We start from the raw sequence: 115,343 nt of genomic DNA on the forward strand, positions 1-115,343 counted from the left end.
GAACGTGTGCGATCCTGGGGGTTGCCGCGAATGGGCTTGAGAATCCGATTCACCGGGATGAAATCACAGGTGGGTCGGCCGAAGTCCAGTTCATTCACAACGCGGTGATTCCGGTTCCGGTGGATGTATCTCTGGATGGTGCGCCGCTTGTTTCTGGATTGACCTTCCAGAATGCGACCGGGTACACGATGGTTAGTGCAGGATCGCATGAGGTCCGGTTCCAGCCGTTGGGTGTTCCTGCCGAGCAGGGAATTACTGTTGAACTGCCGACGTTACAGGCCGATAAGAGTTATGCGGTCATCGCTCATGGCACGCTTGTCAGTAATGCTGTGAAGACGATTGAAACCAGAAAGACATCCACTGCCAGCAATATGGTGGAGGCGATTCTGGTCCATGGCTCCGGGGATGCACCGGCGGTGAATGTCAATTTGCTGGATCCCTACAGCAATAACGACTTGGAGCGGATCGTCGCTAGGCAGCTTGCGTTTGACGGGACCACGAAGTATCTCCAGTTTGATCCAGACTTTGTCAATCTCCAAGTGACCGGAGCGGACAACATGGAGATTGCGGTGTTCCAGTTGGATCTGTCAGGACGCCAGGGCGAGGCTGTGATCTTGAACCTGTCGAATTTGGCGGCTGCACTGGAGGTCTACGGTGTAGATGTGAATGGCGATCGGGTTTCGAGCTTTGTCGTGACCGATGTCATCGACACGGAAGAACTTCCGACGGAGTTCACGCTGCACGGAAACTATCCGAACCCGTTCAATCCGTCGACCCGGATCCAGTTTGACCTGCCGGAGACGGCACAGGTGAGTCTGCAGATTGTGGACATGCTGGGTCGGGAAGTGATGACACTGCCGGCGAAGGAATTTGAAGCAGGAGCAAACCGGAGCATTGAGCTCAACGCGGTGAATCTTGCCTCAGGGACCTACCTGTACCGGATGATTGCAACTGGTGCAGAGAGCAGGTATGTGAAGACAGGTCGCATGACACTGGTGAAGTAAGGCAGACTGAGTAGCTTAGCTACTCGAGCTTCAACAAGGCGCCCCGGTACTGAAAAGTATCGGGGCGCTTTTGGTTTAGGGGAGTTTTCCGAGGGTATCACTGGGATTAATCTCTGTCAGTACAGCCCTTCGCGAGCTTTGGAAAAGGGCAGATTGTTCCGTATCATTTGGTCAGCCGGAAAGATCGGGTGGGAACAGAACAAATCACATTGTGTGTGCCTAATCTTCAGGGGCTTCCATTAATTAGATCTACGCCAGAAGCTCACGAGTCAGGAGATTTTAACCCCACCTTACATTTTTCTCAAACTGTAACAGAGAGTGCGCTTCTAAATGCCGCAGTTGCGTGTACCACAGGAAAACATCCATCTACACGCAAATGCTACTTCATCGAATACGATTCCTGTCCTCTGCAGTTGTGATCGGGTCTGTCATGGTCCTGCTTCCCGTCCTTGCCGATGCCAGCGGTGTCGGAGGTGTCAGGGTTGCAACCTCCACTGTATCCAAGATCGTTGGGTTGCTCACTGGTGACTTGGCCACGGCTGCGTTCCTCTTGATCATTGTTCTGGGCGGTCTCGCCTGGTGGGTAACCCGCTCCAGCCGTGCCGGCGAAATCCTCGGCCGGACCGTGATGGGGGCCGTAATCATCTTTGGAGCCGTCCAGATCAGTGAGTTCTTTTCCTTCCAGGGCGCTGTCATCTAATGGAGAACATCCGTGACGCATTAGAGACGGCCCCCGTGCATACATCCCTCCAGCGTCGCCCCACCATGGGTGGATTACCACAGGATGCATTCCTGTTATTGGCGCTGATCATGATCACGATGGGGATTGCTTCACGCCTGGACCCAAAAGTCCTGGCGGGATGCGGCTTGGCATATTTTGCCCTGCTGCCGCTGCTTCGGAGGGTATTCGAAAAAGACCCATTCTTCATGGTTGTGCTGCCGCGGGCTCTGAGATATACCCCACGCTATCTGAGGCAGGAAAAAGAGGTCACGCGTCACTGGCGTGATCGTTTAGCACGAACGCGTTGATGGATCCACTGACATTTGGAATCGGCACAGCCACGGGTGCCGGGACAATTTGGGCGATCAATCGGCTACAGCACCTGAAAAGACCAGCCGAGGGACTTGGGGACCTTTTGGGCTGGGCATTCCTGATCGACGAAGGGGTCATCCTAATGAAAGACGGATCGTTTGTGAGCGGATTTGAACTTGATCCTCCCGATCTGGAAACGACCAGTGCAGCAGAAGCAAACAGCGTAACTGATACCGTTCATGATATGCTGATGCTGCCGGGAGAAGGATATGGGATTGAAGTCAATGTGCATCGTAGACATAGTACCGAGTATCCGATCCGGGGGAATCATGACTTCCCCACCGCCTCCCTGCAAGCCATGGAGAATGAAAGGCAAAGGCAATATCAGGAGACCGGAAGTCACTATAGCCTCAGGCGTACCGTCCTTTTTACCTACACCCCACCCCGCGAGCTTTGGTCACGATGGGAAATCCCTATGATTCAAGGAGCTCAAAAGGAATTTGACTATGCACAGACCCTGTCTGGATTCAACCGCACCTTAAGTGAAGTTCGGGCACTGCTGGCCGGGCGGTTTCAAGTGACTCAACTAAGCAGCAGTACCCTCTTAACCGAATGTCACTGTGCACTCACCGGTCAGAATGAGCAAGTGGCCTCTCTTCCGAACAGTTATCTCAGTCACACGCTTGCCTCTGATGATTTTCAGACGGGATTTTACCCGGTAATCGGAGGGCAGCATCTTTTTGTGGTTACGATTGCCTCACTCGGAATTCAGACTCAGGTCGGGGACGGGGCATTCTTTCATCATACTGAGGGCGAGGGTCGCTGGCACATGCGATTCATCGGCATAGATCGGCATACAGCCGGGCGTCGCATCAAGCGACTGCAAACCAGCTGGTTCCATCAACGACGGGGATTGCGAAAACTGATCGCGCCCGAGGAAGATGGGTTTGAAGATCAGGATGCCGTGGCCATGCAACACGAAACTGCCTCCGCATATGCAGAATCTGCCAGTGGCCGTGTCCGGTTTGGATACTTCACGAACACCTTCATCCTGCGTGACCCGCAGATGCAACGTGGCCTGACACGCAGTCAGACGCTTTTACAGGCTTTACGGGACCAGGGATATACGTGCGCTTTGGAATCAATCAACGCAACTGATGCCTTCATTGGATCGCTTCCCGGCCATGGTTATGCCAATCTCCGTCGTCCCCTTTTATCCAGTCGCAATATTGCACATTTATTCCCGGTCTCCGCACCGTGGAAAGGAAGTTCAACCTGCCCCAATCCCATGTTCCCGGATGGTAGCCCAGCACTGGCCTGTGCGCGAACGCCGGGCAGCATACCATTTATGGTGAATCTGTACCAAGGAGATGTAGGGCACACGCTCGTCATTGGAGCAACTGGTGCTGGCAAGAGTGTGCTCGTTGGATGGCTGGCACTCAATTTTTTACGTTATCCAAAGAGCAGTGTCCATGTCTTTGATATAGGACGATCTCATCAGATCCCCTGCATGGCTGCAGATGGGACTCACTTTTCATTTGGAACTACAAATCCATTGCAGCCCCTTCGCCATATTCACGAAGAAGGCGAGAGGTTATGGGCATTAACCTGGCTGGAGACAATCTATGACCTTGCAAACGAGTTGCCAAATGCAGATGGGCGCTTAGCACTTGCAGATACACTCAATCTCCTTTGTCAATCGCCACCAGAACATCGAACCCTGTCCGCATTTCATCTTCTGTCGCCGCAGCCGTTGCAAAGCACGATAGTGCGGTATACTGCAGACAGACCCTATGGTCGACTCTTTGATGGGGATAAAGGAGCGGAAGCGTCCGCACGTATGCAGGTCTATGAACTGGGTCCAGTACTGGACCAGGGGGATGCCGTTGTGGTTCCCCTGCTTCTGGCACTGTTTCGATCCATTGAGCGCACATTGGACGGGTCCCCAACACTGATTGTGATTGAGGAGGCCTGGGCAGCTCTTTTACGGTCCCGTTTTGCAGAGCGAATCAAGGCCTGGCTTCTGACACTCAGAAAACATAACGCAGCCGTCCTTCTGGTCGCCCATTCACCGTCTCAGATTGCTGCCCTCCCGAATGCAGCCCTGATTACGGAGTCATGCCCAACTAAAATTATTCTCCCCAACCCAGAGGCACGGACCGGAGAAGGGGCAGCTATGTACCGGGCATTGGATCTAAGCCCACGTGCAATCCACATGGTTTCCTCCGCAAAACCAAAGCGAGAGTATTTCTATAAGAGTCCAGCGGGAAGCCGGCTCTTTGAACTGAATCTTGGGGCGATCGCACGCACATTGCTGATGCCGCTACCCGGCATGAGCGCGGAAGACTCCCGTGCCCACATTCAGGAAGCCATTCACGATCACGGACACGATTTCTTTCACCATATCAAGTACTCATGAAACGCTTACTGTTATTGATCCTGCTGATTGGGAATGCGACCGGAAGCCGGGCGCAACTCCCTGTCGTTGATGTAGCCGTCCTAGCAGAAACCATCGCAACCGTTGCCGAGCTTCGCCAACAGGTAGACTTGCTCTTAAAAGAGGTCGCACTGTCCACAGAAATCAAACAGAACACCAAAGTACACTTGCACAGGTACGAGCGCGCTCTGTCGAAACGCGGCCTCATTCCGATGGAGGGACTCGGGACGTATGTTCGGAAGATCCGACAGGCACATGAGACGGCTCATGGCATGACCTGGGAGAACCCGGAAAAATTTCGGAGGACCTTTCTGATGTATCAGAATCCGCCGGATCCGTTGGCAGCCCAAAAGGCTGCGCATGAGCAAACGATGTCGACACTCCATGGGACGCTAGCATCTCTACAGGTTCATAATCACTCTGTCGATCAAGCACACGAAGAGCTGGAGCGCCTGAAACAGGAAATCATTCATGCCAAGGAGCCCCAAGAGATGCGTGATGTACAGGCAAACCTTCAGGTTGTACATGCCCGCGAACTATTGCTCACCCGACAGGCATTTATGACACTGGTGAATCTGGAGGCGGTCCGCGCTGCTGAAGCGGTCAGTCAAAAAGCACAGGAACGCATGCGCTATGATGCGTTCGTGGGAAGTGCTGAATGGTTGGGAGATCCTACCCGTTATGATGTGAAGCGCTTCTTGAAAATGCCCGAAACTCCATAACAGGCACCGAAATACCCCAGTACGGGCCCCCTACCCCAGTGATCCAACTGCATGCAAGCACAACAAGCCATACAGAACTGTGCACCCACGATGTTTTTCGATTGTGCACAGGAAGTTTTTCGACTGACCACAGAGGCTTGGCTGACCCGTGCGCTGGATGCAGCACAGACACTCTTTCTCAGTTTGGCACTCCTGGAGATTGTGGTAACCGGCTATATGGTTTGGGCCGGGCGTGGAAAACAGGGGGGAGATCTCATCAGCCAGTTTGCGCTCAAGATTGGCCTATTGGCCTTCGTACTCGGGCTCTTATCCACCTACCACAGATGGTTGCCCATGATCGCACAGGGGTTCGGGGAAACCGCAGTCTATATCGGTGGCAGCGATGTCTCGCACCTATCCCCTACCCATCTCTTAAATGTTGGACTAAGCATGTTGCTCAGTGTTATGCAATCCGTAGGGTTGACCTCTGATCTTGTGACCTCTCTGGCCGTGATTCCGGCACTTATCATGCTGCTGTGCTTTGTTGCACTTGCAGCACATCTACTTGTGACGATGATTGAGAGCTATGTGGTTGTCACGGGTGGACTCTTCTTTGTCGGTTTTATGGCATTTCGCGGAACGGCTCCTCTCGGCGAAGGATACCTGAAGTATGTGGTCTATATCGGAGTCAAGCTGTTTTTCATTATCCTAATCGCGGGGATTGCCGCCTCAATCGGGGATGATATGGTGGCACTCCTGCAGTCATATGATAATCTGTGGCTGACGGCTTTCGAGCAGCTGTTCTCCCAAAATCCTGGCGGTGTTGTGGGCGCGGTGTCTTCCCGGCTGGGGTTTCTATGGTCTATGACGGCAGTGGCTATCTTGTTGGCTGGCTTGGGGCTTCATATGCCTGGACGGATTGCAACACAGTTGAGTAATGGCCTGACGATCAATTTCAAGCGTGCACTGGGGAACCTGTAATCATGGTGAAGGAAGGCCACCCGTATCTGGAGGGGAGATATGCATTCGAGCGGCTCTTTGGCGATCTCGCCCGAGGCAGACGCTCCTGGCAGTCCGTAGCCTTTCTTGCACTGCTGCTGAATCTCGTACTCACTGCGGGATATATCCATTTGGCTTCACAGCAGAAGGTGGTCCCGTATGTGGTGGAACTGGATGCTCTGGGTGAGATGCGCGCAGTGGGCGAACTATCGGTGCGCGATGTGCCAGAGCGAGCAATCACCTCCACGCTGCGCAGATTTGTACATAACCTGCGAACGGTTCCTACCGATGCCCGTCTGTTGAATGTACGCCTACAGGATGCACGTACGCATGTGCATGGCCGCGCTGCAAAGACACTGGTAACGGACCTAGATCGTGATCGGGAAAACCTGGAACGTATGCTTGAGCGTGGGGACACCCGTTATGTGACCGAAATCACCAGCGTCCTAAAGGTACCCGGCGAAGGGATCTTGTACCGGGTATCCTGGCGAGAACTCCTCCGGGTTGGGCATGAGGAGCGCGTATCGGCATACGAAGGGCATTTTCAGGTTCGAGTTAAATCTCCAGAAGATGAAGAAACGCTGGACAATAATCCACTTGGCATCTACATCATGGACTACGCACTGACAGAAGTGAGCACGCTCTAGTTGAGACAAGCTGAGGGCGGTAGGCTTTTGCAAGATAGCGAAAGTGACCTACAAGATGTGTCTTCCATCAACTCCCCCCTCTCCGTCTGCTTTGTTCAAAGAGTAACATTTTAATGGCTTGGTTTGCCATCCTTGTGCGTACGTACAAGAAACTATCCAACCCCCGGTCGTGGACAAAAAAGAGCCAGCAATTAAGGTTACTGTTAGTACTCGTCTAACACTACAACAGAGGCAGGTGCTAGAGCGCCGGGCACAAAGTATGGGTATGAATTTATCGGCTTTCTTACGGGGTTTCATTACGAACTCCAAACGAACTGTCGAAGAGATCCTGGCCCGCGAATGGGTATCGGTTGCACTCCAGCTTCGAAAATTGCAATCCGGTGATAGTGACGACACAGAATTCCAAAGGATTCTGGAACAGCTGAAACAACTCATTCAGCGTACAACTTCGGGGCGGGACACAGATTAGGATATTTCGATGATTTGTGCGAGTCGACTATCACAAAACTTTCATGCGGTTGCCCGCTATCTGGAGTCACCTAAATCCCATCGCGAGGATCGTGTCCGGGTTGCATGGATTGAAGGGCGTAATGTGATCTCTGATGAAAATCTTCAGGCCGCCGCCCGAGAAATGAATCTGATTGCAACAGCAGACCCCCGTGTCAGACGCCCGGTTCTGCACATGTCCATCTCCTGGGCACCGGATGATGATCCGACCAGAAGTCAAATGGCGGAAGTGTCCGACCGGGTACTTGCAAAGCTCAACCTTCAGGAGCATCAGGCTATGCTTGTTGCGCATGGGGATGAACACTATGCGCATGTGCATGCGATAGCGAATCGTGTTCACCCAATCACTCGGCGGACTCGCACGTTGGGTTTCTTTTACAGGGACATAGAGGAAACACTGCGAAAAGTGGAGCGAGAAATGAACTTCCGCGAAACTCCAGGGCATCGTTATCAACTTCCAGGACAAGTTCCCCCGGATCGGCGTGAATCGCTTTCCAAACATGCTCACAAAGCGACCCAGTCAAGAGGAGAGGTGCCGTTTCAGGTGCTCGTGCGTGATGCTGCAGAGACAGACTTTGATGCAGCGAGCAGTTGGGAGAATTTACACGCACGGCTTGATCAACACGGACTCCGGCTATTACCCAGAGGAAGCGGCCTGGTGGTAACCGATGGTCATGAATACGCAAAATGCAGCAGCGTTGCCAAGAACGCCTCTCTACGTAAACTGGAAGCACGCTTTGGTGAATCCTGGCGCAGCGCCGAGGATATCTCGCTAGGTCAACAGGTCCAGAAACTCAAGCGAGTGAAGATTACGGACCTAACCGCAATCGGTAGACAATCTATCGCCCGTGAATTCATACAGTTGGACAAGAAAGCACCTGGACTCAAGGCCAAACTAGGCCAAGCAATCTACCAGTCATTGAAAGTGCTGGCAAATGACGAAAGACAACGAGGGGATCTTGGACTCTAAACCCCGTAGTCTCCGAGACCGAGCACAGAAAGTCTCAACGGATCATATCCGCAAGGAGTTGGCACCGGTTCTTGAGGCACTCAAAGGAAATCAAATGGACCTGCAAACCTGTGTCCGTCAAATGAAGATGCTTCTGCATGTCCAACAGGAGCCTTGGAAAAAAGCGGGGACGATGTTGTGGGGGATTGTTCTGGGCGTGCTCCTGTTTGCACTGCTACAGCCCAGAGTTCAGTACACCCATGATGCATGTGCACTGGGAAATAAGATCATGGCAGCCTCGTCGACATTGTCCGACTCCGAACTTGCCCTGATCGAAAGAATCGCCAGCGAGTGATCTTGCCTACCTCGTAGCAATCGATCCGGGGCATCTGGTGTACAGCTACGTATGACCTCATCATCTTACAAAGGCGAATAACGTGCAGCAGAGTACATTCCTTGCAGTTTTCCTGTTCATCAGCAGCTCGGCTCAGGCGCAGCAGCCAGCTCCAGAGCGTATCGTAAATATATCTGGGCCCGTTCAGCCAGCCATCGATCAACAGATCTCCAGTTTCAATACTGGAGGACGGGCAGATGTGCTCCGGCAGTCCGATGTGTTGATTTATCCGTATGGGATCTATCAGCCCGTCCTAACCTGTACAGTGCTCCGCGCATGCATTGTCGAACTTCAAGCGGGAGAGACCCTGATCAGTCTGATTGCCGGAGATGACCAGCGGTGGTTGATTGATCATACTGCTACGGGGGCGGGAGCAGAAACGGCAATCGTCTCGGTCAAGCCAATTGACCACAATATCACGACGAACCTCATTATTTCCACGGATCGCCGGGTGTACCATATCACCCTTGACAGCCCACCATATACCACGAATAGGAACGAGTATAATCCCCAACATCAATACACGCGGCACATCCGATTTTACTATCCTGCTGAACCCAAATTCGCATCTATGCCTGTACGCGAGCGGGCAAATCCGCCCAATGGCCTTTCACTGAAGAAATTGAATCACCACTACACTTGGCGGGCAGAAAAAGGATTCCCATGGGTTCCCTCGGCAGTATTTGATGATGGCGAGCGCGTTTATATACGGATTCCATCCCATGCCTACTCAGAAGATCAGCCGCTCCTAAGCATTGGAACACGTGGCAATGAGCGCGTCGCTGATTATGTCGTACGTGATGGGTATTTCATTGTGGATGGACTTTTTGAGCAGGCACGGCTGATTACTGGCGGGATTGCACGCAAGGGCCTCTTCCGAAGGAAACGGCATACGCAGCGCGCCCTGCACCTCTACAGAGAAAAATGATCGGTAACCTGAACGAATCTGAAAATGAAGGAGCCGAATTTGTTGATCCGGTTTCTGTTACACGATTATCTAAACGAAATATCCTAGCCCTAGCGCTGAGTCTGGCAGGAGTATTACTTGTATTGTTTTTCAGTAGCCGCCGTCAACCAGCAGAATCCAACACCGAGTACGAGTTGGCCCCAGCACCCGCCGTAGATGTACTCACATTGGCACCAGTCGAACCGCGTACTCCGATACCCAGCCCCTGGGAGCCCTCCACATCAACACGCCCGGAGCGCTCAGACGAGCGAAAATCCACCTATGATCAGGCGCGCCAGTCCCGTGGAGTTCTACATGTTTCGAGTATAGTGAATCCAGACAGTACCCAAGAGCCTTCCATCGTCACAGAAGAAGAGGAAAACCTGATCCTTCTGGAAGGTAGCGTGATAACCGCCGCTCTTGAAACAGGCATACATACGGGCCGACCCGGCCCGGTTCGTGCACGAGTTGTGCGGCCAGTCCGGGACTCCAAACGGCTGGAGCAGGTGCTGATTCCAGCCGGCACACAACTCATCGGTGCAATGGAAGGAACGCTTGCAGGAGAAGAGCCACGGGCGCTCATTGTATGGAATCGAATGGTCTTCCCGAATGGAGAGGCCAGAGACTTGCCGGGGCTTCCTGCACTTGACCAAAGTGGTGAGGGAGGGTTACAGGACAAGGTAAAACGTCATCGAGCCCAACGGTTTGGTAGTGCAGCGATGTTAGCACTGATCGGGAGTGCCACCTCTATCGCCACCGCCACAACGGCTGGCAGTCTGGTGGGCGGCTCGCTGGCATTGGAATTGTCTCGCACCGCATCCGGTCAACTGGATCGTGGCAGCCGTCGGCAGCCGACACTCATCCTCCGTCCAGGGTATCAGTTTCTGGTGTACGTGTCCAGAGATATGGCATTTTCGGGACCGTACGTTGAATAGGACCGCACAGGAACGACTCTACGGCTGGACTGCTCCTCGCTCTCTGGGGATTCGAAGTGTGTTCACGCTCCTGGTTCTCTTTCCTCTTGTGAGTTGCCAGGTTGCACTTACTGTCATGACACTCATTTGGGGACCACCTGCTGCCGCCCCTCTCCTTCCCTATGAGCTTACACGGGTGATCCTTTTGAGTGCGGCAGCAGTGACAGCGCCATGGCTGCTCAAACCCTCAATGCGCGCGCCCCTCTTTCCGCTCATTGCCGCACTCTGTCTGATGAGTATCGTGCCATTATTTAGCCCCCATCATGTATTCCTGGCAATTGTGAATGCTCTAGGTAGACCAGAATTGATGGGAGTTGTCATCGGAGCACTTGGGGTCGGCGGGTTGATGGGAATGCTCGTAGTCCGGGGAATCATGACACGGACGGCTGAGCAGCTTTCATTAGCCAAAGGCTCCACGCAGTGGGGAAATGCACATGCATTGAAAAAACCTACCAAAGGGCTGCTTCTCGGAAAGAAGGGAGTAGACTATCTGCGATATGATGGAGATGGACATCTGCTTACGGTGGCAGCAACACGCAGCGGAAAAGGAGTCGGAACTGTCATACCCAACCTTCTGAATTACGAAGGCAGCATGCTGGTCACGGATCCAAAGGGAGAAAACTATGCAGTAACCGCCGCTTGGCGGCGGGATTGTCTGGGACAGAAAATCGTGGCATTGGATCCCTTCGGGCTTGTCGAAACGTGTAATACCAAAGTGGCATCACTGAACCCGATGGATTTTATTGACCTTGATGGAGAAGATTATGTGGAAACGGCAATGATGCTTGCTGATATGATGATCGGCCGGGGCCGTCAGACCGAAGAATCTCACTGGAGAATGGAAGCAAAAGGGTTACTGCTGAGCTTCATTCTTTATGTGGCAGAAAGGGACGAATTCAAAGATGAACGGCATCTGATCAAAGTACGCAGTCTTTTGACACAGGACAGTGAGGAGATGGATCAGACATTGAGGACAATGAAGGAAAGTGACCTGCCCCAGGTGAAGGAAGGGGCCTGCCGGATCGAGCAGAAGGCCGATCGTGAGCGTAGCGGTGTCTTTTCCACCGCGCAAAGCCATACCCATTTCTTGAGCAGCCCCCGAATGCAGCATGTACTTACGAGTACGAGCTGCGACCTGGAAGATTTGCGGCGTGGAAAAATGACGGGATATATCATTCTCCCCCGGGAATATCTGAGTACATTTGCTCCGTGGCTCCGCCTTATGATTAGCAGTTGTTACTATGCGTGCACCCACGGTGCTACAAAAAAATCTCGTCCAGAGCAGCGGGTGGTCTTTCTCCTGGACGAATTTGCCAACCTCGGATATATGCGGAATATCAAGGAGGCCGTGTCCTTGGGAGGTGGTTACGGCCTGACGATGTGGCTGATCCTACAGGATCTGGCACAACTCAGGCGGGAGTATCACAGTGAATGGGAAAGCTTTTTGGCCAACTGTGACGTAATTCAAGCATTTGCGATTCAGGATCCATTCACAAGCCAGAAGATTGCGCAGCTTCTTGGAGAAATGTCGATCTGGCAGCGTAGGCTGAATAAGGGAGACAAGCATCAATTCGGGCGGATGCGAGCGGGCTATGAGGAGGGGAGTCGCCCGTTGTTGAAACCTGATGAACTGCGAAGACTCCACCCTGCCCGCCAACTGCTATTTGTACGTCCGTACCAGCCCGTAGCGGCAGATAAGTTCGTCTACTACAAAGATCCATTGACCGCATCCCGTGCACAGCCAAATCCGTTTATTGGTCAATAACTCACATTCCATGTGCTTGCCAAAGAGATAATTCCTGTCAACGGCCGCGGAACTTCTTGGCCTCCCCTTGCGCGAATTGAGTTGAGTATGGGTGGGGTCGTTATGGTGGAGTAGCCTGAAATTCAGGACCCCTTCTGTAGCGTTGACCCAAGTGAGCAATTGCTCAATAAACAGACAATTGAAATTATCCTTATTTCATGGAACAATTACATGATTATTGGGTACTTGGCTTTGGGTACATAAACTTATTATTTATAACGAGGGACAGCCCGCTACCGAGGCTCAAGTGAGCCATGTTTTAGCAATATAGAAGTTAAAAAGTAGAGATTCTTATGGGACATTTAGAGCGTACAAAAATCTATCATAGCATTGAAAAAGACCGGAAAACCAAGGTATTGTCATTTATAACAAGCGACCGCCAAGGTATGGAGACTCAGATTGCTCCAGATTGTATAGATCCATTCGTTGATCTCCTCGAAAAGATAGGACCTACTGATCGTATATCCTTGATTCTTCATACCAATGGAGGACATACACTTGTGGCATGGCGTCTGGTGAACCTTGTACGTATGTTTTGCGAAGAGCTTGAAGTCCTAATCCCATTAAAAGCCCTTAGTGCTGGCACACTTATTTCTATCGGTGCGGACCGGGTGGTCATGACAAAGCAGGCAGCCTTGGGCCCTATTGATCCAAGCGTAAACAATGCTCTTAACCCACAGGCAGTTATCAATGGCCAACCCAAACAAGTACCAGTCAGCGTGGAAAGCGTTCGAGGCTATCTTGATGCCGCCCGCGACGAATTAAAAATCAAAGGAGAGCAGTCACTTACTTCGGTTCTCCTAGATTTGACGAGTCATATTCACCCTTTGGTTCTCGGCGAAATATTTAGATCACAAGCACAAATTCGATTCTTAGCCGAGAAATTGCTGTCACGGCAAATCGGTGATCAGAATAAAATAAAATCGATCATTGATTTTCTTTGTGCCGATTCGGGGAGTCACGACTATACGATTAATCGACGAGAAGCTGCCGAGCTGGGACTAAACATTGAGAAGCCGTCTGATACACTTTACAGGCAATTGAGAGAAATTCACTTGGACTACAATAAGGAACTTAAACTGCTTGAACCTTACAACGCACAAGCTCTTATAGCTGGTGTCAAACCGAATCACCCTACCCCGTATACTATTCCCCGCGCATTAGTGGAAGGAACAGTTGGTGATTGCTATGGTTTTGTATCGGAGGGGACCCTTATGCGTGTCCAAGTGCAAACGAACAGCGGATTACACGAGGGGGTTAAAGACGAACGAACGTTTGAAGGCTGGAGGAAATTGTAATGACTTTCAATAGCAATAATGCTGATGCCAGCTTCTATTACCATGAAGATGCAGCAGCAGACATCGCCCGGATGGATTCATCGGCAATGTATGGCAACCTTGCTGATGCAATGAAGAACGCTACGGTGTTATTTCCATCTCCTCAGATTATTCGGACAATTATGGTAAGCCCGCCCTCCCCCATGGATGGACAAGTAGATCCTGATCCTGCAAAGGGTCGTAGCGACGGGGAAACAAAAACTCCTGGCAATAAAAAATTGATCGCAGAGGGATGATGTGTTCAACCCATCTGCTGAACAGTAAATCCGCTTGAGGTCCGGCCTGTGACCTTTACGATCTGACGAACACGACGCGCCTTTCCAAAGCCAGAAATCACGACGACAATATTCACTGCACGAAGTACGAGATGCCTCTGATCAATGCCGCGTGCCCCCTCACGAGCAAGATCACTTAAGCGCTCCAAAGCCTTATCGGCATCTTCGCCGTGAATTGTAGCACATCCGCCAGGATGACCAGTGATCCATGCATCCAATAGGTCTTTCGCTGATCTATCGCGTACTTCACCAACAATAATCCGATTGGGGGTGACACGCAGACTGAATTTTACCAGCTCCGTCATCCCAATCTGGGGCGTGGTCTGGAGTTGGAGTGAGTCAGTTGCCTGAACAGCGAGCTCAGATGTATCCTCAAGAATGACCAGTCGCTCCTCCGGGAAAGCATCAACAATGGCCTTCAAGATCGCATTGCAGAGTGTAGTTTTTCCGCTGCCGGTGGGACCGGCAATTAAAATGTTCTGGCGGGATTCGATGGCAGATATTAATACTGAATACTCATTTGGCGTTAGCATTGCACTCTTTACATAGTCGTGCAGTGTAGGAATTTGTCGGCATGGTTTCCGGATATTGAAGGCGGGGCCCGAGGTCAGCGGGGGGATAAATCCCTGGATCCTGCATTTCCCAAGATCGGTTTGCGAGACCGCGGCTGCTAAAGAAGGGTAATCACGATCAAAACGATTTAAAGTGATTGTGGAAATAGCGCGAAGGAAAGCCTCCGCGCTCTGGGGCAGTAGTGTTACAGAGGTAGCAATTCTTTGCCCGGAAGACATGATTGCGCGCACCAGCAGATCTGGATTGATGTAGACCTCTTCAATATTTGGGTCTTGGAGAAGTTTAAGGACCTGAGCACCGAGGTACTGACGGATCAAAGCACTAAGGCGTTCTGAATCCATGACCGGTCAAAACATAGTGCGGTGGAGACCCGCAGGGAACAGGGCCATAATATCTGCTGTCATAACTGAGCACACTGTGTGTGCTGAGCAGAAAGCATGTACCGGGGGACAGCACATGGATTCCTATGGCATTTGGCAGTCGCCTTCCTCTTCGGTCGTGTTGGTAAATGGGGATTTCAAAACCCCGATACCCCTTTACTTGGATATACCGGTCAGAAACCACCACGGTATCTCCCTGCAAGGCAATGACTGGCTTTCCGATTCGAGTCGAGCCACCAGGACAAGTGCCCTGGCGCAGGTATCCGCGCTGAACGGCAAATTGACTCAGCGTGTCGGGAAGACATGTACGGAGTACATCGCCACGTTCAAGACTTGCTACTTTCGTTATACGGTACAAGCCAAAGGGCAATGAAGCCGATGTATTAACAAAAAGAGGCAAGCTCATCCTGCCGATAGGTAAGGATTGAATCGCAACCACAATCAGGAAAAAACCACAGATTGCGAGAACACCTATAAACTGGAGCGTGGGCAGAATGCGGCACCGCATTCAATCCACAATCTTAAAATCTCCAAGTCGATATCCAACCCCCTGTACCTTGAGGATATGCCTGGGCTCAAGAGGATTTTCGTCCAGTTTGCATCGGAGCGCATACGCATGACGATCAATGGTCCGCGTCTGCAGGTCATGTGGGACCTTCAGGACCCAAACGTTGAATTCGGCTCTTGAAACCGCACGCCCGTTCCGAAATGCCAAGTGACGCAGAACTTTCCACTCCATCGGTGTCAAATGCACGGGCTGGCCATCTTTTTGCGCGGTACGGGTCTCAAAATTGCAGAGGGTACCGCCCACCTGGACCCGCCCGGGTTGATTTCCGCCGTAGCGCACACGCCGACAAATCGCTTTCGCCCGGGTCATTAACTCATGCGCATTAAAGGGTTTCCCCATGTAGTCATCTGCACCTGCTTCCAGGCCGCGTACGCGGTCCCCCACGGAATCGCTCCCTGAAACCATAATGACAGGGGTGTGACAGCCAAACTTCCGTACTCGCCGTACGAGTGTGATGCCATCCATACCCGGCATGGTTACATCCAGAATGGCCACATCAAGGGAGTCTTCGGATTGTATGAAGGTTGCGGCATCGTAACCATTGGCTGTGATGGTGACTTGTGCTCCTTCCTTCTCAAAGACCCGCTTGATTGCTCTGGCAGTCGCGTCATCGTCTTCAGCGATCAACACTTTGGAAAACGGCTCTGGGGCTGCTGTATAGATCATTTTGAGTCAAAAAAGATGTTTTGTGGAAGAATGATGCGGATGACCGTTCCAACCCCCACCGTACTGGCCACTTCAATCCGTCCACCATGTGCATGAACAATTTCCTGGGCAATCGAGAGCCCCATACCATTGCCGGGGACGGTGGAATCTCCTCGAAAATGAGGCTTGAAAATATGGGGCAGATATTTTGACGGGATCCCATATCCACGGTCTCGCACTCTGAGTTGCATTCCACTGGATTGCAGCTCTGCAGCGATCACAATTTGGGTAGGTTCGCTATAGTTGACTGCGTTATCAAGCAGATTAGTGAGTACGCGTCCCAGGGCAGGCCCATCTCCCCAAATGGAAGGCAACTCTGTTTTTGCGTGCAACCGAAATGTATAACCTGGATGCAGCTCCTGGTATATGGATGCTGTGTCTCTGAGTAAGGCTACGATATCTACTTCACTGCACCTTTCGGAAGCTGCATGATTTTCGAGCACACTACGTGCAATTTGAACGAGACGATCAATTTGATCTGCGATGACCGCGTGACAGGCGTGACGTTCAGGGTCATCTGGTTTCATCATGCGCAATCGGTCATTATAGAGTGCGATCGCGTTCAGAGGGGTTTTCATATCGTGAGACAAGCTTGCAAGGCGTAGTTGGGTCATGGATTTCAGTTAGCTTTGTATTCAGAGTGAAGGCCAGAGCTGTGAAGACGGACTCTTGCCATAAAGGATATAAATGGGGGTTGTGGTCTGGTTATAGGCAAAATGGAGTTCGAGATCCCACTTGCCGATCTGGATCGTCCAGATCTTGAGGATGTAGTAATGAAAAATCCTTGCATCTTTATGCATCGGGCAGCAAATGATGATTGATGAGATTGCAATCATTTTTTGTGCTTTACTCATAGGCTGATGCCGGAATGATTAGAGATATTTAGGTTATTTCTTTCTACACATATAATATATATAATTTATATCTAAATACCAACTAATTTGTAACACTACAGAAACGATTGGGGAATGGAATGTGGGGACAGGCTGAGGAAACATTGCCATATTCTGAGAACCGCATTCCGCAAAGCCTGGAATCCGCTGGTTCCCGTCCGTTGTGAGCGCCTTGCACACCAGAAGCGAACGCCCCCACAGCTGGAACAGATCCAGCTATGAAACCGCATACCCCTCGTGATCCAACCACTGCGTTCAATGAAGACGCATCCCTGTATTCAGACAGTGTAAGGAAGGCCTGTACAATAAACGAATGGCGTTGTTACCTGAATCCTCCCCCATCTCATCGGGGGTGCTCAAGGTCCCCCGATAGACTCCTTACTCCTCTACACGGAATGCAAACACGGTCTGTGTTTGATATACCTCCCCTGGTCGCAGAATCGAAGACGGAAAGTTTGGCTGATTCGGTGAATCCGGGTAATACTGAGTCTCCAGACAAAAACCCGACCTTCGCCCATACTGTACTCCATTCTTGCCCGTAATGCTTCCGTCCAGGAAATTCCCCGTATAAAATTGCATCCCCGGTTTGGTAGTATGAACTTCGAGAATACGGCCACTCTCGGATTCCAGCACAGTTGCAGCTAGTATCAGATCTCCCGATACGCGATCAAGTACAAAATTATGGTCATACCCTCCCCCATATAGCAACTGCTGATCATCGTCATCTATCTGCTCCCCAATCCTTTTTCCTCCTCGAAAATCAAACGCTGTTCCTTCCACAGAAAAAATTTCTCCGGTTGGAATCAGCGTTGAATCAACTGGTGTGTAGTGACTCGCAGCCAGTGTCAAATGGTGATCCGCTACCGACCCCTCTCCTGCTAAATTGAAATAAGCATGCTGCGTCAGATTGACGGGCGTGGCTTTATCGGTCGTTGCCTCGTAATCAACAATGAGCCTGTTGTCCTCTGTGAGTAGATACGTAACACGTACCTCAAGCGTACCTGGGTACCCCTCCTCTCCGTCAGTGCTGACATAGTTCAGGGATACACCCACCTGGTTCGTGTCTTCGATTATCTGTTCTACTTCCCAGTTCGCTTTGTCGAATCCTTTTACACCTCCGTGCAAATGGTTCGGACCATTGTTGCGAGCCAGAGTGTAGGTTTCCCCGTCCAGGGTAAAGGCACCCTCGGCAATACGATTGGCGTATCGGCCTACAATCGAGCCGAAATACGGGTTTGCTTCAAGATAGCCAGCCAGCGAGTCGTATCCCAGTACAATATCTTCTATTAAACCATCCCGATCGGGCGTTGCCAAGGAAACTAGGGTCGCCCCATACGTGATGATTGAAGCCTCAGCGCCCGCAGTATTCTGCAACCGGAAACGCTCGACCTCTTCCCCATCCGGCAGCGTGCCAAAGTGCGTTCGCTCTACCATTGGTACTGGTGATTCGGGAGTTTGACAGGAAACTACAACTGCCAAAATAGTGATGATGGGATAAGTACGCATATGCTATCAATTTTTTAACCAGCCGGGCAGAACCTCATTTTCCTCTATGGTCTCCATATCCTGAATGACATACCACCCTTCGTTTTGGGAATTATACGACAAACCGTGGCTTATAAGCTGTACAGTTCTCGGAACAGGATACTGGTAGCGTCGCGTGATACGAATTTCACCCCCAATTCCCACAGTTTCCCCCTCCTGAACGACCTTTTTCGGGTATAGCGCCAAAACACAACGTATATATCCACTCACGGTGATCGAATGGCACAGATGGTTTTTGTCAAAATCGTCAAACAATCATAATTCCCCGCAGAAATCAAACAGTATACATGCTACATACTAAGTACATGTATATAGATGAAGTATTTCTATTGTGGAGCGGGCACTTTGGTGGTGGCACTGGTGCTGGTGTTTTGGAGGCCAACAGACAGGCCCACACCCGGGGAGCTCTACCTTCGTGCGGCGCATGATTCGTCCGTCGTCGCACGGGCCATTGTGAGCGATAGTGCGGCGAGCCCCCTCGCAAAACAGCTCGTGACCGACCTGCTGACCCGTGAAATCCTCGTACGCATCGAAAAGACGGGGCGCTGCGGAGCGGTCATGGATCACTACGACGCTCTGAACCTCCGCCTACAGGCAACTAAGGATCTCCTCGAACAGGCATTCCTCGCCGCACGGCCCGTACAGCTCTACGAGGATGATCAGCTACGCTGCTTTGCTTATTCGATCACCTACCACATCCCACTCCCCCAGCCGATGAACTGGCGGAATCATCTGCTGACAAAAGTCCCTCTGCAACTGACCCTCATTCATCCGATGGACGATTTCAAACACTTCAAACCAGAGTCAAATGATTAAAGTACTCGCAACCACTCTCCTTGTATGCGGCACTGTGCAAGCTTCGAACGCGCAGCAGTTTGATCAACTTACACGCCCGGTCGCCACGCTGACCGATAGTACTCAGATCTGGGCGATGCTAGATGCGCTCCTGATTCCGGCAATCGGACACGTCCATCAGGCGGATGTCGTGGATGTGACCGCCAATGGGTTCGGCCCCAATGACCTGGTGATCCTCTACCCCTCCATGGAGACCTATGAGATCGGTAGTGATGTGCCTCACCTGTTGCAAACGTCCATGAAATCATGGGAGATCGCCGCCGATTACCGGCTTGATGCCACACGTCAGGAAGCACTGCGCATCCCCTTAGATGCCCATCTGCGTCAGGATGCACGCGCAGCACTCACTGGAGATGTACTCAGTATGGTAGCCCACTATTATGAAGGAGATGCGTTTGATTTGCGCATGTCGCAGGATCCCCACGGCGTACGCTTGGAAATCTGGAATTATGACCCAGAAGCCCTGCGCTATCGACAGCCGTCCATCCCAGTGAGTCAGGACACGCTCTGGCAGACATTCCGATTCGCGGCACCGGCGGTCGTGATGGCCTTCAAGGATGCGACAGGCTGCATTGAGACCTACGCCGAAGAGGGCCAGGTCCGTACGCGTCCATGCGAATGAATACCATCCTTTTTGTGATCCTGATAGCATCCCCTACCTATGCACAGGCCGTGGATACCGAGGTGCGACTCGAACTCCGCGTTCCGCAGGCCACCTGTGCACTGGTGATTCAGGAGCATGTGGACTTTGGCCCAGTCACGGGGCAGCAAGAGGTGCTTCGCCTGTCCCCATCGTCTAACAGATACCAGACGCCGGGTCGATTCACTCTCTCGGGGCAATATGCCTGGGAGTACATGGTCAGTATTGATTTTCCAAGCCAGATCACCGGCCCGGGAACTCCTCTGGCCTATGAAGGGCAATGGGAGCAGGCAATCGCGGCTACCGGGTCATTCAAGATGATTCCAGGATTGGCATTCCATCAATCTGCAGAAGAGCCCTTCGAACGACATTTTCGTGTCGGAGGCCGGATCCGGGGACTCTCCACGAACACACCACCCGGCTTGTATAGCGGACAAATTTCAATCACCGTGACCTGTAACTAATAATGAGATCCATCATCACATTCCTTGTTCTGAACCTCTGGTGGGCCGTTCCCATGTTCGGGCAATCCACTACGGTAACGGCATCCATCTCCCTTTCCACTCCCTCGCCGTCATGCACGATCTCTGGGGTCTCCAATCTTAATTATGGCACCGTAGAGAAGCCGGGCAGCGGTACCGGCTTGATCGTCATAAATGCCCAGACGGGTGCAAGAACCAGCAGCACTTTATCCGTCAGCGGCTCCAGCAGTGTGGGGCAGGCACGCTTGAGCGGATCCAATGTAGCCAGCTACAGCGTAGCGCGGACATTCCCGTCCACGCTGACCAATTCCAGCAGCAGCTTAACCTACGCGGGTACATGGGCGCAATCCTCAAACTCAAGCAGCAATTATAGCGCCGTCAGTGGCACCTCGTACAGCGGAACCTCCGGCGGCCCGGGGGCGACATTTACCCATTTTTTCAGGTTTGGCGGCACCGTCGGTGACATCACACTCAGTAAGGCGAACGGGACCTATACCGGCACAATCTCACTGGCCGCAACCTGCAATTGAACATGAAGCGATACCTCCTTTTGGGACTAACCGTCTTTTCCGGAGCCGCTCAGGCGCAGACGAGCGGCACGATGCAGGTGCAACTGGAGGTACTTCCAAGAGTGCTGACCGTGAGTGTCAGTAGCAGCCACCTGGACTTCGCACAGCAGCGCGCAGATGCAGGGGCAGTTACCCTGGACCCGGCAACCGGGCTTGCCAGCCATAAGGCGGGCGGCCCCCATGCGATGGGGGAAGTGATCGTGCAGGGCCCGGCCGGGGCTGGGTTCCTAGTGAGTATTGATTCCCCGGTCACACTCCAACAGACCGGAACCCGCAACGAGGTCCGCTTTACCTCATCCTGGGCCCAAAGCAGAGGCTGCAACCAAGGAGCATTCATGCTCATCCCCACGAGACAGACCGCTACAGGAGTGCTTGGCAAGGACGGATGCGCAGCCCTCCGCTTTGGCGGGACAGTCCACCTCCTGGGAACTGCTCAGGGCCGCTATGCGGGGCACCTCGCAGTCCGAATTACCCCTCTATAGAAAATGATGCGGCTACTCCCCTCTTTGCTGATCGTATGCACATGGCCATTGTGTCAGGTGCATGCCCAGGCCGCACTCAGCGTGACGCCTGCCTATGCCGTAGTGACCAATGAGCAGCCCTACGGAGCGTTCGTATTGTACAACCAGGGAACGGAAGGAGTAGAAATCACCATCAGCGCCCATTACGGGGTGATTGCTTCCACGGACTCCACCACTGCAGTGATGCTGGAAGAGGCCGGAGAGCTGGGAGATCTATCCCGACATCTGACCTTTTTCCCGGACCGGTGCATCCTGCCAGCGGGCGGGGAGCAGACAGTACGCTATCGCATTCAGGAAGCCCCTGAGGGGGCGCATATTGCACTCATGCACTTCGCGATGCAAGAGCGGGGTGCCATTGTGGACGGACAGATCCCCTCTGTGGCCAGTGGACTCAGTATTGTGTACAACCTGGTTGCGCCCTTGATCTATCTCCAGGGCAGAGGCGTGCCGGTTCTGTCTGCCCGCTTCCTGAAGAGTACATCAGACGAATTGTACCTGTACCTGGAGAATCACAGCCGGTGGCCCTTTATGGGAGGAGTGCGTGTGATCCAGAAGGGTCGGCAACTTGGCAGAGCCGAGTCCGCCGTCTATACAGCGCGTCTGATACGCATCCCGGTGGCTGAGCTCCCTGAGCAAGGTCCGCTGCATTTGCAATTCGACGGGGACTATACCGGGTTGTCCCGGGCAACCAAGCGTCACCTGATTGTCCCGGGTCCCATCGATCTGGACTGGTATTGATGCGGCAATGGATGCTCTGGGCCATGCTGGCGTTCGCCATTTTGCGCACGGCAACCGCACAGGTGCTGATGGAAGTGCCTCTTCTGTTGGAACTGCCCGGCAACGAGCGGTTGATCCGGGCATGGTATGACGGAGAGGAGTTTCTCGTGGAGGGCAGCGAGCTCTTTCCGGCTCTGGGGTTCACCGTGCAGCGTACAGAAGCAGGACTGGAAGCATTGGATGCGCTACATCGCTACGCGTTTTCGTGCTCCCCTTCACCCGGCCCATCGTGCAAGATTCTCATGGATGATGTGCTGGACCGTCTTGGCAGTGCGTTGCACTTTGATCAAAACCGCCTGCATTTGACTGCATCCTCAGTCGCGACTGCGTTTGATGTACGTTCGCTGCGAACGCGTCAACGCAGCTGGGCCGAGGCCCCAGGACCTCACTTGTTTGGTCGAACACGCAGCGTGTGGGGCGGGATGATGGTCAATTGGCAGCTACGCCGGGATGCATTTGGAATTCATCCCTCCCTCCGACTCACCGGCAGTGTTTTGCATGGGAGCATCGAAGCAGATCTGAATCGGGGTCATTCATGGGTCTACCGGTATGACTGGCCAGAGCGAACGTGGTTGACCCAGATCGAAATGGGACGTGATGCAAATGGATTCGTCGGAGTCTCCATCACGAATATGCCATTGGCAAGGCAGCGCTTACACCGCGTACAGAATCTTCGCGGGCAGTCTGCCCCGCATGCACTCGTCCAGGCGGTCGTCAGCGGCGAGGTGGTGGATCAGGTACAAGCGGATGCCGAAGGACACTATGAACTGAGCACCCCCGCATGGTACGGAACCACAAAACTGGAAGTACGCACCCAGCCGCTCGGAGGACGGCGTATGCAATCGGATCATCACTATCTCTTCACACCAACCTCTCTTGTGCCACCCGGCAAAGTATTCTATCAACTGCGTGCCAGTGAGGAACACTCTGCCCTGGATCTACAGTATGGCGTACACCCGAGACTGACACTCCAGAGTGCACTGGCGCTGCATGGCAGACACCCAGAGGCATCTATCGGCTTCACGATGAATCCGATCACGTTCCTGGTGGCTGATACCAAAGTGCAGATCCCATCTGCACACTGGCTGACCACGCTCCAACTGTGGCGCTCAGGGGGCCAGGTCATGGTTCATCTTGATGGCTGGCGGCGTCAACTCCAGAACCTGCATGTGAACGCATCAGCCAGTAAAGGCCCGGTCAGTGTACTGCTCCGAGGCACACGATCATCCTTTTTGGCATCCTTCTCCGAATGGGGGCAGCGTCTATCGTTGCACCCCGAAGTCTGGCTTCATGCCTATAGCGGACTGCTCATGCAAGCCAGCTGGGATGTTGACCGGCTGCACCATGTGGAAAAAGAAACGCATCACCGCTGGCGCTTTGCCACAGGCTGGGCATTCCCACAGCTTCGAATCATGGGATTTGCGACACAGGACTATATCCAAAAAGCCTATGGCGTGGAGGGAATTCTGACCCTTGGGGGGCCATCCCTGGAATTTCGTGTGGGATGGGATGCCGATCATCAAACGGTAGTCGGTAGTCTCAGTCTCCAGATCTCATCACCGTTTGGGAGCCTGTTTGCCCGGGGGCGTCGGGATACGCACGGAATCTCTAATTCGCAGCAGATTCAGGGGAGCGTGCATCTCTGGGAAACGGTGAGGCTTGCCCCATACGGTCATCAGCAAAGTGCCACAGAACTTCGAATCTTTGAAGACATCAACGGGAACGGCTTACAGGACCCCGCCGAGCCGATCCTGTCCCATATTGATGCAGAGCTCTATCAGGGCGGATGGTCACGCCTTCGAACAGGCGCGCTGTATGTGGCTTATCTGGAGCCCTATCAGCGCTACCAAGTCCGCATCCTGGAGGCATCCATTCGGGATCCGGCCCTTCACCCTGCCACGGGATTGGAGTTCAGCTTTACGGCGGATCCGGGGCGGAGCAAGATCATCCACGTCCCGATGCAGCGACTGATCCCGGTAGTGGGAAAGATCACCGGACTAGATCGAACACCGCTCAGACTCAAAATCTTTCTGAACCAGTCAGAAGTGACGGATGTGTATCGAGATGGCGGGTTTGCTTTGCATTTACGCCCTGGACACTACACCCTCACCGTCGTGGATATCCTAGACCAAGACCCGCTCGCCGAAAAAATGATCGAAGTTGGCATCGACCCACTTCATGTTGTAATTGATCTGGAAAAAATCCCATAGCGATGCGACCAGCATTTGGCAGCCATTACGCGACATTTTCATGTAACATAATTCATCAACCAAAACTCATGACAGAAACTTTGCAGGATTCAACGCTTCTTTCACAGGAGATACAGACCTTTTCGATTCTTGAGCTATTCAGCCAGGCGGGGGGCTTCCAGTGGCCAATTTTGGCCGTATTGACCGCCGGACTAATCGTGCTAATGCTTCGGGTTGTACGTCTTGTTCGGGATCATTTGGCTGCGCGTCCACTCATGCAGTTACGTCTGGATTCCATCTCTTACACTGCACTGGCAAATGCGCAGCGTAGCGCCGCGGACAGCCTCTATACCCGACTTCTTTCAGGAATGCTGCAACTGCATCGCAATCCCGAAGCCATGGGGCGGGAAGTCAGCGATGTAGCGACTGCAGCACATACTGCATATCAACGGACACAACGGATCATCAACTACTGCTCCAGCACCGCCGGTGGACTCGGCCTACTGGGTACGCTGGTTGGGATTTATGCGCTCTTCTCTGCGGGCACACGCGATCCCCAAACCATCTTTGCAGGAATCGCCATCGCGGTTGTCTCTACGCTTCTGGGCATTGTGACCAGCATCCTGCTGGAATTCTTTGAGACACTGATGCACGGCCATGTGAGCCGCTATATCGAATCTGCTCAGGTATGGGCACAAAAAGTGCGCAGTCGTGTGCTTTTTCTTTCCGAGGAAGATGTATGAACGGGTCCCTGATTGTGCGACTGGTAGATATCACGCTTCTATTACTACTGAGTCTGATGGCTGCTGCCAGCTTTACGACAACAGGGCTTGATCCCCCGTTCACCAATGAACTTGAAGAGGACGGGGTGCTCCTGGCGCCAATGCAGATCGGTATTGCACCAGACGGCAGCATCCATACCCAGGACGGAGCATCCATCACCCTGAAAGAGCTCGAGAGTCTTCTGGACCAGTGGCCTGCTGAGGTGGAATTCATCGCAGATGCACGGGCACCCGCGGTCAGATTGCTCGCGGTACACGCCGCCGCAAGACATTTTAATCGTCAGGCCGCATTCAGAGTGCGGCAAAGGCAGGGAGGTGCACCATGAAACGGAGCAGTGGACATTTTCTTCGATTCATAGACCTAGGTCTATTGCTGTTGCTTGCGTTTTTATCCGTCGCAGAGCTGAACCCCACGCTACAGGTCCCCCTTCCCGGAAAACCCGGAAGCCCTCAGGAGGTGGTAACTGCCCGTGTGGTATTTAATCAGGATTGGGAGGGAATGCTAACGCGCCTGGATCGATCAGCAATACTTTGCAAGACAGCAAGTATCGTGGAGCTTGCCACGTGCATGGAACAGCACGCAGCCATGCGATACTTGCTTGCCCCCGTGGAAACAGCGACCGTGCAGCAGGTGGTAACCCTGCTGGATCATTGCAGAAGAGCTGCACATCCGTGCGAGATTGAACCATTACAACCATGAAAATCAAAACACAGGAACGACTGCTTGCGTGCGGCATGACAGCCGCCCTCCTCTTTATACTGGGATTGATTGCCACTTGGGTGGAGCTGCGAAGTCAGCCGCCAAAACTGCAACAGCTGTCACTGACAGAGAGCTTTGCATCTGTAACCCGCCTCCCTTCATCTGCCCCACCAAGCGTGACCAAACCGGCGACACCCGCTCTCCGAAGGCGGACTCCCCGAATACTAGAGTCCATCCAGTCGGAGCGATCGGTTTCTGCTCCAACCCAGCGCGTACTCCCGACTACTTTGCAACTGCAACAGAAAGAAATCCTATTAGAATCTGCACACAGAAACATCGATGGGACATCGGTGGCTGTGACTGCAAGGGTTTCACACATCTCTTCGGCACTAATTCCATCGCAACGTGCCGGAATACAACAGAGCCTGCGCCAGGCACCTCGTGCAGCAACCGAGGTGACCGGAAGATCAGATCCTCCAAGTATATCTCTGGGAATCGAACGTCCCTTACATGCAAACCGCGTCCTGAAAACTGAAGAAGCAAAAAAGATCATCCGGTGGATCCGGGTTACGGAATCGGATCTCCCTCCTGGAATCAAGCGCCATGTGGGGTATCACCCAGGGAATCTGAGTGCAACCGCTCTCCTGGAATATGAGGGCGAACCCTGGGAAATTTATCTGATGGCTCGTATGCCATCGGAAGAGTTGCATGTTGTGATCGTTCGAGGCCATGCAACCTACTATGTTGTGGATCCGAGTTTTAAGCGTGATGGGCGGCGGTTTCGGGTGGGTGTAGCCCGCCGGAGTGGTGGCCAGATCACCGGAATCACCTCGGAGGAGCGCGCGGCCTCCAGTAGCGAAGCGACAGCTCATTACGATGTATTTCTCGCGTGGTGGGACAAGTTGCGACTGACATTGCAATGAGAATTTTCTCCTTTACGCTAGTGCTCCTTGTCGCTGGCTGCAGTGTGCCACCAAGGATTGTGGAGCCTCCTAAACCTGCCAGTCCCATGCTACCCGGGGTAGACAGTACGCAGATTCAGATGGCTTGGCAGCTCGCCGAAGCGTCTTTTGCACGCGATGCCGAAGCAGCCGCACGTGCGGCGGAGGAAGGTAGGAAGCTGGCCGCTCTTGCGGACAGCCTCCTACCACCAGCACTTGCGTCACAGGTTCGGGATACGGCCAGAGCACTGGTTTTATTTCACGCGGGGGTGGATCTACTCGAGCAATACTCCGAGACCGACAGCTTACAGGCACTGGAACTACTCAAAAATGCTGCAGCGAAGTTTGAAGAAGCACTTGAAGCAGACGCATTCGATGACGAGGCAAGGCAGTGGCTGGCTCGTGTGTACCAAACTTTGGCGGAGCGATTCCAGCAGACTGGCGCAATCCAGGAGCAACTTCGCGTATTGCAACGTCTGGTTATGTTGAATCAGGACCGGCATGATTACATCGCACTTTTAGCAGCGGCACAGGAAGAGATACCGACTGAAGCATCGGGGATGACTGCTGGAGCCTTATGGGAGCGTGCTGCACAGGTTGCCCTGGACGATGCGGAGATGGGGCTAAGGGCGGCCCCGGATTCGGCGGCTCTGTTTGCGTACCATGTGCGTGCTAGCCGGGCGTTTGTAGTAGCCAACCGTAGTTTTCTTGCACGTGCATCATTAAGCAGTGCACAGGTTTGGCAGCGCACTGAACAAGAGCGTGCACTCATTCATGCGGACAGCATCTGGTTGGCCTGGGATGATGGAAATCTGACTGCTCGCAAACGCTTTGATGTTCTCCTCAGCGAAGTTTCTGTGAATCCAGAAAAAGCAGCCGACGGTTTGCTGGATTTGCTTGAGGGTGTTCAGAATCCAGATGCTCGGATACAAGTACGCCACCAGTTGGCACTGGCTAGATATGCCTCCGGTTCAGAGGAGCAGTCAGTCCGTTTGATGCAAGCGTTGGTGAGAGAAGATCCACACCAGAAAAAACTCGCAGAGGATTATGCGGTCATGACATACAATCTTGCTCAGCAACTACGCCGTGGGGGAGACCTGCGGGGCGCCCTCGCCTATTTATTGCAGTGCGCATCTCTGGATGCACAGATCGCGGCCAGAGCTGCATTTGATGCAGCGCTTCTTCTGAGAAACAACCTGGATGCGGCCATCCGGTATGCGCACATGGCGGAAGCGCGCATAGATACACTTGACCAGGATGAACGAAATGCGTTATTCCGGTATCTGGCGGAGTTGTACCGAAGGAATGGGGATCGCCACCGAGCTAGGGAATACATCGGATATTTGGCTGGCGGCTAGAATTATTGACAGAGCCAATACCCGGTTACCGCTCGTTTGGTGAGATTGGTAAAGAGGTGCACGTTGTGGCCGAACTGCGCGCGCCAGGGGGCATAAACATCAGCATCATCGGTGATCACAAGGGAATGCTGATCATAGCGCATGGGAGAGGGATCACCAAATATGGCTTCCCCCAAGATGACCTTACCGATATTACTCTTACTGGAAGATCGGAAATGGTCCGCCAGAAGTCACTTTCCTAACGGTAAGCTCACGCCAGCTGTGATCGCAAACCCCCGGTTTTTCGATTCAATACCCGTCGTAGTATCAATCATTCCTAGATCATAAACCGCATCGAGAGACACTGAGAATTCACTGGATACGGGTATATTCACGCCTACTCCAGTCATGATGGATATATCTACAGTCTCTATCTCTGTGCCACCATCTGTACAATCAGAAGAGTAACGCTCAGCCACAAATCCATGAAGCTCAGTCTCAAGTTCTAAACTACAACCCAAAGCAAAAGAGAGTACGGGGCCAGCCAAGACGTGTATAACGTTACTGGATGTAGGGTAAAACTGCAATAGAGCGGGGATCGAAAGGTAGTCTACTCTAGACCTGATATATATACCGTCAGGGGAATTTTCAGGAAGTAGCGTTTCCGCACTTCGTACTATATCCACCGAGTATCCCCTTTGCATCCAGCCGAGTCCCAACTGTGCCCCCATTCTGTCTGAGATCGGCAAAGAAATGGATACTCGTGTGTTAAATCCACCTCTGTAACTTGGATTATATGAAGGATCTACGCGATCCGTGGTGATCTTTGATAAACTAAGTCCCACCTGGATTGACACAGATTTGGTGAGGTAACCTGTTTGAGCATGTGTGGCAACCGAAACCACTGAGAACAGCACGAGAACAATGAAAAATTTGGTTTTCGCGAGCATGTTTTTCATCCTAGAAAGGTTTGTTGGGAGTGCTCCAGGGAGTGTTTGAAGAAGCTGGGTCTTCCGCAAGAACCATTTGTTCGGCGGGCATCCCGGAGCTTAGACATCAACACCATCGCTGATTGCATGCGAGTACCGATCATATGAAGAGCGAAGAGGGATCACCAAATATGGCTTCCCCAAAGATGGTCATGTGGATTTTACTATTACTGGAAAACGAAGTATGATCCACCAGAGATTACCTTCCTAATGGAAAACTCACGCCAGCTGTAATCGCAAACCCTCGGTTTTTTGAATCATCACCCTCCTTGTCGTAATTCCTCATTCCTAAGTCATAAACCGCATCAAGAGATACGGAGAATGCACTGGATACGGGTATATCCACGCCTGCTCCAGCCCTGATGGATACATCTACTGTCTCCAGCTCTATATCATCACCACAATCAACAGACTCACGCTCCTCCTCACCATCAGCCTCAAGAATACTCTCAAGATTACAACCTAGAGCAAAGGAGAGTACGGGGCCGGCCAGGAGACGTACCTTGGATATTGGGTTAAACTGCAAAAGAGCAGGGACTGAAAGGTAGTTAATTCTGAAATCAGTGGTACTGGAAATATCAGGAAACTCATAATCAGAGTAATATCCAGCAAAATCACCAAATAAGTCAGATAATTCAATCTCCAAAGAGAACCCCTTCTGCATCCAACCAAATCCCAACTGCGTGCCCAACCTGCCTCGAATAGGCAAATAAACTGACGCTCGTACGTTAACCCCACTTACGTAACCTATATCAACCAAATCTTCCAAATCTTCGAACTCGTCCGGTGTGGTGACCGTTGATAAACTAAGTCCTGCTTGGATTGATACAGATTTGGTCAGATAACCTGTTTGAGCATATGTAGTGGCTAACGAAACCATGGAGAAAAGCACGAGAATCGCGAAAAATCTGATTTTCATGAGTGCGTTTTTCATGCTAAATTCACAGTGTGCTTGCGGATGCCTTATTAAACATATGAAAAAGTTAAGTCTCCCGTGGGACCCATTTGCTGCAATTCCCCTTTCAGAACTTACGAATCCGTCACTGTTGCATCTGCAATTCGACTCAGCAACTCTTTCCGTCCCCTTCGGTCAACGGCAGACGTTACAATGATCGGTAGTTCTGTCCCATGCGCGCTCAGAGTCTCTTGTGCCGTTCGAATACTCCGTTGAATTGTATTTCCAGACAACTTGTCCGCCTTCGTAAGAACCAAAAAACGTTCTGCACGCGTCTCACGCAAAAGCAGCATGACTTCCTTATCCAAGTCCGTGGGTGGGTGGCGACTATCCACCAGATGGAGCACAGCCCGTAGTGAAACGCGCTGTGTGAGGTATGACACAATATTTCTCCTCCATTGCGCCCTTGCTTTTTTGCTCACCCTTGCATAACCATAGCCTGGGATATCCACGAAATACATCTCGTGGTTTACCTCATAGAAATTAAAGGTCTGCGTCTTGCCTGGAGTTGCACTGATTCGTGCCAGAGATTTTCTCCGACACAACATATTCAAAAGAGCACTCTTCCCAACGTTGGAACGCCCAATGAAGGCAACCTCAGGCAGCCCCTCACCTGGCATCTGTGTCAGGTTTTCCGCACTCTTGACAAAAGTGATGTGCCGAACCTCCATGGATCATGCACTCAAATCCCCGTACTTCGAACCGCTTCTCCGATATGCGCCGGGTTACGGACAATATGGGCCCCTGCGTCTTCAAGTGCTGCAAATTTATCTTCGGCCGTGCCTTTACCACCTGCAATGATGGCCCCTGCATGCCCCATTCGACGCCCTGGAGGAGCGGTTGCACCGGCAATGAATGCGACCACGGGCTTACTTATATGAGCCTTGATGTACGCCGCTGCATCCTCCTCATCCGTTCCTCCAATCTCTCCAATGAGAACCACGGCGGCAGTTTCGGGATCCTCTTCAAACAGTTGTAATGCGTCTATGAAACGAGTCCCAATAACTGGATCTCCGCCAATTCCAATCGCTGTGCTTTGACCATATCCCTCACGGGTGAGCTGATCAACGGCCTCATACGTCAAGGTTCCAGACCTCGAAATCACACCTACGGGTCCTTCAGCAAAAATCATTGCCGGCATAATCCCCACCTTGGCCTGCCCAGGAGTTAATAGACCCGGACAATTCGGTCCAACAAGACGGGTGCCCTTGGACTCTGCGTAATGGAACGCGTGAACCATGTCCTTCACAGGAATTCCTTCGGTAATACATACAATCAATCCTATCCCTGCCTCCGCCGCCTCCATGATTGCATCCTTGGCGAATGGGGGAGGAACAAATATGACCGAGGTATTGGCACCTTCGGCAGCAACGGCTTCACGGACCGTGTTGAAGACTGGACGACCCAAGTGTTGCATCCCTCCCTTGCCTGGAGTTACCCCTCCAACCACCGTCGTACCATATTCGATCATCTGCTCTGCATGAAATGATCCTTCCTTGCCCGTAAATCCCTGCACGACTAATCTTGTGTTGTTGTCAATTAAAATGCTCATTAATTAATCTTCTGATTCAATGTATTCGAAGAATGCACGTTATCGTAAATCCATAATCGCCTTACCGGTAGAGAGCAGGGTTGATTCGCTAAATGGTGCCCCTAACAACTGCACCCCTACGGGCAGCCCCTTCGTTGTACTCCCCACAGGAATGGATATCCCAGGGATCCCCGCCAAATTTGCTGTCACCGTATAGGCATCGCTAAGATACAGCTGGAGAGGATCCTTGTCCCGTTGTCCAACCCGCATTCCTGCCGCCGGATTTACGGGAGTTAAGAGCACATCAACCTTCTGCCATGCCTCATCAAAATCCTTGCGAATCAAATTACGAACACGCTGCGCCTTCCCATAATATGCATCGTAGTAACCGGCTGAAAGTACGTACGTACCCAACATGACCCGCCGTTTCACTTCAAATCCGAATCCACTGCTTCGGGTGCCTGTATACATGTCTTCAAGGGAGTGACCTTCATCTGAGTATCGAAGCCCATACTTGACTCCATCGTAGCGGGATAGATTACTGGATGCTTCTGCCGCTGTGAGAATATAATACGCTGCCACCCCATACTCTGTATGAGGCAGCGACACTGGTACTAGATTTGCTCCTTCTGATTCCAGGGTGCTCGCAGTCTGATCAACAAGTTTCCTGACCTCTGGATCAAGTCCTTCACCATAATACTCTTTTGGCAAACCGATCCGTAATCCTCGAATGGATTGCTCCTCCGAGAAATTCACATCGGAATAGGACTGGCCCATACAAGTAGCATCACTCGGATCACTGCCCGCCATATGTGAGAGAATCTTTGAGGCAACCTCGGCAGTGTCGGCAAAAGTACCAACACAGTCAAACGAAGATGCAAATGCAACCAGACCGTAACGGCTCACCAGTCCATACGTTGGCTTCAGTCCCAGAACTCCACAAAAAGCTGCTGGCTGGCGTACGGATCCTCCTGTATCTGTACCCAATGCAGCATGACACATCCCGGCGGCAACGGCAGCGGCAGATCCTCCCGACGATCCTCCTGAGACGTACTCCAGGTTATGGGGGTTCAGCGTGGGGCCGTACGCAGAATATTCGGTAGTCGCGCCCATTGCAAACTCATCGCAATTCGTACGCCCGATAAGGAGTGCGCCAGCGCTACGAAGTCTGGCAACCGAAGTAGCCTCAAATGGGGGGTGGTATCCCTCGAGAATTTTTGAGGAGCAGGTTACCGGCCATTCAGTCGTACTCAATACATCTTTCACACCAAGCACCAGCCCCATCAATGGTAAACTCTCTCTCTGGGCGAATGCCCGATCGATCGTTTCCGCTGATTGATGTACAGTCTCAGCGTCTACATGCGTGAACGCATTCAGTAAAGGATTCTTCGCCTGAATTGTGTCCAAGGCGAGCTGTGCAATCTCCGCACAACTGGTCCTTTTTTCGAGTAAGGCACTCCTACAATCGGCAAACGACGGCAAAGCCATGTGCGGTTCCTAGGACGTGCCAAGGCCGAAAAATTACTTAGAAGGTTCAGGCGTAGGATTTGCCGTAGCAGGCTCCTGCTCCTGGGATGGGGGGACGTAGCCTGGAGGATTCTGCTGTGCCGGAGGACGGTACGCGGGGGGACGGTCTTCAACGGTCAGCTCACGGCTAATCTCGCTCGTGGCCGACTTGAATTCCCGGATTCCTTTCCCGAGTCCGCGTGCTACTTCAGGGATACGCTTGGCCCCGAATAACACCAAAACAATCAGAAGTATGATGGCTATTTCCATAGGTCCAAGTCCAAACATGGCGCACTCTCGGTTGTTGTGTAATTGGGCAGAACTATTTGGGAATACAAAGACTTGTACTCCATGTTCCCCACGATCCTCAATTACGTCTCCGCACCAATAAATGGCAATGATCCCGATTTGATCATTCTTGCACGTCTCGATCTGCCTACAATATTTAATCGAGGGAAATGATAAACGACAATGACTGGAATTGCGGTAAAAGTCAACTACGGCCATCCAACCAGGATCATCTTCGAATCCTATGCATCAAGACGGTATTCATGGCGAGCGTGATACGGCGCGTGATCCACACATCTCGCAGCAAACAGCCCAAAGATTAGGTCAAAGACTTTCCATCTGATTAGATTGCGGCCTTGCGTCTTGGCGATGGCTAAAGTGGCAAGTGTCGGCAACACAATAAGTAAGTGGAATACAACTGGGTCTATTGTTAAATCCATTACAGGTCTCAATTTGGTGTGAAGTAGATTGTGCCCGAACAGGTGACGGGCTGGACATTATCACCCCACAAACCCTGTGCCCAGGATGGATACGGCCAAGAGAAACCTCGCCTATTCACCAGCACCGGTAGCGGAATCCACGCTTGTTTGCGGCCAATTTATTCGGCAACCAACCCGACGTGTCGGAATCTTTAAGATGAAAATGTATCGTCGAATTACACAACACTGCGCAACTTTTTGCAACTTTCTGTATAGAATCGAGAGAAATTGTGGTACAATCTAAGTTGTTTCTTATCATTGTACCTCATAAGCGCACACCAACCGGGCGGAGGCCCTAATGAAAATGAGGAGGGTTTTCATTCTACATTCAGCAATCAATTCCTCTCTCGGCTGAATGATCTAGGCTAATCAAGACTTGGAAATTGCTCAATCTCATTCACAGTGCAAAAACTGTAATGGGGAGTCTAGCTAGTTTTCACATAGCCTCGATCCTAGAGCATATTGACAAGTCACAAGAAACTAAACGCAAAAAGAGTCAGGAGCGCGGTGGAACGTTGACGCGCACCCGCATATTATGCAGCCATAGGAACAATTCGGGAATCACAAATGAAAAAGCAGGATATACAGGAAATAACTGTTACTGTCCGAATCGAGGAAGACGGTGACGGTTTTTACGCGTATGCACCCGCGCTTAAAGGGTTGCACGTTGGTGGCGACACAATAGAGGAAACGTTAAAAAATGTCGAAGACGGAATTCATGTATATTTGGATTCTTTAGTTGCGCATGGAGAACCATTTCCTGAAGGGCCACATTTTAAGGTTCACAACTACAAGAAACCTATAACCAAAGAAATATCCGTTTCATGGCCATCTCCCATGATGCTTGGCGACAAGTCAAAAACATCACAGCGGAAAAGATCATACGCGCACTGAAGCGCGATGGATGGGAACAAGAGCATTCCAGAGGTGCCACTATTGGGTTTACAAAAAACAGAGGAGCCCCTCTTGCACCGAGTAGAGTTGTTGTACATTACCACCCAAAGAAAACCTACAAGCCTAAGCTGTTGAAGCAAATACTTTCAGACATAGGTTGGGATGACTCTGATTTAATGCGCCTGAAATTGATCAGAAAAGGGAAAAAGTCAAAAAAATCTGACTGACCCACCCCGTGGAATCTTTATGCGTGCGCAAGTATGTAATCCCTTTGAAATTCGTTTGGGCTTGATCAAAAAGGAATAAAACCCTGAGAATAGCAATACTATTACCAATAAAAGCCATTGAACTTCAACCGCTTCCCGTCCATCCCTCGTACGGTCATAGACATTTGATCAATCGTATCGTGGTCCCGGAGATCGTTCTTCCCTGCAAATTGCTTTACGCAGCGGTTCTGGTACTTCTTGTTAAGGTGGTAAAATGTGCAATGATAGGCACGTTTCAAGACTGCCCAGAACGATTCGATTCCGTAAGGCTATTGAAGACCTTGTGTCTAACCAGTCCAGCCGTTCGGATATTCATCCTCATCTGATTCTAGAAGAGCACGAGGTGATGGAAAGTCAGCTATCAGATTTCGTGACCAAACTGACTGAATATGAGCGTTTTCAGTTGAAAAGTTCTTCAGTACTCAGCGTCAACTCATTTAGCGAATGAGGTGACAGCCTCATCAGAGTACGAACTGCATCGGGATGACGAAAACTTCTCTTTTCACCCGCCAAATCTCGCTCAGTATCAGATGCTCACGGATGAAGAACAATCCGCTGAATATCCCTCAGCGCATTTAGTATGTGAGGGACCTTAGGCGTTTGCATATTGAGATGAATTCGCTCGTTAGGCGAGATCCAAAATAGCCTGTATATTTGGTTTTCGAGGGACTAGTTGCAATGTAGAAGGCTGGTTTCCGAACAACCGGATACTCCGACAAATGAGGCGCAACTGGCCCGTCACCCCGATGGTGCGGTACATATCAGCGAACGCCGAGACCTCGTATCATTTCGATTTCTGCTAACCCCAAAGGGATTGGATGCAATTGAATACGCAAAACGTTGTCATCCTTCTTCTTGGCCTGTGTTTTCTGGGTAGTGCGGGAGAAAAATCAGTTCTGGAGAACCGGAGCGAGCCAGCGAAACCCAAAATCGTCCTCATTTACATTGATGACTTAGGGTGGGCGGATGTTGGATTCAACGGTAGTAGCTACTACGAAACACCAAACATAGACCAGCTTGCAAACCAAGGGATCATTTTTCCGCAGGCCTACGCAAATGCCCCCAACTGTGCCCCAAGTAGGGCCTCCGTGATGACCGGACAGTACACACCACGACATAAGGTTTACACGGTGGGGACCTCCGAACGGGGCCAAGAAGAGGACCGCCGTATGATTCCCGTTCCGAACACGGAAAGCACCACTCGCCCCTGTGCCACTGATGGATCCCTCCGATACGCCGGGCATCCTGTGTAAACTCCGGGGATGCCCCCTTTGGAAGACGGAGGACCACATCCTCGGCCTCACGCTCAATCCGATACGCAGGACTGGACGGAGCATCCCGTTTCTGTGTCCCCTCTTGCGAACTGCCGTGTTCCCTTTCTCCGGAAACGTCCCGAGCCTTCTGCGGCGCATCGCGCCCGGTCTCGATGAGGGTATTCAGTCTGGTCTCCACAGGATCAAACACAACAAAGTTATATATCCGGTGGCTGGCAGCTCCAAGCCCACCGAATCCACTACGCAAGCCCCCCGCTTCATCCATACAATTTCTTGTGAGCCTTGAGAAATGCCTTCTCCTGTTTGATGTACTGTTCTGGGTTGTTGGCGTACCTCTCCAGCATATGCGTAGCACCACGCATATCATACGTTACCACACCACACCTCCGGCACTCCCACGCGGTTGTTCCAGAAGGACTCAAGAAACTTGACTCGAGCCCCAGGTTCCCCCCTTCCTTTATAGGAACCGCATGCGGACATTTTGCCTGTAGCTTCTCTTTGAGCCGTTTCCGCTTTGACTCCTGCCACTGATTTATGTTGAAGGTAAAACCGACCTTCACTGCAACCACCGCCCCTATCAGAACGAACACTGCAACCACTAACTCCCAAAACGTGTCAGGTAAGAAATCCATAGTAAAAAGCGTTTATTCCTTCACCTTACTTATGGCGACATCCTTCTGGGGTTCCTGTCTTTTGTACCCGGATGCAGGGTCCCGGAGCATCATCCGATCTTTAATCCGCCATCCTTTGTACGTGATACCTTTTTACCGCCCGCAGCTTGGCTATACTTTTCTAACCTTTGCCTTTCTTCCTTGGACGAATTGGCCTCACGCTTAGCCCTTTCTGTTTCCTCCCGTTCGATCTTAACCTTGCGAAGATCATTAACCTTGCCATCAAGCACCGCCACTGCATCATCATCACCAGGGATTACTGAAAAGTGCTTAATCTCCATAGTTATGTCAGGAAGCACGGCATGAGTACGGTAAGGAGGTACAAAAACTTTGAACAGATACTTATGGTGCTTGGACATTTCCTCTGGATTGCTCGATGAACGTCCAACGGGCTTAATCTCGCACTTGATACATCCGTTATCCTTGCCCCTCAGATTCCACAATAGAAAAGCCGCAGCGTCCTCATTAGTGCCATACTGGGCTTTTGGGATTCGCTCAAACGACCCATCAATACACATATAGAGTTCTTTCATGTTGCTTGCCGACCTCTCGGCTTTTAGTTAGTGTGTTGGTGTTATGCTGCCGCACCTCTTTTCCCTTTCTCACACGGCGCACTTTTCCGCGCATATTGCTTGCCGCGCAGCTCGTCAGTCAGCGGGTATGGAACTTGCTTGGGTTCCAGGTCAAAAAAAGCTCTGTACGTCTCTTGTGTAGCCTTGCGGAACACAACTGCATCCGCCTTCGAAGTTACCGTGCTACCCCCACGCACTGGCACAACACGCAGGATTTTATACGGGTCCCCCAACGCCAGCAGAAACCGCTGCGGCGCGTGTTTATGCCCGTTCGCTTCAAGCGTCCCCTCGCAGTCGTACACCGTATAGGCGCCACCCCCACGCCGTATGCAGATCACATAATCGTTGTTTTTCATGGTTTCATTCAGTCATCCTATCAGCCCCAGTGTCAATCTGCGGCCATTCATGCGATTCATGTTCTCGTTCAGGTACGTGTAAGACTGATTCGGGGCCGTCAGGACGACTTTTATTGCGCGTGCATCAAATATGTGCTTCTCTTCCAGCCAGTCCACACACGTTTCGACCGTTCCGTCGCTCCCGAACTTGTAATCGTGCTTGTTTGCAATGTCGATCACATGTTTCATGTCGCGCAGCCCAACGTCTTGGAGCATTACGGACGTCATCCTATTAGCCGTTTTTTGTTTTTTTGATTCTGCACCGGCTATATTTTTGGGAAAAATTGATCCGTTTGATAAGGGGGCCATCGAACCCGATTTGCCATTTTTCGGGTTTGCATACTCGTAAAGCGATCCGCAACATAACCAATAGTCGCGAACGCGTGTGCGTTTGGACGTGCGGCCCTCTACCTCCTCGTAATGGGTTTCCGGCATGTAGCCGATTATGCCGGCTTTCTTCAGTCGCTGGATAGCCTTCTTGACCGCGTTCTCGCTCTTTCCCAGGTCTTTCGCGATCCGCGCTTGTGTTGGCGCATACTTACCCGTATGCCCGAACGGGGAACGGCAGGGCTTGTGATCTACCTTGCTGATCATGTAATCCAACTGTGTCCCACGTTTAAGGTTAGATAACCAATGAAGTGGGCGAAGATTGGATAAATGGTTTGTTCCTCCCTGAGATTGCGAAATCACATTATCGATTTCCCATCCCCATTGTGATCTCCTGCTTCCATAATCTGCATACCGAATCACACGCCCGAAGTCATCCAGTCGCAAAATCAAGGGACTATATCCGGGTATTTCGCGTGCTTTCGGCCAAACAGCGTCCTTTATATTAGCATCCATTACACTTGCCTTTGTCGTCGTACCCGTGTTAGGGGGTAGAACATAGCTCCTTCAATCTTTCCTTCGCAGTTCTGTGTCATGCAGAACACACGAACTACTTCTTGCCCTTCCTGCCTTTTTTGGGGGCACGTTGCGACAATGCGCTTCCCGCTATCTTCTTACCAGTTTTTGAAGTCTTCTTGCTTCTGAGAGCCTTTGAGGCGGCCTTGCCTACTTCCTTACTTGTCCTTCTTTGTTTAGCCATAGTTAGTACCATTTGATTAAAACATTCCCAAGGTGGGCTGCGTCAAAAACTGTGCCAGAGCCTGAGTTGTGCTAGAGTGGCAGGACTCCGTGCAATAATGGCACAATTGTCATTATCCTGCATTCGGTATTGCGTCAGCGCGCGGTAGGACTCCCTGCAATAATGGCATCCTGTGGTGGCTGCTGTACGAATTCCGTTTCATAGGGACTGTTCCGTTAGACGATCTCACGGGAAAAACAGAGGTCAGCCCTAAGCAGTAGTATTCCTCGGGAACTAGTTAATTCGACGGAACGTGCGAGAGGATATGATCCATTGCAAGATTATGGAGGCACTAGGACCGGGGGCAATGAAGCCCGGCAATGGATCAGGCGGACGATGGCAGCGGATTGTATGCAGGATACCGACATTCCGCCACGAACTTTGTGCCCAAGTCTCAGTTCAGCGGATCTAATTGCTCAAAATGATGCCTGCAAAGGCGCGAACTACAGTTCTAACCTTATGGCTATTCACTCGGTTCAAGAATTTCTCGATTGCCTCCCCCTTGCAGCAAATGGTACTCCCTCTGGCGAGTTTCTGTACCGTGGTCAGGCTGACAGTAGTTGGAGAGTAGACTGCTCTGCAGTACGCAGGCTCGTAGCTAGTCAGAACAAGAATCTGGAAAATGGCCCTATTCAGCAAGCACTGGTCGGATACTTGCATAGCTTGCTTAGTGAAGTGTCGCGATACGTAGGTACTTGTGCCGAACTACCTCCAGGATGCACTCAACTTCACGTCCTCGCCCAGTTGCAGCATTTCGGAGCCGCTACGGGCCTAATTGATTTCACACTGGATCCCTTAAAGGCACTCTGGTTTGCCAGCCAAGGATCCCCTGATAAGGATGGAGCAGTCTATGTCTTGCCACGGGCGGATCTGCGAAAGATTGACGAATTGGACGTGCGGGCTAACGATGCCCTGAGTTATTTCTATGGTCCTGCAAACATGTGGGAAAATCCGCCCTACGTGTGGGAGCCGAAGAACATCCCGGGAAGAGCATTCTCCCAGCAATCGGTGTTCGTTATAGATGTTCCATTCGTTGCGCCTTTCCGCCTCAGGAAATGTGTCATAGCCAAACGGGCCAAGGAAGAGCTATTGAGGGAATTACAGAACGAACATGACATCCACGAAGAAAATCTTTTCGCCGACCTCCCTGGGTTTTCCCAAGCCAACTCGGCTTCAAAGTACTTTAATGCCAACCGGACTACGGATTTCTGGTTAAAGAGGTTGGACGACATTACAGATAACTACAAAAAAGTAGGAGCACATGTGGATTGTGGGGTGGCGTATTCAGCCATCCGAGATTTGGACTCAGCTATCCATCACTATACAGAGGCCATCAAACTGGATCCTGAATGCATTGGGATATACGTCAATCGGGCGCACGAACTATACTCATGTGGTGATCTAGTCAAGGCATTAGCTGACTGCAATACAGCCATCTGCCTTCATGGAGACGGCAGCCAAGAAAACGGCTTCAAGCAAATAGCCCAGGTCTACTACCTTAGAGGCCTCATACACCGAGAGCTAGGAAACGAGGATCAGCATTATGCAGATATAAACAAGGCATTCGAGAGCGGTTTCAAATTGTATTGGGATGACAATAATTTCTCTTTTCACCCGCCACCTCTCGCTCAGTATCAGATGCTTACGGACGAAGAATAAACTACTAGATATCTCTCAGCACATATAGCATGTGCGAGATCTTAGGCGTTTGTATATTGAGGCGAAGTTGCTCATTGGGTGGGATCCAAAGTAGCCTGTATATTTGGTTCCAGAGGGACTAGTCGCAGTAGAAAAGGGCCGGTTTTCAACAATTAGTTACTCCGGCAAGTGAGACACAACTGGCTCGTCAACGCGATGGCACGGTACGTATCAACGATTGCTAAGACCTCGTCTCAGATTTATTTCTGCCAACCCCGAACGGATTGAATGCATTCGAATACGCAAGGCGTTGTCGTCCTTCTTCTTGGTCTGTGCTTTCTGGGCAGTGCGGGATTAGTTAAGGAGAAGCTGAGCGAGTCAGCGAAACCCAATATCATCTTCATTTACATCGATGACCTAGGATGGGCGGATGTTGGATTCAACGGCAGTACCTACTACGAAACACCAAACATAGACCAGCTTGCAAGTCGGGGGATCATTTTTTCGCAAGCCTACGCAAATGCCCCCAACTGTGCCCCGAGTAGGGCCTCTGTGATGACCGGGCAGTACACACCACGACATAAGATTTACACGGTGGGGACCTCCGAACGGGGCCAAGAAGAAGACCGCCGTATGATTCCCGTTCCGAACACAGAAAATCTACCGCTCCATTATACGACTCTAGCTGAGGCGTTAGGCGATGCAGGATATACTACCGGCCACTTCGGAAAATGGCATCTCGGAGACACGGGGTTTCATCCCGAAGACCAGGGTTTTGATGTAAATGTTGGCGGATACAAAAGTGGATCGCCACGCGGAGGATACTTTCCGCCCTATAATAATCCAAAACTTGCCGATGGCCCTGACGGTGAATACCTGACGGATCGCCTCACAAACGAGGCCATCACATTTATTGAGCAGAACAAAGAAGGACCGTTTTTCCTGTATCTGTCTCACTACGCGGTGCATACTCCAATACAGGCGCAGGCAGATGTTATAGCAAAGTATGAGCGCAAAGCACCCGATGGAGATCAAAAAAATCCTACATATGCTGCCATGATTGAGAGTACTGATCGGAGTGTGGGTAGCGTGTTAGAGCAGATTGCAGCGCTGGGGCTGACCGAAAATACACTGGTTGTTTTCTATTCTGACAATGGTGGAGCTGTCCAAGCCACGTCCAATCAGCCGCTCAGAGGCTACAAGGGAATGTTGTACGAGGGCGGAATTCGCGTCCCTTTGGCTGTAAAATGGCCAGCAATAATCACACCCGGGCGGTTGGATAGCACCCCTGTAATTGGAATTGATTTTTACCCTACCCTCTTGGAGATAGCTGGTGCTGAGCCCCCGGCACACAATATGGATGGAGTAAGTCTCGTCCCGATTTTCTCTGGAATTGGCAATCTGGCAGCGAGGAACCTCTACTGGCATTTTCCGGCATACCTTGAGGCGCCAAGGGGAATACCCGGACCGTGGCGTACGACACCGGCTGGAGCGATACGTAGTGGAGATTACAAGCTGATCGAATTCTTCGAGAATGGTGCACTGGAGCTCTACAACCTGCGCGAAGATCCACGAGAGTCCACCGATATGGCTAACCAACTACCCGAAAAGGTCAAACTGCTACATGAGAACCTCAGGGACTGGCGCGAAAATGTCGGAGCCGATATGCCAACACCAAAGTAGTTACCGGTACGTTGAGCCAGTTATGATACTCAGTCCAGAAATCCCTTCTCCCCTCCTGATCCATCATGGCTCGTCTGATTCACCGTATTGCCACTGCCTCCAACCCTTGAGTAAAGGAAAATACAGGCCTAAGAAAATCGGCCGCCTATCTGTGGCCTGCATCGCGCGTGCATAAATCTCCATTTTGGAGCGATACCTCTCCCGCTCATTGTCTAAAAACCAGTCCACATCGCTTCCAGCATGCGTGCTCGTCTTGTAATCGACGATCCAGCGCTTGCCGTCCTCCACGAAAGTTCGATCCAGAATATAACGGCGAGCCCCTACTCCCGCGGCAACAGTTAGTGCATATTCCCGCTCATCATGCTTGTGTCGTGACAGAATCCAACGCCCCCGGCTGTCCTCCACCGTATTGGTTAGCGCCTCCTTCACTTGCACCAAGGCCGTTTCTAGATTTTCTCCCTCCAAACCTTCATGATAAAGAGCATAGCGTAAAATATTCTCGCTGAAATCCACCCTGTCTGGAAACCACATCTCCTGTAACATCCGGTGAACCACATTCCCGATCCGTCGCCGAAAATCCCCCGCCCACTTGAAGACCGGCGTACGCTCTTCCTTTTCATCCTCAAACCGCTCCCGTTTCGCTTTCCATATCAACTCCTCGGGCGGATCCACTGGCTCCCATTCCGCGGACAAACGAAGTAAAGGGACACCAACATCTTCCGGCCTGGTGACATCCGTGGCACCCACCTCCTCCCGACAATCCTTCCATGCTCTTGAGAATTCCGGCTCTGCTACTTTCCATATTTTGGACAGAAGCACACGCGAATCCGGCGACTTCACGTCATCGCCTTCCGCTCCGTGAGCAATATGCCCGATGAGGTGCAGATCCTTTCGAGCTCGTGTGGCTGCCACATACAATAGACGTGTACTTTCATGGTCTCGCCTCTTTCGCTCGATAGTTCGCAGGTATCCATAGGCGGCATCCCCTTGGCCCCCCGTCTCCTGAATCGGTGCCAACAATAAATGGGGTTGATCGCCATCACTGTATTCCCGCCACATCAAGAGGCGTGAACCATCTGCCCGGGTCTGATATCCCAGACCCGGTAATATGACCGTATCAAACTCCAGCCCCTTGGCCTTATGAGTGGTTAACAGCTGCAAGTCCCCTTTTGCCTCTACATCCGAGGGGGCAAATAGGCGTTCGACATCTCCCATAAATTTATTCTCGTCCCGCAAGTCGATACCGTCGACCGACTCCTCCAGAAGATTCAAAAAGGCCGTCGCATCCTCCAGGTCTGTTGATTTCCCAAGGCACGCAGGCCCGCCCAGAGCCAACCATGTACCTTCAATCCACCGCCGCACAGGAAGCCGACCTCGAAGTGCACATGCATCGGTAAGGATCGGAAAAACACGTTTCAAGCGTCGTCTGCCATCCGGCGACAGCTGCTCTTGACGAACGGAAATAAGGTCCAGAATCGCAGTTTCAAAATCATTACCCACCAGGTTCTGCAGATCCGCCAGGGTCAATCCACACCATGGTGCTCGAAGAATAGAAAACCAGGCGATGCGATTTCCCGGATGAAGCAGTGCCTGGGTCAAAGCCACCAAGTCACGAACTACCGGCCGCTCACCAAGCGGATCAATCTCGACCGATCGAAACGCAATCCTGCGCCTGTGAAGCAGTGTAATGATGTTTAGCAAATGTCTACGTGCCTGAACAAGTACGGCAATTGTCGCTTCCGGCTGCTGTGATCGGGTTTCTTCAATGATCTGGACGACCTTCTCAGCCTGAGCTTCCAAATCATCGCGAAAAAATGGATGGATCCTGATTGTACTGCCATCCATGTCGGTCCTGTAGGCGGTAGAAGGGCTGTACGTTACACCACCGGTCACCGTATCCTCAACTTGTGGGAAGGCCTCACTCAGGGCCTCATTAACCCAACTCACAATCTCCGTGCTGGAGCGAAAATTCGTCTCCAATACAAGAAATCTGAGGCGGACCGGCCCCAATCCATGCGTTCGAGCGCGAGAGAACAGGCTCACCTCTGCTTCCCGAAAACCATAAATGGACTGCATGGGATCACCAACCAGAAACAGTGTCCTGTCATCGCCTGTCCAGTCATGGATGAGACTCTCAAACAGTTCGTACTGACTCTGGGACGTATCCTGAAATTCGTCAATCAATAGATGCCGAACCGCAACGTCTGGAATGCCTCCCCGTGAGCCCGACGACACATGCGCCTTCACTGCTTCTTGGGCTGCCAGTGCAACCTCTGTAAAATCAACACACCCGTCCTCCTGAAAGACACCGCGAAGCTGGGTCACTGCTGCCGGCAAAAGATGCATCAGTGCCTCCAGAACCTGCCACTGCTTGTCATCATAGGTTGCCGGTGGTAATTGTCGCAGTTCATGAAGCTGCATAATAACATCCTCCCCGAGATGGATTGCCTGGATGCGCTCTTTTGCATCTTGCTCTTGGGGTGGAAAACCCGTACCCACGTTGTATGCCCTGCGACGCTTACCGCTACTGGTCAAAAGTAGCTCTGCAATCCCAAGCCAACACGGAAGAGCCTCAGCGGAAGTATCCGGGAGGCCTTGAAGCTCAAGACAGGCAACAATCTTACTTTCCCTGCCCGCATCGTGTAGATTTTTGGCTGCCAAACGGGCCAACTCAACCACTTCCTCCGCCTGGCCCTCTGAAAATTCCTCCACCACACGTTCCAGCGCATGCTTGATGACATGAGATAATGCAGACTCCAGGGCCCGCCGCGTCTCCGCAAGTTCTTCCTTTCTTCCATCCACATGGCGCATCCACTGATCCCGTCGGCCTAGCATTGCACCCAATAGCTTCTCCACCTTGCCCATATGATTGTCAAGGTGCCTCAATAGAACAGCAATCGCAGCTAGTTCATTCGCCGGTGCCCGATCATCGAATAACAACTCCAGCGTGCGACGCGCAGCCTTTTGGTGCAGATGGCGTGCATCCTCTTCCGGCTGTAGTAGTGCTCCCATACGGGAGACCCAAGGCATCCTGCGGACCAGTAAAGAACAAAGTGAATCAATGGTCTGGATACGCAGACGTAATGGGTTCTCAATAAGATGCCACTCCCGCTTGTCGTTGCGTTCAAGCGCTTGACGGGCCAGATCCCATGTATGCCTCTCGTGCTGGGCTATTGGTGGTTCACCTGCCACTCCCTGGAGCGCGCGGATAATGCGGTGTCGCATTTCGGCAGCCGCCTTGCGGGTAAAGGTGATGGCAACGATCTCCTCGGGATAATCTACCCGGGCCAACAGAACGAGATACCGCTGAATCAAGAGTTCTGTCTTACCGGAGCCAGCAGGTGCCTGCACAATGAACGAGGCATGCGGATCCAGTGCCTCCTGGCGCTGCGCGTGATCTGGAACCAGATTACTCATCCTTCTGCGATGATTTTACGGGGGGACTCCCGACCCGGCAAAACGTGGTCAGGTTGCAATACCTGCAGGTCTGTCCTGGAATTTTGGGGTCAACGATCGCATGCCCGGCCTTGTAATCCCGTCCGAGGGCGTTGAGGGTTTCTCTCCAGTGCCCGATAAGCTCCGGCAAAGGCTCTTTGCTGACTTTAACCCCCTTATTGCCGATGTCCTGATTTGCGATTCCCTTGAATTTCACATCGCCCATCATCAGACTGCCAAAGGAAATCCCGGCGATGGGTGAATCTGCCACGACGGCATAGATCGGCAACTGCGGATCATCGGGACGCTCCCCATCCCACAAGGAGACTCTGCATCCGCCCGTCTTGTAGTCAAGGATAAATCTCTCCCCACCTTCGAGTAGATCAACGCGGTCTTCCTGGATACGTATGTCTATTCCAGCCACGGTTACATCCTGCCCCGCTTCGCGTTCATTTTCATCCACGTCTGCGTTTGTACCAGATATATCTATTCCACCTACCGTTACATCCTGCCGCTTTTCCTGCTCAAGAACCGTAAAGGGTGTCCGCTCACGCTCAAGAGCCAGCCACTCCCCAATAATTTTCTCTAATCGCGCCTGTTCTACACATAGGAATCGTTCATTTCGAAGCCCGCCCCGAAAGGATGTCAGCCGATCAAGCTCTTCGCGTACGATCCCCCGCACAAGATCTGCCTCTTCCTGCTCGGACAGGGCCCGCAGCGCCGCCTGCGTCCTCAGTTGTCGCCAAAGTATATCCAGGACACGATGCATGAGTCTACCACGGTCCTGGGCAGCCAGCCCCGGCTGAGCTATACCGGGTGCGGTTGCCCCAAGGCGTAGCTCCGCAAATGCTCGAAACGGACAGGCCGCCTGCAACTTGAATAGGCTCGTCCCTCCCCTGACCTTTCCTTCGCCGAAGGGGAGTCCTTGATGATCCTCAATGAATTCCATCTTCGAAGAGCGTTGAATGCGCTCCCCGAGGCTTTCAATGGTACTGACGCCCAGATCTTCCTCCGACACTTCCGGCAATTCCGTAAACAGTGGACTGACTCTACGATCCGCATCGCCCTCACGTCTGGGGTGACTGACCACAATCGTCGGAGCACTCTTCAGTAACCGATCCGCAAGAGTTTGGGCGTGCTGCAGCATCCCTTCCGGGGTCGAGCGCCATAATTCTTTTCGACGCTGCAGCCCTATAGGTACAAAAGGGGCCGGTTCACAGGGGGGCGGCCAGGCATCATCATGCATCCCAATCATCCAGAGATAATCAAATGATAACCCCATCGCCTCCAAAACCCCCAGAATCTGTACTGGGGCGGGGTCCCTCTCGGGCTGAAAAAGCTTACTGGAAGCCATGCGACGAAGAATGGTGACGGCCCTTTGACGCGTGATGCTTCCACACACGCCATCCAGTTCCACCAGTGCGGACACCAACTCTTCCCATACCGAGTACGTTTGATACTCCGCGCTGACTGACTGCCAGGTTCCGGGCCAACTGATACGTTGCGATTTTGTGGACGCATCCCCATCGTTGTCCTGGATTTTTGACTGCAATAATTGCGAGAGGGCCTCCGCCCATCCACTGGGCTTCTTCCTCCCTCCAAGGTCTGAATACTGCGCCTGCCATGCAACAAAAAGTGAGGCAAGCAATGGGCATTGATGCAACGAACTCTCCTTTTTCGCCAGATAAATAAGATCCCTCAAGGTCACATACTGCTCTCCGCGATTCCGCAGTGCCACATCAAGAAGGGCACGTGAGGTGCGTTCCTCAGAAAATCCTGGCAAAAACGGGGACAAGAGAAGGCGGCTGGCCTCCTCTATGGGGATCTCCCGCGGATCTATCGAAAGAATCTGCAGTGCCGATTGGATGATTGGATAGTCACCAGCTGGAAGGCCCAGCGAAATGTTGAAGAGCCGTTTTGAATCTTGTTCTGGATGAAGCCATGCCTGAGGATGAAATACCTCGGAAAACACACGCTCAACATGACTGCGGAGATTCCCAATGCCTGGCAGAATAATCCCGATCCGAAACGATCTACGTTCCGCTTCTGGATCGTTCTGCAGAATACGGCGTGCCCATTCAGCCGCAACGCGGATCTCTCGGAAGGTATCGGAAGCACTCAAGCGAAAACTCTTTTCTGCGTGATTAGGCAAGGGTGTTTCCTGTATCCGTGTCCCCCGCTTTCGAAGAGCCTCAAAGAACTGCTCCTGTGCCGGTGTCGGCTCCAAAAACCCACAGAGTTCCAACTCTTGAGGGATTTCAACTTGCCCTTCGTTTACGAGACGGGCTACATGTTTGGAGAGCTCTGCGGCCGCGAACCATCCATTTCGATCACATCGGGCACGAAATTCTAGAGCCCACTTCTGGAATGTACGCGAATCTTCCGAGCTATTCCAATCCGTCCCCTCCAACGGCAGACGCCAATCACAGAGCAACTTCCAGGAATTACGGGCCAGTTCCGCAGTTGCAGAAACATCAAGAGGCAGATGTCTGGCCTGTGAACGAAGAATATTCTCCCAAATTATTTGCTCCTCTGCGGAGCGAAGAGGGCGAAGAAAGGGTGGATCCGATCGCAAATACATCCCCTCTTCCCACAGCTCGGACATCCATGCATTCAGCGTCTTCACGGGCGCGGTAGGCCAGGTCTGACGGCCTAGCTCTTGCTGATGCCAATCATATTCCTGTTGACGTGCGCGAGCCAGTCGTTCCGTTGCCGCGATGATCATCATGACAGGGTTAGAAAATTATAGGGCACCGATCAGTCTACCACGGCTTTCGCAAATCTCTTCGCAGACCCTGCTGATTGAAAACGCCGCCCGGTCAATCATTCAAGGCAATCTCTAGTGCCCGCTCGAATGAACTCAGCGTATGTTCAACCGCCTCCGTATCGTGGGCCGTTGACATAAACCAAGCCTCATACTGGGACGGAGCAAGGTGTACACCGCGGGGGAGCAGCGATCGAAATACCTTCGCGAACAATTCTGCATTGGATGCAGAGGCCGTTTCCCAATTCGTCACGGGCATCTCTGTAAAGAAACAACTAAACATGGTCCCGACCCCATCGACCTGCATTGGAACGGATTTACGGGCAGCAATTGCAGCCAATCCCTCCATCAGAGATGAAGCTTGAGAAGACGCCTGTTCCCAAGCATCTCCGCGTAATCCTGATTCCAGTGTCGCCAGGCCAGCCTGCACGGCAACGGGGTTGCCAGAGAGCGTACCCGCCTGATAGACCGGCCCCTCGGGAGCAACCTGTGCCATGATATCTGCTCTACCTCCGTAAGCCCCAATCGGAAGCCCGCCACCGATCACCTTGCCAAGTGTTGTTAAATCCGGCGTGATCCCGTACAACGATTGCGCACCACCGGGATGGACCCGAAACCCTGTCATCACCTCATCAAAGATCAAGAGTGCCCCGTGAGCACGTGTGATCGCACGCAAGCCTTCCAGGTAGCCGTCCGCGGGGGGAATCACTCCCATGTTCCCGGCGACCGGCTCAACGATCATAGCTGCAACCTCCCCGGCGTACTGATCCAGTGCCTGCTCAACCGCGGAGAGATCATTAAACGAAACCATGATGGTATGCTCCACCGTGCTCTTTGGAATTCCCGGACAATTAGGTAGCCCCAGCGTTGCCACCCCGCTGCCTGCCTCTACCAACAGGTAATCCGCATGTCCATGATAGTTGCCCACGCACTTGATAATCTTATCCCGTCCCGTGAATGCACGTGCCAAACGAAGTGCACTCATTACCGCTTCCGTCCCGGAGTTAACGAGACGCAACCGCTCAATCATCGGCATGAATGTCTGAATTTTGTTTACGAGCCGTGATTCATCCTCGGTGCATGCCCCAAAACTGGTTCCTTTCGCGGCGGCGGCACTGATCGCCGCGACCACCTCTTCATGTGCATGCCCAACAAGTAGCGGTCCATAGGACAACACATAATCGACGTACCGATTGCCATCTACATCCTGAACCCATGCACCTGAGCCCTGCTCCATAAAAACTGGCGAGCCACCGACTGCCTTATAAGCACGGACTGGTGAACTGACACCGCCCGGCATACAGGCCTTGGCAGCTGTGAAGAGTGCATCGGAGCGTGTGCGGGTATACATGTTTATGCCTGAAGGATCGGTATGGGATCATTGTACTCGCTCAAAGAGCTTTCCACCGCCAATATAGCAATCCAATCCCGGGAAGAAGCTCTCTTGGAATCATTTGTAGAGTACCCCCCTGCCAGCTCAGTGGCTGAAAGAACCCCTTCTGTCATGCATGCAGAGTTCGTCAGTGAGTTTCCCAAGTAATTGAGCGTTATTTTGACAGCCTAGTATCACTGTTTACCGCTCATGCAAAAGCGGTCTAGGTATTTCGAACTTTCCGTTCATTGAATCATCTTTTTATCGTTCCATGCGAATTTTTTATGTATGTCTTCTCGCCTGCCTTGTTGGTGGTAGTGGCGGGACTTCACCCCAACCGTTAACCGTTAACAAACTCTTCCGCAGTGGGGCAGTGCTCCAGCGTGACGCATCCGTACCCGTCTGGGGAACCGCGACTGCCGATGCTATCGTCATGGTCTCTCTGGACCAGGATGAACAATCTGTACGTGCAGACAGCGATGGCAACTGGCTTGCCACTCTCGAACCCCGCCCTGCTGGTGGACCGCACCGACTGATGGTTGCAACAGACACGGATACTCTGGTTGCCGAAAATATCATGTACGGGGATGTCTGGGTCGCGTCCGGGCAATCCAATATGGAATGGTCCGTAGCCAATTCTGCAGATGCTGAACGGGAAATCGCATCCGCTGATGACCCTCTGCTGCGCCATTACAAAGTCCCTCGCAGCTGGTCCTATACCCCCGAAGATACGCTGGCTGGTGGTCAGTGGCATTTTGCCAACCCAGAGCATGTAGGAGCTTTCACGGCCGTCGGATACTCGTTTGCCCGGGAGCTTCGCGCATCTGCCGACATCCCGATTGGAATTTTGAACACGTCCTGGGGTGGCAGCCGCATCGAAGCCTGGATGGATCCCCCCGCACTTGGAATGGATGATGCGCAAATCACACGGCTTTGGGATGCCCCAAAAGCCCGTGCAGACAGCCTCATACGGATCTTTACCGAAGAGCATGGCGCTTCTGCGAATTCGGATCCCGGCTTTGAAGCAGATGTGCCCCTCTGGGCAGACCCAAATCTTGACGACACAGAGTGGATGGAGATCCCGGCTCCCGGGCCCTGGGAAGCAGGGGGGCTTGAAGGATTAAACGGCATTGCCTGGTACCGTACCAGCTTTGAACTCGATACCGTTCCCACCGATGCAGTATTGCACCTCGGCACCGTTGATGATCGAGATATGACCTGGATCAACGGTCACCTAGTCGGAGAAACAGATCGGTACCTAATTGAACGGGAATATGCGATTGGTGAAGGCATTCTGCAACCTGGCGTCAACCAACTGACCGTCCGCGTACACGACACTGGAGGCAATGGAGGATTGGTGGCTGACGATGCCAGACTCGCTCTCCAGTGGCCGGACGGGGAAGTGGATTTGGAGGGCACATGGAAAATTCGCGTGGGGCAGTTTCAGATCAACCCCGGAGGAAATCCCAACCAGCTGCCGACATTGCTCTACAATTCAATGATTCATCCGATCCTGGATTTTCCGATCACAGGGTTTATCTGGTATCAGGGAGAATCCAATGCTGGTGATCCCGTAACTGCCACCGCCTATGCAGCGCAGTTCCAGTCGATGATCAACCGGTGGCGTACGTTGTGGGAACACGAAGACGCGCCGTTCCTGTTCGTGTCTCTTGCCAGCTTTCTAGCAGCACAGGACGAACCCCAGGAAAGCAACTGGGCAATCCTGCGCGAATCTCAGGCCGCGGCTATGGAATTGCCGAATGTCGGCCAGGCCATCACACTTGACATTGGTGAAGCAGAGGATATTCATCCGAGAAATAAACAGGATGTGGGATACCGCCTTGCGCTCTGGGCCAGAAGCCTCGTCTACGGGGACCAAGTGGTGCACGCCGGACCCATCTACCGTGAACATTCCATCGAACATGGAAAGGTCACCCTTTGGTTTGATCATGTTGGGGGTGGGCTTGCCACGCGGGACGACGGACCTCTTGGAGGATTTGCCATCGCCGGAGAGGAGGGAGAATTCATATGGGCGGATGCCCAAATCCAGGGAGACTCCATAGTGGTGTCGCACCCGGATATCCCGAATCCAACCTCGGTTCGGTATGCCTGGGCATACAATCCGACTACAGCGAACCTGATCAATGCTGAAGGATTGCCCGCCGCTCCATTCCGAACCGGGCGTTAGTTCCAACAAAGTAACCCTTACCCGTGGATCACCCTCTTCCATCTGAACCCCGGCCTAGTTCTCGCTCACGCGGGCTCACCCTCAAGCGCGCTGCTGCGATTCTGGTCTTCGTTCTTGGGAGTGGCTTCCTCGTATATATCGGGCTGACACGTACTGAGGTAAGCCGGGACTATCTGCGCCAGGAGATCGAATCCAGATTTGCCGAAACCTACACGGGAAGAATTGCCATTGAAGCAATCACCGGGAACCTCCAGCGCACGATTCGACTGCATAACGTCGCACTCTATGATGAACAGGAGCGCCTGTGGCTGCACATAGACGAAGTCTTTGCACGTCCCAACTGGAAAGGAGTACTGGGATGGCGGTTTGAGCCCAGTACCCTCCGCATCACACGTCCCACACTGCACCTGCGGTATAATGCGGACAGCACCTGGAATCTTGCTTCCGTACTCACACGCAGAAAAACGACCAGCGCAGCCGCCGAGTGGGAGTCCCAGTCTGCACATATCTCAATCTCAGGTGCCGCGGTTACCGTGTCCTATCAGGAGCATGCACCCCCAGTGATTCAGTCAGGGTGGTTGTTCGATTTGGAGGAAGCGACCATTTCCGATATCGCCCTGGAAGGCGAAATCAATCTTGAATCCGATCGATACTTGCTTGCGATTGATTCACTTGAAGCTTCCATTGACACGCTGGCCATAGAGGCCAATGGAGAACTACTGCTACTTGAGCGTGAGCAACTGCATATTAACGCTCTGACACTATCCAGCACAATCAACCAGACAAGCGTGTTCGGCATACTTTCACTCGACGCAGAGCTCGCTGATCTCTATTTGCCCCAAAGCTATTTCACCCCCGGCTTTGTCCAAGCCATTGTTCCCAATGTGCTTCTCCCTGATTCCCTGTCTCTGAGCGTACTGGCTCACCGCGATGGCGCACAGTGGTCACTGCAAAATTTTGTTGCATTTTCTGATCGCTCACGCATTGTAATCCCTTCCTCCAGGGTCCATGCTGACAATAATCAGGTATCCTTCGAGGCTTCCATCGACCCAAGCATCCTTGATCCAGCAGATCTGTATTCCGTGATGGACTCAACCGTGTGGCACGGCGGAGTCATCCAGGTTGAAGGTTCTGTAGACGGAAGAAGTGCCCTAAATGAACTTGAGGTTGCAGGGGCCATCGATATTACAATGGAAACCGGCAGCCGCGGACAACTCCAAGGCACAGTCCGCCGTGATACCTTGTGGACCTATGATGTGGGGTTAACTGCAACCGATCTCAATCCCTACGATCTTACGGGAAAGCAAACCCTGGATGGTCTAATCAATGGGCATCTCTCCATGGAAGGAACAGGGATCCAGTCGCCATTTGCGTCTGCCTCACTGGCCCTTTCCCCTTCCATGGTTGGTGGACGGGCGCTTGATAGTCTTTGGATGGAGGGAACCCTCGCCGGCAATCAGTTGAATTTCAGCGGATTTGCATTTGAACAAAGTTCCCAAATTTCGGCCGAGATTGCGGCGGATTGGGGCAGCGAAAATCTCGTATATGATGCCCAGGGTGAGCTGACTACATTTGATCTGGGGGCTTTATTGGCCATTCCCGAGCTTGAAACCGGACTGAATGCAAACTGGGAGCTTCGTGGCGCAGGAACCAATCTGGATGACCTCTCTGCTTCCATCACGATTGATACCGATTCATCTACCGTGATCTGGGAAACCGATTCGCTTTCTGTGCCACCAACCAGGTGGGCCATCACACTGCACGATACAACTACTACAGATCCCCGCCTCACAGTGCAGGGGGATGTTCTGGATCTCGAGCTATCCGGCAAAATTGCCCAGAATTCACTTAATCGAATTGCCCCCGCTTGGACGGATGCTTTTTCAGGGACGTTTGACCGGTTTGCCTCTCACCTGAGGTCTGAGCTTCCCGGTACATCTGTAGATAGCGGGATATCCGATCTGCTGCCTGAAATCCCTGAGAGCGAACAGGAACCGCAACTACCCCCTATTGAGATCGCCCTTCGCTGGGAGCTACACGCACATCCCGCCGTAAAGGCATTGTTACCTATGTTGCCATCATTTTCCAGCAACAGCCGCGGGAATGTGGATATTGTGGCTGACGGCGAAACGTTCCGTTTACGATCTGAGCTGCAGGACAACCGGTTCACTCTGAACAACATCTCAGCTCACCAGGTCGAAGCTGCACTGACACTTACGGCCGATTTGCGGCAGGAAATAGAGTCGGGCTGGGAAATAGATCTAGATCTGGTCGCCGATTCCCTGGCCGATCAACGTGCAACCCTCAGAGCACCCCGAATCTCGGTGAAACAAGATGGGAGAACTGGAACTGTGGATATCTACACAGGCAGTGAAAATACGTCTACCCAAGGGTATGTGTCCTCCGACATCCAACTGCTCCCGGATCGGGTACAGGTACAAATTCGAGATGTGCAGATTTCTGTTGGAGATGCTGCATGGAGTATCTCACAGCCCGCAGACATTGATCTTTTTGCGGATGCCGCAGTGCTGACCCCACTGAGACTAGAGACCCTCAACCCATTCCTTGAAGACGTGCAGACAGTCACCGTTCAGGGCAACCTCTCAGGCCTTCCGGCCGATACCCTGAGGTTGAACCTGGATGGGGTTGATCTGAATCACCTGTCAAACATCTTCGAACTGAGACGCCCCTTAGGGGGACAGATTGATGCAGATCTTTCCTGGACTGGACTCTGGATGCCGGAAATTACCGGCACTTTGGAGGTGGACACCCTCACGTTTGACAATCGCCTAGTGGGGCATCTTCAGGCTTCTAGCATCCTCTTGCCGGGTGGGTCGGATCTAAGAATTGCCATGATCATCGACTCGGTCGGGACCGCGCCCACAGACCTTCTCTTTGCGAGCAATCAGATGGCGGTGACCGGAAGTTTTGTTGTTCCGGGTCCCGAGAGCCCTGGAGCTCTTGACATTCTTGTGGACGTACAGCGCTTGGATGCGTCATTTCTACAATTGATTTTGCGGGAATTTGCGGACTTTAGAGGTGGATTTAATGGGACAATCACACTGAATGGACCTCTGGATAATCTCAGTCTCGGTGGATCACTTGACTGGGAAAATGGCCACTTTGGGATTCCCCGATTCAACTCATCTTATGGGGCAACGGCATCGCTCAATCTGGTCGAAGATGTCATCCTGGTGAACCAGTTGCTCGTGCAGGACCCGGGCGGCGGGACCGCAAGGCTTGAGGGGACACTGGACCTGAATGATTTTCAATTTCTGTCCTTTGATGCACTGGCGAACCTTGATTCGCTGCAGATCATGAACGTGCGAACCCATACAAGTGACCTCGCCTTTTATGGTGATATCCGTGTGTCTGGAGACGCGACATTAACCGGCCCTGTCCACACGTCTTTCCTACGTTCAAATAACCTGATCGTCACCCCGGAAAGTGAAATCTTCATCCCAATTCGGGAAGCGAACACTGCCCATGATCCTGGCTTCATTGTGTATGTGGATCCCACACGCCCTCTAGAGGGGCAGTTGACTTCCTTCCGGCAGCGCGAAAATATCTTAGGTGAGCGCCCTGAAGGAGAGCGTTTATTCCGGGATGGATTAGATATGGACCTCAATCTTGTTGGGCCACCTGGATCCAGTATTCACCTTGTCATTGATCCGCTCCTGGGAGATGTGATTAATGGGATCGGAACGGCTCGCGTACAGATCCAGCGGACCGGAGGAGATGTAGCAACCTACGGCTCCTTTGAGATCTCCTCTGGAGATTATCTCTTCACCGCAGGGGAGGTATTTATCAGACGCTTCCTGATTGACTCCGGTACAATCATCTGGAATGGAGAACCTCTCAACCCGGTACTTGATATCCAGGGAGCCTACCGTACCCGTGCTTCGCGCAGTGGCCTGCCCGAAGATGTAGGTGGAGCCATCAAAACGAGTCTGCCCGTCATTGTCAACCTGGATGTATCCGGGACCTTGAATGCAGTTCAGATCGACTTGGCGTTGGAGGTTGATCAAAGGCAGGAAGCCATTAGCGATACACCGCTTCTGGATTCCTACCTAAACCGACCAGATCTCGCGGCAGAGCATGCGACGAGTGTTTTGCTCACGAATTCTTTTTTATTATCGGCCAGTGGTACGCGCAGCGGAATCCTGGCAAGTTCTGCCGTGAACAGTGTCTCCAGTCTTGTAGTGAGTCAACTGAACCGATATTTGAGTCAGGTGATTCCACAGGCGGACTTTAGATTGGGAGTGCAGAGTGATGAGACGATTCAGGACCTGGATGTATCCGCAGATATTGCATTCAGGCTCTTGGATGAACGCCTGCTGATTCGTGGGCAGGGAGTCTACCGGGGGCTGAGCACGGAAGAAATTGCTCCACAGGGGCTTGAAGGGGAATTTATTGTGCAAATTCAACTGAGCCCCTCCGTAGCAGTGGAATTCTTTTATCGGCGTGAGGGAGATATACTGAGCGAATCTCTTATCAACCGAGAAACCGGGCTCGGGCTCAATTATCGAACTGAATTCACCTCCTGGCGGCGGCTGCTGCAGCGACAGGTTCCTGAATCACAGGAAGGTACTGGAGAAGGCAGTGGTTCGTGAAGGGAATCCGCCAGTGGACCATGATTCATAAAAAAGGGCACACGATGAATCCACCGTGTGCCCTTTGAATTTATGCGATCCAAACCGACGACAGGGTTTGAATCAGGCTTGGAGCTATCCGATGACGGATGTAGTCTGACGACTGTCGTAGTATTCGTTCAAGACAGATGCCAGAACCAGGCGAACTTCATCCGAATCGACCTGTGTTTCATTGTGGGCCAAGAAGTCCTGTACTCTGGTGCCGCCGATGGTGTGAAGCAGTGCTAATGCAAGCATGTGATTTTGATCAGACTCCGACTCCTTGTAAATTTTACGTAACAACGATCCTTGGTCACTCAAGTCGAACTTGTCGCGATAGAGGGTCGCTAATACGATTGCGTTCTTCAGTGTCTGTTCACGCACTGACTGGTACTCTGAGTCCAGGGAGGACTCAATTTGTGCGGCTGCAAGATTCCAGCGAATGTCGTCATTTTCAAGGATGCTTGCAACATCCTGTGCAAAAACGGGTAGGGCGAGAATTGCTGAAAAGCAAAATGCAAATAAGGTTTTCATGGCTTATAGGTTTTGGTGTTGGAGTTGGTGACTCAATCTAGCCGGCCTTTACGGAAGCGCTTCCATAAATGTTACACCAAATAGTTGTGTTTTTTGAAAAATTTTAACAAGATTTTTTAGGATGCCTCCTTACGATATCGATGAAGCGCTGCATGCTCTCAGGGCCTCGGACCCTTGCATGGCCAGCCTGATTGCCCGTGTGGGTGCCTTCGAGCTGTTATTGACCGATGAGTGGAGCCCTTTCCAGGAACTGGTACGCTCTGTGATCTTCCAACAGATTTCGAGGCACGCTGGAAAAGCGATCCAGGGCCGACTGTTCGACCTATTTGGCGGCCCTCCTGAACCTGATGCCCTCCTCGAGACCCCGCTCGGCACGCTCAGGTCGGTGGGACTCTCTCAGGCAAAGGAGAATACAATTCGCAGCCTTGCCACAAGCGCAAAAGATGGTACACTACCGGATCGAACGCGCATCCAGACCTTAAGCGACGAAGAGATCATTGAAGCACTGACAATGCACCGAGGGATCGGAATCTGGACGGTTCAGATGCTTCTCATTTTCAACTTGGGACGTCCAGATGTATGGCCGGTTACCGACCTGGGGATTCGCCGTGGATACAAGATCGCCTATGACCTGGAGGATCTCCCCAAACCCTCAGAGCTTCGTTCGTTAGGAGATGATTGGAGACCATTCCGAAGTGTTGCCAGCTGGTATCTCTGGCGTGCGAACGACCTGTAAGTCAGGTGGGACGTACATGTGAAAGTCGACTCCGGTCCTGCCATGTTTCTGGATCCGCCTCTGAGAAAACTCCCTAAACGGTATCTGAAAGGCAACCTGTTGCACAGGTGTACCTCCGCAATGATACATTCGGGAGGAATCGCAATAACTGGCATTCTATTTGAGAATCAACAGTGTTTATATTTGACTGCGCAGAAAATAAACCAATGTCACAACTCAAAACTCAACCTACCAATGCGAGCGTCCAGGAATTCCTCAATGCACTGGAGCGCCCTGACCAACAAGCAGACAGTGCTGTTCTGCTGCGTATGATGGGAGTAGCCACAGGGGATTCACCAAAGATGTGGGGTCCCAGCATCATTGGCTTTGGCCAGTTTTGTTATCGCTATGCATCGGGTCGGACTGGCGAATGGTTCCAAGTCGGGTTTTCTCCTCGAAAAAGAGCCTTCAGTATATACCTGTCCGGTGGACTGAATCGCCATGAGGCCGCCTTGACGAAGTTGGGCAAATATACCCGGGGCAAGAGTTGCCTCTATATCAAGCGGTTAAGTGATGTGGATTTGAACGTTCTAGATGCCATGATCCAGGACGCCTGTTCATTTACCGAAGGCGATATGCTCACGTGACCAAAACCTGAGGCTTAGCGAGAAAATGCTTGGTAACTTTCGTCGCAAGGATTTTTTTCCGGCGATAAGGCGTACCCTCGATCAATCCGGCAGCACCTCTGGATTCTCTGGCAACGCAATCTGTCTATCCAGACCAAGCTGTACCTAAATCATCCTGATCGAACAGATTGAGTTGATTGCTTGGATTCCGGATAAATAAATCTGTCCGTAATGGCTCTTTTGATTCATTGAACCCGTATCGCCTGCATGTCACCTCAAAGAGATTTTTTAGAAAACTTGCCCACTCCCCTTCCCCGCGCATCCGGTGCCTAAACCGTGGATCGTTGAGCCGCCCCGAACGAAGTTCCTTGATTCGACCGATAATTTTATCCTTGCGCTCCGGCATCACCCGATCCAACCAGTCTTCAAAAAGCGGGGCGACCGGTCCCGGTAATCGAAGTACAGTGTATCCGGCCAGCGTCGCTCCCCGCTTGGCTGCAGCCTCAAGAATCGCCGGAAGTTCCTCATCTGTCAAACCTGGAATCACAGGAGCGACCATTACACCAGTAGGAATCCCCGCTTCAGAGAGTGCCTCAATTGCATCCAATCGACGTGCTGGAATGCTTGTGCGAGGCTCCATAACTCTGGTAATTTTGCTACGCAGCGTTGTAATCGAAATCATTACCCGCACTAAACTCAACCGTGCCATCGGAGCCAGGATATCTATATCACGTGTGACGAGATGGTTTTTTGTAATAATGCCAACCGGATTATGATGATCTGAAAGAGTCTGCAGACAGCTGCGGGTTAACTTAAATCGCCGCTCTGCAGGCTGGTACACATCTGTATTCCCAGAAAGTGCAACAGCGGTTGGTTTCCAGGAACGCTTCCTCAATTCCTTGCTCAAAAGCTCAGGAGCGTTTCGCTTAATTAAAATTTTTGTCTCAAAATCAATCCCTGCACTCCATCCCAGATATTCATGACTCGGGCGCGCATAACAATAGATGCAACCATGTTCGCAACCACGGTATGGATTAAGCCCCCAATTATGCCCAACATCGGGGGAGTCATTGCTCACAAGAATAGATCTCGAAGTATCTTCAAAGAACTGGGTGGAGGATTTCCTCAATTCACTCGGCTCAAGAGCATCCAAGTCCAGCTCTATGCTGACCGGATCAAATCTGGTGGGAGGGTTCGTGGCTGTGGCACGTCCTCTCGGGGCTGGTATGGATGGCTGTTCATTCATCATAGTATCTAAGGTGCTATTTATGGCGTACAATCTTGTTCTGAGTATGATTTTCCCATTAACCACTACTGATAGGCCATGAAGCAATTTCTGTATACGGTGTCTGTGATTCTTGCAGCGGCCTTACTCGCACTCGTAATCACGGGTCTATTCGTTGATGAAGTCCGCTATACGGCAACTGCGCGCGTGAAGGCCCCGGTTGCTGATTCATGGACCACCTTCCTGGATCCGGGCCGACAAAAGCTCTGGCAACGGAATCTGGAACGTGTAGAAGCTATCAGTGGCCAACCATTTGATCTCAGTGCATCTTTCCGTATGGAATTTGTCAACGGCAGCTCTCGCCTCGAAACGGTTACATCTATCATCCCAATGGAAGAATACCGCGCAGAGATTGAAACCGAGCGCTATTCAGGTTACCGTTCTGTTACGTTTCAGACGTTAGGGGAAGGATCCCGCATACAGCAGACCATCGTTATGCATGGATCATCATTTATCAGCAGGGCAATCCTGCCTGTGATTCGTCCACTGATGCAGCGCGATCAAATGGCTGCTTTTGATAATCTGGCGGATCTTATTGAGGCATCGCCCTCAATAGACCCACAGCAGGGATATGAGTAGCGGGGTAAATACCGTGCAGTTGGACTACGGCTCTGAGGGGTTGCCTTTGAACCTTGAAGGGCTCAATACCACCGTACTGCGTCCGCGCTATATCGAAGGCCTGCCAGACGAACATGCAGCATTCATTGAATCGGTTCGGAATCCTTACGGTACGCGGCCCCTTCGCGAACTTATCACCGCCGGTGAATCCCTTGCAGTTGTGATTCCGGACATTACCCGTGCATTACCCAGTGATCGTCTACTTCCATGGCTTTTTGAAGAAATCAGAGGAATCAAACAAGAGGATGTTACCCTTATCGTTGGGACAGGCACACACCGCGGCAATACGGATGAGGAATTACTTCAAATGGTTGGCCCAGAGATCATTGCCAAGTACCGTATTATCAATCATGATTCCCGAAATGCAAGTACCCTGCTCCACGTAGGCCGCAGTCCCTACGGTTACGATGTTTCCTATACGGCAGACTATGTAAAGGCGGACCGTCGAATTCTGATGGGATTCATTGAACCGCATTTTATGGCAGGATTTAGCGGAGGCTACAAGGCAACCTTCCCAGGGATTGCTGATTTGGACGCCATCCAAACCTATCATGGCTTCACAAATATTGCCCATCCAAAAAGTACCTGGGGCATCCTGGAGGGGAATCCAACCCAGAACCATGTTCGTGCAGCCGGAGCATTGCTGCCCGTAGATTTTTTGGTGAATGTGACGCTCAACACGGACCGGAAGATCACAGGATATTTCTGTGGAGAGGTTAACTCTGCGCATGAAGCGGGATGCGTTTTTTCCAGAGAGACCGCAATGGTCCGCGTTAAGGAAGCCTTCCCGATTGTAGTTACAACCAACAGTGGTTTCCCCCTTGACCTAAACCTGTACCAGAGTGTCAAGGGAATGTCAGCCGCCCATCCCATTACAACAAAGGATGGACTGATCATCACCGCATCCCAGTGCAATGACGGGTTCCCTGAGCATGGCGCATTCAAAAGCCAAGTGCTTCGCTGGGCAAGTGTTGAGGAAGGCTGGGCGGCGATCCGAAGCCCTGATTTCAGCGAACCCGACCAGTGGCAGACCCAGAAACTTCTGCAGATCCTGCGAACTTGCCGCGTCAGTCTATTCAGTGAACTGGACCCCGAGCTGGTTCGAAGGGCTCACCTGGCACCTATTGAGGATGTACGCGGAGCGATTGATGCTGAATTGGCACGTCTGAACAGGCCCGATGCACCTATTGCCGTGGTACCGGAAGGACCGCTGACCATTCCGTACGTCGGCTAGAGTCCAAGTACGCTCTGAAGCTCCTGGATCATGAAATTTGCGACAAAGCGATTTCCCGCCGCATTCAGGTGGACACCGTCGGTGGTCAATATCCCGTCATAGACCTTATCCTGATTCTGCTCAACCAGATAGGCTTCGAGAGAAGCACGTAGATCACAGAGATGTACGTTCTTTTCTTGCGCGACACCGCGCGAAAGTTGCGCGTATTCTGCCAGACGTAGATTCACTTCTGCATCGCTTTCCGTATCCTCTCCAATCACACTGGGGGTACACAAAAGCACAGCCGCCCCGCTCTCTTCAACGCGATCAATCAACTCTCCGAGACCTTCCTCAAAAGTCTCGGGATCCGTCCCGGTGACATGATCAAATTCGAAATGATGCCAGACATCATTGATTCCGATGTAGACCACTACGTGCGTTGGTTCATGTGCCAGAACATCCTCATCCAGCCGTGCCAGCAGGTCGGGTACCTTATTGCCGCTGATCCCGGCACCCAATACTTCGATCTCCGCATCAAGCGTCTGCAATGAATCTGCAACCAGCGTAACATAACCGCCTGGGTTTACACCTGCCTCCGTAATGGAATCGCCCAGAAAAACGATACGTGACTGCGCTAAGCCAGACTGAATAGTCATCAGAGAAAGAAACAGTGCCAAAGATATACTACGCATGGTGAGAGGGTTCAATTGCTATTCGTGTGACGGAATCTACAAACCAGATCTATATTTTTCCCGATTACTACCGGTGTGTTTGCCGTTGGAGTGGCAATTTCGAAGAGCCCAGTGCCGGGAATCATATACTTAACCACACGAAAATATGCCCATTATCAATCTGTTGGTGGGATAAACCGGTAGCGGATGATCGGAGGATTCACGGCTTCTCCAGTAAGTTCATCTTCCGGATCACCCGCCATATACAATCTCCCGTTCCCGACGGCCTTTGGTCCTTCCGAAAGTCGTGTGCTTACAGCTGGAAAACGATCCCTGTGACTGGCAATGACCACTCCTACACCTGGATCAAATTCGTTGACACCGTAGACAATCATGCGTGTCTCGTTATCAAGCACAAACATTCCCTCCACGCTTGTTGCCTCGGCCTCAGCTTTATCAATCTTTTCAGTAATCTCCAGAAAATTGGATTGATTTATCATTCCAAAATCTGGAAAATCCTGAGTTCGCTCCACGAAAAAGTCCGGCATGAATCGGATCAGTCCTGCACGGGATAGTCGGGGAGTGGCATCAAAGTTTTCTGAATATACCCACCAAACGTCGTCGTCAAAACATCCCATGACGGATGTCACGCCCGTTGTTAGCATAATGGCTGCTCGTCTTCGGAACTTGGGTGCGGGGAGTGGAAACCAATCAATAAGTACAAAATCCGAACTATAGGCTCGGATGAAGGTGCTGTCCCGGATATCACGCGGCATGGCAAATATGGTATCCGAGTGTAAGCATAGTCCCCACGTATTTAGTGCCAGATCCATATCGGTGATGGTCTGGACGCACTCCCCATTTTGACCTAAAACGATCACCCCCTTGTTAATCAAAACGGCAACATAAGAATCGTTCAAGAATGAAGCTTGTACGCCGAAATTGAAGTTTGCTTCGGGATTGCAGTCGGTGATTACTGTCGTCCAAACCAATTTTCCGTCTGGTGAAAACACGTAGACTCCCTCGCTTTGGGGATCTAGCACCAAGAGCTCCCCGGCAGAATTTACATCCAGCATCCACCTGTTACCAAACAGCACCGAATGGTTGAATCGGATCGTATCCTCCAACACAAAAAGGTCTCCAAAGTCCGCGTGAGTAGGGACTAAAACCTGGTCAACCGTAGACCTTGAATTGCAACCGGCGATCAAGCAAATCAACAGCCCAGATAGACAGAGATGCGTCAATGCGGAGATGGAGAAATTCATTGAAAGAAAGCCGCTTATAGTTGTTGTCCCACACTCCTGAATGCTATACCGAGATTGAGTATGTCATAACCGATACAATGGTCGCGTCCAAATACACGAAAATAGGCCGATTATCAATCTGTCGGTGGGACAAACCGGTAGCGGATAATCGGGGGATTCGTGGCTTCTCCGGTAAGGTCATCGTCTGGATCACCCGCCATAAACAATCTCCCGTTCCCGACGGCCTTTGGTCCTTCCGAAAGCCATGTACTGACGGCTGGGAAACGATCCCTGTGACTAGCAATGACCGCTCCCGTACCTAAATCAGATTCGGTACCGCCATAGACAATCATACGTGTCTCATTATCGAGCGCGTATATGCCCTGAACGGACGATGCTTGAGCTTCTGCTTCACTAATCATCTCGGTAATTCTCCGAAAATTAGACTGATCCACTAGCTCAAATTCTGGAAAATCCTGGGTCCGCTCTACGAAAAAATCTGGCATATATCGGGGAAGCTTTGCTGGGGACAGCCGAGGACTTGCATCAAAACTTTCTGAATAGACCCACCAAACATCGTCGTCAAAGCATGCCATAGCGGCTCCTTGAAGTGTTCGCATAGTGGATGCCCGCCGTGGGAACTCTGGAAGGGGAAGCGAAAAATGATCCTCCATAAGGGCTAAATCTGGATTGTAGGATCGAATAGCCGTGCTGTCCCAGACGTCACCAGGCATAGCAAATATCGTGTCCCGATGTGAGCAGATCCCCTGTGTATTTGTCGCAAAATCCCTGTCGGTAATGGCTCGAACACACTCTCCATCACGGCTAAAAACGATCACTCCCTTGTTATTGAAAACAGCAATATGCGAATCATCCAGGAATGAAGCGTGTGCAAAGAAATTGAACCCTGCCTCCGGATTACAGTCGGTGATTGCCATCCTCTGTATGAATACGCCGGACGGGGAAAACAGATAGACACCCTCACTCTGAGGATCCAGCACCAGAAGCTCCCCCGCAGAATTCACATCCATTGTCCACCGGTTACCAAACAGCACCGAATAATTGAATCGGATCGTATCCTCCAACACAAAAAGGTCTCCAAAGTCCGTGTGAGTAGGGACCAATATCTGGTCAACCGAAGACCTTGAATTGCAACTGGCGATCAAGCAAATCAACAGCCCAGATATACAGAGGTGTGGTAATGCAGAGGTGAAAAATTTCATTGGAAGTAAGCTACTTTTAGTTTGGTTATTGTCTTTGACAGATCATAACCTTGAATGCTGTACTGAGGTTGAGTTTGTCATAACCGGTACAACGGTCGCGTCCAAATATACAATCCTATCGCATGACAAATTCCTCAGGAAGAGCCATGACCTGCAGGGAGTACTCTTGCTTGCGCGGTTCCATGTCCATACCTGGAACCACGTCGCTTCCCAGTACGTTAGTCAGAGCGTGTCCTGAATCCGTGGGACCTCTGGTGCCCTCCAACAATACTTTACGCACATCCATCGTTCTTTGCCTAGCCTGACCGTTAGAGCGAGAAGGATCCATCATCCCTGCAATAAAATCATCTGTGTAATGCAAGTAGTTCATCCGTCCCTTTTTCGAAAAAGTATTTCCCTGTGGTCTTTAACGGCTCTGACAATATTTTTGGTACACTTCTGTGCAGCACAGTCAGGCACAGTGACGTACACGCGCACGATCAAGTTAGATATTGAACTTCCTCCCGAAATGGCACGATTTCAGGACATGATTCCAAAAGCGGATTCTTCGCTGTACTCCATGGATTTCAATAACGCATTCATGGCCAGTATTCGCCGCGTTGAGGCAGACGATAAAGCCAATGGTACTGATTTTGGCAGCTCCACTGCCGATGGGGTGACGATCAGAATGCGTTTTTCTGGATTGGATGGCAATAGTAGTATTCCAAACCTCATCAATTCAGTGACTGATATCGACGAAGGTCTGTACACGGATCATTACCGTTTTCTCGGTCGTGACTTTTTGATCACGGGCGAACTGCCCCTAATAAAATGGAAACTGTCCACCGAAGAGGGGTCCTTCCTCGATCGTCGTGTGATCAAAGCTACAGCTACTGTGGATTCTGTGTCAGTAGACGCGTGGTTCACGCCTGAAATTCCAGTACCACTCGGCCCAGAGCACTACGGAGGACTCCCCGGCCTCATTCTCGTGCTGTCTATTGATGATGGCCGAAAGATGTACGAAGCCAACTCAATTACCATGGACACAGAAGTCGAAATCACAACCCCCGAAAAGGGGCGAAAGATGACTCAAGAAGAGTTTGATGCCCTCGTGAAAGAACGAATGGAAGAAGGTGTCTCTGGAGCAGCGAGGAGTATAATTATCAGACAATAGTACCGATACATGAACCTTCGACACCTTGTAGGAATCGCGTTACTACTTTTGGTGACAGTCCCTTCGGCTGCTCAAACCGAACGGTTTGATGTGAATGGAATCGTAGTTGACCACGAGGATCTACCCTTACCTCAGGCCACGGTAGTGCTCCTGACCCAGGCCGATTCGGTAATGGCAAAATTCACCACCACGGCCGCAGATGGGCGCTTCACGCTGAGACGTGTTGTTGCGGATACATATATCCTGCAAATCACATACGTTGGTTTTGCGACCCTGCGTCAAAATATTGAGATTCTTAATGAAGATGTAAATGTTGGCAAACTGACAATGTCTGAACTCTCAGAAGAGCTGGGGGAAGTCATTGTTAGCGCTGATCACGTCCCATTCGTCGTAAAGCGTGATACTTTGGAATACAACGCCAATGCATTTGCGGTACGTCCGAATGACGTGGTAGAAGATTTACTCAAGAGACTACCAGGCATAGAAGTAGAGAATGATGGTACCGTTAAGGCGCTGGGCGAAACCGTCGAGAACATCCTGGTTGACGGAAAAGAGTTTTTCGCCGACACCCCTACTGCCGTCACGAAAAACTTACCTGCAGAAGCAGTGGATAAGGTCCAGGTTTACGACAAGGATAGTGACGAAGCAGAGTTCACTGGCATCCCTGACGGTGAGGAAGAAAGAACGCTTGATCTTTTACTCAAGGAGGACGCCAAGCAGGGCCTCATGGGGAACTTATCTGGAGCTATTGGGGGCGAACAGAGCCCAGGTGGACGCTACGACACACGCCTGAATCTGATGCGCTTCTCACCGAATACACAGCTTTCTCTCATCGGCAACGCAAATAACACCGGCCAATCAGGCTTCGGCATTACCGACCTGTTAGGTTTGATGGCGGCTGGCGGCCTTCAAGATGTTTCACTACTCCGCAATGCAGTTTCTCCTACAAATTCTGGTGGATTTGTGGAATCAATCGCGGTTGGATTCAATGCCGGGCACGACTTTTCCAAAAACAATTATTTACGCGGCAGCTACTTTGTTGACAAGTTGCAGCGGGTGCAAAACAGTACGAACCAGCGGCATGAACTTGCGGACGCAAACATCGCCGCCTACGGCGAAGGATCATCCGTCGCAGACTCAGATAATCTCGGGCACAGAGTGAACCTAAATGCACAGGTACAGCTATCGCCAGGGCACCAAATTCGCTCCCGAGCTACGATGCAGTGGAATTCTTCCAATACTGAGCAAACGGGGACTCAACAGACTTTTGGACAACGACAATTTCTACTCAATGAGGCTCACAGGGCCGTTGATCAACACGCTACCAACCTCAGCGGAAACGGAACGCTAACCTGGAGAAAGAAAATCTCTGAACGTGGGACCAGCCTAGTCACAACAGCTCAATTCAGCCTGTCAGATAATGATCAGATCACTGCGCTATCCACTCGCACTGGCCTAGCCGGATCGGGTAATCTCATGACCTGGCAAGAGGTTCAACAAGACCAAGACCTATTCGGAAAGAGCGAAGCGGCAGATCTTAAACTGTCCTTAACTCACCCGCTGAAAAGCGGCTTTTCCCTTCTGGCGTTCGGTGAACGGGACTTCTCCCGACGTGAAAATGATAAACGCTTTTATAACACAAGTAATGATGACCGTCTGCTGAACTCTCGACTCAGTAACGCCTTCGAACAAACGTATACCTACTACAGAGCGGGTCTCCAACTAAATCGAAAGGGAACCCTTGGATTTCTTACCCTGGAAGTTCGGTTACAGCAATCTCAACTTGACGGTACAACGGAAACCGGTATGCCCCCTGTACGGGCCAGCTATACACACCTTTTGCCGCAGCTACGATACGAAAGAGCATTGAAGGAAAACCAAGATATTGAATTCAGCTACCGGGCTATGACTCGTGAGCCGTCCCTGCGAGAACTGCAGCCGTTTACAGACAATAGCGACCCGCTTCGGATATATGTCGGGAATCCCAACCTTGAGCCTGAGTCCAGACATATGTTTTCTGGACGCTTTAATTCATTCGACCCCTGGACACAACTCAATATATTTGCAAACATCAGTACAACCTATGCACGAAATCAAATTGTACCAACGCGAATTATTGATGAATCGCTACGCCAGAGCGTCACCGCGATCAACTCTGACGCAGGCTGGACTACCTCGGCATTTACGAATGTGGGCATGCCGATCCGACCGCTCAATATCGTGGTGAGATGGAGCAACAACCTAACCATCACCACCGGTTCTGAGTTCATCAACTCAAATGAAAACGCCTCCCGAATCCTTCGTAACCGTTTGGGGTTTTCTGTCTCGAACCGAAACCAGGACATCGTTGGACTGGAGGCTCGTATCTCCGGTACCTATAATGATCTCGATTATTCACTCAATACAGACTTGAACCAGCGCTACATTAACGCATCGTATTCTTTCGATATACAATGGCACCCGGCATTCAATTGGACAATCGGTACCGAATTTCGGTATCAGACATACGACCGGGATGTGTTTGGAGATGTCCAGAACAAGGCGCTGATTGACCTTACCTTTGAGCGTCTGTTCATGGATGAGCGTGCCTCTGTCGCAATTGAGATCAAGGACCTGCTCAACCAGAACTTGTCTGTAGCCTTCAATAATTCTGCGAGCTTCATCTCTGAGCAGCGTACGGAAACACTTGGCCGCTATGTCATGCTGCGATTATCCTACCGTTTGAGTGCACTTGGAGGGGGGCTATTCGGGATTTAGCCCGAGCGTAGGACATCACACAGAGCGTCCTCCAGACCGATGGATGCTTATGTCCTGCCAGCCGAAGCGAGCCCGTGTTGAATCACTCTCCTTGTTAACTTCCTTATATTGTTATTGAGAAGACATCGTTCTTGCTAAATCACGATTTCTCCACAATCATGCGATCGGGCTTTGACTCTATCAACCTTTTCTTTGTGCAGCCAAGTGGTAAATCTCTGATCCGCTTAGCGCCACTCTGCATCCTGCTGCTCGTTGGAGCCTGCTCAACGAACCTCGAATCAGATCCCGATATACGTGCCCGTCTCCCGGAGCGTGTTGATTATAATTTCCATATTCAACCACTATTGTCAGATCGGTGCTACGCCTGTCATGGTCCCGATGACAATGCACGTGAAGCGGACCTGCACCTGTATACAGAAGAAGGAGCCCTTGCAGCGAAGCTGCAATCTGGTGGATATGCGATTGTGCCGAAGAGGCCTGGCCGCAGTGAACTGATGCGCCGGATTACATCCAGCGACCCGGAAACCGTCATGCCGCCGCCTGAATCCAATCTGACGCTGTCTGATTACGAAATCGCTCTGATCAATCGCTGGATCGAGCAAGGGGCTGAATGGAAACCTCACTGGGCGTTTATCCCACCTACCCTGCCCCCGATCCCTTCCGTGCAAGATGATATGTGGCCGGAAAACGACATTGATCGCTTTGTACTGGCACGCATTGAACGGGAGGGACTGATTCCTTCTGAAGAATCAGATCAAGAACGTCTCCTACGACGTGTCACACTTGATCTGACTGGACTACCCCCGACGCTTGAGGAGATCGATGACTTCTTGAATGATAACACACCGGGTAGCTATGAGCGGGTTGTTGACCGTCTGCTGGACTCCGAGGCATATGGGGAACGAATGGCAACCGAGTGGATGGATCTTTCCCGCTATGCAGATAGCCACGGCTATCATGCGGACGGGATCCGAACGATGTGGCCCTGGAGAGATTGGGTCATCAAGGCTTTCAACGAAAATATGCCTTACGACGAGTTCGTAACGTGGCAACTTGCTGGTGATCTGCTGCCGAATGCAACTCGTGAACAGATTCTGGCCACTGGATTCCACCGTAACCACCCAATGACGGCCGAAGGCGGTGTAATTGATGAAGAGTACCGGCTTGAGTACGTCGCTGAACGCACAAATACAACGGCTCAGGCATTTTTAGGCCTCACGATGGAGTGTGCCCGCTGCCATGATCACAAATTTGATCCTGTTTCCCAAGCGGAATACTTTCAACTTTCTGCATTCTTCAACAATGTAAATGAACTGGGAATGACGGGGGATGATGGGAATGCTGGCCCATTGCTGATGATGCCCACACCCGAAGAGGAAACAGTGCTCGAGCAAAAACGTGATCGGATTGAACACTTGGAAACCGCACTGAATGCACGAGCCGAGGAAATCAAACAGAAAGGGCTGCATGCAGATGTGCCGATGCCAGGGAATGTCCCCGATTCCGAATTGGTCAGTTACTTCCCATTTGATCAGACCTCAGGTGAAGTAACCCCAAACATGGCACCAGGGGGCAAGGAAGGCAAAACCGGTGGTGGCACCCTGACTTCCGTCGAAGGGCAGTTAGGGAAAGCCGCAAATTTTGACAGCGACTATGATTTTCTTCAGGTCGACGAGGCAGGGAATTTTGAGCGCATTGACCCGTTTTCCGTTGCGGTATGGATCCGGCCAGATACCTCAGGAGCCTATACAAGAATTGTCGGCAATGCCTTCCACAAGAATACATACTGGCGGGGATGGGAAGTTTACCTGGATAGCCTGAATCACCTGTCCGTCCGACTGATTCACGCACTCCCACATAATTACCTGCATGTCCGCTCCAATGAACCTGTCGCAGTCGACGACTGGACACATACGGCATTCACGTATGACGGATCAAGCCGGGCAGACGGCGTTCAGCTTTATTTGCAGGGCCAGCGTGTTCCAGCCAGGATTGAGTATGACAATCTCTACAAGAGTATCCTGCCTGTAGATGGACTCTATAAACCTACCAGCCGCCCGATGCGTATCGGGCGGAGTTACCGCGCGTTCGGGGGTGATGACGGCATCTTCATGGGGGATATGGATGAACTAAAAATCTATGCCCGGCAACTTACCGCATCGGACATTGCAATACTGGCTAATACGTCTGTACAAGGCGATGAACTGGCCGTATTTCTGAATTACTACGATCAGCACTATAGAGAACTGCTCAGGGAACTCAAGGAAGCTCGCGCAGAAGAGGAAGCGGCAGTCAGTGAAGTAATGGAGGTCATGGTGATGGAAGAGATGGACGAACCAAGACCCACCCATGTCCTCGAGCGTGGCCTCTATGACCAGCCTCGTGAGCAGGTTTCCCCGGGAACCCCTTTGGTCCTTGGCAGCCTATCGGACGATGTCCCTCCTACCCGCCTTGGGTTAGCACAGTGGCTCTTCAGCCCAGAGCAACCGCTGACTGCACGTGTCACCGTGAACCGCTACTGGATGATGTTCTTTGAACAGGGGCTGGTATCAACGCCAGAAGACTTTGGGAACCAGGGGGCTCTGCCCTCTCATCCGGCATTACTGGATTACCTGGCCGTCTCTTTTGTAAACTCTGGCTATGACCTCAAGGCACTCGTCAAGTCTATTGTGATGAGTGCGACCTATCGCCAGTCCAGCCTTGCGCCTACAGAATTACAGGAACTAGATCCTACGAATCTACTTCTTGCGAGAGGGCCACGCCATCGCCTGAGTGCAGAGATGGTCCGGGATAATGCCTTGGCAGCGAGTGGTCTATTGGTCAACCAGGTCGGCGGTCCCAGTGTGAAGCCCTACCAGCCTCCAGGATTATGGATTGAGAAGGGGAATTTTTCGCAATTTCTGCTGCACTATAAGCAAGATGAGGGCGAAGCGCTTTACCGCCGCAGTCTGTACACTTTTATCCGGCGAACTTCTCCTCCGCCGACCATGCTGGTTTTTGATGCTCCAGACCGTTCTACCTGTTTTGTACGGCGCCAGAACACCAATACCCCACTCCAGGCATTGGTCCTCATGAATGACCCGCAATTTGTCGAGGCATCACGCGCATTGGCCGAGCGTGTCCAGCGAGAGATTCCCGGAGATATAGCCCTCCAAATTGAACACGGCTTCCGGCTTGCTACCGGGCGTCATCCCAGTGAAAAGGAAGTTGAGCTCATGACGGATCTGCATGCTCAGGAAAAAGTGCGCTTTGCCGAAAACCCTGCCGATATTGACTCACTTTTTGCCGTTGGGGAAATGATTGCCGATGCGTCCCTTGATCGTGCCAATACCGCTGCACTGACAATGGTTGCACAACTTATCTTGAACCACGACGAAGCCTACACCAAGCGTTGATAGTCACCATGCATGAATGTCATAATTACGATCAGCAATATACCCGCCGGGATTTCCTGACGCGCACGACGCTCGGACTTGGTGCGGCAACGTTGGCCTCACTCCTCAACCCGGTATCTGCCACCGGTGCGCAGATCAGTGGCGATCCGGTGCCGGGAATCCTCGGAACAACACACTTTCCTGCGAAGGTCAAGCGTGTGATTTATCTGCTGCAGAGTGGTGCACCATCACAGTTGGATCTCTTTGACTACAAGCCTTCTCTGGAGTCTTACCATGGTGAGGAACTACCACCGTCTGTCCGTGGCATGCAACGACTGACCGGTATGACTGCTGGTCAGAAAAGCTTCCCGATGGTGCAGTCTCCCTTTTCTTTTGCGCAGCATGGAGATAGCGGTGCATGGGTTAGCAACCTGATGCCCTATACCTCCCAGGTTGTAGATGAACTCTGCTTCGTTCACTCCATGTACACCGATGCCATCAATCATGACCCTGCGATCACGTTCCTGCAAAGTGGCTCCCAGCAGCCCGGCCGTCCTTCCATGGGTTCATGGCTGAGTTACGGTCTAGGAAGTGAGAATGCCAATTTACCCTCGTTCGTGGTGCTGGTCACCAAGGATAAGTTGGGGCAGCCGCTGTATTCCAGACTATGGGGGAACGGTTTTTTGGCATCACAACATCAGGGCGTCCAGTTTCGTGCGGGCAAAGATCCTGTGCTTTATTTGAGCAACCCTCCGGGGATCACTCAGGGCGATCGCGAGCGGCATATGCGTGCACTTCGTGAGCTCCAAGAATTACAACTGGAGCAACTCCAGGACCCGGAGATCGAAACCAAGATTGCGCAGTACGAAATGGCCTTCCGTATGCAGACTTCTGTGCCGGAAGTCACTGCTATTGAGGACGAACCCGATTCCACTTTTGCCCTCTATGGAGACGACGCCCGGGAAGCCGGCACATTTGCAGCCAACTGCCTGTTGGCACGACGGCTTGCCGAACGCGGCGTACGCTTCATTCAACTCTACCACCAAGGCTGGGACCACCATGGCGGACTCTACGGTGCGATCCAGACTCAGGCCAAAGAAACGGATCAGGCCTCGGCAGCGCTAGTCTTGGATCTCAAGCAGCGTGGATTACTGGACGATACTCTCGTCATTTGGGGCGGCGAGTTTGGGAGAACCAATTACTCACAGGGGCGCCTGACCCGGGAGGGATTTGGGCGGGATCACCATCCACGCTGTTTTACGTTGTGGATGACCGGTGGTGGAATCAAGAAAGGGTTCTCCTACGGTGCGACTGATGAGCTCGGATACAACATTGCGCGGAATCCTGTGCATGTACATGATTTTCAGGCGACTATTCTGCATCTCCTCGGTGTTGATCATGAGCGTCTCACCTTCCGGCATCAAGGGCGACGATACCGCTTGACTGATGTTTTCGGGAACGTAGTCCATGACCTTCTGACTTGACCCACCCAATAGCACGATCCCCAAGAATTAGAGAAATAGACTAATCTATAGTAGTAACGAGCATGGGTGATTTTCCATCTATCCGTGAGTTAGAAAAAGCCTTGGTGGAGCAGATTTCGGATTCGCATGGCTCACCCTTTATTGCTCACTGTGATGTAGCTACCGAACGGGAAGAGGCTGCTTTAATGGAGGTCGTTAACCATATCAACGGAAGCATACCCGAGTTTCTGCAGCTTATGCCGCTCTTCCCGTGTGTCTGTGTGAGATTTGTGGCAACAGCACTTTCAGAATCCTATGGGGCTGAAGGAAGAGAAGTTTACGGCTTGATTGCCGACCGCTTAGGCCTTGGTGATACCATTCCAGCCAAATACTGATCAAAGTTTTTCTACCTTTTCAGATATAGTTGCGAACGAGTTGGTTTAGCTCTCCCATCGGAGAACACCACAGGGATGGTTTCTTCCTACTTGTTTCAGGCGGGCATATCCCGCCACCGACTTCCCTTACTCGCAGACACCTTCCTGAAGGCAGAGCGTCTTTTGGGATGGCCAAACAGTGACAACACTAGAGATTTAGATGACTGGGAGGACAAAGCAATAGATCTTGCCCCTCATGGTCACATTGTACTTCGACGTATTGTAAAAGAGGATCCGACGGCTTACCACGCCATCGTATTTGCCCACCTTCGAAGATCCAGTGGCTTACCTAGATCACGGTTTGAGCGTGAATTCCTGAAAGCGATTGAACCTCGGGCGAAATCAGTGCGACATAGCAGAAAGGCTATGCATTTTATCCCTGATTTGGAATTTGGGAACGGCGAGCTGTGTATTACAATCCCGCAGAGAGCGCACAGAGTAGAAGTAAAAATCAATGGACATATCCATCCACTCAGTCCAGGTAGGCAACTAGGATTGCCCCTACCGTGGCCAACTCGCATTGAATGGCGACGTCATGGTAGCGATAGATACCGTTGGGAAACGATCCATATTCTGGATGACCAGCAAAAAATATTTGTTTTCGACGGTGAGACGGGGGGCTATAAGAAATACATAGACCCCACCACATCGTCAAGTAGACAGAGCGTTCGGGCTGGTCCACTCTGCCTTATATCCAGGACAACGTTTGAAGTCAACGAGGAATGTTCGCACTGCTTGGGTGATGAAGCGTTCGTTCTCTTCTGTAACGTCTCCACAGAGATGATCATTCAGCGATGTAACCTGCAGTTCAATGTTGCGGTGGAAGACCGCTTGCGCCTAGAGGTATTTGGAGAGGCGATAGTCCGTGACCGAAAAGGCTGGTTGCTTGCAGGGCCAATCTCAGTCCAAGTCCACGGTCGAAACACAGAAACTTCAGAGTCGCTTGAGGTAAGGCTGCGACATCCCGCGATAAGAGGCGAACATAAGTATCCAGTGTACAGCAGATCAAACAGCGAACAGATTGCTAAGCTTGAGATGCCCAAAGACGGGGACTTTGGGTTAGCATGTGTATCTCTTCATATCCGAGGACAGGACCGGACATTATATCGAACATATTTTTGGTACTGGCCTAGTCTCAAAGGACTCCTTCACGAACGCTTATTCAATGCGTCATTAATCCCAGATAATCTCGCAGAAAAGAAACTGTTACATATCCGTCCAAACAGTCGCGGGCAACTTGAAATTATTGAGGGAGGATCCTATCTACGAGCCCGACTGTGTTTTTGGGTAGAACGCAAACTGGTCAGTTTCACTCTGCCTCCACCAGGAGCATCTATATCGGTACGAAGGCCTGACGGAAGTGAGCAAGCATTGAGAGTGGGGGCATCACTTCTCGTACAAGATGACTATGCATCCAACCTGATTGTGCGGTATTCTGATCCGATGGCAAAAATCGACTCAAAAGGAGAGATTATTCCCACGGCATTTGGTAAGGTCGGGATGTGGCGCACATCGTTTGCGGCCCTCAAACAAGAAGGTGAGCATAACAGAGTTCGTTTACTTCCCAGTTGCGAATCGAAACCTTCTCTGGATCTTGTCCGCATTGTTCTAGAGACACATCCCAGTTCCTTTAGGGCTCATCAGTATAAAGATGTTTGGTTCGCCGAAGCGGAATTTGAAAGTCCAATTGATGCCGTACGGATTAAGGCAAAAAACTTGATTACTGGCGAAAAGGTTGACGCGAATGTTTCGGTGAGATCTCAATCGGATCTCTCGGATGAGTCAACTCTAATTTCTGTGATACCAACAATTTCCCCTAACCGTCTGAGAATAGAAATACCCCAGAACAACTACATGGATGGTATCTGGTTTGTACGCCTACATGTTCTAGAACACGGTGGCAAAGGCTGGCTCCCTGTTATCAATTCTTCTGGAGAATCTTATGCAACCTGCATCGCGCCAACCGATTTTGCTCAAAAATTGGTCTCGGAAGATCCTTCTGTTTGGTGTTCTGAAATCCAGCATACTCAAGCTTTTCTTAGACTGAGTAAAGCCATTGAAACACCGATTGCTAAGCCGTGTCGACCGAACGTGAGCCATCTTGCTCTGAATGCCTGGAGGCAGCTGGGGAAATTGCTTGCCACACGGTCTCAAGCCGATCAGACCAGCCTTCTCAACGCCTGTGCACTTCCCCCATCAACTCATGCCCCCGAAACTTGGATCCCCACTTATCATCCCGTAGAAATTGCCCCCAATCTATTCGCAATCCCGTCCGAGGAACTCGCGATATTAGCCTCAAGTGAACAGCCAGAATACAAAGAGTTTGAGTTGGTCGGCCTCGCAGGGATTACCGAGTCCTTACAAGATGCGGTAGACGTCTTGGATGTCAGTATTACGTTCTTGACCAGCTTCACGAATGCATATGCCTTACAAGGAAACCCTGCTGCATCTCCAGGTGGTTTCAACTTCGCTCTATACTGTGAATGGGCACGGGAAATGGAACAGATCGCTGACGATGACAAGCCGCTGTCAATCTGGCACCATGATCGGGCCTGTTATAGAATGGCAGATCGGATTGAAGCCGCCCAGAAAAACCCTTTCTCTTCGCTCCGATTGAGTAAAGCAGCCAAGATTGTTCGCAGCACCCCGGGTTTCAATTACGAAAGTTTGAACATCCCTGATGATTTGGGAGAAAAGTTTTCATTGGTTAAGGAGACCCCACGACTGATGGCGACTCTTACAGAAGCTTGGCGCAAAGGAAATGCTGAGAAATATTGGAATGACTTAGCTTCCAAAGCGAACATGCCTGTGGAGAAGACTCGAAAGCGTGTGGGGACAATTCTTCGACTAGCCCCTGAGCTCTTGGCTTTCTATCTCCTTCTTTGGGTGCTTGTGGAAAAGCACGAAAGAGCATAGCAATGCCGCGAGATATTGCCCCCCTACTTCTTCGTGACCGTCTGCGCAAAACACTCGTGCGCTACATTGCCACCGCGGTTCCGGTTTCAACCACCCGTGCCCCCGAACTCGCCCGTGCTGTCAGAGAAGCACTGGAAGATTCTTCGCTTGAACTGACGAAGGGACCTTTTCTGGAGAGTCTTCCCGACTTCCGCAAAAAGGGATCTATCCAGGAACTGATGGATTCGGGCATACTGACGGATCATTGGCATGCCCTCCAGAAACCTGACTCTGAATGGCTACTTACACGTTCCCTCCATGAACATCAGGAGCAAGCAATTCGGCAATCCACCACTAACAGGAATTTTATTGTGGCTACAGGGACGGGGTCCGGCAAGACAGAATGCTTCTTGCTACCCATTGTAGATCGTCTATTGCGCGAGGAGAAGCTAACAGAGCCCGGGGTCCGAGCAGTAATTATATATCCTCTCAACGCCCTCGCGAATGATCAGTTGTATTTTCGCCTCGCTCCGCTGTTGTTGCGGCAATTGGGAGACCCCGGGATTACTTTCGGTCGTTTCACTGGCCAAGTCCGATCAAGTGCGAACAGACGTGAGGAAGAGTTACGCCTTCTTGACAACGTAGCCCTTAGGCATGCTTTGGGACTAGATACGTCGGTTTCAAGTCTTCCGAAATCTTGGCTTCTGTCACGCTCGGAGATGCTGGAGACACCTCCCCATATTCTGATCACGAATTATGCAATGCTGGAGCATCTCCTGCTCCTACCACGTAACGCTCCACTCTTCCATAATGCTCGCCTGCAGTTTATCGTATTGGACGAAATTCACACCTATGCAGGAGCACAAGCGATTGAGGTGGCCTTCCTATTGCGTAAGTTGAAGGTTTATCTCGGCTTAGAAGCTGGTACCATTCAGGCTATCGGTACCAGTGCCAGTCTCAATGTCGATGACTTGCAAGAATTGGCCAAGTTCGCGTCAGATCTATTCGGGGAAGAATTTGATGCAAAGTGTGATCTGATTACGGGTGAACGGAAGATCCATCCAAATCTACTATCAGACATCCCCGAAATACAACTCGGTCCAGAAAAATGGATTGAAGTCGGTAATGTTGTATCCGAAATGCTTTCGGACAACGCCCAATCTATTGAGGAATGGAACGAGAACTGCGAATGTTGCGATGGAATTGAGGAACTCCTCCACCTTGATGGCCATGACCTTAAGGGGGCCCTTAATACTCGCCTTGCAGAAATTTCTGAGGTTAGATCCGTCGCTCACGAACTTACTGATGGACTACGAGACTTTGAGAGCCTCGCCAACACAACCTTCCCTAACAGTTCCTCCAAGACTCGCAATAGAGCCCTTCGATCCCTTATCTCTGCCGTGGTTTTCGCACGGCCAGACAATTCAGAATTTCCGATCCTCCCAGCCCGTTATCACTTGGCAGTCACCGGAATTGACGGTGGTGTGGTACGTCTTGATTCTGAATCTAAGGAGGGTTGGTCTGATTTTCGTCCGAAGAAGTCCCATAGCGACAAGAGTGGTGTGCCGTATTTTGGTGTTCTCCCATGCCGTAACTGTGGAGAGCCCTACTTGGAAGGGTGGTACGTTAGGGGAAGAATATTTGGAAAACCTGTCCCAGGGGCTAAACGTGCCATTTTTCGTATTGCCGCATTGGGAGATATTACAGCCTTTGAGATGGGTGTCGGGGAGGAAGAGACAGTAGATGAGGACGAAGAACGTCTATATGTCAATCCCCAAACGGGTATTGCCGAATCTACATTTACACCCGATGGTGTCCAGATTATAATGCACAGACTGCGGGAAGACGAGGATGAAAAGCGGCTTTATCTACATGCATGCGTCGTGTGCGGCAACCGAGAACGGCGTTTCCCAGAGCCCATCACTACTTTGCATCCTGGGGATGATGCCCTCGCTGCCGTTGCGACTCAGGTTCTATTTGAGGCACTGCCCAATCAGGAAGATAGTGAAACGCCGAAACCGCTGGGAGGCCGAAAGCTACTGGCCTTTTCTGATAATCGACAGGACGCCGCATTCTTCGCTCCTTTCTTCCAACGTACAAGTCTGAACGTAACGCTGCGGACATGTATTGTACAAGCGGTTCGAGAAGCCAATGATGGAGGCGGACTCCCCCTACGGCAAGTTCGTAATAAAGTCTGGTGGCTCCTGAATGACGGTGGACAAATTGCATACAAAGTATATCATCAATTAATCAACACGAGCGATAAGGACGCCAAGGACATCCTATTTGCACAAATTATTGCAGAGTTTTTTGTTCTTGGCCAGATAAGGACATCCTTGGAGGGATTGGGTATAGCACTGGTGGAGTACGACCAGTCAAGTCTAGATAGGTTAGCAGAGGCCATTCGTTCGACCGCAGGGAATTTGAGCCACGTGGAAGCAAGAGTTTTTGCAGAACTCACGCTTGATCGGATCCGCCATGAAAGGTTGATCGCTGATCCAAACGATGAACTTGATCTTTCTGACGAAGCGATTTGGGGGCCCTTCAAAAAACAGAAGAACAGATGTATAAATTTACAACGGAATTCCTCGAAGCAAGATCGCCATATCTTCGGGCTCCTTCCCAGAGGGGCTGCTGATAACCGTTCTACATGGATATTAGAATATAGGCTGAATCTATCACGAGATCAGGCGTTCCAAGTCTTAGAAAAATTCTGGCAGTGTGCCCGAGAAGAGTCGCTCCTCATCCGGGCCAACCATAGAGGATACGGCCTCAACCTAGAAAAACTTCGGATTATCAATGGCATAGACCTCCGATTCTACGAGTGTGACAAATGTGGAACACGTACGTATCGATCTGTACGAAAAATATGCCCATCTTGGAGATGTGATGGTAGGCTGAACGAACTATGCCCTGAAATTCGAAGCGATCTGATCAAGGAAAATCATTATGCTCACATGTACTTGCGGGAAGCCAACCGAATCGGTTGGGGACAGAACGCGATTGCCAGGGAACACAGCGCGGCGATTGGTGGACAACTTCGTGAGACAATTGAGGAGGACTTCCGAACGGGAAAAGTCAATCTGCTCAGTTGCACGACTACGCTGGAACTTGGGGTAGATCTGGGAGATTTGGAGGCCACTATTTGTAAGAACATGCCTCCAGGCATTACCAACTATCAGCAACGCACAGGTCGGGCGGGCCGCCGTGCTCAAGCCGCACCGGTAGCGTTAACGATTGCACGAAACACCAACTATGATCAAGCATGCTTCGGAAGATTTAACGGGTATCTTTCAGATCGCCCTGCAGTTCCCTATATAGCTCTGGAAAATGCTAACTTTTTTCGGCGCCATCAAATCTCCATAGTTCTTGCCCATTTCTTCCGTAATAAGGTAATCAAGGAAGGGATGGGAGCCCCTCAGTTGAAGGATCTCCTAGGTGATTTTCTATCCCAGGAAGATGTCGAAGATTTCATGGATACCTTCCTGAAATGGCTAGAAAGCGATGAGGGAACCCAAGCACAGGAGCTAGCCTGTGATCTTATTTCTACCCTACCGGCTAAATTCCGCCACATTGGACTCCAGCACGAAAAACTATCTGAACACTTGCGAAAAGAATTGAAACGGTTTGTTTACGATATTGCATCCCGATGGCAGTTGCTACAAGAACGTCGCTTGGAGGCACGAGAAATTAACCGTGATGACATTGCATCTATAATGCAACGACAACAAGATAATCTACTAAACCAGTTCCTTGTCAACGCACTATCCAGATCAGCAATCATACCGACCTACAGCTTCCCCGTGCATAGCTGCAGGCTTGAGATCGTCAAGGGACGATATCAGCGTCCTACACGATTTGGGAACCTAGACGCAGATCTTCAGCTAGACCGGACGGCTGCACTCGCCATCTCCGAATATGCTCCTGAGGCAGAGATTGTGGCAGGCGGAAAAATCTGGACCAGCAGTGGAATCGTTCGATATCCTAAAGCCTTTATGCCAATCCTTGTGTATAGGATCTGCAAGCGATGTTTACATGTTGAAATTAAGGACGACCGCAAAGCTCTTGACGATAGCTGCTCGCAATGCGACACTCCTTATAAGAATTCTTTTTCCGAAATAAGGAAGTTCATTGAGCCCAGGGGCTTTCTTACATCATACAGCGAACGACACGGCAAAGACCCTGGTGCAACCCGATTAAGACCGCGTTCCGCGGACGAAGCTCGGCTTATAACACGTGCATCACCACAACGATATGTAGAAACGGATTTGGTAGGAGTCCGAACTTTTTTCGCTCCCGCCTTCCCCATGGACGGCAACAAAGACCTTAGGGGACGCATGTTTATCGTGAATCGAGGAACTCATGGCGGTGGATTTCTTCGGTGTAATAAATGTGAGTTTAGCATGCCGGCTCCCCAAGATGCAAGATTTGGAAAAATTGTGAGCGAAAAACACAATAACCCCCGTACCGGGTATCCCTGTCCAGTTGAGGACTTGCAGAGTCCGGTTGACTTGGGCCATATCTTCGAGACGGATGTACGTGCCTTTTGTTTTGACATGCCCATTCCGCTTACCGATGATGACTCTGGGGAGTCCAATGAGAAGGACTTCCTTAGAACACTTGCTGAAGCGCTCAGGCGTGCTGCTGTCCGAAAACTTCAGATTGATACTCGCGACCTAGTAGCCACTTTTCAGTGGGACCAAGGTAATCCAGTGGTGATTCTGTACGATTCCGTGCCGGGGGGAGCGGGTTATGCTCAACGTCTTGGGAATGGGACTTTTGCAATAACCAAACTAGTTCAGGAAGCACTTGGGGTGCTTGAATGCTGGGCAGAATGTGCCAGTTCGTGCGTTAGATGTCTAAACGACTACAGCAATCAGACACACTGGGATAAATTTGACCGCCATCTTGTTCTTCCTTGGATGCAAGATCTTTTTTGATAAAACTCTGTCCTCGGGGCTACCGGAGTTGTTGCCACCTCCTCCTTTTTCCCACCTCGATTTACCGATTTTCCGTCCTCACCTAAGGTAAGGATTCAAATGAAGAGGCAACACCTCACAGCGACATGGAATCGCACTTCATATCTCACGAACCATTGTATTAAATACGCCGTTCCAACAGAAAGAATGGTTTATTATACATGATTCTCCTTATCGACTACGATAACCTTCCGAGAAGTTTAATGGAAGCAAATTTGCGCCAAGTTATGGAAATACTACTGGCCAAAGTTGACCTTTCAGCTCGGGCTCCCATTAACAGAATTTCCAGTCGATTATATGGAGGTTGGCTAAAAGGAAAATCGTTGTCATTCAAGGCTAGGCAACTGCTTGAGCAAATTAATGACTATTTCCCTTTAGCCCTTTCAACAACAGATCATGGCAAAGTAATCGTAGTTACCGAATTGGCACGATCGCTCGCGCGTGACCCTCAACATGATTTTACACACACATTCAGATTACGCTCTAAACCAGAGTTTAGAGTGAAACTCTTCCCGCTTAGAGACTGTGTAGAACCGTTGAATTGTAGGATTAAAGAGGTAAATTCTTTCGTTTACAATAATCTTTGCCCAAGAGCGAATTGTAATGTAACACCTGAAGCAGCATTCTATAAAGCAGAGCAGAAGCTAGTTGACTCCATGATCGTAGTTGATCTGGTACATTACGCAATTCATCATCAGGAACACATAGTGTTGGTATCTGGCGATGATGACATGTGGCCAGGTATCCGGTATGCCTTGCTACAAGATGCTATGATCACGCATGTTATTCCAAAGCGCCCGCGCTACGGGAAAAACCCCTACAGGAAACTATCCACTCAAAATTATACCCCCATAACATTGTACCAAGAGACTGAAACTGATGTTATTTGACAACTTCAAACGTATCGTTACAACTTTTGCTGACGAGGACAGCGAGATGGCGTGGGATGGAGACGGGACCCTTTTGTTGGGGATTCGCGGAATAGAGGTTGTAGCAAAGATCATGCAAACACCAAATGGAATTCAAGTTGAACATGACGATGTTTTATGGAATGCAGAGCAGTGGATTTGGTCATACCTCGCTAAGCTTGATCGACTAGCAGATCGAATCACCCGTTCTGTTTCCCCTCCCGATCACTATGTATCTCCGAGTGGTAAACTGCTAGATTGGGAAAATCAACCTGAGAAGGAATTTTCTGACGCAAAACAGGAACTTCAAAAAAGGTTTAGTCAACATCCGGTTGACATGACATTAATATATTTTTTGACTTCTGATGCAGGGGAAGGAAAAACCTCATTGATTGAAAAAATCTCTGTCGACCAAGCTGAAGCATTCAAAAGAAAGGATACCCAAACGCTCGTCCTACCGGTTTCTCTTGGCGGGCGTCCATTCTTACGCTTGGACGACGCGGTTATTGCATCGCTTTCAAATCGGTTCCGATTCCCCTTCCTTTACTATGACTCGTTCATTGAACTTGTTAAAATGGGAGTAATCATCCCGGCGTTTGACGGTTATGAAGAGATGCTTGCAGAAACCAAATCAGGTGAAGCTATTTCGGCAATTGGTGACCTAGTCGATCAATTGTCTTCTAACGGAACCTTACTTGTTGCAGCTAGAAAAGCATATTTTGATTCTTCCTTTAGTTCTCAATCCAAATTACTTGACTCAGTTCGCCGAGAACAAAAGGTAGACGTTTGCCGAATCGCTCTGGATCGCTGGAGTCGTGAAGTATTTCTCAAATATGCGAAAAAACGGAATGTCCCAACTCCTCCTCAAGAACTACATGGTAAAGTAGCACGCAAGCTTAAGAATGATAAGCATCCAGTCCTTACTAGGGCGGTCCTTGTTCGAAGACTCATTGATGTTGTCACAGAGGAGGGTGATCTTGATAAATTTCTACAACGACTAGGCCAATCACCGACTGATTATTTTTTCGACTTTGTTGAGGGTATTGTTGAACGAGAGGCCCGCGAAAAATGGATTGATACTTCCGGTACAAAAAAGTCATCCTTACTCACTAAGGATGAGCATCACGAATTACTTTCGCAAATTGCTTTTGAAATGTGGGTCAACGGGGTTGAGACTATTGGCCTTGACGTCGTTCGACTTGTCGTTCAAATTTTTGTAGAAGAAAAGAACTTGACACCCGCTATCCTACGACAAATAAACAACCGCATCAATCATCATTCTCTCCTGCGCCTCGATGATTCCGCAGGTTCCATCAAGCGAATACGGTTTGATCACGAAGACTTTCGGGCATTCTATTTGGGACAGGCCTTAGCTCGAGCATTAGATTCAAGGGATGAGTCAAATGCAAGACTGATTCTTGATGCTCATCAGTTATCCAATCCGGTGACTAACGAAACTGCCCGCTATCTTACATCTTTGGATACTTCGGTCCTGGGATCAAAAAAGGTGATTGAATACCTTCATCACTTGGCAGGAGGCCAACAACCTGTTTCCTACATTCGGGAAAACTGCGGTACGTTGATGCTGGAATTAGCGGAGCGCACAGCAATCACTCATTCGATCACTGGCGTAAATTTCCCGGAAAATGCCTTAGAGCAACGGAAAATAAAAAATCTGAATGTGTCGAATTCTTTATTTAATTCAACCAGCCTTTCAAATTCCAATATCCTCAACTGCACCTTTGAAAACTGTCGCTTCGTGGAATTGGCGCTTAATGGTAAGCACAACCTAGATGGGACAGTTTTTGATGACGAATGTTCGTTCGACTCCGTATCCGTTGGCAACGATTTCGATGGGGAATACAGGAAATTCTTCAACCCGAATAAGGTAAAAGCCGTCCTCAAGAACCATGGATTTATCCTTGGGTCTCAGCAGAATTCCATCTCTGAACATTCTGATCTCACGAAGATGGACAAGAATATGAAAATCGCCCTGCGTTTTATTCGAATGTTCGCCCGCTCAACTGTCGTTGCAGAAAATACTGTGCGTACACGACTCGGTACGCAACATGGTGTTTTTTTTAACAACATCCTATCGAAACTTCAGAAAGCTGACCTTATCGAGCCTATCTCAAGTCCCGGCAACAGGCGCAGATACCGCCTAATAGTGCCATTGTCTGAGATAGACGAACTAGTTGAAAACTCGGGGAGCACATTTGAGCAGTTTATTGCGAATGCATCGAACCATTGAATTGATTCTCTTCTTGACAGCCTGATCAGTACTGCATAATTCAATAAACTCGTACTATTGGTTCTGCAGTTGAGAGCCACTGTCCAATAAGCGCTGCAGAGCAAGTCCCGACTCGTGCGTTGGATCTAACTCCAATAGTGTCTGCACCGCCCTGCTCGCACCGGTCCAGTTCCCTCGAAGTACATGATTGCGAGCTAACTGCAATTGGAATTCCGGAACCTCCGGCTCCAAAAATACCGCCCGCTCAAAGTGCTCCTCTGCGAGCTCTAATTGCCTCTTGCGCTGGTGTAGAACACCCAAACGGAAATGTATACTGCCGGACTCTTCGAGGTCATTGGCAGCACCATAGTAGTCCACTGCTTCATCTAGACGCCCCTGTGCCGCAAGCACATCCGCCGCATAAGCATATGGCAAAGCCAGGTAAGGATACTCCTGGAGCAATGCAAGACTCGCCTTTAGGGCGAGATGGTATGAACCCTGTTCAACATAATGTGCCCGCAACCGCTCCGTAGCAGCAAACCATGTCAGTTCCCCATCATCCAGCTGGTGTGCAAGTTCCTCCGCTGTGGAAGCAGCCTGCATGGTATCCGGGACTACGTCCAGATCCGCATCCAACGGTTGGAAAGGCCAGGAACTCAGAAGTTTCTGCAAGCGCAACTGCCCAAAAATAGAATCAACCTGGGTGAAAAGTACTTCTGAACGAGCAACCTCCCTGGGTACATAGTTCAATCGCTGACCACCGATCCGAGACTCATATACCGCATCGTAAAACGCATCCGCAACCACAAAATACCCCTCCAGATTCGGATGCAGATGCTCCAGCATCAGATCGGATCCTATAATATTCTCATTTGCCTGCTCCCGTAGAGAACCCTGGGTGTCAACAAGTATCGCTCCGGCACCTGCAGCCTCCTCCCTGATGATCTGATTCACCTCTTCTGTCGCTCGAAACCGCAGTTGATCCAAATCTTTCGCCATAATGTATGCTTGGCGAGCCTGAGCATAGTCTCCCTGCATATCCGTCAGCGTCCCCAGGGCGAACCATGATTGTGCAGCCATTGAGTCCAGTGCGACGACCTTGCGCATCCGCTCAATAGATACGGGCAGGGATTCGGAACGCAGCGCCTCCTCATAGGCTCGTTCCCATTGGTCTGGATCAACAGAAGCCATCAATCCACTTTGGAACGGAGGATGAGTGCGTTCATTACTGGCTACCGTACCAATAAATACCGGTATGCCATGCCTCTGGTACTTACCCAAGATACCGCGCAGGTTTCCCCTGAACTGTCGCATCCCAGCCTGATACGTATCTGAGCCCAGTTCAATCTCCTGCCGTTGAACCATTCGTTCCATCAGGGTCGATGAACCCTCCCGGTTCCGGCTTACCACTTGTACAGCCTGACTCAACGCACTTCGAATCAACTGAAGTGTGCGCCATGACTGAAGTCGGAGATACAGATTCACTACCTGGCGGTAACGTCCCAGGGATTGTGACGAGCCTACACCGAGTGCCCCATAGAATTCATTATGGCCGGCGTAGATCAGGACCGCATCTGGAGACTGGTCAAGAATTTCATTCACCTGATCCAGGATCGTGTAGGAATTGATTGCTGCCATCGCGACGTTGACCAATTCCACCCTGCGCTCCGGCCAAGTCTGCTGAAGGCGCTGCTCCAGCATGCGCGAGAAACTGCCCCCATAGTAGTACGGATAACCAGCAGCACTGGAGCCCCCCTGAACAAAGATTCGCAGTGTAGTGCTGTCTCTATCTGCACGAAAGACATCATGCAACCCGGTTGGAACCCGGACTTCCTGATTGAAATAACGATGGGCAACTTCACGGTTCATGACAAGGTAGTCCGGAGCAGCCTCCACCGGCACAAACAGAGGGTAGTCCTCGCCAAAACCAATGATCCGAAGCCCGCCCTCAACCAGTACAAAAAAGAGTACTGGGATACTCCACATCAGCACGTAATACACCCACTTCCTTTCTATGCTGTCTCTTTGAGACATCAGCGGATCAGGGCAACAGAGAGTGCTACCGGGCCGGATTTTCCTGTCATTCGGACAGTATACAAGCCGCTTGAGAGCCCTCCGGCCTCAAAGGTGATCGAATGGATTCCCGCAGACATGTCATCATTTACGAGTGTGGATACTCGGCGCCCAAGCACATCATAGACCTCAATCTGAATCTTCTGAGGTTGATCCAAACTGAACTCCAGCGTCATCTGGTCCCGGAACGGATTCGGATAACTACTCCTCAAGGAGTACTCCGGCGGTGCCGGGGTTGGAGAAGCAATCCCCACCGTAATCAGCCCTGATGCGGGTGGGGGAAGTCTCTTGGACGTATAGATATGAAACTCGCCCGGCTGGAGCTCTGGGGGTATGCCACCGGTTACATTCAGCGAATCTCCAGAATAGTAGTCATACCAGTAGACTGGAGGCGTGGAGAGCCTCACGGAGTTCGCTGCAGGCAAAACCCCAAAATTCCCGATGATGACTGCCTGCATGTCCGTCGCGTCATGACGGAGGTGAATGCGTTTTACCGACCCGGATAATTGCATGGACACCTCTGTTTCGGTGCTGCGGAAGATTGGGTTTTCCCGCCTGATTTGAAGAAGAGCCGACCATGCATCGTATAGGCGTTTTCGCAGAGGATCGTCGTAGTAATTCCAACGGATTGGCTTTCTGCCTGTGCGACTTGGTGCAAACGGGGGGCAATTTCCTGGCTCCAGACACTCTTCCCCTCGCATACCATACCCATACCCCAGTTCTCCAAACTGCCACAGCATTCGAGGACCTGGAAGCAAAAAATGAAATGCTCCAGCCATTTTTAGACGATCCAGTGCGATTGGCAGATGCCGGACATTGTATGTGCCTTGATTAGCAGGCAGCGATGGTGAGCAGGTGTCCCCGCCCTGCGGTGAGCGCTCACATGCGCCATAACTGCGCATCTTGTACATCATCCACTGCTCATCATGACTCTCCATGTATACAACGACATGCGGTAGATCCCAATCTCTGCCTCCATCTCCGTAATAGGCACGTTCAAAATTGCTGTTCGGTCCCTGATTATACCCCATGAGGGCTTCCCCAAACTGATGGGTCACATTACTCCACACCATCATTCCAGGGTACCCGCGATCTATACCGTATCGGGCCAATTCTCGTTCTTCACGCTCCCGTGTCCAGTGCTCCAGAATAATGTGTGCCCGGGGATTCACTGCCCACATGGCGTCAGCCATTCGTTTAATCAAGCGGATGCGGGATGGATCATAACTATCCCACGCAGCCCAATCAGATCCAGTATCACGCTGTGTGAAGCCCTTGGACAAATCAAAGCGAAATCCGTCTACCTTGAATTCTGTCAACCAGTATGCATTCACGCGATCCAACCAGTACTGGGTATAGAGATCCTCATGATTTAGGTCGAAAAACACATTGTACGCATGTGTGGGAGGGATATTAATCCAAGGGTTTGTATCCGAAGTACCGTAAAGTAGGACCAGAGGGGAAGGCAAATCCACATGGTTGTAAACCACATCCAGGAATACGGCAATCCCACGCGCGTGGGCAGCGTCAACAAATCGTTTCAGATCTTCTGCCGGGCCATAGTACTTGTCAGGTGCAAAGAAAAAATTGGGCTGATAACCCCAATTCACATTTCCCCCAAACTCAGCGACTGGCATCAACTCAATCGCATTAATGCCAAGCCGCTCCAAGTATCCTAACGTATCTGTCAGTGTTGCCCAATCATGTGCATGCAGAAAATCCCGAAGAAGAAGTTCGTAGATCACCAGCTCTTCGGGGGGTGGAGGGGTAAAATCCGTTACTTTCCAGGGATAAGGAGACTGCCCGGTCTGCAGGACGGACACAGGGCCCTGTGTCTGTCCGTGAGGGTATGATTTCAGGTTCGGGTATGTGCTCGCGGAAATAGACGCATCGTGAACTGGATCAAGAATCAGCGTCGAAAACATATCCGCAAAGCGCAACTCGCCATCCGCCACGTACTGGTAGCCGATCTCTTGACCGGGTGGCAGGTTTTCGATCGGTAGCCACCAGTGCACACTGTCAGGGCGAGGGGCATCCCGATACATCAGCCCTGTATCTACGACCTGCCAATCATTAAAGTCGCCGATCGCATGCATGAAGCACTTACCTGGCGCAAACACAGAAAGCGTAGCCTTGGATGGGTCGGAAGGATCATAGTTTACACCATCCTCAACGTTAGCCGGGCGGGGACGATCAACCACTTCGGGGGGTATGATCCCAACGGAATCGGTCACAGTATTCCCGGCAGCGTCAACGGCGGTAATGGTGAATTGCAGGTCACACAACGCCGAGCTGCTTAGGGGATAATTGAAAATTCCATCATTATAGAAGGGAAGTCCATCAAATTCATCGCCATTGACTCCGACGGTCAAGCTGGTGATTTCGGTTGAAGAAAAGATCCCCGCACTAATCGCAGTGACGGCTCCATCATTATTCCGGTGCCGAGCCATTTGAAAAACCATTGGATCCGTAACATCAATGATGGAATTATTGTGTTCGTTTGGATTGACCTGATCATTCAATGGATCTGTGATCCATGCATTGTTACTGCCCGAATCATTGAAATGCACATGCACTTTGTACTGGTACGAGCGACCTACCTGCAGCGAATGTGTATACAGCCATTGCCCAAGTTCACTATCGTAGGACATCAAGGAGGGCGCACTAACTGCGATACGCCCACCATCGTTGGGGCCCCAGCCGTTAAACTCACCCGGCAAAAACGCCCGCACAACGCTGTGATCTGGAATCCAACGGAATGTCACATCCAAGGACTGTCCATGACTCAAGCCATGAGCAGCTGCCAATAGCAAAAAGACTAGTGTTATCTTGCGGATTGATCCGATTGTAGTCACGGTTCCAAATAAAATGAGGTTTTGGGGCATAGCCGAACAATTATTCAGCCGCTACCCCAAAACCTCACGCCCGCTACGCGCGCAACGGACAATTCAAAGTCCTATTAAGTTTTGCTTCTCGTGGAAGCAAGTTTAACATACAACTACTTCACCAACGTCATTCGCTTCGTGACCGAATAATCGGGCGTCTGCAAACGATAGATGTAAACCCCACTGGCCAACTGCGAGGCATCAAAAGTGACCGAATAGTTTGCAGCCTGAAGCGTACCATCTACTAGAGTAGCGACACGTCGTCCCAGAAGATCATACACATGTAATTGAGTATTTGCCTGGCGGGTCAATCCAAACTCGATCACGGTCGTCGGATTGAACGGGTTGGGGTAATTCGACCCAAGCCAAATCTCTTCCGGTAGTTCTGTACTCTGCTCAATAGATGTCGAAATATGTGGATTCTCCTCGTGTGGGAGTGGGCCGGGGGTAAGCTTAAATGTGTGCATCGGCAACTCATATGTTGCCGGATACGACCCGTCACTGTTCTGTGGAATGAAGTGGACTCGATTGCGCCCTGGCTCACGGGTATCCGTACCCGTTTCCTGAACGCTCGTGCTTCTGTTACCATACATATAGCGATAGGTCATGATGTTATATGATGGGCCATTGACCGTGTAACTACCTGTATATGTCCCGTCTCCATCATCATCAGTAAGCAGGAGTGTATCCCAAAGGGGAAGAGTATGAAGCATCGTCCTGTCCGCAGCCTCTACCCCCTGCGAAAATGCCCAAATCGGATCTCCCAGATGGATCGATACAGAGTCTGTGCCAGGCACAAACGGTTGAGCTTCATTATCCAATGCTTCCTGCATTGTCAGCGAAAACATCACCTCCACGGATGTGCCGGGAAGCATGACGTTGTTTGGCGTCACATCGTTGAAGTATGCCAAACCCAGTCGCTGCTGGCCTCCCATATACTCAAATTGCCGGTTAACCCCTGTGCGATGTCCTTCCTCCCAGCCACTCGGTGGTTCAGTTCCAAGGGCCTGCATGAACGTATCATCATTAAAGTCCAAAAAGTACTTATACCCCTGTGTTACTCCCGCCAAGAGCTCCAAGGCAACCGGAGCCTGGAAGATCGTACCGCCAGGTTCCTTGAACATGAAGCAGTTATCTGGATTCTCTGTGCGGCAATTCTGCCATCCGTTAAAGTCTCCGAAGACCCAAAGCGTATCACCACGTGCCTGATCAAAGAGCCCAATCGTTTCAAAGGCACTTAGGTCCACACCAAAAACGACCTGACCCTCTACGGGTACACGGGAAGTGGGCGCCGTATTTCCAAAATACACCCAATGAAGGGTCGTATCCGCGCTGGGCACGCTGAACGTACGGTTGTCGATTCCATCTTCCCATCCAACCGACTCTCCATGGCCCAGGACAAACTTATACTGCTGCTCCATCCCAGCCAATGAAGCAGGATAATATGCTACTCCAGAATAAATATTGTATCCAGCTGCATTGTCCTCCATAGACTCGCGATTGAGTACCACTTTGGTGTCCCCCCAATCAAGTGGGCCAACCAAGGTCGAGTCATTTGCATCTACCATAGGGCCGCCCCGAACTCCAACGATCTGGTCGGGAGCATTCATCATGGGATCATATCCGTCGCCTGTTGCTTCCGAGCCAAACATCGCAACCCGGTACCACACAGCGATCGAGTCCGTTTTGGCTTCCCAGGGCATCCAGTTGTAGCCCTCATCACGACGCCCAGAGGCTCCGTGCCAATTTGCCTGCCCTTGGAAGAAGTGCAATCCCAAATCCACATCACCTTCCCCGGGGACGATAAATGGATTTGGATCCGCCTCCCATCCATTTAATCCCGCATCCTGCAACTGCTGAGAATAGAATTTATGCTGAAGGCTATCGCCCTCCGCAATCTGAAACGTGATGTTCCAGTAATCACTGTCCTGACCATCAGCGCCTTTTTCATTCACGAGTTCAAGCGTACTCTCTGCGCCCCAAGCAATGATATTGCCATCCACCAACGTGTCCGGCGCTACATTGCCTCCCGCGCCGCCTGCGCCACGGACTTCAATTAATCCCATCCCGATTGTCGTATCCGGGACGGAAGCCATATTTAACCGCATGGTAACGGTGCGCTGAGCCTGTGCCTCAGTTATAAAAAACATGCCGCAAATCAGCAGGCATGCTGGAAAAAGTATCTTTTTTATCATGGGATGTACCCAAAGGTTTGATGAATTTTGCGTTAAGGTTCGGTGAACCCGCGTAAATATACTGTAAATTCTTCTTAAAACAATAACGCCATAGAGATGCGATTAACATCATTGAAGTAGCGTTGTCTTTCGTAAGCATAGTCCATTACAATACCTACAGCACTAAAATCATACCTGAGGCCAGCCCCCAAAGAGAGTGACCGGATGCTATCCTCCAGAAACAGTTCACTATATCCTGCCCGGACCGTAACCAAGTCTCCCAGAAGACCAAGCTCTGCCCCCAGGTTTGCAAACTGATTGCTGTTGTTCGGGCTGAGTACGTCCACCGCAATGGTAACCCGGACCTGCTCGGTCTCAATCAACTCCCCCGCCAAACCAATCCGCATAATCAAAGGCAGGTTATAGGAGTCTACTCTGAGATAGGCCCGATTACTTTCATTATTGCCCCGGTTCACCGGATCAATATCTGCAACGACCAATAGATCATCCCCCGCCATCTCCATCTTGGTGCCAAAGTTGGAAATCGAAGCCCCCAATCGGATTCCCCTGAACGGAGTCACAAACACCGTCCCGAGATCCAATGCCAACCCGCGAGCCTGTGAATGCCAAATCTGTTCGGTAATGATCTTCGCGGATGCCCCGAATGCAAACCGCTCCGTAAGACTCTTCCCCCAGGAAAGGGTGAAGGCATATGAGGATGCATCAAACGTCTCTCCCGTCCCTTCCTGATCCTCTACGGTCGTCACCCGCATATCCGGGGTCCCCATTGCCGTAACGGCGGCTCCGAGTGTACCGAACCTGGTCGGGAAGGCAGCGGCGGCATAATTGAAGTTGATTTCCGCTAGCCAGGTGGCATGCTCGGCAGCGACCGATGAACGTGTTAAGAGCCCCAATCCAGCCGGATTCCAGTACATGGCCGTAACATCGGCAGTCAGTGCAGTAACCGCTCCACCCATCCCGGTTGCTCTGGCACCAACCGGGATACTCAGAAATTCGGCTGCAGTCGTCCCCTTTCGGGTCACCTCCCTGGTCTCATTTGCAAACTGGGCATATGCGACCGTTTCTATGGAGCACATCCAAAAGAGAATCACCCATAAGTAGACGGACTTCTCCATTATTTGATGATGGCAAACGTGCCTGTAGTCTCACCCAACGTGGGGGCTTCCACGTGATACAGATAGACCCCATAAGACACGGTCAAGGCATCCGAACTCTGCAGATCCCAACGAATGGTTCCGTTCATTAATGCACTCGCTGGATCATTAACTCCTTCATTCAAATGCAATGTCCGAATCAGTCGCCCGCTCACGTTGAAGATGCGAAGCGTACATTCTGGAGGCAGATTGATGAATTGGATTGCACGCTCTCCTCGTCCTGTTGAGAATGCATTCAGTTGTTCAAACCGGTTCGTTGCCACATAAGGATTGGGAACAACCCGAATTCGAGAAAGCAGCGAGTCGGGATTATTCGTGGATGTAGAGGGAGCAAAGGTCGTGAATTCGAATACATCCGACGCCAAAAATGGCTTTCGCGTAATGATTGTCGCTACATCCCCTTCGGATGGATTTGCCCCACCCTCTACAGTGAAATTCATCCCAATGCGCCAGGTAAGCTGGGGCGCACCGCGATTCCCTACAAGCGACTCATGAATTATAATCAGGTCAGACTCTCGCCGCTCGCGATCTGCACTGAAGGTGGCCGGTGTGGTCGCGGTCGCACCAACAAAGTCGTCCCCTGTCAAATCCCAGAATGCATAGTCCACCTCCACTTTCAGGGTCCCACCAGCCCCATCAGGATCCAGCCGATACACGCGAACATTCGTAGGCCGTTCTGGAAGCGTGCGAAAGAACGATACATCCAGTGCTGTTGACCGCCCCTCGCTGGGACCAACCACTTCAACCTGATAATCCGCCGGATTGCGCTGACCACTGGTGAACCCCGGAGATATGTATGGATCCAGAACGACTGGAAAAACTGCATCATTATCCCAGCCGCTGACCGAAGAATTGATCCTCACCAGCGATTCGCCAAAAAACTGGAGGCTAAAGCCAATAGGGGTCCCATAGTCATTTAGAGTTGGAAATTCTGAATCGACCCTCCATGCATCCGAGTCGCGGATCAAAATTCGATTCTCATCAAGATCCGTCAGTGTAAAGGTACTGGTCGTGATTGTATCCTGCGCAAACCGCCCTCCTGACATCAACGTATCTGTGAACGAAATCTGATATCGAGCACCTTCTCGGATTGCACGAGGATCAATAATCGTATAGCCAATCCGGCTGGAAGTAGATCCCTGGACGCGCGGCAAATGGCCGTTGGTGTTTTCCAGAATTGCCTCTTGGTATCCGGCTACAGGCGCCGTAGGTGCTGCTACAACAACATTGCGCCCGGTCTCAATCGTCCCGTCTGCAAGGCGCCGAATTCTTACGGGCGTCTCCGTCGGAGAGATATTTGCAGAAGCTGCTCCATAGTCATAGGCAGTTACGGCATAGTAGTAGGTGACTCCATTGGTGACCGTTGAATCCACGTAGGAATGCGCCAAACCATTACTCCCCTCGCCGGGACTCACCCGGTCATCTCCCATATAGAAACTAACCCCATTGATAGAGACTGGATGGAATCCCCCGATGCCATCAATCAGATCAAACTGAGCAATGGGTTTGCGGAATGTCAGATTGCCGCGGCCATCCGTAATCTGAAGGGCATCCAAAAAGGCGGGATCCGTTGCTCGATACACTCGATAGCCCTCAAAATCCTTTGAGGGTAGTCCGAGCGAGCGTAAAAAGTCATCATCCGATTCTTCGGATTTCGAATCCCAGTACAGGGTCACACGGCCATCCCCTTCCACCGCCCACACCTCGGGCGTAATGGGGGCCTGTGCAAACTGGTAGTCTTCCTGATATGCATCCAGGGCATTGTCGCGCGCTGCAAGCACTTCCTCCTGGCCAATTCCAAGCTGCACCGAAATCGAGATCCGCTCGGTCTGTCCCGCCTTCAATGGAAACAGCCCACTGGAAACCGTCAAATCATTATCTCCCGGATCCGGCTGCTCTGTATCAAATTCACCCGGAAGCAGATACGTGAAGAACATGAATCGGTCACTTGCACTCCCGATCGCCAGAGTATTGGCACCAAAGAGGCGCACATTCGTGATTCCGATCTGATCGGACTCGCTCACATCCGTCACATCAATATTTTTCTCTCCAGGGAAGTTGGTTCCTGCCCCTGAGGTGGGCTGACCATCTCCATCTCCAAAGTCTCCGCTGAATTCAATTCCGTCAAGCCCCGTGTCGTTCTGAAGAAGGATCCAGTCCTGATCATTATCAATCCCATCGGCCCGGCTCTCATCAATCATTTCGTCCGTCCCTTCATCAATTCCTTCATCTATGGCGCCATCTTCATCATTGTCCAGGCCATCCGCGTAGGCTTTTCCAAGGTCTTCTGGACCAAGGTCATAGAGCAGGATCCCTGCCTCCTCGATCAGGTAGCGCCCGTATGGATCGGATGCCGCGGCATTGATCATTTCCTGCGTCACTAGCGGAGATCCGGGCTCACTGAGGTAAGGATAGGCCGAAGACGGCTGAACATGAGAGTCATCATTATCAATGTTGTCTCGAAACGGCAGCCCAACGGTTTCCTGGGTCACATTGATGAGATGAACCACGGGACGACCTCCCACTTGTTGCATGGGGTCACTTCGAGGGTTTGGGGGCCAACGGAGCCATTGATCTGACGAAGCAGCCAAGACCATCTCCTGCGTCACCAGCGGCGCCCCCTGTTCTCCATCATTATCGTTGTCAATGTAGTCTGCATATCCGACCCCCCGCTGGGTCCCAAAGGGCACATGCACCGAGCTTTCATCAATCAGACCATTCCCATTGTCATCAATCCCGTTCGACGGCAGTTCCCCCACTAAAAATGCCTCAGGAACGACTGGGCTGTTGCATTCCCCATTGTTGGCCGGACATTCATCAGAAACAGAGCCATCCCCATCGTTATCAATGCGATCGGTCGCATTGCCCGGGGTTTCGAGTAATGCAATTCCAACCGTACCTGCTGGATCGGTGCCAAAATTCTGATCTCCGATCCCGTCTTCATCGGTCATGAAGGCCACGTCTTCCAACAGATCAAAGAAGATGATATCGTCCCCGCAGTCTCCTGCAACGCAATCTGCCAACCAGATGGCCATCCCCACCTTATCCAGATCCTCTGTGCCATCATTCTTTACACCGTAGATCATAAAGATGATATCATCCACGAGAATCTGGGTCCATGCCATAATCCGGGTTTCAATGACAAGACCAAGCCCGTGACGACTCGGATCCGTCGCATCGGGGGAGTAGGTGCCTCGGTAACGATCATACTGATCATCCCCGGCTTTAAAAAAGAATTCTTGATCCGCGTTGTAAATATCTCGTCCAAAAAACCCATTCCAAGAGCCGCTCCACCCTGGGTCTCCAGGATCCTCGAGCTTATCCGGCCAGAATGGAGGCCAACTGCTGGGTTCATCGCTCTGGGCAATACCATACTCACTTCCTGCAGGATTCACGTACCCGCCAACGGGCTCAAACGTCCAGGAAGCAGACCCGCCCGTATTGTTGCCACGAAAGTCGGATACATCTAGAATCCACACGGTTTCTCCCGCATCCGGGCCATCATTTGCGGTGGTTTCTGCTCCCACCCAGAACTGCGTCAACGCCACATATCGACGATTGGTATTCTTGGGCCATTCGTACCAGAAATCTCCTGGTGTCCCGCTTTGCGCGGTCTGTGTCCAGTTTGTAATGGTCGCCCGGATATTATTTCCATCAATGTCATCCCGGCGCCGCTCAAGTGGATCTACGCGCTCTTTGCTTGGCACATGATTTCGATCGATGACTCCTTGGGCCTGTACCTGGACCCCTCCTAACGCGATCAAACCCACTACGAAAAATCCTCGCATCATCAAAACTGCACCTTTATGCCAGCGTGAATACGCCGAGGTTCCGAGTAGTGGTTGGGACGTGTAAAGTATCCATGGTCCGCCGACTGGATCGGTGCAGAAAACGTCACACCGGGTAGGCCGGTATCCCCGTAGACCGAAAGCGCATTGCGACGATCCAGAAGATTGAATACATGTAAGAATACGCGAGGGCGAACCGGCCCGATCGTGAATTCACGATAAAGATCAAGATCGATCTGATAGGTACTGGGCTGGCGCCGTGCATGGGTTGGAAATTCCGGCTGTACATCCGGTCCAGCCAGCGCCGCCTCTTCAAAACTGGGGGTATATGGGAATCCCGATCCCCAAACCATCAGAGCAGATGCTCCCCAGTTTTGTCCACCTACAAAGATGGATCCGGCAACTTTGTGCCGCTGATCCCAACCCAGCGGTAACAAGGCCAGTCGCGGCTCCTCTTGGTTGCCCGCGGCGAAAAATTCTTCGGTTGGATCCGAATTCGATCCCTCAACTACCTGATAGGTATAGTTTACATCGAAGCCGTAATTGTTTTCGAAGGCACGTGAGAGTGCGAGGGTAAACCCTCGTGTATTCGCGTAGTCACGGTTCGCATAGACCACATAGGTTACGCCCGGCAGCTCTGTTTCGATCAGCCGAGAAGTGGATACCCAGCTCCGTACATCACGATTATAGGCCGTTGCCTTGATGACCACGGTTCCGATGGCCTGTTTCAACCCGACCTCATACATCACCGTACGCTGTGCGTCCAGATCGGGATTTCCAAATGGTCCATACCTTCCGGTTTGGCGGGGGATCTTGTACCCAAAGTTTTCGAAGAGCCGGTTCAGCGTTGGGATCTGCAGGAAATGCCCCCATGAAAAGTGAATGACCCCTTCTTCTGTGACCGGATAGGCAACCCCCAGTCGTGGAGAAAACTGAAGCTTCGGCGTTGATGATGTCCACCAGTAAGCCTGCCGCTCCTCGTGCGTGATTCGATTTCCATCACCTTCCTCATCCTCAGTAATCACCCCGTCCCCATTCGTGTCCCGATACAGGTTAATCTTTTTGAATGGATTGAAAATATTTGGATCTTGGGGATCTGCCGGCACCTCAGCCCGCGCATCAAAATAATCCATACGCAGCCCCGCATTCACGATAAAGCTCTCATACTCAATCTTATCCTGCAGATAGGCGCTGAACGTAATTGGGGATACATCATCAAACCGGCGATAGGCAAAGGACTCGGCCGCAGGGACGGCGGGTTGAAAGGGTTCTATGACCTGTCCGGTTTCGGAGATCGCCGGTACGATGCCATAATCTTCAAACTGCAACTGATCCAGCCGGGCCTCAAATCCAGCCTTGACCAAATGAAACCGGCTTATTTGACTGGTGAAGTCTCCTTTTACGAAATAACTTCGGGTTTTTCGATTAAAGCGGCCAAGGTCCACCCCGCCACGAGCGAACTGATTCCCACCCGCATTTACCTGCTCCCACACCCCAGGAGAGATCTCGACGGAATCCGGGGGAGTGATCGTAAAATCGTTGTATCTGGCATCGGAAATATCAGCAAATCGGTAGCGTTCGGCCTTTTTTTCAAAGGTTGCGATATTGAGCGTATAGAAGGTCTTTGCATTGATCAGATGAGTATACTTTAGCTTCAGATCAATGCCCTGATCGTAGATCTGGGGGACTCCGAACGGGGCCCAGCGATAATACTGATAGCGCCCTCCCAGATCATTCCCCTCTGAATTGGATCCAAGCCCAATCAGGTTCACGAATATGTTATTGCGCAGTTGAATACGCAAGTTGGCCTGCCAGCTCAGCTTTTCCCACGTGTTCATCGGAACCAGTGATGAATCCGCACCCGTTCCGTCAATATTATACAGGTGAGCTCCGTAAAGCCATCCATCGTTGGCAAAGTAACGGGCATTGGCATACAGTGTAACGCGATCCTTCAGGACCGGCCCTTCAATGGACGCATTCAAATTATTGTAGTGGGTGGGAGAAAAGGGAAGGTACGAGTACACATCCACCTGGTCGTATGGGAAGCCCTGGGTTAACTCATCCTGCCGAGTTCCCTTCAGGAGCGCATCTGCATCTCCCTGTTGGACCAAGTATGTCCCTGTATATGCTTCGACAGAACCTCCAAAGCGGTCATTGCGCCCTTCTTTGGTGACGACATTGATGACTCCGCTCATTGCATTGCCATACTCGGCATTGAACGTGCCACTGATGACCTGCAACTCCTGTATTCCCTCATTCTCTAATTGGAGAGCAGTAGATCCATCGTAGGTATCCGTGACTGGCACTCCGTCCACCATCACGATGACCTCACTGCTTCGTCCACCCCGAATATGAAATCCTCCGCGCTCGGTGACACCAGCCTGAACGCTGAGGACCTGTCCTAATTCCTGCACAGGCAGGCGGTCAATCGTTTCAGCGGTAATCCGGGCTTCACTGCTTGTCACATCTTTACGAACTCGGATTGCCTCAGCTCTTACGACAACTTCCTCGCCTTCGATAACCTGCTCCTGCAGAGTAAAATCAACCTCTGTAGTCAGATCTACACTGACCCGCACCCCTTCGCTGCGCTGCGTGGTAAATCCCACAAAAGAGGCTACTAACGTATAGATCCCGGGCCGTACCCCGATGACTACGTATCTCCCTTCTATGTCCGTAACTCCCCCCTGAGTCGTTCCGTCAATGACCACGTTCACTCCTGGTAGCGGCTCCCCATTGCTGCCGTCTAGCACCAATCCCGTGAGCTTGCCAGTGGTCTGAGCCTGGATCGGAAGTACGACCAGAAACAGTGCACCAACCAATAGCCAGGTCCAATACCTGTACCCCATTCTCTTAGGTGGACAGCAATTCCTTTGAGATGTACTCACCATAATGGATCAGGCGATATTCCCGCGGCTTTTCTTTACGAAAAACTCAATTTACAAAATCGCTCTGTCTCTGCAAACATTTTATTCAGAGTGGAAATTGGGTTCACATTGAAAACAGCCCTACTCAACGGATGTATTCATACCGGATGGTTTGTGGATTTCATACGTACAGATTGACCAGAAAAGGGATGCTGGGCATTTCGGAGCTATAGAGAAACAATCGACCACAAAACCTTCCGGAATCTGCGATCAAACCACTGATATACGAATCCCTCGGCCATTTATCGTAGTCTTGTTCATTTACCCTTTTCTACCAACTGAACCACTTTCCCCCACCGTAACTTTTCCATTTCATTCTAATGGACTTCTTTCTAACGTTCAATATCACTGCTACTCACACATTGAGTACTAGGTTAGAAGCTCACCTGTAGAGTTCATTTCCAGCATCCAATTACAGCCGCGCCGCACCACACTGTCGAAACAGCTTGAATCTTCAAACGAGTGAAACCATTGGATTTTGAGCGATTCGATACGTCAGATACTCATGGGATATAGTGCGGATATGAACGAGCGGAAAGGAGTCAGTCATAATCTCCTTGCCTCACCGATGAAGCCAGCCTCTAGACATAATTGAGTTGTAGTAACGCGGTTCTCTGGCAGGTAAGGGAACCATACAAATTGAAAAAAGTACTATATTGAAAGTTTTACTCACGATAGTACTTTCATGAAGATTGCAGAATTTGAACGCCCACACGTTCATCGTATCGTCGAACGGGTATCACGAGTTTCACACACGCGCATCGTCGCCATCACTGGTCCTCGACAGGTTGGTAAAACAACGATTGCCCTTCAAGTACGTCAGAGATTGCTTGAATCAAAAATCCCATGCTGGTACATACCTATGGACGGCATAGATTCCGGTGAGTCTGACTGGTCTGGAATACAGGAGACCAGTAGTAACATACGAACTGGGTCCCCCGCCGATGGACAGGTCCTCGTTGAAATATGGAAGCGAGCCCGCCAGGCTTCTCTGGACTCAGAGCAAGGCTTAGTGTTATTTCTGGACGAAATACAAGTCGTTCCGCGCTGGTCAAACATCATGAAGGGCCTCTGGGATGCAGACCGCAGGAGGGAATATCCTCTACGTGTGGTGATCTTAGGGTCGGCCGCATGGCGGATGCTCATTGGGCGCAATGAGAGCCTTGTTGGTCGTTTTGACTCCATACGGGTGACTCATTGGACATTCCAGGAAATGACACGGGTATTCGGGTTGGCGGTTGATGAATTTATGTTCTTGGGTGGTTACCCCGGTTCCCTCTCCGACAGATCGGGGAGTACAAGACTCGCAGACTGGCGAGATCACGTTGTCGATTCAATTATGGCTCCAATCATTGATCGGGACATCATGGGCCTTTCGCGTATCAGAAAGCCTGCCCTGATGCGCCAATTGATTGATCTGGTACCAAACTATTCCGGGCAGGTCATTTCCTACAGCAAGCTGCTCGGCCAACTCCATGATGCGGGCAACACAACAACGATAGCAAATTATCTAAATCTACTTTCCGACGCAGGTTTAATCATTACTCTCTTCAGATATACGTCAGCCCCACACCTCGGCAGAGCCTCGTCTCCCAAGCTTAATGTACTAAATACGGCACTCATGACAGTTCCATCTGGTTATTCACTCCAGGGTGCCCAGGTCGACCGGTCCTTTTGGGGTCGTGTTGTAGAGAGCGCCGTGGGTGCACATTTATACAATACTCGAGGTACGGTAACCCGAATCCACTTCTGGCGTGATAAGAGTGGTAAGCATGAGGTTGATTTCGTCATCTCGCGTGGCCCTCACCTCGTGGGTGTTGAGGTAAAGAGTGGGAATGTACGGTCACGCCGTGGTCTAGAAGCATTCAAAGATCGCTTTCCCAAAGCCAAAACCATGATTGTGGGTCCAAGCGGCATTCCACTTGATATTTTTTTCTCTCGTACCACCGACGAATGGATTGAGGCACTATGAGTATAATTGTAAAGCGAACCGTCAGCTTAACCGAACCAATAGACAACAGTCACTTTGGGAAAGAAGCCCTGAGATTACGTGATTTTGAGGCTGCCCACGGTTATGTTCTTTTGGGTGAACCAGGGATGGGAAAAAGTACGGAGTTTGATGAGGAAGCTCGCCGAGTTCATGCCGGTACCTCAATCCCTGCACATCAATTTATCAGCCGTAAACCGGAAAATCATCCAAAATGGCGAAAGGGGCCCCTTTTTATTGATGGGCTTGATGAAGTACGTGTCGGGAGCGGGGATCCAAGGGATGCGCTGAACAAAATCATCGAACACCTTGAATCTCTGGGGAAGCCCCAATTTCGTTTATCATGCCGCTCCATCAGTTGGCTGGAACCTGGAGATCGGAAAAGGCTTGCCACAATCTCAGATTCCAAAGAAATACCGGTACTGCTACTAAATCCGCTGACATACGAGGACATTCGGAAGATCGTTTCTGAGCCGAAAGCGAATTCATTTATCCAGCAGGCTCATGATCATAGCATGCAGGCCTTTCTTTTCAATCCTCAGTTACTTGATCTGCTACTGACTTCCGTGGAAGCTGATGGATGGTCCAACAGCCCAAGCAAGACATTTAAGAATGCCTGTAGGACACTTCTACAAGAACAGAACATAGAGTACCGCGACGCTCGCTCATCTAGTCAGCAGCCATCCCACGAGGCAGTTTTAGGCGCAGGTGGTCAGCTTTCAGCACTCATGTTGATTGCAAACAAGGCTGGCTGGTCATACGATTATACTGACGATTCCGAGATTCTCTCTTTGCGAGATGTGGAGACTCAAGACGATGTAACACTACGCGTAGCTTTTGGCTCAGGACTCTTTGAGGGTGGCCTGACATACCGAACTCCAATCCATCGACTCCTGACCGAGTTTTTGGGCGCACGATATCTGCATCAGAAAATCCAGAGTGGCCTGAGTGTTCGGCGTGTCTTTGCTCTTATTATGGGAGATGACGGAGTTCCATTTCCTGACCTCCGTGGACTTACTGCTTGGCTCGCATCCCTCAACCCCCGTGCAAGAGAGACTCTGATTCACACGGATCCCGTTGCCATAGCCTTCAACGGCGACGCGAGTAGCTTCAGCCTTGGGGAACGGCGAGAACTACTCAAAAATCTTGAGCACAGCGTTGATCTCACATCCACTTGGCCCAACGCGGCCGCCCTCGGAGCCTTGGTTGGTAATCAGGGCGCATCTCTCGTCTGGGAATTGACTGGACTGCCCGTACGCTCAGAGAGCAGACAAGTGCTTGTTTATCAACTTCTTCGCGGCATTTCGCAGAGATACTCTGGAGTGGGTGTAGTCACGAGGCTGGGCCCGGAAGCGCAGCTGGAGGTTAGTCGCAAAAACCTGTTGAATATCGTCTACGATCCCAGTTGGCGGGAATATATTCGCTGCGAGGCACTTCGTGCCTTGAACTTGATACTCGTTGAAAAATCCAATCGGGAGATGACCATGGGCAAGCTTCTTTCCGACCTACAGCTAGATCTCTTGCCAGATGAGAAGAATGATCTGAGGGGCACGATATTGGACCTCTTGTATCCGAAAGAACTGCCGCCCCCGGAAGTATGGAATTACCTAATAGACAGAACTGTTGCATACCGACACAACATCTATTTGGAGTTTTGGCATCGCCTCATCGATCGGTCACAAGAAAACCAAATCAGGGAACTGCTTGACTCTCTTTGTGATCATTCTTCCGTGGTAATCCCGAAATTGGCGAATCACAGACTGTCGAGTGTTGTGCCTGGGCTCCTTGCACGAGGGTTGGAACTATTCGGAGATGAACTAGATATTTCAGACTTATATCGCTGGTTCAAGTTGGTCAAATACGACATTCAAACATCTCAACTGGTTTCGATAGACAGTTCGGACCGATCATACAATCGGAATGATGAGGCAAATACAGCGATCCGCAATTGGCTGAGTGAACGCGAGACAATCCGGCGTGCGCTCATTGAGCACGACTTGCTCACGCAGGAATCCAAGATCGCCGGCAGCGGGATGATCGGACTAAAGTTCGTAGGACCAAATGTACCTGCTGGATTTCGTTTGTGGTGTCTTACCCGCGCGGCAGAGCTCTGGAACCCACATCAAATAGCAGCGAAGAGACTCGCATGGTGGTCCATCTCGGTAAAGGGAGGATGGGAAGATCCGTTGCCTGACCACAAAGTGGAGCAGATCGTGTCAAATATACCAGGCTTACGTGAATGGAACCGCAAGCGGCTCAGTAACAAAGACCGACCCGAACAGGATAACACCGAATGGAGCGACAAGCTCGCAAATATACGAGACGCCGACCGGGAAAGGAGGCAAAATGAACTTGAGGCTATACGACAACAAAAATCTGAATTAGCTGCGGGAAATTGCTTACCTCAATTGCTCCACCATCTTGCCTCGATCTACTTCGATGGCCTTGCCACAAAAGGTAAAGATCCTAAGAGTCATTTGGAGTCCCATTTAGAAGGTGATATGAGTCTCGTACGGGCAACGTTGGCAGGATTTCGTAGCATTTTGGATCGGGACGAATTACCTGATCTTGACCAAATTGCACACCTCCACGAAAACAATAAAATGTCATTATTTACGCTGCCATTTCTCGCCGGGATGGAGGAGGAGGAAAATGACAGTATACTTGACAGCCTATCGGAAAGAGCAAGAAGGAGGGCGCTGGGGTTTTACCTTGTTACGGATAGGCCTATCGTTCCGGCTACATCCCGTGGAGAAAATCTTGTAAACCTCTTCACTTATAATGAGAGATACCACCCGCCATGGTACGAAAAGGCTCTTGAACACTATCCAGAGGCTTTAGCTGATTCACTCGTTGCTATTCATAACGCTTGTGTTCGTGCCAAATTACTGCCGAGTAGGTATTTGTATGAGATGGTTGACGACCCGGCATATTTCCGGATCGCACAACTTGCCGTGAAGAGAATGTTCTCGGTTTTTCCAACCAGATGCAATGAGCGACAACTGGAATCACTACGTGTCGTTCTCTGGAGTGCGATTCAGGATCACAGTATGTCCACTGAAGAATTACGCAAGATTGCCCTAAAACGACTGCATCGTAAAAATATGGACATAGCCCAACGAGCCCAGTGGCTTTGTGCAGGAGTATATGCTGCCGGGGATCACTGCCTTGCGCTTCTGGAAGAGTTTCTTTCAGCTGGCCAGGAATCTCGTATACACCGAGTACTCAGTTTCCTTGTACCGGATGGGGGAAAACTTATTCTGCAAAATGTTGAAGATTGGAGTTCCGAAGATATGTCACGGCTCATCCGAGCACTTGGAAAACGGGTGGGGCGCCCCGATTCCCCAGATGGTGCACACTTTCTCAGTAAGGAGGAAATCAGTAGAAACAAATTCGAATCACTCCTTACTCCATGGCTTCAGGAACTTATCAGACGCAGCGACGACAATGCAGGGAAAGCGCTTGCCTCGCTGGCCACCGATCCTAACCTAGCTGCGTGGAAGCGAGAAATTGTGCGGGCTCAGGAGGAACGGAACCAAAATCGCCGCGCAGCCACGCGACCAGATCTCAGCTTGGAACAAGTCCAGAAAGCCCTCCAAGGTGGCCCCCCTGCAAGTGCCGCAGACCTTGCTGCTCTAACAACTGTTGTTCTTGAAAACGAGGCGAAGGATATTCGCAATGGTTCGAGCAATAAATGGCGTCAGTACTGGGATTGGGACCAGAATCCTCGTTGTCCCTCGAAACCAAAACCCGAAAACGATTGCCGCGATGTGCTTTTGTCACATCTGAGACATATTCTCCGAGATTACCAAATCAAGGGAGAATCAGAAGGACAATACGCAGAGGACAAAAGGGCAGATATTCGCATATCGTATGAATCTGATATTGCCATTCCAATTGAAATCAAAAGAAGCCAACACCCTGACATCTGGCGTGGGATTTCTGAGCAACTCGTACCGAAATACACGCGGGACCCACAAGCCGATGGTTACGGGATTTATCTAGTGTTCTGGTTTGGCACCAAATATATTAAAGGAAGTATCCCGAATAACCCGCAAGAATTGAAGAGCCTACTTGAAAAGAAGCTTGATCCGGCTCTCAGGAAAAAAATCCATGTCGTCGTGATTGATGTAAGTCTAAGCGGCCGGTATGCAGAAGAGGATTAATATGCTCTGTAATTGCTCAATCTAGTAAGACGTGAAGGATGAAGTTGATTTCTATGAATCCCGAAGTAGCCATCATCCAACGTTCTTGATTCTGCCCCTCACTGATTTTTTTGTAGCATTAAGAAACTTCTCTGAAATGTAGCCAAACCCATCTTTGCCACTCGGTGGAACAAGTTACTCGTCAAGACACACACTCTTATCTCCGTGAAGTGCCTGGAATTCCATTTGGCCAACCGTACGCTCCCCCATGACCTGTTCCACATCCACGCCAAATGGCCGTCCAAGAAGCTAATGATTCTCTACGGGCCTGACTGTTATGGCCTTCGCCTTTGGAGATGTCGATGTTGGCACAAGCCCGAACTCCGCGCTCCCCCATCACTTGATTTTTCCCTGTTTTTGTTGGAGCCTTAGCCAGTGCTGAGAACCAACGCTTGTAAGACATCCTCATGGATGATCAGCGAATACCTTGAAACCAGCTCCGCATAACGAGCCAAACGGTTTTCCCGCAACTTCTCTTCGCGCAATATTGAGTCTACAATATCACGTGCTTCGATAAACGTTTTCTTTCTGGGTAGGAATTGGGGGCCTACACGGAATCGAATCCAGCCGGTAGAGATTGGATAGGGACCCACCAAAGACCCCTCCTCTGCACTAAAAAGATCTTCAGAAATCTCCCCAAGCATCCCTGCCTCAAAGAGTGCCGGGCCAGAAGGCGAGCTCAACTCACCGACCGCCTGGGCAGCCTCCTGAGAGTCAAAGACCTGCCACGTGAGTTCTATCTGGGCAGGCTGCCGAAACTCCTGAGGAGATGCTGACTCATAGTAGGCGCGAGCTTCGTCTTCGGATATTTCATGATAATCCAGTTGATGCAGATGTTGGACAATGTAGCGATCCATTACGTCTCTCTGCCGCTCCCGATAGGCCAGGGTTAAGCGCAGAGGCGCTGCCTCACGGAGCATGAGTTCACTAGCGATCAAGCCCTGCGTAAACTCGCGTAGATCCGCTTCGCTGCGTACTTGGGCGCGCTGCCGATCCGTCGTAAAGCGGGCATAATCCCGAAATTCTTCGACCGTCCATTGCTCTGGTAGTGCACCAAAATACACGAGTATGCGCGAGTCCAGACCATCTTCCCGAACGGGATTGCCAGGAGTAATCCGCTCAAGCAACTGCGCAACCGTGGGATCTACAAATCTGATCTGGGCATCTTCGACCAATTGCAAAACATAGTTGCGTCGTGCACTTGAACGAGCTTGCCCCAATGCATATGCTTCAAATAGATGGCGTTTTTCCTGAAACTCGGTCTCGGTGATGATCGGTCGTGTGAACCGTTCTTCTACCTTGATAATGAAGTAGCCCTGAGGGGTCCGAACCGGTACAGAAATTTCCCCGATCGGTAGCGTAAATGCTGCATCTTCAAAAGCTAGATCCATCTCATCAAACGTGAATGGTGGCAATAACCCACCTGATTTCTGCAGCTCTGGATCATCAAATACTTCCTGAGCTAGTTCTTCAAAGGACCACCCGTTCAGGAGCAGCTGACGCAGGGAGTCTGCCTCTGCGTATGTTCTCCCATACAGTTGTCGGGCAACGATGGTAGACTGTGCACGTGCATAGAGTTCCCTGATCTGATCCTCATCTACTGTAACAGAGTCCAGGACTCCCTTTTCAATGAAGAGGTCGAGTAGGACCCGCCTTTCTACTCTCTCCAGGTATGTCTGGTAGTGCACTTCCTCTTCAATTCCGTCCTGACGAGCCTCAAACACTGCCAAGCGGGTAGCAGCCATATCTTTGACAAATGCACTCCGCCGCCGCGGGGTATCCTGAACACCAGTGGATAGCAACCATGCGCGATAGCTTTCAATAAACTCACTGGCGGAAACATTCAGGTTTTCCGCAGTTGCTACAAGACTCTCTTGCTCCCCCTGACAACCAACGAGCACAAACAGAATCCCGATGAAAAATCTCGGTTCTAATCTCATTCGCCGTATCAACTGATTGAACATGAGTCAGGGTAATTCTGACATTGTGGTAAGGGATTTTTCAAAGTCTTCTTGTAAGAGCATACCTATTCTACTAATCCTTTAGTGTTAAAGCCTCAAGTTGAAGCTTTGCCTGTGGCTGTCAATCAATATTTTGGCAATCGACTTCGAGATTTGTCGGGGACCAAGTGAGCAACTTTGCCTTCTTCCAAGAGCAAAGAAATTACCTATTTGAATCGATCAGATATTCTCTTGTGTCCCAAGATTTTCAACAATTCTTTACTTGACAGTAGACCACCCATTAGGAGATTAAGGACTCTCAACACGATCGGCTCTTGCCGTGACTCTTGCCTCGACTCTTGCCGTGATTCTGGCTGCGACTCTGGCTGCGACTCTGGCCTCGACTCTGGCTGCGAACGGCGCCGGGTTACCTGACGCTGCAGACCGCCATCGGCGACGCGGCGCATCTGTCTTGAAAGATCTCTTCGATGGGTGTCTACCGGCTGTGGCACGACGGTGGCTGTGTGGTGGGCGTTCTCGCAGCGGGAGCGCCCACCGGTTTGCTCGACACTCAGTGGGCGATAGGAACTACCGGGGCATTAACCGTTTTCTCAGGCCTCGTTCTGGCGGGTGTTATGTACAAGACGCTCCCCAGCGCAGGTGCAGTTTCATAGCTACATACCCCCGGAAAGCATCACAACGGCCGTGCGGATAGACGAAGGTGTTCCGGCTTCGGTCCAAGCGATGTAAACGGCGTTGCCGTTTCGGGCCATCCGAGGAAAACCGCTGGCCCGTGCCACCGAGGTAGTAGCTACCACCGAAGAGGCATCGGGCCTGCCATCGGGGGATACACGACGGACACGGATCTCGGCTCCGCCGTCGGTTTTCTCGATCCAACTGACTACCGCTGAACCGTCCTGCAATAAAATCGTGTCGAGCCGTCCGAGGGGTAAGCCGTCGTCGATCTGAACGGGAGCACTGAACGACCGCCCTTCGTCGGTGGAAAAGCTGAGCTTGATTCGAAGTGTATCCTGAGCGGCTGTAAACCAGGCAATGGCGACCTGTTCACCGGCCGCTGCTATGGCCGGGCCGTTAACCGGGCATCCCCTGATTTGCCACCCATCCTCGTGCACCGTTTGTGGTGCCGACCAAGCACCGTTCTGCCACCTGACAACCGAAATGTCACGTATCTCTTCGTGTGATCGATCTCTGTAGGCCACAACAATTCCGTTGGACGTACGGGCTGCCGAGGTCTGGCAACACTCACAAATGCGTTCATCAAGTAAGGTTTCGCCATAGAGCGTACCGGCATGATCGAGTATAGCAGCGCGCAGTGTCATCGCTCCCCGCGATCCGTGACCATCATGACCTCCCCCCATATTACGTCCGTCGAGCCAAGCAGCAAAGAGTCGACCATCGCTCGAGGGGAGCATCGACACAAAGCCGTGTTCGGTCTGTGTGCCATCCGTATGAGGAATCACAGGCGGGCTCCACGTTTGGCCACCGTCGAGGGATTGGGTCACGTGAACATCATAGGCATAAGTCGCCTTCGCGCTCTTAACCAAATAGTGCGCTGCCAGTGTACCGCCATCTAGCGAAATCAGCGAAGGAAAGTCGGCCCAGTTAACGAACCAGTCCTCTCCTTGAACAATGGTTTTCGGCTCTGACCATCCGTCGTGTTCCAGTTGTGAGAAACGCAGGACATGCCCTCCTTCCGCGTGAGGTTCCACCCAACTCAGCAGTACTACCCCTTCATTGGTGGTATGCAACGTGGGCGTACTACTTCCAGGACCGGCAGGCGAGGCAACGTCCTGAAACGAAATCGAAGCGCCCGCCGCTGTGTCCAAGGAATGTTGTGTGCTTTCGGACGGCGTGCAGCCGTTGCTGACAACGAGCACTCCAGCAAGCAGGAAGGGTAGAAACCGGATCGATGTCATGGGTACAAATACAGATTTAAGAGCGGTTGGCCCTCCCCAAACCGCCTATTCAGAGTCGGCCGAGAAAATTTGTCGCGCTCTCTATTTCTTCGTGTCCAGCGACAAAATTTCCTACAGTTGCAGGGATCAAATGTTTTGTCGCTGGACATGTTTACGCACCAATTTAGCATGGAGCTTCTGATATTGTGTACGAGATAATAGAATCGTACCGGAATGGATGGCATCACTGGTTAAAAAGGCCTCCGTCTGCAGAAACGACGATTATCATCAATCACTCCTCTCATCCTCGTCCGCCCCAGAGATCCTTGGCGTATTACAGATTGTCAAACCAGTAGCGGTCACGCTGGAACGGATAGCTGGGTAAGGGAACTCGGCGTCGATGCTCTCCAGCAAACAGCCCTCCGAAATCAAGATCCCATCCACTATCATACACAAGGGCAATCGACTCAAGAATCTCACCACTTACCTGCCGCGAAGATTGCTGTATACCGGCTACTAGGGTAGGCGTTGAAGAGATAGCGTTATTCTTGGCGGACTTCGGCCATGCCGATACAACCTCTGAAATAGATCCCGTACCCGGTCCCATCTCAATCAAGAGAGTCACTCCATAATTCGCCAGAATCGGCGCAGAAGTTTTCAATACCTCTACCTCATCAAGATACCCGACGGCTATCTCCGGTAGTTCACCAACACTAACTAATCGATCTGAACGGCCACTCAACATAGATACTTGCAAAGGAGCAAGTGACAGATTGGCAACTGCTGCTTCCAATTTTTCACCTGTAGCCTCTCCATTCTGAGAATGTGATCCCCTGTATTGACCGAATAATTCCGCTAGATGCACCCCGTCTTCCAATTCCAAAGAGCCCGCCGCATACGCAGCTGCAATTTCGCCTGTGCCTGTAGCAAGTACCGTGGCCGGACGAATTCCCGCGCTGCACCAGAGATCCGATAAAGCACATTGAAGGGCAAACATGGCCGAAAACATCCAGGACGGATCCTGGACATCTTCCGAAGTCCCAAACATCAAATTCAACAGTGAATTGCCATGCTCCGCCTGCCAGGCATTATCACATCGATCCAATACTACACGCACGATGGGCTCACTCCGATAGAGTTCCTCTCCCATTCCCACCGGGTACTCACTGTATTCTGCAAATGTAAATGCCAACAGATCGGGAGCCTGCTTGCCTGCGTGGGAGTTTGTAGATTCAGCCAATGTACTGAGTTGATCACGCAAACTAACTGCATCGCGGAATACGAGGCCGGCGCGATGAGAGAAATGATGGCGCCCCGTTCCTGCCGTCCACGCCATATCGGCCAGCAGAGATGCGGAAGCAGAGTCATCTTCCTGCTGCTCTTCATATTCGTCAAGCCACGCCAAATACCGCTTCGCCAATTCACGAAGTGCCGCATCCGATTTTCCAGAAAGTGGCAGCAATCTTGCGTTGCGAGGCCCCAGCATATCCATATCAACAGATTCCCCATTTCGACCTGGCAGGGGTACAGAAACAAATATTTCGGAGCCCGCGGTCATCTGCTGCGCGGAATTCCTGTCAGTCACGGGAAATCCTTCAACCACAACATGCGAATTTGTCCCTGAGACCGCGAATGCACTGACTCCAGCCCGTGGTGGCCGATCAGGAGTATCCGGCCACGAAACGGCCTCAGACGCCACTTGCACCGGCAACTGACCCCAATTTACATGCGGGTTCGGAGTCTTGAAATGTAAATGACGGGGAATGCTTCGCCATTTCATTGAGAGCATCACCTTTATCAGGCCGACTACGCCTGCGGCCGCCTCGAGATGGCCAATATTTGTCTTTGCCGTACCCATGATTAGGGGACGAGTTGCCTCACGCCCTTCCCCGTATACCTCTGCTGCAGCATGCACTTCAATCGGATCACCCAGCGGGGACCCCGTGCCGTGTACTTCAAGATAATCCACCTCGGCAGGTGCCACACCAGCCCGGGCAAGTGCATCCTTAAGCACCCGCACCTGTGCCTGACCATTCGGTACGGTTAGTCCTGCACTGACTCCATTCTGATTTACAGCAGATCCTCGTATCAAGCCCCAAATGGAATCCCCCTCTGACTCCGCATCGCTTTGTCGCTTCAGGACGACCATCCCGCATCCCTCTCCCCTGACGAAGCCATCCGCTTCGGCATCAAACGTCTGGCATTTGCCAATTTTTGACAGCATGCCATATTCTGCCATGAATTCTGCCGTAGAAGTAGAGAGAAGGGCGTGCACGCCTCCGACAAGTGCCAGATCCACTTCTCCCCGCCGCAGTGCCGTAACTGCCTGATGGACCGCTACGAGCGACGATGCACATGTCATATCCACCGGAATGGCAGGCCCCATCAGTCCCAACACGAAAGCAACCCGTCCCAATGCGATACTCCCGGAAGTGCCGAAAAAATGATTGCTCTGCTGATCGTAAACTGTCATCAAATCACGATACTCGCTGCTGCCAATCCCGACATATACACCCGTCAGGCTACTCTTGAGAGTCTCTGGATCGATCCCTGCGTTCTCCAATGCCTGCCAACTAGTCTCCAACAGTATTCTGTGACGCGGATCCATCTTATGTGCATCAATTGGGGTGATTCCAAAAAATTCAGCGTCAAACCGATCCAATTCATCGATAAATCCCCCCCGCTTAAAAAATATGCTCTCTGCAGCGGGATCTCCGACGGCACCAGCCCAATGCCCCCCATCACGCCTTCCATCGGTCACGGCGTCAACGCCTCCTTCGAGCAAATGCCAAAATGCTGCAAGGTCGGAGGCGCCGGGTAACCGACATGCCATACCCACAACGGCAACATGATCTTCCTGATATTCCAATTCTTCCACCGTAAGCTCCTTCTCCGGTACGATCTTCACATCGGGGACAGTGCTTACCTCTGCTGACTCTTTCACATCGGGGACGGTGCTTATATCTCCCAACTCCTCCACTAAATGCTGAGCAAGGAGAGTAATATTCGGATAGTCAAACACGGCCGTATTTGAAACCATACATTCACCTTCCAACGCACGATTCAGTCGATTCTGCAACTCTACGACCATGAGCGAGTCCATTCCCAAATCAAAAAACCCTATCGTAGGCGAAGGCGTATCGGACAGGTGCAGGACGGCTTGCAATTCTCCCTGTAAGAATGAAATGAGTTCTCTTTCCCGATCTGCGGCCGATGTCCGCTGAAGTAAGGCAATCAGATTATCCGCCTGCGCAGGTGCTTTGTCTTCTTTTTCCGGCGTAACCTTCAACAGATCTTCCAAGAATGCTGGACGGTCCTCAATTGCATCTTTAAAGATTGCCCAGTCCATCGCCATGACCACCGAATGCATGACATCCTGACGAACTGCTTTGTCAAGTGCTCGAATCCCCTGCTGCGGAGTAAACCAGCGCCCTCCAAGGGCCGAACGTCGTTCTTCAATTCGCTCCTTCTGCTCTGCAGCTTCGCCAATCTCCGACCATGCCCCCCAGGCAATTGACTGCCCCGGCAGTCCAATTGACTGACGGTGCGCCGCTAACTGATCCAAGAACGCATTAGCGGAGGCGTGATTTGACTGCCCCGGATTACCAAGAACACCCACGCGACTTGAAAAGAGCATAAAGAAATCCAGGTCCTGTTCCATGGTCGCACGGTGCAAATGCCATGCTCCCAAGATCTTGGGCCACAATACACGTTCAAATCTATCCCAGTTCTGGTTACCGAGTGCACCATCCGAGAGTACCCCTACACTATGAATGACACCGGCAATCGGCGGAGCTTCCTTCTCCAGCGTCAGCATCATATTGTCAATTGCCTCCGTGTCAGTCACATCGGCTATTTCCACTCGTACGGTTACACCGCGGCTGCGAAGCCGGTCAATCACTTCCTGTGCATCCTCGTCCGGTGGACGCCGTCCATTCAGTGCAATCGTACCAGCTCCGTGCTCTGCCAGCCAGTTAGCAACAGCACACCCGATACCTCCAAGCCCCCCGGTCACCAAGTAAGTGCCATCTGACCGTAGTGGCCCGCGGGCAAGAGGAGCACTGGACACTACAATTTTGCCTACGTGGCGCGCCAACTGCATGAACCGCAACGCAGATCCTGCTTCGGCCAGCGGCCACCTGGAGTGAGTTATCGGTCGAAGTTCTCCCGAAGGGAGTCGTTTCAATATATCTCGCAGGACCCTGCCTACCCACGCCGGATCCGTTTTCTTCAGTACGTCTAATTCCAGGATTTCATACGCCACATCCGGACGCAGCTGTGCCATTTCCTCTTTGCTGAGGATGTCCCGCCGAGCCAGTTCCACGAATCGCCCACCTTCCGCGAGGCAGGATAGACTCGCATCAATGAAGCCCTCACTGGTAAGACTGTTGAGCACTATATGTATTCCAGCACCACTAGTGGCTTCCAGGATTTGCTCCCCAAAATCGGTTTCGCGACTGTTGAATACATGCTTCACCCCCAATGATCGGAGATAGTCCTGCTTTGGAGGGCTTGCCGTTGCAAATACTTCCGCACCAGCCGCCTGCGCCATCTGAATGGCAGCTAGCCCCACTCCACCGGCACCGGCGTGAATCAGCACACGATCTTCCGGCTCCAGGCCGGAAAACTCATACGATAATGCGGCAGATACGAACGCACTGGGTAGAGTAGCTAATTCCGCCGAAGAAAATCCCGGTGGTGCCGGTGCTGCCAATTCCTCCCGAGTGATCATCTCTGACGCGAATGCGCCAAAACCGAGCCCCACTACGCGGTCCCCCACTGCAAGGGTAGACACCTCCGACCCTATATCTGTAACGATACCTACCATCTCCC

General features: G+C 51.3%; 84 protein-coding genes (1 of these 84 running past the window's edge). 49 read left to right on the forward strand and 35 right to left on the reverse strand.

The window, feature by feature from the left end; all coding sequences use genetic code 11:
• The 14 genes from F4Y64_10490 to F4Y64_10555 all read left to right on the forward strand — a co-directional run.
• On the forward strand, nucleotides 1-1,004 hold a 1,004-nt coding region (locus F4Y64_10490; GenBank protein ID MXX98025.1), incomplete at its 5' end, for a DUF4397 domain-containing protein.
• A 376-nt stretch (nucleotides 1,005-1,380) separates the two neighbouring features.
• Nucleotides 1,381-1,704 carry a hypothetical protein gene (locus F4Y64_10495; GenBank protein MXX98026.1) on the forward strand — a complete coding sequence of 108 codons (324 nt, stop codon included), beginning with the start codon at nucleotides 1,381-1,383 and terminating at the stop codon, nucleotides 1,702-1,704.
• Nucleotides 1,704-2,033, forward strand: a complete 330-nt coding sequence (locus tag F4Y64_10500; GenBank protein ID MXX98027.1) for a hypothetical protein — start codon at nucleotides 1,704-1,706, stop codon at nucleotides 2,031-2,033. The genes F4Y64_10495 and F4Y64_10500 overlap by 1 nt, the downstream gene beginning before the upstream one ends.
• A complete protein-coding gene (locus F4Y64_10505; GenBank protein ID MXX98028.1) occupies nucleotides 2,033-4,456 on the forward strand; it encodes a hypothetical protein in 2,424 nt (807 codons plus the stop codon). Before F4Y64_10500 ends, F4Y64_10505 begins: the two co-directional genes overlap by 1 nt.
• On the forward strand, nucleotides 4,453-5,196 hold the full coding sequence (locus tag F4Y64_10510) for a hypothetical protein (protein MXX98029.1): 744 nt from the start codon (nucleotides 4,453-4,455) through the stop codon (nucleotides 5,194-5,196). Before F4Y64_10505 ends, F4Y64_10510 begins: the two co-directional genes overlap by 4 nt.
• Before the next feature lie 51 nt (nucleotides 5,197-5,247).
• Nucleotides 5,248-6,156 (forward strand): hypothetical protein, encoded by a 909-nt coding sequence (locus F4Y64_10515; protein MXX98030.1) that lies wholly within the window; start codon nucleotides 5,248-5,250, stop codon nucleotides 6,154-6,156.
• A gap of 2 nt (nucleotides 6,157-6,158) precedes the next feature.
• A complete protein-coding gene (locus tag F4Y64_10520) occupies nucleotides 6,159-6,821 on the forward strand; it encodes a type IV secretion system protein (protein ID MXX98031.1) in 663 nt (220 codons plus the stop codon).
• A 478-nt stretch (nucleotides 6,822-7,299) separates the two neighbouring features.
• Complete coding sequence (locus tag F4Y64_10525; protein MXX98032.1) at nucleotides 7,300-8,298, forward strand: relaxase/mobilization nuclease domain-containing protein; 999 nt, start codon at nucleotides 7,300-7,302, stop codon at nucleotides 8,296-8,298.
• Nucleotides 8,264-8,632 (forward strand): hypothetical protein, encoded by a 369-nt coding sequence (locus F4Y64_10530; protein MXX98033.1) that lies wholly within the window; start codon nucleotides 8,264-8,266, stop codon nucleotides 8,630-8,632. The genes F4Y64_10525 and F4Y64_10530 overlap by 35 nt, the downstream gene beginning before the upstream one ends.
• A gap of 82 nt (nucleotides 8,633-8,714) precedes the next feature.
• Nucleotides 8,715-9,599 carry a hypothetical protein gene (locus F4Y64_10535; GenBank protein ID MXX98034.1) on the forward strand — a complete coding sequence of 295 codons (885 nt, stop codon included), beginning with the start codon at nucleotides 8,715-8,717 and terminating at the stop codon, nucleotides 9,597-9,599.
• Nucleotides 9,596-10,552 carry a TrbI/VirB10 family protein gene (locus F4Y64_10540; protein MXX98035.1) on the forward strand — a complete coding sequence of 319 codons (957 nt, stop codon included), beginning with the start codon at nucleotides 9,596-9,598 and terminating at the stop codon, nucleotides 10,550-10,552. Before F4Y64_10535 ends, F4Y64_10540 begins: the two co-directional genes overlap by 4 nt.
• A complete protein-coding gene (locus F4Y64_10545) occupies nucleotides 10,545-12,356 on the forward strand; it encodes a type IV secretory system conjugative DNA transfer family protein (protein MXX98036.1) in 1,812 nt (603 codons plus the stop codon). The genes F4Y64_10540 and F4Y64_10545 overlap by 8 nt, the downstream gene beginning before the upstream one ends.
• 332 nt (nucleotides 12,357-12,688) lie before the next feature.
• Nucleotides 12,689-13,693, forward strand: a complete 1,005-nt coding sequence (locus F4Y64_10550) for a serine protease (protein MXX98037.1) — start codon at nucleotides 12,689-12,691, stop codon at nucleotides 13,691-13,693.
• Nucleotides 13,693-13,968, forward strand: coding sequence for a hypothetical protein (locus F4Y64_10555; GenBank protein MXX98038.1), 276 nt, complete (start codon nucleotides 13,693-13,695; stop codon nucleotides 13,966-13,968). Before F4Y64_10550 ends, F4Y64_10555 begins: the two co-directional genes overlap by 1 nt.
• A 5-nt stretch (nucleotides 13,969-13,973) precedes the next feature.
• Here F4Y64_10555 and F4Y64_10560 read toward each other — a convergent pair whose 3' ends face one another.
• From F4Y64_10560 to F4Y64_10580, 5 genes are all read right to left on the reverse strand, one after another.
• Nucleotides 13,974-14,921, reverse strand: coding sequence for a DEAD/DEAH box helicase (locus F4Y64_10560; GenBank protein MXX98039.1), 948 nt, complete (start codon nucleotides 14,919-14,921; stop codon nucleotides 13,974-13,976).
• Nucleotides 14,902-15,468 (reverse strand): conjugative transfer signal peptidase TraF, encoded by a 567-nt coding sequence (traF, locus tag F4Y64_10565; GenBank protein MXX98040.1) that lies wholly within the window; start codon nucleotides 15,466-15,468, stop codon nucleotides 14,902-14,904. The genes F4Y64_10560 and traF overlap by 20 nt, the downstream gene beginning before the upstream one ends.
• Nucleotides 15,469-16,194: a response regulator transcription factor gene (locus F4Y64_10570; protein ID MXX98041.1), complete on the reverse strand. Its 726-nt coding sequence runs from the start codon at nucleotides 16,192-16,194 to the stop codon at nucleotides 15,469-15,471.
• Complete coding sequence (locus F4Y64_10575; protein ID MXX98042.1) at nucleotides 16,191-16,847, reverse strand: HAMP domain-containing histidine kinase; 657 nt, start codon at nucleotides 16,845-16,847, stop codon at nucleotides 16,191-16,193. The genes F4Y64_10570 and F4Y64_10575 overlap by 4 nt, the downstream gene beginning before the upstream one ends.
• Before the next feature lie 657 nt (nucleotides 16,848-17,504).
• On the reverse strand, nucleotides 17,505-18,632 hold the full coding sequence (locus tag F4Y64_10580) for a galactose mutarotase (protein MXX98043.1): 1,128 nt from the start codon (nucleotides 18,630-18,632) through the stop codon (nucleotides 17,505-17,507).
• A 354-nt stretch (nucleotides 18,633-18,986) separates the two neighbouring features.
• Between F4Y64_10580 and F4Y64_10585 the strand changes: the two genes are divergently transcribed.
• From F4Y64_10585 to F4Y64_10645, 13 genes are read left to right on the forward strand one after another with little or no spacing between them, the layout of a single operon-like run.
• The gene (locus F4Y64_10585) at nucleotides 18,987-19,487 is read left to right on the forward strand and encodes a hypothetical protein (GenBank protein ID MXX98044.1); all 501 of its coding nucleotides are present in this window, start codon (nucleotides 18,987-18,989) and stop codon (nucleotides 19,485-19,487) included.
• Entirely contained in the window at nucleotides 19,480-20,148 is a 669-nt protein-coding gene (locus tag F4Y64_10590; protein MXX98045.1) for a hypothetical protein, read from the forward strand. The genes F4Y64_10585 and F4Y64_10590 overlap by 8 nt, the downstream gene beginning before the upstream one ends.
• Nucleotides 20,139-20,630: a DUF4402 domain-containing protein gene (locus F4Y64_10595; protein MXX98046.1), complete on the forward strand. Its 492-nt coding sequence runs from the start codon at nucleotides 20,139-20,141 to the stop codon at nucleotides 20,628-20,630. The genes F4Y64_10590 and F4Y64_10595 overlap by 10 nt, the downstream gene beginning before the upstream one ends.
• A gap of 2 nt (nucleotides 20,631-20,632) precedes the next feature.
• Entirely contained in the window at nucleotides 20,633-21,178 is a 546-nt protein-coding gene (locus F4Y64_10600; protein ID MXX98047.1) for a DUF4402 domain-containing protein, read from the forward strand.
• A gap of 2 nt (nucleotides 21,179-21,180) precedes the next feature.
• The gene (locus F4Y64_10605; GenBank protein ID MXX98048.1) at nucleotides 21,181-21,699 is read left to right on the forward strand and encodes a hypothetical protein; all 519 of its coding nucleotides are present in this window, start codon (nucleotides 21,181-21,183) and stop codon (nucleotides 21,697-21,699) included.
• 3 nt (nucleotides 21,700-21,702) lie between these two features.
• Nucleotides 21,703-22,476 carry a hypothetical protein gene (locus F4Y64_10610; GenBank protein ID MXX98049.1) on the forward strand — a complete coding sequence of 258 codons (774 nt, stop codon included), beginning with the start codon at nucleotides 21,703-21,705 and terminating at the stop codon, nucleotides 22,474-22,476.
• The gene (locus F4Y64_10615) at nucleotides 22,476-24,725 is read left to right on the forward strand and encodes a hypothetical protein (protein ID MXX98050.1); all 2,250 of its coding nucleotides are present in this window, start codon (nucleotides 22,476-22,478) and stop codon (nucleotides 24,723-24,725) included. Before F4Y64_10610 ends, F4Y64_10615 begins: the two co-directional genes overlap by 1 nt.
• A gap of 2 nt (nucleotides 24,726-24,727) precedes the next feature.
• Nucleotides 24,728-25,447, forward strand: a complete 720-nt coding sequence (locus F4Y64_10620) for a hypothetical protein (GenBank protein ID MXX98051.1) — start codon at nucleotides 24,728-24,730, stop codon at nucleotides 25,445-25,447.
• On the forward strand, nucleotides 25,444-25,812 hold the full coding sequence (locus tag F4Y64_10625) for a hypothetical protein (protein ID MXX98052.1): 369 nt from the start codon (nucleotides 25,444-25,446) through the stop codon (nucleotides 25,810-25,812). The genes F4Y64_10620 and F4Y64_10625 overlap by 4 nt, the downstream gene beginning before the upstream one ends.
• Entirely contained in the window at nucleotides 25,809-26,186 is a 378-nt protein-coding gene (locus F4Y64_10630) for a hypothetical protein (GenBank protein ID MXX98053.1), read from the forward strand. Before F4Y64_10625 ends, F4Y64_10630 begins: the two co-directional genes overlap by 4 nt.
• Entirely contained in the window at nucleotides 26,183-27,109 is a 927-nt protein-coding gene (locus tag F4Y64_10635; GenBank protein ID MXX98054.1) for a hypothetical protein, read from the forward strand. Before F4Y64_10630 ends, F4Y64_10635 begins: the two co-directional genes overlap by 4 nt.
• Nucleotides 27,106-28,485, forward strand: a complete 1,380-nt coding sequence (locus F4Y64_10640) for a hypothetical protein (GenBank protein ID MXX98055.1) — start codon at nucleotides 27,106-27,108, stop codon at nucleotides 28,483-28,485. The genes F4Y64_10635 and F4Y64_10640 overlap by 4 nt, the downstream gene beginning before the upstream one ends.
• 5 nt (nucleotides 28,486-28,490) lie before the next feature.
• A complete protein-coding gene (locus tag F4Y64_10645) occupies nucleotides 28,491-28,727 on the forward strand; it encodes a hypothetical protein (GenBank protein MXX98056.1) in 237 nt (78 codons plus the stop codon).
• On the opposite strand, the gene F4Y64_10650 is transcribed toward F4Y64_10645, so the two are convergent.
• From F4Y64_10650 to F4Y64_10680, 7 genes are all read right to left on the reverse strand, one after another.
• Nucleotides 28,716-29,423 (reverse strand): PorT family protein, encoded by a 708-nt coding sequence (locus tag F4Y64_10650; GenBank protein MXX98057.1) that lies wholly within the window; start codon nucleotides 29,421-29,423, stop codon nucleotides 28,716-28,718. The two genes, F4Y64_10645 and F4Y64_10650, sit on opposite strands and share 12 nt — an antisense overlap.
• Before the next feature lie 229 nt (nucleotides 29,424-29,652).
• Entirely contained in the window at nucleotides 29,653-30,387 is a 735-nt protein-coding gene (locus tag F4Y64_10655; GenBank protein MXX98058.1) for a PorT family protein, read from the reverse strand.
• A gap of 95 nt (nucleotides 30,388-30,482) precedes the next feature.
• Nucleotides 30,483-31,079 carry a YihA family ribosome biogenesis GTP-binding protein gene (locus F4Y64_10660; protein MXX98059.1) on the reverse strand — a complete coding sequence of 199 codons (597 nt, stop codon included), beginning with the start codon at nucleotides 31,077-31,079 and terminating at the stop codon, nucleotides 30,483-30,485.
• A gap of 11 nt (nucleotides 31,080-31,090) precedes the next feature.
• Complete coding sequence (sucD, locus tag F4Y64_10665) at nucleotides 31,091-31,960, reverse strand: succinate--CoA ligase subunit alpha (GenBank protein MXX98060.1); 870 nt, start codon at nucleotides 31,958-31,960, stop codon at nucleotides 31,091-31,093.
• Nucleotides 31,961-31,999: 39 nt separating this feature from the next.
• Nucleotides 32,000-33,427 carry an Asp-tRNA(Asn)/Glu-tRNA(Gln) amidotransferase subunit GatA gene (gene gatA, locus F4Y64_10670; protein MXX98061.1) on the reverse strand — a complete coding sequence of 476 codons (1,428 nt, stop codon included), beginning with the start codon at nucleotides 33,425-33,427 and terminating at the stop codon, nucleotides 32,000-32,002.
• Nucleotides 33,428-33,460: 33 nt separating this feature from the next.
• On the reverse strand, nucleotides 33,461-33,733 hold the full coding sequence (locus tag F4Y64_10675; protein MXX98062.1) for a twin-arginine translocase TatA/TatE family subunit: 273 nt from the start codon (nucleotides 33,731-33,733) through the stop codon (nucleotides 33,461-33,463).
• 242 nt (nucleotides 33,734-33,975) lie between these two features.
• The gene (locus F4Y64_10680; GenBank protein MXX98063.1) at nucleotides 33,976-34,173 is read right to left on the reverse strand and encodes a hypothetical protein; all 198 of its coding nucleotides are present in this window, start codon (nucleotides 34,171-34,173) and stop codon (nucleotides 33,976-33,978) included.
• 606 nt (nucleotides 34,174-34,779) lie between these two features.
• On the opposite strand from F4Y64_10680, the gene F4Y64_10685 reads away from it, so the two are divergent.
• Both F4Y64_10685 and F4Y64_10690 read left to right on the forward strand, forming a co-directional pair.
• A complete protein-coding gene (locus tag F4Y64_10685; protein MXX98064.1) occupies nucleotides 34,780-35,106 on the forward strand; it encodes a type II toxin-antitoxin system HicB family antitoxin in 327 nt (108 codons plus the stop codon).
• On the forward strand, nucleotides 35,037-35,333 hold the full coding sequence (locus tag F4Y64_10690; GenBank protein ID MXX98065.1) for an addiction module toxin, HicA family: 297 nt from the start codon (nucleotides 35,037-35,039) through the stop codon (nucleotides 35,331-35,333). Before F4Y64_10685 ends, F4Y64_10690 begins: the two co-directional genes overlap by 70 nt.
• A gap of 614 nt (nucleotides 35,334-35,947) precedes the next feature.
• Here the strand turns inward: F4Y64_10690 and F4Y64_10695 are convergent.
• Entirely contained in the window at nucleotides 35,948-36,091 is a 144-nt protein-coding gene (locus tag F4Y64_10695) for a hypothetical protein (protein ID MXX98066.1), read from the reverse strand.
• A 99-nt stretch (nucleotides 36,092-36,190) separates the two neighbouring features.
• Between F4Y64_10695 and F4Y64_10700 the strand changes: the two genes are divergently transcribed.
• Nucleotides 36,191-36,625 (forward strand): sulfatase-like hydrolase/transferase, encoded by a 435-nt coding sequence (locus F4Y64_10700; protein MXX98067.1) that lies wholly within the window; start codon nucleotides 36,191-36,193, stop codon nucleotides 36,623-36,625.
• A 278-nt stretch (nucleotides 36,626-36,903) separates the two neighbouring features.
• On the opposite strand, the gene F4Y64_10705 is transcribed toward F4Y64_10700, so the two are convergent.
• The 4 genes from F4Y64_10705 to F4Y64_10720 all read right to left on the reverse strand — a co-directional run bounded on the left by F4Y64_10705 (nucleotide 36,904) and on the right by F4Y64_10720 (nucleotide 39,127).
• A complete protein-coding gene (locus F4Y64_10705; GenBank protein MXX98068.1) occupies nucleotides 36,904-37,278 on the reverse strand; it encodes a hypothetical protein in 375 nt (124 codons plus the stop codon).
• Between the two features lie 89 nt (nucleotides 37,279-37,367).
• Nucleotides 37,368-37,850, reverse strand: coding sequence for a hypothetical protein (locus F4Y64_10710; protein ID MXX98069.1), 483 nt, complete (start codon nucleotides 37,848-37,850; stop codon nucleotides 37,368-37,370).
• Nucleotides 37,851-37,891: 41 nt separating this feature from the next.
• The gene (locus F4Y64_10715) at nucleotides 37,892-38,245 is read right to left on the reverse strand and encodes a hypothetical protein (protein MXX98070.1); all 354 of its coding nucleotides are present in this window, start codon (nucleotides 38,243-38,245) and stop codon (nucleotides 37,892-37,894) included.
• 12 nt (nucleotides 38,246-38,257) lie between these two features.
• Nucleotides 38,258-39,127: a hypothetical protein gene (locus tag F4Y64_10720; GenBank protein MXX98071.1), complete on the reverse strand. Its 870-nt coding sequence runs from the start codon at nucleotides 39,125-39,127 to the stop codon at nucleotides 38,258-38,260.
• 619 nt (nucleotides 39,128-39,746) lie between these two features.
• Between F4Y64_10720 and F4Y64_10725 the strand changes: the two genes are divergently transcribed.
• Together F4Y64_10725 and F4Y64_10730 are read left to right on the forward strand one after the other, a co-directional pair.
• Nucleotides 39,747-41,069, forward strand: a complete 1,323-nt coding sequence (locus tag F4Y64_10725) for an FRG domain-containing protein (protein MXX98072.1) — start codon at nucleotides 39,747-39,749, stop codon at nucleotides 41,067-41,069.
• A 267-nt stretch (nucleotides 41,070-41,336) separates the two neighbouring features.
• Nucleotides 41,337-42,731, forward strand: coding sequence for a sulfatase (locus F4Y64_10730; protein MXX98073.1), 1,395 nt, complete (start codon nucleotides 41,337-41,339; stop codon nucleotides 42,729-42,731).
• A 63-nt stretch (nucleotides 42,732-42,794) separates the two neighbouring features.
• Here the strand turns inward: F4Y64_10730 and F4Y64_10735 are convergent, their stop codons facing one another.
• The 3 genes from F4Y64_10735 to hemL all read right to left on the reverse strand — a co-directional run bounded on the left by F4Y64_10735 (nucleotide 42,795) and on the right by hemL (nucleotide 50,281).
• Nucleotides 42,795-46,148 (reverse strand): AAA family ATPase, encoded by a 3,354-nt coding sequence (locus F4Y64_10735; protein ID MXX98074.1) that lies wholly within the window; start codon nucleotides 46,146-46,148, stop codon nucleotides 42,795-42,797.
• Nucleotides 46,141-48,894, reverse strand: coding sequence for a hypothetical protein (locus F4Y64_10740; protein ID MXX98075.1), 2,754 nt, complete (start codon nucleotides 48,892-48,894; stop codon nucleotides 46,141-46,143). Before F4Y64_10740 ends, F4Y64_10735 begins: the two co-directional genes overlap by 8 nt.
• Nucleotides 48,895-48,985: 91 nt before the next feature.
• Entirely contained in the window at nucleotides 48,986-50,281 is a 1,296-nt protein-coding gene (gene hemL / locus F4Y64_10745; GenBank protein MXX98076.1) for a glutamate-1-semialdehyde-2,1-aminomutase, read from the reverse strand.
• 292 nt (nucleotides 50,282-50,573) lie between these two features.
• On the opposite strand from hemL, the gene F4Y64_10750 reads away from it, so the two are divergent.
• Complete coding sequence (locus F4Y64_10750) at nucleotides 50,574-52,490, forward strand: 9-O-acetylesterase (protein MXX98077.1); 1,917 nt, start codon at nucleotides 50,574-50,576, stop codon at nucleotides 52,488-52,490.
• 23 nt (nucleotides 52,491-52,513) lie between these two features.
• The gene (locus tag F4Y64_10755) at nucleotides 52,514-57,103 is read left to right on the forward strand and encodes a hypothetical protein (GenBank protein ID MXX98078.1); all 4,590 of its coding nucleotides are present in this window, start codon (nucleotides 52,514-52,516) and stop codon (nucleotides 57,101-57,103) included.
• Nucleotides 57,104-57,217: 114 nt separating this feature from the next.
• Here the strand turns inward: F4Y64_10755 and F4Y64_10760 are convergent, their stop codons facing one another.
• Nucleotides 57,218-57,655, reverse strand: a complete 438-nt coding sequence (locus F4Y64_10760; protein ID MXX98079.1) for a hypothetical protein — start codon at nucleotides 57,653-57,655, stop codon at nucleotides 57,218-57,220.
• A 121-nt stretch (nucleotides 57,656-57,776) separates the two neighbouring features.
• Here F4Y64_10760 and F4Y64_10765 point away from each other — a divergent pair, with 121 nt between their 5' ends.
• Together F4Y64_10765 and F4Y64_10770 are read left to right on the forward strand one after the other, a co-directional pair.
• The gene (locus F4Y64_10765; protein ID MXX98080.1) at nucleotides 57,777-58,391 is read left to right on the forward strand and encodes a DNA-3-methyladenine glycosylase 2 family protein; all 615 of its coding nucleotides are present in this window, start codon (nucleotides 57,777-57,779) and stop codon (nucleotides 58,389-58,391) included.
• 206 nt (nucleotides 58,392-58,597) lie between these two features.
• A complete protein-coding gene (locus F4Y64_10770) occupies nucleotides 58,598-59,017 on the forward strand; it encodes a DUF1801 domain-containing protein (GenBank protein MXX98081.1) in 420 nt (139 codons plus the stop codon).
• A 124-nt stretch (nucleotides 59,018-59,141) separates the two neighbouring features.
• Here F4Y64_10770 and F4Y64_10775 read toward each other — a convergent pair whose 3' ends face one another.
• A complete protein-coding gene (locus F4Y64_10775) occupies nucleotides 59,142-60,245 on the reverse strand; it encodes a PA0069 family radical SAM protein (GenBank protein ID MXX98082.1) in 1,104 nt (367 codons plus the stop codon).
• Between the two features lie 75 nt (nucleotides 60,246-60,320).
• Between F4Y64_10775 and F4Y64_10780 the strand changes: the two genes are divergently transcribed.
• Together F4Y64_10780 and larA are read left to right on the forward strand one after the other, a co-directional pair.
• The gene (locus tag F4Y64_10780) at nucleotides 60,321-60,860 is read left to right on the forward strand and encodes an SRPBCC family protein (GenBank protein ID MXX98083.1); all 540 of its coding nucleotides are present in this window, start codon (nucleotides 60,321-60,323) and stop codon (nucleotides 60,858-60,860) included.
• Complete coding sequence (gene larA, locus F4Y64_10785) at nucleotides 60,853-62,133, forward strand: nickel-dependent lactate racemase (GenBank protein ID MXX98084.1); 1,281 nt, start codon at nucleotides 60,853-60,855, stop codon at nucleotides 62,131-62,133. Before F4Y64_10780 ends, larA begins: the two co-directional genes overlap by 8 nt.
• On the opposite strand, the gene F4Y64_10790 is transcribed toward larA, so the two are convergent.
• The 4 genes from F4Y64_10790 to F4Y64_10805 all read right to left on the reverse strand — a co-directional run bounded on the left by F4Y64_10790 (nucleotide 62,130) and on the right by F4Y64_10805 (nucleotide 65,620).
• On the reverse strand, nucleotides 62,130-62,804 hold the full coding sequence (locus tag F4Y64_10790; GenBank protein ID MXX98085.1) for an SGNH/GDSL hydrolase family protein: 675 nt from the start codon (nucleotides 62,802-62,804) through the stop codon (nucleotides 62,130-62,132). The two genes, larA and F4Y64_10790, sit on opposite strands and share 4 nt — an antisense overlap.
• 155 nt (nucleotides 62,805-62,959) lie before the next feature.
• Nucleotides 62,960-64,048 (reverse strand): hypothetical protein, encoded by a 1,089-nt coding sequence (locus tag F4Y64_10795; GenBank protein MXX98086.1) that lies wholly within the window; start codon nucleotides 64,046-64,048, stop codon nucleotides 62,960-62,962.
• Nucleotides 64,049-64,161: 113 nt separating this feature from the next.
• Nucleotides 64,162-65,250: a hypothetical protein gene (locus F4Y64_10800; protein MXX98087.1), complete on the reverse strand. Its 1,089-nt coding sequence runs from the start codon at nucleotides 65,248-65,250 to the stop codon at nucleotides 64,162-64,164.
• Nucleotides 65,251-65,365: 115 nt separating this feature from the next.
• Nucleotides 65,366-65,620 (reverse strand): hypothetical protein, encoded by a 255-nt coding sequence (locus tag F4Y64_10805; protein MXX98088.1) that lies wholly within the window; start codon nucleotides 65,618-65,620, stop codon nucleotides 65,366-65,368.
• On the opposite strand from F4Y64_10805, the gene F4Y64_10810 reads away from it, so the two are divergent.
• The 9 genes from F4Y64_10810 to F4Y64_10850 all read left to right on the forward strand — a co-directional run bounded on the left by F4Y64_10810 (nucleotide 65,606) and on the right by F4Y64_10850 (nucleotide 85,464).
• Nucleotides 65,606-66,403 carry a GLPGLI family protein gene (locus F4Y64_10810; protein ID MXX98089.1) on the forward strand — a complete coding sequence of 266 codons (798 nt, stop codon included), beginning with the start codon at nucleotides 65,606-65,608 and terminating at the stop codon, nucleotides 66,401-66,403. The two genes, F4Y64_10805 and F4Y64_10810, sit on opposite strands and share 15 nt — an antisense overlap.
• Nucleotides 66,404-66,412: 9 nt before the next feature.
• A complete protein-coding gene (locus F4Y64_10815) occupies nucleotides 66,413-69,160 on the forward strand; it encodes an outer membrane beta-barrel protein (protein ID MXX98090.1) in 2,748 nt (915 codons plus the stop codon).
• A gap of 158 nt (nucleotides 69,161-69,318) precedes the next feature.
• A complete protein-coding gene (locus tag F4Y64_10820) occupies nucleotides 69,319-72,555 on the forward strand; it encodes a DUF1553 domain-containing protein (protein ID MXX98091.1) in 3,237 nt (1,078 codons plus the stop codon).
• 8 nt (nucleotides 72,556-72,563) lie between these two features.
• Entirely contained in the window at nucleotides 72,564-74,018 is a 1,455-nt protein-coding gene (locus tag F4Y64_10825; protein MXX98092.1) for a DUF1501 domain-containing protein, read from the forward strand.
• 62 nt (nucleotides 74,019-74,080) lie between these two features.
• A complete protein-coding gene (locus F4Y64_10830) occupies nucleotides 74,081-74,392 on the forward strand; it encodes a hypothetical protein (GenBank protein MXX98093.1) in 312 nt (103 codons plus the stop codon).
• Nucleotides 74,393-74,467: 75 nt separating this feature from the next.
• On the forward strand, nucleotides 74,468-77,347 hold the full coding sequence (locus F4Y64_10835; GenBank protein ID MXX98094.1) for a hypothetical protein: 2,880 nt from the start codon (nucleotides 74,468-74,470) through the stop codon (nucleotides 77,345-77,347).
• A 2-nt stretch (nucleotides 77,348-77,349) separates the two neighbouring features.
• On the forward strand, nucleotides 77,350-82,266 hold the full coding sequence (locus tag F4Y64_10840) for a DEAD/DEAH box helicase (protein MXX98095.1): 4,917 nt from the start codon (nucleotides 77,350-77,352) through the stop codon (nucleotides 82,264-82,266).
• A gap of 200 nt (nucleotides 82,267-82,466) precedes the next feature.
• Nucleotides 82,467-83,195 carry an NYN domain-containing protein gene (locus F4Y64_10845; protein MXX98096.1) on the forward strand — a complete coding sequence of 243 codons (729 nt, stop codon included), beginning with the start codon at nucleotides 82,467-82,469 and terminating at the stop codon, nucleotides 83,193-83,195.
• Nucleotides 83,185-85,464, forward strand: coding sequence for a hypothetical protein (locus F4Y64_10850; GenBank protein MXX98097.1), 2,280 nt, complete (start codon nucleotides 83,185-83,187; stop codon nucleotides 85,462-85,464). Before F4Y64_10845 ends, F4Y64_10850 begins: the two co-directional genes overlap by 11 nt.
• A 54-nt stretch (nucleotides 85,465-85,518) precedes the next feature.
• Here F4Y64_10850 and F4Y64_10855 read toward each other — a convergent pair whose 3' ends face one another.
• The 6 genes from F4Y64_10855 to F4Y64_10880 all read right to left on the reverse strand — a co-directional run bounded on the left by F4Y64_10855 (nucleotide 85,519) and on the right by F4Y64_10880 (nucleotide 100,384).
• The gene (locus tag F4Y64_10855) at nucleotides 85,519-87,477 is read right to left on the reverse strand and encodes a tetratricopeptide repeat protein (protein ID MXX98098.1); all 1,959 of its coding nucleotides are present in this window, start codon (nucleotides 87,475-87,477) and stop codon (nucleotides 85,519-85,521) included.
• On the reverse strand, nucleotides 87,477-90,401 hold the full coding sequence (locus F4Y64_10860; protein MXX98099.1) for a T9SS type A sorting domain-containing protein: 2,925 nt from the start codon (nucleotides 90,399-90,401) through the stop codon (nucleotides 87,477-87,479). Before F4Y64_10860 ends, F4Y64_10855 begins: the two co-directional genes overlap by 1 nt.
• A 113-nt stretch (nucleotides 90,402-90,514) precedes the next feature.
• Nucleotides 90,515-92,596 (reverse strand): T9SS type A sorting domain-containing protein, encoded by a 2,082-nt coding sequence (locus F4Y64_10865; GenBank protein MXX98100.1) that lies wholly within the window; start codon nucleotides 92,594-92,596, stop codon nucleotides 90,515-90,517.
• Between the two features lie 74 nt (nucleotides 92,597-92,670).
• Nucleotides 92,671-93,711 (reverse strand): UPF0164 family protein, encoded by a 1,041-nt coding sequence (locus F4Y64_10870; GenBank protein ID MXX98101.1) that lies wholly within the window; start codon nucleotides 93,709-93,711, stop codon nucleotides 92,671-92,673.
• The gene (locus tag F4Y64_10875; protein ID MXX98102.1) at nucleotides 93,711-97,541 is read right to left on the reverse strand and encodes a hypothetical protein; all 3,831 of its coding nucleotides are present in this window, start codon (nucleotides 97,539-97,541) and stop codon (nucleotides 93,711-93,713) included. Before F4Y64_10875 ends, F4Y64_10870 begins: the two co-directional genes overlap by 1 nt.
• Nucleotides 97,541-100,384 carry a TonB-dependent receptor gene (locus F4Y64_10880; protein ID MXX98103.1) on the reverse strand — a complete coding sequence of 948 codons (2,844 nt, stop codon included), beginning with the start codon at nucleotides 100,382-100,384 and terminating at the stop codon, nucleotides 97,541-97,543. The genes F4Y64_10875 and F4Y64_10880 overlap by 1 nt, the downstream gene beginning before the upstream one ends.
• Before the next feature lie 763 nt (nucleotides 100,385-101,147).
• Here F4Y64_10880 and F4Y64_10885 point away from each other — a divergent pair.
• Nucleotides 101,148-102,434 (forward strand): ATP-binding protein, encoded by a 1,287-nt coding sequence (locus tag F4Y64_10885; protein ID MXX98104.1) that lies wholly within the window; start codon nucleotides 101,148-101,150, stop codon nucleotides 102,432-102,434.
• Nucleotides 102,431-106,615, forward strand: coding sequence for a hypothetical protein (locus F4Y64_10890; GenBank protein ID MXX98105.1), 4,185 nt, complete (start codon nucleotides 102,431-102,433; stop codon nucleotides 106,613-106,615). Before F4Y64_10885 ends, F4Y64_10890 begins: the two co-directional genes overlap by 4 nt.
• Nucleotides 106,616-107,022: 407 nt before the next feature.
• Here F4Y64_10890 and F4Y64_10895 read toward each other — a convergent pair whose 3' ends face one another.
• The 3 genes from F4Y64_10895 to F4Y64_10905 form a co-directional block, all read right to left on the reverse strand.
• On the reverse strand, nucleotides 107,023-108,618 hold the full coding sequence (locus F4Y64_10895) for a hypothetical protein (protein MXX98106.1): 1,596 nt from the start codon (nucleotides 108,616-108,618) through the stop codon (nucleotides 107,023-107,025).
• Between the two features lie 650 nt (nucleotides 108,619-109,268).
• A complete protein-coding gene (locus F4Y64_10900) occupies nucleotides 109,269-110,531 on the reverse strand; it encodes an exo-alpha-sialidase (protein ID MXX98107.1) in 1,263 nt (420 codons plus the stop codon).
• Nucleotides 110,532-110,844: 313 nt separating this feature from the next.
• Nucleotides 110,845-115,343, reverse strand: partial view of an SDR family NAD(P)-dependent oxidoreductase gene (locus F4Y64_10905; protein MXX98108.1) — the end only. The gene runs 5,737 nt beyond the window's last position; only the last 4,499 of its 10,236 coding nucleotides appear in the window; its start codon lies off the right edge, out of view — the gene reads right to left on this strand; it ends in the stop codon at nucleotides 110,845-110,847.

The organism is Rhodothermaceae bacterium, from assembly GCA_009838195.1.
Lineage (GTDB): Bacteria > Bacteroidota > Rhodothermia > Rhodothermales > Bin80 > Bin80.

Coding starts and splice junctions, on each gene's coding strand:
- F4Y64_10495 (MXX98026.1), top strand. CDS start 1,381: ATGCTACTTCATCGAATACGATTCCTGTCCTCTGCAGTTGTGATCGGG.
- F4Y64_10500 (MXX98027.1), top strand. CDS start 1,704: ATGGAGAACATCCGTGACGCATTAGAGACGGCCCCCGTGCATACATCC.
- F4Y64_10505 (MXX98028.1), top strand. CDS start 2,033: ATGGATCCACTGACATTTGGAATCGGCACAGCCACGGGTGCCGGGACA.
- F4Y64_10510 (MXX98029.1), top strand. CDS start 4,453: ATGAAACGCTTACTGTTATTGATCCTGCTGATTGGGAATGCGACCGGA.
- F4Y64_10515 (MXX98030.1), top strand. CDS start 5,248: ATGCAAGCACAACAAGCCATACAGAACTGTGCACCCACGATGTTTTTC.
- F4Y64_10520 (MXX98031.1), top strand. CDS start 6,159: ATGGTGAAGGAAGGCCACCCGTATCTGGAGGGGAGATATGCATTCGAG.
- F4Y64_10525 (MXX98032.1), top strand. CDS start 7,300: ATGATTTGTGCGAGTCGACTATCACAAAACTTTCATGCGGTTGCCCGC.
- F4Y64_10530 (MXX98033.1), top strand. CDS start 8,264: ATGACGAAAGACAACGAGGGGATCTTGGACTCTAAACCCCGTAGTCTC.
- F4Y64_10540 (MXX98035.1), top strand. CDS start 9,596: ATGATCGGTAACCTGAACGAATCTGAAAATGAAGGAGCCGAATTTGTT.
- F4Y64_10550 (MXX98037.1), top strand. CDS start 12,689: ATGGGACATTTAGAGCGTACAAAAATCTATCATAGCATTGAAAAAGAC.
- F4Y64_10555 (MXX98038.1), top strand. CDS start 13,693: ATGACTTTCAATAGCAATAATGCTGATGCCAGCTTCTATTACCATGAA.
- F4Y64_10560 (MXX98039.1), bottom strand. CDS start 14,921: ATGGATTCAGAACGCCTTAGTGCTTTGATCCGTCAGTACCTCGGTGCT.
- traF (MXX98040.1), bottom strand. CDS start 15,468: ATGCGGTGCCGCATTCTGCCCACGCTCCAGTTTATAGGTGTTCTCGCA.
- F4Y64_10570 (MXX98041.1), bottom strand. CDS start 16,194: ATGATCTATACAGCAGCCCCAGAGCCGTTTTCCAAAGTGTTGATCGCT.
- F4Y64_10575 (MXX98042.1), bottom strand. CDS start 16,847: ATGACCCAACTACGCCTTGCAAGCTTGTCTCACGATATGAAAACCCCT.
- F4Y64_10580 (MXX98043.1), bottom strand. CDS start 18,632: ATGCGTACTTATCCCATCATCACTATTTTGGCAGTTGTAGTTTCCTGT.
- F4Y64_10585 (MXX98044.1), top strand. CDS start 18,987: ATGAAGTATTTCTATTGTGGAGCGGGCACTTTGGTGGTGGCACTGGTG.
- F4Y64_10590 (MXX98045.1), top strand. CDS start 19,480: ATGATTAAAGTACTCGCAACCACTCTCCTTGTATGCGGCACTGTGCAA.
- F4Y64_10595 (MXX98046.1), top strand. CDS start 20,139: ATGCGAATGAATACCATCCTTTTTGTGATCCTGATAGCATCCCCTACC.
- F4Y64_10600 (MXX98047.1), top strand. CDS start 20,633: ATGAGATCCATCATCACATTCCTTGTTCTGAACCTCTGGTGGGCCGTT.
- F4Y64_10605 (MXX98048.1), top strand. CDS start 21,181: ATGAAGCGATACCTCCTTTTGGGACTAACCGTCTTTTCCGGAGCCGCT.
- F4Y64_10610 (MXX98049.1), top strand. CDS start 21,703: ATGATGCGGCTACTCCCCTCTTTGCTGATCGTATGCACATGGCCATTG.
- F4Y64_10615 (MXX98050.1), top strand. CDS start 22,476: ATGCGGCAATGGATGCTCTGGGCCATGCTGGCGTTCGCCATTTTGCGC.
- F4Y64_10620 (MXX98051.1), top strand. CDS start 24,728: ATGCGACCAGCATTTGGCAGCCATTACGCGACATTTTCATGTAACATA.
- F4Y64_10625 (MXX98052.1), top strand. CDS start 25,444: ATGAACGGGTCCCTGATTGTGCGACTGGTAGATATCACGCTTCTATTA.
- F4Y64_10630 (MXX98053.1), top strand. CDS start 25,809: ATGAAACGGAGCAGTGGACATTTTCTTCGATTCATAGACCTAGGTCTA.
- F4Y64_10635 (MXX98054.1), top strand. CDS start 26,183: ATGAAAATCAAAACACAGGAACGACTGCTTGCGTGCGGCATGACAGCC.
- F4Y64_10640 (MXX98055.1), top strand. CDS start 27,106: ATGAGAATTTTCTCCTTTACGCTAGTGCTCCTTGTCGCTGGCTGCAGT.
- F4Y64_10650 (MXX98057.1), bottom strand. CDS start 29,423: ATGAAAAACATGCTCGCGAAAACCAAATTTTTCATTGTTCTCGTGCTG.
- F4Y64_10655 (MXX98058.1), bottom strand. CDS start 30,387: ATGAAAAACGCACTCATGAAAATCAGATTTTTCGCGATTCTCGTGCTT.
- F4Y64_10660 (MXX98059.1), bottom strand. CDS start 31,079: ATGGAGGTTCGGCACATCACTTTTGTCAAGAGTGCGGAAAACCTGACA.
- sucD (MXX98060.1), bottom strand. CDS start 31,960: ATGAGCATTTTAATTGACAACAACACAAGATTAGTCGTGCAGGGATTT.
- gatA (MXX98061.1), bottom strand. CDS start 33,427: ATGGCTTTGCCGTCGTTTGCCGATTGTAGGAGTGCCTTACTCGAAAAA.
- F4Y64_10675 (MXX98062.1), bottom strand. CDS start 33,733: ATGTTTGGACTTGGACCTATGGAAATAGCCATCATACTTCTGATTGTT.
- F4Y64_10680 (MXX98063.1), bottom strand. CDS start 34,173: ATGGATTTAACAATAGACCCAGTTGTATTCCACTTACTTATTGTGTTG.
- F4Y64_10685 (MXX98064.1), top strand. CDS start 34,780: ATGAAAAAGCAGGATATACAGGAAATAACTGTTACTGTCCGAATCGAG.
- F4Y64_10690 (MXX98065.1), top strand. CDS start 35,037: ATGGCCATCTCCCATGATGCTTGGCGACAAGTCAAAAACATCACAGCG.
- F4Y64_10700 (MXX98067.1), top strand. CDS start 36,191: ATGCAATTGAATACGCAAAACGTTGTCATCCTTCTTCTTGGCCTGTGT.
- F4Y64_10705 (MXX98068.1), bottom strand. CDS start 37,278: ATGGATTTCTTACCTGACACGTTTTGGGAGTTAGTGGTTGCAGTGTTC.
- F4Y64_10710 (MXX98069.1), bottom strand. CDS start 37,850: ATGAAAGAACTCTATATGTGTATTGATGGGTCGTTTGAGCGAATCCCA.
- F4Y64_10715 (MXX98070.1), bottom strand. CDS start 38,245: ATGAAAAACAACGATTATGTGATCTGCATACGGCGTGGGGGTGGCGCC.
- F4Y64_10720 (MXX98071.1), bottom strand. CDS start 39,127: ATGGATGCTAATATAAAGGACGCTGTTTGGCCGAAAGCACGCGAAATA.
- F4Y64_10725 (MXX98072.1), top strand. CDS start 39,747: ATGGCAGCGGATTGTATGCAGGATACCGACATTCCGCCACGAACTTTG.
- F4Y64_10730 (MXX98073.1), top strand. CDS start 41,337: ATGCATTCGAATACGCAAGGCGTTGTCGTCCTTCTTCTTGGTCTGTGC.
- F4Y64_10735 (MXX98074.1), bottom strand. CDS start 46,148: ATGAGTAATCTGGTTCCAGATCACGCGCAGCGCCAGGAGGCACTGGAT.
- F4Y64_10740 (MXX98075.1), bottom strand. CDS start 48,894: ATGATGATCATCGCGGCAACGGAACGACTGGCTCGCGCACGTCAACAG.
- hemL (MXX98076.1), bottom strand. CDS start 50,281: ATGTATACCCGCACACGCTCCGATGCACTCTTCACAGCTGCCAAGGCC.
- F4Y64_10750 (MXX98077.1), top strand. CDS start 50,574: ATGCGAATTTTTTATGTATGTCTTCTCGCCTGCCTTGTTGGTGGTAGT.
- F4Y64_10760 (MXX98079.1), bottom strand. CDS start 57,655: ATGAAAACCTTATTTGCATTTTGCTTTTCAGCAATTCTCGCCCTACCC.
- F4Y64_10765 (MXX98080.1), top strand. CDS start 57,777: ATGCCTCCTTACGATATCGATGAAGCGCTGCATGCTCTCAGGGCCTCG.
- F4Y64_10770 (MXX98081.1), top strand. CDS start 58,598: ATGTCACAACTCAAAACTCAACCTACCAATGCGAGCGTCCAGGAATTC.
- F4Y64_10775 (MXX98082.1), bottom strand. CDS start 60,245: ATGATGAATGAACAGCCATCCATACCAGCCCCGAGAGGACGTGCCACA.
- F4Y64_10780 (MXX98083.1), top strand. CDS start 60,321: ATGAAGCAATTTCTGTATACGGTGTCTGTGATTCTTGCAGCGGCCTTA.
- larA (MXX98084.1), top strand. CDS start 60,853: ATGAGTAGCGGGGTAAATACCGTGCAGTTGGACTACGGCTCTGAGGGG.
- F4Y64_10790 (MXX98085.1), bottom strand. CDS start 62,804: ATGCGTAGTATATCTTTGGCACTGTTTCTTTCTCTGATGACTATTCAG.
- F4Y64_10795 (MXX98086.1), bottom strand. CDS start 64,048: ATGAATTTCTCCATCTCCGCATTGACGCATCTCTGTCTATCTGGGCTG.
- F4Y64_10800 (MXX98087.1), bottom strand. CDS start 65,250: ATGAAATTTTTCACCTCTGCATTACCACACCTCTGTATATCTGGGCTG.
- F4Y64_10810 (MXX98089.1), top strand. CDS start 65,606: ATGCAAGTAGTTCATCCGTCCCTTTTTCGAAAAAGTATTTCCCTGTGG.
- F4Y64_10805 (MXX98088.1), bottom strand. CDS start 65,620: ATGAACTACTTGCATTACACAGATGATTTTATTGCAGGGATGATGGAT.
- F4Y64_10815 (MXX98090.1), top strand. CDS start 66,413: ATGAACCTTCGACACCTTGTAGGAATCGCGTTACTACTTTTGGTGACA.
- F4Y64_10820 (MXX98091.1), top strand. CDS start 69,319: ATGCGATCGGGCTTTGACTCTATCAACCTTTTCTTTGTGCAGCCAAGT.
- F4Y64_10825 (MXX98092.1), top strand. CDS start 72,564: ATGCATGAATGTCATAATTACGATCAGCAATATACCCGCCGGGATTTC.
- F4Y64_10830 (MXX98093.1), top strand. CDS start 74,081: ATGGGTGATTTTCCATCTATCCGTGAGTTAGAAAAAGCCTTGGTGGAG.
- F4Y64_10835 (MXX98094.1), top strand. CDS start 74,468: ATGGTTTCTTCCTACTTGTTTCAGGCGGGCATATCCCGCCACCGACTT.
- F4Y64_10840 (MXX98095.1), top strand. CDS start 77,350: ATGCCGCGAGATATTGCCCCCCTACTTCTTCGTGACCGTCTGCGCAAA.
- F4Y64_10845 (MXX98096.1), top strand. CDS start 82,467: ATGATTCTCCTTATCGACTACGATAACCTTCCGAGAAGTTTAATGGAA.
- F4Y64_10850 (MXX98097.1), top strand. CDS start 83,185: ATGTTATTTGACAACTTCAAACGTATCGTTACAACTTTTGCTGACGAG.
- F4Y64_10855 (MXX98098.1), bottom strand. CDS start 87,477: ATGTCTCAAAGAGACAGCATAGAAAGGAAGTGGGTGTATTACGTGCTG.
- F4Y64_10860 (MXX98099.1), bottom strand. CDS start 90,401: ATGCCCCAAAACCTCATTTTATTTGGAACCGTGACTACAATCGGATCA.
- F4Y64_10865 (MXX98100.1), bottom strand. CDS start 92,596: ATGATAAAAAAGATACTTTTTCCAGCATGCCTGCTGATTTGCGGCATG.
- F4Y64_10870 (MXX98101.1), bottom strand. CDS start 93,711: ATGGAGAAGTCCGTCTACTTATGGGTGATTCTCTTTTGGATGTGCTCC.
- F4Y64_10875 (MXX98102.1), bottom strand. CDS start 97,541: ATGATGCGAGGATTTTTCGTAGTGGGTTTGATCGCGTTAGGAGGGGTC.
- F4Y64_10880 (MXX98103.1), bottom strand. CDS start 100,384: ATGGGGTACAGGTATTGGACCTGGCTATTGGTTGGTGCACTGTTTCTG.
- F4Y64_10885 (MXX98104.1), top strand. CDS start 101,148: ATGAAGATTGCAGAATTTGAACGCCCACACGTTCATCGTATCGTCGAA.
- F4Y64_10890 (MXX98105.1), top strand. CDS start 102,431: ATGAGTATAATTGTAAAGCGAACCGTCAGCTTAACCGAACCAATAGAC.
- F4Y64_10895 (MXX98106.1), bottom strand. CDS start 108,618: ATGTTCAATCAGTTGATACGGCGAATGAGATTAGAACCGAGATTTTTC.
- F4Y64_10900 (MXX98107.1), bottom strand. CDS start 110,531: ATGACATCGATCCGGTTTCTACCCTTCCTGCTTGCTGGAGTGCTCGTT.